This is a genomic window from Salmonella sp. 2020_1459, assembly GCF_043847915.1.
Lineage (GTDB): Bacteria > Pseudomonadota > Gammaproteobacteria > Enterobacterales > Enterobacteriaceae > Salmonella > Salmonella enterica.
Window position 1 is genome coordinate 114,890 of sequence record NZ_JBCMFA010000006.1, and the last position, 115,343, is coordinate 230,232.

The window sequence follows — 115,343 nt, forward strand, 5'->3', positions numbered from 1 at the left end:
TTAATTGAATTATGTTTTTCCTGATGACGTTTCGCTTATCAGGCCTACAATGTTGTTCGAACCGTAGGCCTGAAAGCGGCGCGTCATCGGGTAGGGGACAGGTTTAGATAACGTCTATCTCGGCGACGGAAGGGTAAATCCAGCTTGGGCGGAACGGCATACTGTCAATATCATTGATTGTTGATACGCCTGAAAGCACCAGAATGGTCTCCAGACCGGCCTGGAACCCCGCCAGAATGTCGGTGCGCAGGTTGTCGCCGACGATAACGGTCTCTTCCGAGTGCGCCTGCATTTTGTTTAACGCCGCGCGGATGATCCACGGGCTGGGTTTGCCGACATAAAACGGCTTCCTGCCGGAAATTTTTTCAATGCCTGCGCACAGCGCGCCGCAGGCCGGATAAAAGCCGCGACCGTGAGTATCCGGGTTGGTGGCGATAAAGCGCGCGCCATTGGCGACGAAAAATGCCGCTTTATGCATCATGTCCCAGTTGTAGGAGCGGGTCTCTCCAACGATGACAAAATCAGGGTTCACATCGGTAATAGTAAAACCCGCTTTATAGAGCTCGTGAATGAGCGCGCCTTCGCCCACGACATACGCTTTCTTACCTTCCTGACGGCGCAGAAAATCGGCTGTCGCCATTGCTGACGTATAAAACACGCTGTCCGGCACGTTAACGCCAGCGGTAGCAAAACGGTTCGCCAGATCCTGGCCGGTTTGCGACGGGTAATTGGTCAGCAGCACCAGCGGCAGACCTTTTTCCAGAATCCCCGTCAGAAATTCCGCCGCACCGGGTACGGCTACGTTGTCGTGCATCAGCACGCCGTCGATATCGCAGATTACATTCTTGATGGTCATGAACTACCCAGGGAATTTGTGAATAATCCGATACTATAAGAGCGCATCAACTTTCCAGCAAACGTTGCAGCAATGTTCCGTTGAGCATGGCGCGTTTAACTAAGGCAAATGCGCCGATAGCAGAACGGTGATCCAGCGTGGAGCGTACCACCGGCAAATTTTTGCGAAAGGCCTTTAACGCCTGCGTATTGATACAGCTTTCGATAGCGGGCAACAGGACTTTATCGGCTTCAATGATCTCGCCGGCAATGACGATTTTTTGCGGATTAAACAGGTTGATAGCAATGGCGATCGTTTTGCCCAAATGGCGACCAACATGCTCAATGACTTCCGAGGCCAGGCTGTCGCCCCGGTTTGCCGCCTTACAGATGGTTTTAATCGTGCAGTCGTCAAGCGGAACACGGCTTTGATACCCTTGTTTAAGCAAATTCAGCACCCGTTGTTCAATCGCCGCATTGGCGGCAATGGTTTCCAGACAGCCGAAATTACCGCAGTGGCAGCGCTCGCCCAGCGGCTCCACCTGAATATGCCCAATTTCACCGACGTTGCCGTTACGGCCAATGAAGATGCGTCCGTTGGAGATAATCCCGGCGCCTGTACCACGATGAACGCGCACCAGAATCGAGTCCTCGCAATCCTGACTGGCGCCGAAGTAGTGTTCCGCCAGCGCCAGGCTACGGATATCGTGTCCCACGAAACAGGTAACGTGAAACCGTTTTTCCAGCGCTTCGACCAGTCCCCAGTTTTCAACCTGAATGTGCGGCATGTAACGAATCACGCCGCTTTCCGGATCGACAAGCCCTGGCAGGATCACCGAGATAGCGATCAATTCACGAATTTTACGCTGACAGCTATCAATAAAGACGGCGATGGTGTTGAGCAGCGCATGTTCCAGCGTCTCCTGGGTGCGCTCCGGTAGCGGATAATGCTCCTCAGCGACCACTTTACTGCTCAGATCGTAGAGCGTTAAAGTGGTGTCATGACGGCCCAGGCGAACGCCAATGGCATGGAAGTTACGGGTTTCCGTGACGATAGAGATAGCGCGGCGGCCTCCGGTAGAGGCCTGCTGATCGACTTCTTTGATCAGCCCGCGTTCAATGAGTTGACGCGTAATTTTCGTTACGCTGGCGGGGGCAAGCTGGCTTTGCTCGGCAATTTGTATGCGCGAGATAGGACCATGCTGGTCAATCAGGCGGTAAACGGCCGCGCTGTTAAGCTGTTTTACGAGATCAACGTTACCTATCTGAGCTTGTCCGCCTGGTGTCATATTCTCACTTACTCAAGTCAACGACCTCGTCACCATTAACGATGGTCTTGATAATTTTAAAATCGTGGGTGAACGCGGTCAGGTTGGCGACTTTACCCGGCGCAATGCTACCGAGATGTTTATCAACGCCGATAGCGCGTGCCGGATAGAGCGTTGCCATGCGCAGCACTTCATCCAGCGCGATGCCGCAATGCGCGACCAGGTTGCGTACGCCTTCAATCATGGTTAAGGACGAACCGCTCAACGTACCGTTTTCATCCACACACAGTCCATTGCGGTAGTATATTGTTTTACCTGCGAAAATGAACTGCTCAATATTGGCCCCCGCCGGTGCGGTGGCGTCTGTCACCAGACAAAGTTTGTCGCCTTTCAGGCGTTTGGCATTGCGAATGTTGGCGTAGTCGACATGCAGACCATCGGCGATAACGCCGCAATAAATATCCGCTTCGTCCAGAACAGCGCCAGCAAGGCCCGGCTCACGCCCTGTAATGTACGGCATCGCATTAAACAGGTGAGTCGCAAAGGTAATCCCGGCGCGGAAGCCCGCTTTTGCCTCTTTTAACGTCGCGTTGGAGTGACCTGCGGAAACCACAATGCCCGCATTCGCCAGTTTAGCGATTACGTCGGCAGGCACCATTTCCGGCGCGAGTGTAACTTTGGTGATGACGTCGGCATTATCGCATAAGAAATCGACCAGCGCAGCGTCTGGTTTACGCACGAAATCAGGATTATGGGTGCCTTTTTTTACCAGATTAAGCCAGGGGCCTTCCAGGTGGAGACCCAGCGCCTGGTGCGGATGTTTTTCCAGGTATTCGCGCATGACGCGAATGCCCTGTTTCATCAATTCGTCGCTGGTAGTGATAAGCGTTGGCAGAAAGTTAGTACAGCCCGATTTTTCATTGGCTTTCTGCATAATTTCCAGCGTTTCAACGCTGACGGCTTCTGCGGTATCGTTAAACTGCACGCCGCCGCAGCCGTTTAGCTGCACATCAATAAAACCGGGGGAGAGAATGGCCCCATTCAATGAGCGTTGTTCTATTCCCGGCGGCAGTTCGGCCATCGGACAAACGCGGTCAATCAGGCCATTAGCGACAACAAGCGCATGGTCATCAAGAATTTCGTGACCGGTAAAGATCCGGCCCTGGGTTAAAGCATACATTCCGACCCCCGATATCAAAAATTTACCGCCCCACATTGACTGGCGGGGCGGAGACAACATTACAGACCTTTAATATTTTCTGCTTCTAATTCATTGAAATATTTCAATGTTTTAACTTTAAGTTCCATTGTGGACGGCTCATCGCATACCACAACCGCTTTCGGATGGAGTTGCAGGCAGCTAATGGTCCACATGTGGTTGACGTTGCCTTCAACCGCCGCCTGCAGCGCCTGGGCTTTCTGATGGCCCAGCACCAGAATCATCACTTCTTCCGCATCCAGCAGCGTGCCTACACCTACCGTCAGCGCGTATTTCGGCACCTGGTTTACGTCGCCGTCAAAGAAGCGGGAGTTCGCTACGCGAGTATCATGGGTTAACGTTTTGATACGGGTACGGGAAGCCAGGGAAGACGCCGGTTCGTTAAAGGCGATGTGACCGTCGTTGCCGACGCCGCCCATAAACAGATGGATTTTACCGTAAGAACGAATTTTTTCTTCATATTGACGGCATTCCGCATCGATATCCGGTGCGTTACCGTTGAGAAGATTGATGTTTTCTGCTGGAATATCAACGTGATCGAAAAAGTTACGATGCATAAAGCTGTGGTAGCTTTCCGGGTGCTCTTTCGGCAGGCCAACATATTCGTCCATATTAAAGGTGACCACATGCTTAAAGCTGACCTCGCCCGCTTTGTGCATCTCAACCAGCGCTTTGTACGCCGTTAGCGGCGTGCCGCCGGTAGGCAGTCCAAGGACAAACGGACGATCGGCGGTCGGTTTGAACGCATTAATACGGTTAACGATATGGCGAGCGGCCCATTTGCCAACCTGTTCTGCGGTACTCAGGGGGATCAGTCTCATTCTTCACCTCGATAATCAATGTCAAAATTTGGCGGATCGTATTAAGCGTAACCTGGATATCCAGGGTTCGTGTTCAATCCGTCCTGATTTTTTGAATCATAAAATAAGTTTTCCGTGTTAGCCAGTGGATGGTGGGGGTGATTACGATATTTAGTGATTATAATCACAAAAAACACCCGTTTAATTTGCGAGGCGAATTAATTTTCCACACACTCTGCAGAAGATGATCTCACCGTTCGATTACAGAACATCACGTTTTTAACGTTTGCAGCACAATAAAAAACGGCTTCAAAGAAGCCATATCGGCGTCTCGTAGGGGGAATAAGATGAATATTTTAGGTTTTTTCCAGCGGCTGGGTAGGGCGTTGCAGCTCCCTATCGCCGTGTTGCCGGTGGCAGCGTTGTTGCTGCGATTCGGCCAACCAGATTTGCTGAATATGCCGTTTATCGCGCAAGCGGGCGGGTCTATTTTCGATAACCTGGCGCTGGTTTTCGCTATCGGCGTGGCCTCCAGTTGGTCTAAAGATAGCGCGGGCGCGGCAGCACTGGCGGGAGCCGTGGGTTACTTCGTCATGACCAAAGCGATGGTGACGATTAACCCGGAAATCAACATGGGCGTGCTGGCGGGGATTATTACCGGTCTGGTCGGCGGCGCGGTTTATAATCGTTGGTCTGGTATCAAACTGCCTGATTTTCTCAGTTTCTTCGGTGGAAAACGTTTTGTGCCGATCGCAACGGGCTTTTTCTGTCTGGTGCTGGCCGCTATTTTCGGTTACGTCTGGCCGCCGGTACAGCATGGCATCCATGCGGGCGGTGAATGGATCGTTTCCGCAGGCGCGCTGGGTTCCGGTATCTTTGGCTTCATCAACCGTCTGCTGATCCCCACCGGTCTGCATCAGGTACTGAACACCATCGCCTGGTTCCAGATTGGCGAATTCACCAATGCCGCAGGCACTGTATTCCACGGCGACATCAACCGCTTCTATGCTGGCGACGGCACGGCGGGGATGTTTATGTCCGGCTTCTTCCCGATCATGATGTTTGGCCTGCCGGGCGCCGCTCTGGCGATGTATTTCGCCGCGCCGAAAGAACGTCGTCCGATGGTGGGCGGTATGCTGCTGTCTGTTGCGATCACCGCGTTTCTGACCGGCGTAACCGAGCCGCTGGAATTCCTGTTTATGTTCCTGGCGCCGCTGCTGTACCTCCTGCACGCCATTTTGACCGGTATCAGCCTGTTCGTCGCGACGTTGCTGGGTATCCATGCGGGCTTCTCTTTCTCGGCAGGCGCGATCGACTATGTTCTGATGTATAACCTGCCAGCGGCCAGCAATAACGTCTGGATGTTGCTGGTGATGGGCGTTGTATTCTTTATCATCTACTTCCTGCTGTTCAGCGCGGTTATTCGTATGTTTAACCTGAAAACGCCGGGCCGCGAAGATAAAGTTGATGAGATGGTAACGGAAGAAGCCAACAGCAACACCGAAGAAGGGTTAACGCAACTGGCGACCAGCTATATTGCTGCGGTTGGCGGTACGGACAACCTGAAAGCGATCGATGCGTGTATTACCCGTCTGCGCCTGACCGTGAACGACTCTGCTCGCGTCAACGATGCGGCCTGCAAACGCCTCGGCGCTTCCGGCGTGGTGAAACTGAACAAACAGACCATTCAGGTTATTGTCGGCGCGAAAGCGGAATCGATTGGCGATGAAATGAAGAAAGTGGTGGCGCGGGGGCCGGTCGCGGCAGCGTCTGCTGATGCGGCTCACGTTGCGACACCTGCTCCGGCGGCCAAACCCCAGGCGGTGCCGAATGCGGTGACTATCGCTGAACTGGTCTCTCCGATTACCGGTGAGGTAGTGGCGCTGGATCAGGTACCGGATGAAGCGTTTGCCAGCAAAGCGGTCGGCGACGGCGTGGCGGTGAAACCCACCGATAAAACCGTGGTTTCTCCGGCGGCGGGTACTATCGTGAAAATCTTCAACACTAACCACGCGTTCTGTCTGGAAACCGAAAAAGGCGCGGAGATCGTTGTCCATATGGGTATCGATACCGTCGCGCTGAACGGTCAGGGCTTTAAGCGTCTGGTAGAAGAGGGTGCGGAAGTCACGGCGGGTCAGCCGGTGCTGGAACTGGATCTGGACTTCCTGAATGCCAATGCGCGTTCCATGATAAGCCCGGTTGTTTGCAGCAACAGCGATGACTTCAGCGCTCTGGTCATCAAAGCGGATGGTCACGTGGTAGCGGGTAAAACGCCACTGTACGAGATCAAGAGCAAATAATCGCTTCCTGGCCGGATAAGGCGTAAGACGCCATCCGGCGATATCACAGGAAACATAAGCGGCAGAGGGAAACCTTCGCCGCTTTTTTTTACCGCAATTAGCCCCAATATTTTCTGCAAAGCCACTTTTTAAGTAACTAAAGGTTGTCAGTCTGTCCGGCTTATAAGATCATATGCCGTTATACGTTGTTTACGCTTTGAGGAATCCACGATGAGTGAGGCTGAAGCCCGCCCGACTAACTTTATTCGTCAGATTATTGATGAAGATCTGGCGAGTGGTAAACATACCACTGTCCATACCCGTTTTCCGCCGGAGCCGAATGGCTATCTGCACATCGGCCACGCGAAATCTATCTGCCTGAACTTTGGCATCGCGCAAGATTATCAGGGCCAGTGCAACCTGCGTTTCGATGACACCAACCCGGTAAAAGAAGATATCGAGTACGTTGATTCGATCAAAAACGACGTCGAGTGGTTAGGCTTTCACTGGTCTGGCGATATTCGCTACTCCTCCGATTACTTTGACCAACTGCACGCCTATGCGGTCGAGCTGATCAATAAAGGCCTAGCCTACGTTGATGAGCTGACGCCGGAGCAGATCCGTGAATACCGCGGTACGCTGACCGCGCCGGGTAAAAACAGCCCGTTCCGCGATCGCAGCGTGGAAGAGAACCTCGCGCTATTTGAAAAAATGCGTACCGGCGGTTTTGAAGAGGGTAAAGCCTGTCTGCGCGCTAAAATCGACATGGCGTCGCCGTTTATCGTGATGCGCGATCCGGTGCTGTATCGCATTAAATTCGCCGAGCATCATCAGACTGGCAACAAGTGGTGCATCTATCCGATGTACGACTTTACTCATTGCATCAGCGATGCGCTGGAAGGCATTACTCATTCTCTGTGTACGCTGGAGTTCCAGGATAACCGTCGTCTGTACGACTGGGTGCTGGACAACATCACCATTCCGGTTCACCCGCGCCAGTACGAATTCTCGCGGCTGAATCTGGAATACACCGTGATGTCCAAGCGTAAGCTGAACCTGCTGGTGACCGACAAACACGTCGAAGGCTGGGATGATCCGCGTATGCCGACTATTTCCGGTCTGCGCCGTCGCGGCTATACCGCGGCTTCTATTCGTGAGTTCTGCAAACGCATCGGCGTCACCAAGCAGGACAACACCATTGAGATGGCGTCGCTGGAATCCTGCATTCGCGAAGATCTGAACGAAAACGCGCCGCGCGCGATGGCGGTAATCGATCCGGTAAAACTGGTTATCGAAAACTACCCGCAGGGCGAGAGCGAAATGGTTACCATGCCTAACCATCCGAATAAACCGGAGATGGGCAGCCGTGAAGTGCCGTTTAGCGGTGAGATCTGGATCGATCGCGCAGATTTCCGCGAAGAAGCGAACAAGCAGTACAAGCGTCTGGTGATGGGCAAAGAAGTGCGTCTGCGTAATGCCTACGTCATTAAAGCGGAGCGCGTAGAGAAGGATGCCGAAGGGAATATCACCACCATCTTCTGTACCTATGATGCCGATACGCTGAGTAAAGATCCGGCTGACGGGCGTAAAGTGAAAGGCGTAATCCACTGGGTTAGCGCAGCACATGCGCTGCCGATTGAAATTCGTCTCTACGACCGTCTGTTCAGCGTGCCGAATCCGGGCGCCGCGGAGGACTTCCTGTCTGTTATCAACCCCGAATCATTAGTGATTAAGCAGGGGTATGGCGAGCCGTCGCTGAAAGCGGCGGTAGCAGGAAAAGCTTTCCAGTTTGAACGTGAAGGCTACTTCTGCCTCGACAGCCGCTATGCAACGGCCGATAAGCTGGTCTTTAACCGCACCGTGGGCCTGCGTGATACCTGGGCGAAAGCGGGCGAGTAAGCACTGCGCCAACAGGCGAATGCTGTAAAAATACCTTGTCAACGCCGCGTTCTGCGGCGTTTTTTCTCTGCATTTCTAAGTCGATTCTCTTTTTTGCGAGGCGAATTAATTATTCTCTGAAAATTATTGATCTGATAAATGATTATTAATCTAAATGTTATAAGCGTCAGGTCAACAGGAGACAATTATTTTCATGCCTATGGAAAACAAGTCAATTTTCTTTCTGGCGGTCTGCTTCCCCCACCAGCAGTCGAATGTAACAGAAAGCAATTAAATATGTGCGGTTGCTCATATTATTACATACTGGTTACAGAAAGAGATTGATAATTCGCATCGCGAAAAATAGTCTATTTAACGTAGTAAATGAGGTTTCTCAGCGCTACTTTTTATTTTTATTTTTTCGCTGTTCGCTTTTGTCGGCAGCAATTTATACGTCAAAGAGGATTAACTTATGCGTACGTTTAGTGGCAAACGTAGTACGCTGGCTCTGGCTATCGCCGGTATCACAGCAATGTCGGGGTGGATCGTTGTTCCGCAGGCGCAAGCCTCCGGCTTTTTCGACGACTCCACGTTAACGGGCGGCATCTATTATTGGCAGCGTGAACGCGATCGCAAAGATGTGACCGACGGCGACAAATATAAAACTAACCTTTCTCATGCGACCTGGAACGCTAACCTGGATTTTCAGTCTGGTTACGCTGCGGATATGTTCGGTCTGGATATCGCGGCGTTTACCGCGATTGAAATGGCAGAAAACGGCGACAGCGGTCATCCAAACGAAATTGCCTTCTCGAAAAAGAATAAAGGCTACGACGAAGACTATTCCGGCGATAAGAGCGGTATCAGTCTTTATAAAGCCGCAGCGAAATTTAAATATGGCCCGGTCTGGGCGCGCGCCGGTTATATTCAGCCTACCGGTCAGACGCTGTTAGCGCCGCACTGGAGTTTTATGCCGGGTACCTATCAGGGTGCGGAAGCTGGCGCCAGTTTTGACTATGGCGATGCGGGCGCGTTAAGTTTTTCCTACATGTGGACTAACGAATATAAAGCGCCGTGGCATACCGAAATGGATAAGTTTTATCAGGCGGATAAAAAAACCAATGTAGATTATCTCCACTCCATCGGCGCGAAGTACGACTTCAAAAATGATCTGGTGCTGGAAGCGGCGTTTGGTCAGTCCGAAGGCTATGTCGATCAATATTTCGCGAAGGCCAGCTATAAATTTGATTTAGGCGGCAATCCGTTCACCACCAGTTACCAGTTCTACGGCGCGCGCGACAAAGTAGACGATCGCAGCGTGAATGATATTTACGACGGTACGGCCTGGCTGCAGGCGTTGACCTTCGGCTACAAAGTCGCGGAAGTGGTTGACCTGCGTCTGGAAGGCACCTGGGTGAAAGCGGACGGTCAGCAGGGCTATTTTCTGCAACGTATGACGCCAACCTACGCCTCTTCAAACGGTCGTCTGGATATCTGGTGGGATAACCGCTCCGACTTTAACGCTAACGGTGAAAAGGCGGTTTTCTTCGGCGCGATGTATGACCTGAAAAACTGGAATCTGCCGGGCTGGGCTGTGGGCGCGTCTTACGTTTACGCCTGGGATGCCAAACCGGCAACCTGGCAAAGTAACCCGGATGCTTACTACGACAAAAACCGCACTATCGAAGAGTCCTCATACAGTCTGGATGCGGTTTATACCCTGCAGGAGGGGCGTGCCAAAGGCACCATGTTCAAGCTGCACTTCACCGAATATGACAACCACTCCAATATTCCAAGCTGGGGCGGTGGTTACGGCAACATCTTCCAGGATGAGCGTGACGTGAAATTTATTGTTATTGCGCCATTCACTATTTTCTGATGTCAGATGCGGCAGGCTGCCGGTCTGCCGCGCTGTTGAGGAACGACCTATGAAAAAAATTTTACTCATCGCCAGCATGACCGCCGGTTTGACGGCCTGCGCGTCATCACCCGCGCCGGAAGAAGATAGTCGGCTGAAAGAGGCGTACAGCGCCTGTATCAATACCGCACAGGGCTCGCCTGAGAAGATAGAGGCCTGCCAAAGCGTACTGAATGTCCTTAAAAAAGACCGCAAACATCAGCAATTTGCTAACGAAGAAAGCGTGCGGGTACTGGACTATCAGCAGTGCATTCAGGCGACGCGCACGGGTAACGATCAGGCGGTCAAGGCTGACTGCGATAAGGTCTGGCAGGAAATTCGCAGTCATAATAACGTGCAATAAAACCCTGCCTTGCCACCCACGGGCGAATGTTTTCCGCCCGTGGTTTTTTCAGGCTTTATTTTCTGCCGCGATATAGCCGCGACTCAGACGTACAAACAGCATCGCCGTCGCGGCAAGTCCACATAACGCTGCGCACATCAGCCACCAGCCGGGCGAGCTTTTATCGCCGGTTAACTTTACCAGCGCGGTAGAGATGGCCGGCGTCAGGCCGCCAAAAATCGCCGTCGCCAGGCTAAAGGCCAGCGAGAAACCAACGGTACGCACATAGACTGGCATCACTTCGGTTAACGCCGCGACCATTGCGCCGTTATACATGCCAAAAAAGAAAGAGAACCACAGCAGTACCAGCGTCATGCGGGTAAAGTCGGGCGCGGCGGTCAGCCACTGCATGACGGGCCAGGTGGTGATCAGCGCCAGCAACGTAATGCCCATTAACACGGCGCGACGGCCAATCCGGTCGGAAATCGCGCCGCCAATGGGTAACCAGATAAAATTGGACACCCCCACTAACATGGTGACGATCAAACTGTCCCGCGCGCTGAGATTAAGCACGGTTCTGCCATAGGTCGGCGTATAAACGGTGATAAAATAAAACGTTGTGGTGGTCATCGCCACCAGCAGCGTTCCGGCCGTAATAATGCGCCAGTTTTTGGCGATAGTTGCAAAAATTTCCCTGGTGTCGGGGCGATGCTTGCGTTGTAAAAACGCTTCTGTTTCTTGTAATGAACGACGTAAAACAAAAATCAGCGGAATGATCATACAGCCGATAAAGAACGGAATTCGCCAGCCCCACTCCGATATCGCGTCGTGTCCCAGCGTGATATTCAGGCTATAACCAATCAACGCGGCAACAACGATCGCGACCTGCTGACTGGCGGATTGCCAGCTGGTATAAAACCCTTTATTGCCTGGCGTTGCGATTTCGGACAGATAGACCGAGACGCCGCCTAACTCAACGCCCGCAGAAAATCCTTGTAATAACCGGCCCAACAGCACCAACGCAGGCGCTGCCAGGCCGATCGTTTGGTAGCCGGGGACGAGGGCGATGAGCAACGTACCGCAGCCCATAATCGCCAGTGTCACCATCAGCCCTTTACGGCGTCCGATTCTGTCAATATAGGCGCCAAGCACAATCGCGCCGACGGGGCGCATTAAAAAACCGGAGCCAAAGACGGCAAAGGTCAACATTAATGAGGCAAATTCGCTTTCCGCCGGAAAAAACGTTCTGGCGATATAGGTGGCGTAAAATCCGAACAAGAAAAAATCAAACTGTTCAAGAAAATTGCCGCTTGTCACGCGCAGTATTGCGCCGAACGTGCCGGCGCGCGATGTTGCAGGTGTGTGTTGTGCCATAGGGTTTGCTCTCCACTGTCTTTATTGTTTTATGGGTAAGATGTTGCGGGTCAGTTGCCTGTATCCCCCGCATGTTTTCCGCGTCGCTTCTCAACTGCCCATTTGAGTAAGGCCGCGCAGCGGAAAAATCCGTGGGCGAATTTTCCGTAGGGAAGGGTGAGAAAGAGCGCCATCACCACGCCTAAATGGAGCGCCAGCAGTATGCCCATTCCGCTGGTGTCTCTGCCTGCCAGCAGCGCCAGCCCGGTCAGACTGGTTAAGAACAGCAGCAGAATAAAGCCGCGATCCATGGGTTTCTGGCGCGCATCGCCATGTAACGGCGACCGCCGCAGATTGAGCCACAGTAGCCCGGCCGGGCCGATAAGCAGACCGATACCGCCCAGCGTGCCGAGCATGACCGGCAGGCTAAAAAACGGGTAGGGCGCTTCCCAACCGGCGACGTAGTGATAGCCCGTCGCCACGACCGTGGCGGCAAAACAGAGCATAAAACCGTAAAAGGTAAAGTGATGAAAGCGACGGCGCAGCAGCGTGAACGCATCGTCCGCTTCGTTACAGCCTTTGCCGTGACCGCCGTCGAGATATTTCAGCGTTAACGCATTGTGCGACGCTTCCGCAATCTCTGCCGAACGCGGTACGCCCGGCGAGATCTCACGCCAGAAGCGAATTACGCCCGCCATAAGCAAACCGATTGCCAGCACAAAAACTGAGCCAAACATCCATGCCAGCAGGCTATGCGGAAAAATTTGATAGAAGTCACCGGCCAGCGGCGGATGAATCAGCGACCCTTTCAGCGCCATCGCCAGTAATAAAAAGAGCGTCAGACCGACTATCAGCGCCAGCGCGACGGTGATCCCCGCCCGACGGTATAACGCGCCAAAAGCGGCGGGCTGGGCATACTGTTGATACGTCTCCAGGCGGGCTTGCGCCATCGCTTTCGGCACGTTAATGGCAAATTCATGGGGCGGCGCGTACTGGCACGCGTGCAGGCAGGCGCCGCAGTTATGACATAAATTCGCCAGATAATGAATATCGGCTTTACCGAACTCGAGCCGCTGGGTCATCGCCGGAAATACCGCGCAAAAACCTTCGCAGTAGCGACACGCGTTACACACTTGCATGACGCGTTCGACCTCGGCTTCCGGTTCGGTAAGCACGGTGGCCTCAATGATTAATTTTTCAAGCTGTTTCATGCTGCGCCTCCTTGTGCGCCGCGCGGGCGGCTTCTATTCCCGCAATGCGGCCAAAGGTTGTGCCGATAGACATGCCTACGCCTGCGGTATACCCCTTGCCCAGAACATTTCCTGCCATCATCTCGCCGGCAACAAACAGGTTACGGCTTGGATGACCGGCAAAATGCACCGCGGCACGTTCATTGACTTTCAGACCCAGGTAGGTAAACGTGATGCCGGGTCGCAGCGCATAACCGTAGTAGGGCGGCGCATCAAGCGGGCGCGCCCAGTGGGTTTTCGCCGGCGTCAGGTTTTTGGTGGCGCAGTCATCAAGCAAGGTATGATCAAAATGACCGGGTTGGCAGGCCTGGTTATACTGCGTGACGGTATGGGTAAATTTTTCCGCGTCCAGCCCCAACTGGCAGGCCAGTTCAGCCAGCGTATTGGCCTGCGCGCCAGGAAAAACCGGCGGCATAAAGTGGCCGATGGCTTTACTGTCAATAATCGAATAGCCAATTTGTCCTGGCTGTTGAGCCACCAGCCGCCCCCAAATGGCGTAACGTTTCGGCCAGAAATCTTCGCCTTCATCATAAAAACGTTCGGCGTCGCGATTCACGACAATACCCAGCGATACGCAATCCACGCGAGTACAAATACCGCCGTCGTACAGCGGCGCCCTGGCATCAATCGCTACGCAGTGCGACTGGGACGGATCGCCAATGATATCCGCGCCGGCATCCATCATAAATTTGAGTAATACGCCCTGGTTAAAACGCGTGCCGCGAATCAGAAAATTATCCGCGGGCCATTCGCCGCGGGCGTTTTCTCCCCAGGCCTCCCGCAGCCATTCACGGTTTGATTCGAAACCGCCAGCCGCTAATACGCAGGCTTTGGCGGTAATCCGTTCGCTACCCGCCAGCGCTGCCACGAATTCGCCGTCATGAAGTTCAAGCGCGTGAACCGGCGTGTTATAGCGAATCTGTACGCCCAGCCGTTCGGCGCTACGGTAATAGGCATTGACGAGCGCTTTCCCGCCGCCCATAAAAAACGCATTGGTGCGCGCAACGTGGAGCGCCCCAGATAGCGGCGGTTGAAAGTTAACGCCATGTTTGCGCATCCAGTCGCGGCATTGCGAAGAGGTGCGAATGACCAGCCGCGCCAGCGCCTCGTTGGTGTTGCCGTCGGTGACTCGCCACAGATCCTGCCAGAATTCCTCTTCAGGATAGCTTTCTACCAGCACATCCTGCGGCGCATCATGCATACAGCGCAGGTTTCGTGTGTGCTGAGAATTTCCGCCGCGCCATTCTCGCGGGGCAGCCTCCAGCAGCAGAACCGATGCGCCCGCTTCCCGTGCGGTCAGGGCGGCGCATAATGCGGCATTGCCTCCGCCTATCACCAGTACATCAACCATCTTATACTCCCGTACCATTTAACTATTTGTTAAATTTGTAATTGAAATGTATACGGATAAATAAGCGGCGCGCTATCAGGTAGCGCTAAACAGGGGTTTAGTAAGCGTAAAGGGTTGCGCCTGGCCATTCACCGGCGTCGACTAACTGACGCATAACTTTGGTAAGGACTACTCTGGCGGCAAGGCCGGCGGGCGTCAGTTCATCATCCGACAGGCTGACTAAAAAATTGGGGCGGCTGAGTACCGGATTATGGACGCCGATCACGCGTAGCGCGTCGTTATCCAGATGAGAAATCGCCGCGCCGGGCTGCAACGTGGCGCCAAGACCGTCGCGCACGGCGCGCATCAACAACGCCAGACCGTCAATTTCCGCGACGATCTCAACGTTAAGCGCATGTTCCTGGCAGACAGCGTCCAGCCTGCCGCGCAGCCCATGTCCCTGGCTTGGCATAATGAGCGGAATGCCTGCCAGTTGTTCAGGTGTGATCGGGTTATCAGGAAGCGCCGCCAGCAGGGCATGGGAGCCAATCAGAAAAAGCTGTTCTTCAAGGATCGGTCTGGCGCTCCAGCGCAGGATTTTATCTTTTTGAAAGACAACGGCTAAATCAATCTGGCGGGTATTGATCATTCTTTCCAGATTACCGGACAAGCTTTCCACCACATGCAGTCGGACATCGGCATAGTTTTCCTGCATGGCATGGATAAACGGTATACCCAGTATGGAGGCGGTACTGGGGGCCATTCCTACGCTCACATGACCGGAAAGGCGCGCTTCTCTGGCGGCGAGAATCGCGTCGTCGGCATGACGCAGGGCGAGTTGCGCCTGTGAATAAAAGGCCAGCCCGGCGTTGGTTGGCGTTACGCCGCGCGAGGTGCGCTGCAGCAGACGGATAGCAAGCTCGTTTTCCAGACGGGACATCTGTTGACTTAAGGCTGAAACGCCAATATCAAGATCCTGTGCGGCGCTGCCCATACTGCCGGTTTCAATAATACGCACGAAATAGCGTAACTGGCGAAGCTCCATTCCTGCTCTCCTGAGATGCGATAGCGTTTTTTACATTAAATCAACATCAAGCGGCAGGAAAGGGGAGGATATAAAAAAGCCAACCGGGCGGTTGGCTCTTCGAAAGATTTACACTTATTTAGTCGCGTCATCGTGCGCGTGCTCGTCTTCGCGGCAGTCGCCTTCAGCGCAGTGGCCGTAAAGATAGAGGCTGTGATTAGTTAAACGAATACCGTGTTTCGCCGCAATTTCACGCTGGCGCGCTTCAATAGAGTCATCACTAAATTCAATCACTTTTCCGCAATCAAGGCAGATAAGATGGTCGTGATGATGCTGTTGCGTCAGTTCAAAAACGGATTTACCGCCTTCAAAATTATGGCGGGTCACGATACCGGCATCGTCAAACTGGTTCAGCACACGGTATACGGTTGCCAGACCGATTTCTTCACCCATGTCGATCAGGCGTTTGTATAAATCTTCCGCACTGACGTGATGGTTATCTGGTTCCTGAAGAACTTCCAGAATTTTTAAACGAGGAAGCGTTACTTTCAGGCCAGCCTTCTTTAATGCGGTATTGTTGTCAGTCATGCGGAATCTGTCCTGTTGCTAAACGATTCACTTCATTAGAGAAGTGACAGAAATTGCACTCAAGATAATGCGTATCATTATAGGACTGCCATGCCGAAATGAAAACCGCAAGTCTCTCGCAGATGTTAATAAAACTGTGGTTTTGCCTGCAAATTCTGGCGCCACCTGATTACACCCGGACATTGTACAGGGATGGGTGCGAAAGTTACAAATTTGTAGCAATTATTTTGATTGGTCTTGTCTATTGATGCGGCGCAGATATAACGCTGCGCCGCATAAGATTAGGCGTTGAGGATGTCGTCGAGGTGCAATTCAGCCGAAACTTGCTTAACCCATTTTTCAACACGCTCGGCGGTCAGTTCAGGCTGACGGTCTTCGTCAATCGCCAGACCGACAAAATGATCGTCGTCAGCCAGACCTTTAGAGGCTTCAAAATGATAGCCTGCGGTTGGCCAGTGACCCACAATCGTGGCGCCGCGCGGCTCAATAATGTCGCGAATCGTGCCCAGCGCATCACAGAAGTATTCCGCGTAGTCTTCCTGATCGCCACAGCCAAACAGCGCCACCAGCTTACCGTTAAAGTCAATCTCTTCGAGAGTCGGGAAGAAGTCATCCCAGTCACATTGCGCTTCGCCATAGTACCAGGTTGGGATGCCCAGCAGCAGAATGTCATACCCTTCCAGGTCTTCTTTACTGCTTTTTGCAATGTCATGCACATCGGCAACGTCTTTACCAAGCTGTTTTTGAATCATTTTTGCGATATTTTCGGTATTACCGGTGTCGCTGCCGAAAAAGATGCCAGTGATTGCCATGAGTAAAATAACCTCTTGAAACTTATTGAAATGGTGGTGGCGAATTGCCCACGGATAAGGGCAATCATAGCAGAACAGGCAGATATGCGGAAACAGCAATCACGCGGGACTGCACGCTCTGCTACACGAAATATGAAACAAAACTTATTTTCAGACTAAACCCTGGCCGCGCAGCGCCATAAGCTGCTTCATTAATATTTCTTCAATGAGCTCGCTGCGGCTAATGTTGCGCGCTTCGGCCAGCTCATTCAGCGCGTCAACCGCTTGTGCGTTGAGTTTTAATTCGACACGCTTGAGGCCACGAACTTTGTCGCGTTTTAACTGGTTGCGCTTGTTGATGCGTAACTGTTCATCGCGCGAAAGCGGATTCGTTTTAGGTCGTCCCGGGCGACGCTCGTGCGCGAACAGATCTAATGTCGTACGGTCCGTTTGTTCTTTGGCCATGATTTTGGTGACTTCGGGGGAAACAATCAGCCAGGCTTATGCCCGGATGGATAGCGCGCCATCATACATCAGCGAGGAAGCGACGCCAACGCCCGCGCGCGTAATCGCGCACAGGCGATGAGTTTTTAATCAGTTAGCGTTTATCGTGCAGATAACGGCGGATGGCGCGCAGAACCGCCTCTGGTTTTTCGGCATGTACCCAGTGGCCCGCGCCGGCGATCACATGCGCGCGCGCCAAAGGGAATTGCGCCAGCAGCGCGTCGCGGTACGCTTCGGTCACGTACGGCGAGTTACCGCCTGGAATAAACAGCGCCGGATGTTCCCAGGGCGGAATGGTTTCCCAGCCGACGATATGCGGATACTGCTCCCATAATACCGGAACATTAAAACGCCATTCGCCTTCAGCCCAGGATTTTAACAGAAACTGGATCACGCCTTCTTCGTTGAGGTGCTGGCGCATAATCCCTGCCGCCTGTTGGCGGGATGTCGCGTCGGATTCGCTGACGGCGTTAATGGCCGCGAAAATGCGATCGTGGCGGCGAACGTGATAATCCACGGGGGCGATATCAATCGCGACCAGACGATCGATGCGATCGGGCGCCAGCGCCGTCAGCGCCATTACCGCTTTTCCGCCCATGGAATGACCAATAAACGTCGCTTTTTCAATCTGCTGCGCGTCAAGCGTATCCAGAAGATCCTGGGCCATTGCCGGATAATCCATGACCGGATCGCGCGGCGATAAACCATGATTGCGCATATCGACCTGAATAATGTCGTGATCGGTCACCAGATCGCGCGCCAGTACGCCGAGGTTGTCCAGGCTGCCAAACAGACCATGAACGAGAACGATGGGGGAATTATTGTGCAGGTTTTGTGCAGATTGCGCTCGGATGTTTAATTTCATGGCAAAGTTCTTTTTTTCGCTCTGTCGGGTTAGGGTATTATGTTGACCATTCTGCCACTGGGCTGCAACCTCTAAGGTTTACTCCGAGTTTTTTTGTCAGCCGGGCTTAACGCTATCCGCTGTTGGGATTTGTTCCTATAATCCCAATGACTTGTATTCAGCAAAGACATCGCACTGGATTAAGATGAAAACGATTGAAGTTGATGATGAACTCTATAGCTATATTGCCAGCCACACCAAGCATATCGGCGAGAGCGCATCCGACATTTTACGGCGTATGTTGAAGTTTTCCGCCACGACACAGCCAACGGCTTCAGCGGTGAAGGGGACGCCTGCGGCGCAACCCGTTGCCGAAGTGAAACCGGTCAACCCGGTAAAAGACAAAGTTCGCGCGATGCGTGAGCTGCTGTTGTCTGACGAATATGCCGAGCAGAAAAAAGCGGTCAACCGCTTTATGCTGATTCTGACTACACTCTATTCACTGGATCACCACGCGTTTGCGGAGGCGACGGAGTCGTTGCATGGCCGCACGCGCGTCTATTTTGCGGCGGATGAACAAACGCTGCTGAAAAATGGGAATCAAACTAAACCTAAGCACGTTCCCGGCACGCCGTACTGGGTGATCACCAACACCAACACCGGCCGTAAATGCAGCATGATCGAACACATCATGCAGTCAATGCAATTCCCGGCGGAATTGATTGAAAAGGTTTGCGGAACAATTTAATCCTTGCATTAGAAGGACCAGGCAATGGCAATCCACAACCGCGCAGGACAACCCGCGCAACAGAGTGATTTGATTAACGTCGCCCAACTGACGGCGCAGTATTATGTACTGAAACCGGAGGCAGGGAATGCAGAACATGCCGTGAAATTTGGCACTTCCGGCCATCGCGGTAGCGCAGGTCGTCACAGTTTCAACGAACCGCATATTCTGGCGATCGCCCAGGCGATTGCTGAAGAGCGGGCGAAGAATGGCATTACCGGCCCCTGCTATGTGGGGAAAGACACCCATGCGCTCTCGGAACCGGCCTTCATTTCCGTGCTGGAAGTGCTGGCGGCAAACGGCGTAGACGTTATCGTGCAGGAAAATAATGGCTTTACGCCAACGCCTGCCGTGTCAAATGCTATCCTGGTCCATAACAAAAAAGGCGGCCCGCTGGCTGATGGTATTGTCATTACGCCGTCGCACAACCCGCCGGAAGATGGCGGTATTAAATATAATCCGCCCAATGGCGGCCCGGCGGATACCAACGTCACTAAAGTGGTAGAAGATCGCGCCAATGCGCTGCTGGCGGGCGGCTTGCAAGGCGTTAAGCGCATCTCTCTGGATGCGGCAATGGCCTCGGGCCACGTTAAAGCGGTAGATCTGGTACAGCCATTTGTCGAAGGGCTGGCGGATATCGTTGATATGGCGGCGATTCAGAAAGCCGGTCTGACGCTGGGCGTTGATCCGCTGGGCGGCTCCGGTATTGAATACTGGAAACGTATCGCTGAGCATTACAAGCTTAACCTGACGTTAGTTAACGATCAGGTTGATCAAACCTTCCGCTTTATGCACCTTGATAAAGATGGCGCGATCCGTATGGATTGCTCCTCCGAATGCGCGATGGCGGGTTTGCTGGCGCTGCGTGACAAGTTTGACCTGGCCTTCGCCAACGACCCGGACTACGACCGTCATGGCATCGTGACGCCTGCAGGGCTGATGAACCCGAACCATTATCTGGCGGTCGCCATTAACTATCTGTTCCAGCATCGTCCTCTGTGGGGCAAAGACGTGGCTGTCGGTAAAACGCTGGTCTCTTCCGCGATGATTGACCGCGTGGTGAATGATTTGGGACGCAAGCTGGTGGAAGTGCCGGTAGGCTTCAAATGGTTTGTTGACGGTTTGTTCGACGGCAGCTTTGGTTTCGGCGGGGAAGAGAGCGCGGGCGCTTCGTTCCTGCGTTTCGACGGTACGCCGTGGTCTACCGATAAAGACGGTATCATCATGTGCCTGCTGGCGGCGGAAATCACCGCCGTTACCGGGAAAAACCCGCAAGAGCATTACAATGAACTGGCAGCGCGTTTTGGCGCGCCGAGCTATAACCGTCTGCAGGCGGCAGCGACCTCGGCCCAGAAAGCGGCATTGTCTAAACTGTCTCCGGAAATGGTCAGCGCCAGCACGCTGGCAGGCGACCCGATCACCGCGCGTCTTACCGCAGCGCCGGGTAATGGCGCATCGATTGGCGGCCTGAAGGTAATGACCGATAACGGCTGGTTCGCCGCGCGTCCATCCGGTACGGAAGACGCTTATAAGATCTATTGCGAAAGCTTCCTGGGGGAAGAACATCGCAAGCAGATTGAGAAAGAAGCCGTTGAAATCGTTAGCGAAGTATTGAAAAACGCCTGATGGGCGATATGGAAGAAAAAGGAGCCTTACGGCTCCTTTTTTGTATTAACGGCGCTGCGCTTATCAGGCCTGTAAATCGCCTCCAGGCCGGATAAGGCGCTTGTGATATCTGACTTATTCGCTCTGAGTCGCCAGATGTCGGCGGCAGGTGAGGGCGTCGCATTCGATACGCACCACGCAAACCGCTTTCATCATATCTTCCCGATAACTGAAGGTTTTTCCCGGATCGGTCTGACGCATAATGACGTCCAGGCCGTGGCGCATCTCCTCGCGCGTTTGCAATATCGATGCCAGTCCGGTGGCGAAAACGCTGGTGTAGGCGTAGCTATAATCACAGGGGTCATCGGCACGTAGTAATGCATGGTCGCCGTCCATTTCAATGCATACTGCCGGGTTCTTACGTAACAGACGCATCTTTTTCCCGGTGCGTGCGCCGTGAAAATAAAATATCCAGCGTCCGTTCTGATACTCGTAGCCAAAATTTACGGGGACAACATACGGACAGAGATTGTCATTAAACCCTATCCGACACACTTCGTGTTTACTGAGAATAGCCAGTATTTCTGCTATATCAGTGACTTCCCGTTCTGGATTACTCATTTCTATTATCTTATTCAAAGAGTGAAAATGCCCGGACTACCGTTACCGCAGCCCGGGCGCGCCATCAGCCGTGTTTATTTTTCAATTCAAAACGCGGTGAGACCAGGCCGTATAACGTCCAGCCGAGGAAGGTCACAATTGAGCCGTACAGCATGGCTTCTTCACCGGAGGAATATAGCGCGTAGAAGCTATACATGGCGCCAACGAAGGCCACGAAGTTAGCGACTTTCGCTTTTGATGACGGCACATTCGCCATTTTCTGAATGATAACCAGCGCGGCCATCGACAGAATATACGGAATAATGTTCGTCACCACCGCCAGGTTAACCAGGACGTTAAACTGACTATTCAGCGACGGGCTAATGGTCATCAGCGACAGGCCAGTCTGAATAATCACAATAATCAACATCCCCTGAACCGGCGCGTCGACTTTCGTTACACGAGAGAAGACTTTCGGGAAATAGCCTTCGTCAGCGGAGGATTTAAAGACCTGAGCGATAGTGAACTGCCAGCCCAGCAGCGAGCCGCAGCAGGACATTACCATCAGCGCCATGATCACTTTACCTACCGCAGGCGTGAACATCTGTGCAAACGCCAGACCAAACGGCGCCGTGGAGTTCGCCAGATCCATGTTCGGCACAATCCCGGCAATCACGTTAGTCGAAACGATATAGATGACCGCCGCGCCCAGCGTACCGCCCAGTACCGCAATGGGGACGTTCTTTTCTGGATTCTCGACCACGTCTGCGTTGGCGCAGGCGGATTCCAGTCCAAGAAATGCCCACAACGTCATGGCGATGGAAGAACCGACCGCGCTAAAGAACGGAACATGGTGCGGGTTCCATGACGCTACGTACATGCTGGGGCTAAACCAGAACCAGCCAATGATGCACAGGCCGACAACCGGAATGATGACGCCCCAAACGGTAACGCTACTGATCTGTCCGGTAATACGCGCGCCGCCAAAGTTTGCGATGGTACAAACCCACAATACGGCGATAGTCGCCAGACCGATCTGGAGCGGCGTCAGCGCGGCGCCGAACAGTTCGGTGCCATAGCCGACAGCGGAGATGGCGATAGCCACGTTGGCGATCAGCAGCGAGACGCCGTAGGTATAGTTCGCCATAAAGTTGCCGGATTTACCGAAGGCATATTCGGCGTAACCGCCCATGCCGCCGGATTTACGGCTAAACATACCGCATTTCGCAAACGCCCAGGCCAGCGCCATCGAGCCGACGGCGGTGACCAGCCAGGAGATAATGGATATCGTGCCGACTTCAGACAGTTTGGTCGGTAGCATGATGATCCCGGAGCCCATCATGTTGACCATAGTCAGAATTGTGAGCTGCACGACACCCATTTTATTGGATTTAGGTTTACTCATAATTTTTCCTCCTTCAGCAGGGAGCGCTGTGCGTCACGAGGTTTAATGACGTAGCACCAGACCTGCTTACGGCCGTCGTGTTCTTCGATATAAACGCCCTGCAGTTCAGGCGCAAAGCCCGGCAGCAGGTTGATCCCTTCTTCCAGGGCGCTGAAGTAACGCAGGACAGAACCGCCCCAGATTTCACCCGGAACTACACACAGCACTCCCGGCGGGTAAGGCAGAGCGCCTTCAGCCGCGATACGACCTTCCGCTTCCGGCAGGCGAACCAGTTCGACCTCGCCGCGCAGATAGGCATAGTTGGCCTCTTGCGGATTCATACTGACTTTCGGGAAATGCGATTTACGGAACATCTCTTTTTGCAGCTGTTTCACGTTGTGCCGCGCATAGAGATCGTGCATCTCCTGGCAAAGCTGACGCAGGGTATAGCCGGCATAACGCGCTTCATGCTGTTTGTAGATGGACGGTAATACTTCCGCTAACGGCGCATCAGCTTCCAGCAGTTTTTCGAAACGAGCCAGCAGGGCGACAAGCTGTTGTAACTTCGCCATGTCTTCTGCCGGCGTCAGCAGGAACAGAATGGAGTTGAGGTCGCATTTTTCCGGCACAACGCCGTTCTCGCGCAGGAAGTTGGCGAGGATCGTGGCAGGAACGCCAAAGTCTTCATATTCGCCGCTCGCTGCATTAATGCCCGGTGTGGTGAGCAGCAGTTTGCAAGGGTCGACAAAGTACTGATGTTCGGCATAGCCTTCAAACGCATGCCAGTGTTCTCCCGGAACGAAGTGGAAGAAGCGCAGATCGCTGGCGATCTCTGACGTCGGGTATGACTGCCACGGCTTACCATCAATCAGTTCCGGTACGAACGGACGGATGTGATGACAGTTTTCGAGGATCAATTTACGGGCATCGATGCCGTTAACCACGCAATCCATCCACATATTGCGACCGCTGACGCCTTCGTGCATTTTGGCGTTAACGTCCAGCGCGGCGAACAGCGGATAGAACGGGCTGGTGGAGGCGTGCATCATAAAGGCGTTGTTCATGCGCTTATGCGGAACGTAGCGCGATTGCCCTTTGATATGGCTATCTTTTTTATGGATCTGCGAGGTCTGGGAGAAACCGGCTTGTTGTTTGTGAACGGACTGCGTCACCAGAATACCCGGATCGTTTTCGTTCAGTTCCAGCAGCAGCGGCGAACAATCGGCCATCATCGGAATAAATTGTTCATAGCCGACCCAGGCGGAGTCAAACAGGATGTAGTCGCACAGATGACCAATTTTATCGACGACCTGACGGGCGTTATAAATGGTACCGTCGTAGGTGCCTAACTGGATGACGGCCAGACGGAATGGACGTGCTTCGCGGGCACGCTGCGGCGCGACTTCGCTAATCAGCTCGCGCAGGTAATCTTCTTCGAAGCAGTGAGCGTCGATCCCGCCGATAAAACCATACGGGTTACGCGCGGTTTCCAGATAAACTGGCGTTGCGCCCGCCTGCAATAATGCGCCGTGGTGGTTAGATTTGTGGTTGTTACGGTCAAACAGAACCAGATCGCCCGGCGTTAACAGCGCGTTGAGTACGACTTTGTTAGAGGAGGAGGTCCCGTTCAGCACAAAGTAGGTCTTATCGGCGTTAAAGACTTTCGCCGCATGTTGCTGCGCAATGCAAGGCGCGCCTTCGTGAATCAGCAGATCGCCCATCGCCACGTCCGCGTTGCATAGGTCGGAGCGGAAGAGCGTTTCGCCAAAGTATTCCACGAACTGATTACCGGCAGGATGACGGCGGAAGAATTCGCCGCCCTGATGCCCCGGGCAGTCAAATGCGCTGTTGCCCTGGTTGACATAATCCACCAGCGCGCGGAAAAACGGCGGACGTAACTGCGTTTCGTAGTGGCTTGCTGCGGTTTCCAACTGGCGACCATAGAAGGCAGTACGGGATTCATTATATTCGAATACACCAGAGATACGCGGCAAATACTCAGGCGGTACGCGCCCTTCGTCATGAGTCGCGACAAACACGGGAATACCGTAACCCGTTGCGTCGATTTCATCGAGTTTTCCGTGTTCAATGTCGTCGATGGATAACACGATGGCAGCCACGTCGATGAAACGACTCTCATCAACATTTACAATATTACGGTGTGTAGAAAAACAATCCGGGCAATGACGGCTAACGGCAATTTTTAATTCTGACATTTTTCATCTCTTTATTTCAGGTAATAGCAGGCCCTCAATTTCTCGCATGAGAAACTGATTCTTCCGGAAAAAATCAAAGCTATCCCGCTGATAAAAAAATCAGTAAATTAGCTTTATTTTAGATGTAATAAATCCCAACCCGTCCGGTTGCAGGGAATTCAGGATTTAAGGAGTTGAGTACTACGATATACAGGCAGAAACCGCGATAACTAAAATTGCGCTGAGTCGGAATTTCTTCTGTCAAACCACATGGTTAGCTGGCTGGGCGTAAAGGAATTACCGTGCTGTCGCTTTTAACAATTCGAGTTATTTAGGCAATAGACCTGAATGACATAAGGGTCGGAAAGACCTGTATGCTGAAGTACCCGTAGCAGAAAAACTACCGGGCATTAAAGAAATGAAAGTCGAAACTATTACGGTGGGCAAACATCATAATATGCGTTGTCCGCCTTATATGGGGCATAAAACGATTATTATTTTCCATTTTGAGGTCCTTTCATTGATTTATTGAAAGCATGGATATTTTATCCAGGAAGCGCCAGCAATCTGTGAACCAGATCAACAAAAAACGATCATTTGAAAAATAATTAGTCGGCGATTATGCATATCGTGCTGTGAAATAACGGATTGTTTCTTAAATGTTAATTATATGTTTTTTATATTCTCCATAAAATATAATATCGCCGCGAAAATAATTATTCGCGACGCCGAAAATAAATGACATAAAAATTAGAAGTTATTTAAAAATAATGAATAGCTATTCACGGCATAAAGCGATAGCCAATTCCGGTTTCGGTAATAAAATGGCGTGGGCGGGTGGGATCTTGTTCCAGTTTCTGGCGTAAATGTCCCATATAGATGCGCAAATAGTGGCTATGCTCCACGGCGTTAGGGCCCCAGACCTGGTTTAATAACTGCCGTTGGGTTAATACCTTGCCGGCATTATTGAGTAATACCGCCAGCAGGCGGAACTCAATCGGCGTCAGATGGATTTCTTCGTCGCCACGGTGGATCAACCGTGCGGCGAGATCGACCGTCACGCCGGAAAAGCGGACGATCGGATCGGCGCAAGGGCTGGCGGCGTGCCGTCGCAGCGCGACACGCAAACGCGCCTGCAACTCGCCAATGCCGAATGGCTTGCTCAGGTAATCATCAGCTCCGGCGTCAAGCGCGGCAATCTTATCGCTTTCTTCGCTGCGGGCGGAAAGGACAATCACCGGTATTACGCTCCACTGACGCAGGTCGCGAATAAAATCGATTCCGTCGCCGTCCGGCAGGCCGAGATCGAGAATAATCAGATCGGGCTTTCGCGTGGCGGCTTCCAGTAAACCACGTTGTAATGTTTCAGCTTCATACACGCGCAGGCCGTCGCCTTCCAGCGCGGCGCGCAGAAAGCGGCGGATGGCCTGTTCATCTTCAACAATCAGAACGTTTGTCACATATCCTCATGAAAATCGTCAAGTTCAGGTGGTTTTCCTTGCGGCAGCGTAACACGGAAACAGGCGCCGCCCTGCGGTCGATTATAGGCGGTAAGCGTGCCGCCGTGTACCTCTACGATAGCATGGCAAATCGCCAGCCCCAGCCCCACGCCGGGGACGGCGGACTCTTTGTTGCCGCGGGCGAACTTATCGAAAATCTTCTGTTCTTGCCCCGCAGGAATACCCGGCCCGTTATCCCAGACATCCAGTTGTAAACGATCGTCCTTAACCGCAGCATCAATGCCGATACTGGCCTGCGGCCCGGCGTACTTAACGGCGTTTTCCAGCAAGTTGATCAGGACGCGCTCAAATAAGGGGCCATCGACATGGATAAGCGTTAACTGTTGCGGCAGCGACAATGTAATCGGATGCAATAAACCCGGCTCTAACATCTGTAACGCGCTCCCGACGACCTCTTCCAGCGTCAGCCACTCTTTTTTAAGATTAAACCCGCCGGACTGAATACGCGCCATATCCAGCAAATTATTCACCAGCCGGGTGGTGTTGAGAATATGCTGGCGGATTTCACTGGCCTGACGCGCGTGGGGCGATCCTGCGCTGGCTAAATCCAGCGTCAAAATTTCCGCCTGGCCGAACAATACCGTCAGCGGCGTGCGTAAATCATGCGACAGCGCCGCCAGCAGAGCGTTGCGAATACTTTCTCGCTCGCTGGCGAGACGCGCCTGTTCTTCGCTGGCGGTCAGCGTCAGTCGTTCCAGCGCGTTGGCGACAAGCAGAGTAAATGTTTCCAGCAGGCGTTGCTGCTCCGGCACCATTAACTGACGCAAATTACCCGGTTCGACGATAGCCAGACCGTACGTTTTATCGGCGCTTTTCAGCGGCAGGATTTGATAAGGTACGCCAGGGAGGGTATCGGTGCCTGCGCCGGCAGGCTGGCCTTTATCAAAACTCCAGCGCGCAATTGCGTCGTCCCACGGCGTCATGCCTTGCTGGTGGGTGAGAGGCAGCAACTTACCGTTAGTATCAGGTAATAAAATTTGGCTCCGCGCCTGAAACGTCGAGGCGATAAACCGCTCGCTGGTCGCGGCGATATCATGTTCGCTACGCCCGACGGCCAGCGCTTTAGACATTTCATATAAATGACGGGTACGCTGTTCCCGATAACGGGCGACGCGCGCCTGATAGCGCACCCCGGCAGTAAGATTGCCAATCACCAGACCAACCGTCAGCATCACGGCAAAGGTCAGCAAATACTGCACGTCCGAAACGGCGAGCGTACCGCGTGGCGCGATAAAAAAGAGATCGAAACTCGCCACGTTAATCACCGTCGCCACCACCGACGGCCAGCGTCCGTAAAGCAGCGCAATCACCACTACGCCCAGCAAATAGAGCATCACCAGATTGGCGGCGTCAAAGGTGACAAGCCACTGCATAGCGATAAGCGTGGTGATGGCGCAAAGCGCCACGGCGACCAGACAGCCCTGAATCTGCCCACGCCATTTCTCTTTAAAAGGTCGGTTATCAGGCGTTTGCGCCAACGCGCGGGCTGGCGGCTCTTCCAGCGCGACGATTACCTGATCGAGATCCGGCGCGCGCCTGGCAAGACGGTCGGCGAAAGCGTCACGTCGCCACCAGCGTCGCGACGCCGGGCGGCCCATGACGATTTTCCCCAGATTGTGCTCGCGGGCATAGCGCACGACCGCTTTCTCTTCGGCGGGAGCGGACAGGGTGGCGGTTTCCGCGCCAAGCTCCTGCGCCAGGCGCAGCGCGCTTAAAATGGCCCGCCGTTGTTTTTCCGGTAAGCGGTGTAACGTTGGCGTTTCGACATAGACGGCGTGCCAGACGCTGCCGAGCCGGGAGGCCAGACGCGCCGCGGTACGCACCAGTTTTTCGCTGCCGGTGTTATGCCCGATACACAGTAAAATCGCATCGCGGGTATGCCATACTTTTTCTTCGCCCGGATGCGCGCGCCAGGCGCGCATCTGATCGTCCACGCGATCGGCTGTCCGGCGTAGTGCCAGTTCGCGGAGGGCGATCAGATTGCCCTTGCGGAAAAAATGTTCAATAGCGCGTTCCGCCTGACCGGCGATATACACTTTACCTTCGTTAAGCCGTTGGCGCAGATCGTCGGGCGGCAGATCGACCAGTACGACTTCATCAGCGGCATCAAAAAAGGGATCGGGGACGGTTTCGCGCACCTGAATCCCCGTGACGCCGCTCACCACATCGTTCAGACTTTCCAGATGTTGTACGTTCACGGTGGTGAAAACGTCGATTCCCGCTTCCAGCAGCTCTTCAATATCCTGCCAGCGCTTAGGATGGCGTGAGCCAGGCGCGTTACTGTGCGCCAGCTCATCCATTAAAATCAGCGCCGGACGCCGGGCGAGGGCGGCATCCAGGTCAAATTCGCGAATTTGCCGCCCCCGGTGCGAGTGACGTTTTGGCGGCAGAATGGTCAGCCCGTCAAGTAGCGCGGCGGTCTCTTCACGGCCGTGCGTCTCTACCACGCCGATCACCACATCCAGCCCCTGCGCTCGCAGCCGCTGCGCTTGCGCCAGCATCGCCCAGGTTTTTCCGACGCCTGCGCAGGCGCCGAAGAAAATTTTCAACTTCCCCCGGTGGGGCGGGGGCGTTTGTTCCAACAAGCGATCCGGATCAGGACGCAAGGGTTCGTCGTTCATTTCGCTCTGTGTCCCTGTAGCGCATCCAGCGCCAGATTAAGCTCAACAATATTCACCACCGGTTGCCCAAGAAAGCGCGCCAGCGGCCTGTGCGTATATTCTGCAACCAGTTGCGCGACCTGTTCAACGGGAAGCTGGCGAGCCGCCGCCACGCGGGGGATTTGCCATGCCGCGGCGCCGGGTGTCAGATTATTATCCAGCCCGCTTGCCGAGGCCGTCGCCAGCTCAACCGGAACCGCGGAACTCGCCTGGGGGTTAGCGGCGCGTAGCGCGGCGACGCGGGCCTGTATTTGCGCATCCAGTTCGGGATTGCTTGCGGCCAGGTTGCTTCCGCCCGACGCCAGTGGATTATAAGGCGTATCGGCGGTGGCGGAGGGCCGGCCATGAAAATAGCCCGCGGCGGTAAACGATTGTCCGATAAGCGCTGAGCCGCGTATCACATTGTCTTTATGAATCAGCGAGCCATTAGCCTGCCAGGGAAACCACCACTGCCCCAGCGCCGTGGTCAGAAGCGGATACACGCCGCCGGTCAATAACAGCAGAAATAACATTGTCGAAAAAGCAGGACGTAAACCGATCATCATACACCTCACGCCAGACCCAGCAGGGTCAGCAGCACATCAATCACTTTGATACCAATAAACGGCACCACCAGACCACCCAGACCATAGATCCATAAATTACGGCGCAGCATGGCCGATGCGGAAAGCGGCTTATAACTCACGCCTTTTAATGCCAGCGGGATCAGAAAAATAATAATCAGGGCGTTAAAGATCACCGCGCTCAGAATGGCGGAGTTCGGCGAATGCAGCCCCATCACGTTGAGCGCGTTTAGCTGCGGATAGGTAGCGGCAAACGCGGCGGGAATAATGGCGAAATATTTCGCTACATCATTCGCGATACTGAAGGTGGTGAGCGAGCCGCGCGTCATCAGCATCTGCTTACCGATATGCACCACTTCAATCAACTTGGTCGGGTTAGAGTCCAGATCCACCATATTACCGGCTTCTTTCGCCGCCTGGGTGCCGGAGTTCATCGCCACCGCGACGTCAGCCTGCGCCAGCGCCGGGGCATCGTTAGTGCCGTCGCCGGTCATGGCGACCAGCCGTCCTTCCGCCTGATATTGGCGGATCAGCGCCAGCTTGGCTTCCGGCGTGGCTTCGGCAAGAAAATCGTCCACACCGGCCTCGGCGGCAATCGCTGCCGCCGTCAGGCGGTTATCGCCAGTGATCATCACCGTTTTAATGCCCATCTTTCGTAGCTGGGCGAAACGTTCTTTAATGCCGCCTTTAACGATATCCTTGAGGGCGATAACACCCAGTACGCGCGCGCCTTCCACTACCACCAGCGGCGTCGCGCCCAGACGCGCCACGTTCTCGACGTTTTGCTCGACATCGGCGGGAAAATGGCCGCCATTGCTCTCGACATGACGCCGAATCGCGTCCACCGAGCCTTTACGGATCATCCGGTTATCGATATTAATCCCGCTCATGCGGCTTTGCGCGGTAAACGGAACAAAGGTGGCATGAAGCGACTGCACATCGCGTTCACGCAGGTTAAAGCGCTGTTTGGCGAGGATCACAATGCTGCGGCCTTCCGGCGTTTCGTCGGCCAGCGAAGCGAGCTGCGCGGCGTCAGCCAGCGTGCGTTCGTCCACCCCTCGGGCGGGAATAAAATCGGACGCCTGGCGATTGCCGAGCGTGATAGTGCCGGTTTTATCCAGCAGTAACACGTCGACATCGCCCGCGGCTTCTACGGCGCGGCCGCTGGTGGCGATGACGTTCGCGCCCAACATTCGGCTCATTCCGGCTACGCCAATGGCGGAGAGTAACCCGCCGATGGTAGTGGGGATCAGGCACACCAGCAACGCCACCAACACGGTGACGCTGACCGCGTTACCGCCCCAGGCAGAGAAGGGCCACAGAGTGGCGGTCGCCAGTAAAAAGACAATGGTCAGGGCAATGAGCAAAATCGTCAGGGCAATCTCGTTAGGTGTTTTCCGCCGCTGCGCGCCTTCCACCATCGCGATCATCCGGTCAAGAAAGGTTTCGCCAGGATTGACGCTACAGGCAATCACCAGCCAGTCGGAAAGAATTCGCGTGCCGCCGGTGACAGAGGCGAAATCGCCGCCGGACTCGCGGATCACGGGCGCGGATTCGCCGGTAATCGCACTTTCATCCACCGAGGCGCCGCCTTCGATGACCTCGCCATCGCAGGGAATAATATCGCCCGCTTTGACCAGGACAATGTCGCCTTTCCGCAGTTCAGCGGCGGGCACGTTATCGGCCTGCGCATCATGGCGCGGGGCGCGCAGGCGGCGAGCGAACGCGGTCTTTTTCACCCCTTTCAGACTGTTTGCCTGGGCTTTGCTGCGGCCTTCCGCCAGCGCTTCGGCAAAATTGGCGAACAGTACGGTGAACCATAACCACAGGCTGATCACCCCTGTAAACAAGGCGCTTCCCGCTATTTGTCCTGTTACCATAGCGAGCGTTAACAGAGTGGTTAGCACGCTGCCGGCCCAGACCACAAACATCACCGGGTTACGCCACTGGGCGCGTGGGCTTAATTTTTTTACGGCATCCGTTAGCGCCTGTACGAGTAAAACAGGTTCAAACAGCGCCAGTTGCTTGCGACTCATATCAATGTACTCCACATCGCTCAAGGTAAAGAGAAATGTTCCGCTACCGGGCCAAGCGCCAGGGCAGGAATAAACGTCAGCGCGCCGACCAGCAGTACCGTGCCGATGAGCAGTCCAATAAATAGCGCGCCGTGGGTCGCCAGCGTTCCCTGACTGGCCGGCTGTACTTTTTTACTGACCAGCGATCCGGCGATGGCCATGACAGGAATAATCACGCCGAAACGTCCGACGAACATGCAGAACGCCAGCAAACAGTTCCAGAAAGGCGAGTTAGCGCTCAGACCCGCAAAGGCGCTACCGTTATTGTTGGCGGCAGAGGAGACGGCATATAGCACTTCGCTAAAACCGTGCGGGCCAGGGTTCAGCATTGCGCTGCGTCCGGCATCCGTCATCATCGCCAGCGCCGAACCCAACAAGACCAGCATCGGCGTGACCAGAATCGCCAGCGCGGTCATTTTCATTTCGCGCACGTCGATTTTTTTCCCCAGATATTCCGGCGTGCGACCGATCATCAGCCCCGCGATAAACACCGCCAGCAGGACAAACAGCAACATGCCGTACAGGCCTGAACCGACGCCGCCAAAGACCACTTCGCCAATTTGCATCAGCCACATCGGCACCATACCGCCCAGAGCGGTAAACGAGTCGTGCATGGCATTTACCGCCCCGCAGGACGCCGCGGTCGTGACGACGGCAAACAGGCTGCTGGCCAGCACGCCAAAGCGTGTTTCTTTACCCTCCATGTTGACGCTACTGTCCGCGCCTGCCGCCAACAGATGTGGATTTCCCTGAACTTCCGTCCACATCACTACCGCTACGCAGACCACAAAAATGAATGACATTGCCCACAGTAGCGCGCGTCCCTGACGGCGATCGCCCGCCGCTTCGCCAAAGGCGAAACAGAGCGCGGCTGGAATCAAAAATATCGCCAGCATCTGCGCCAGATTAGTGAGCGCGGTGGGGTTTTCGAACGGATGCGAAGAGTTGGCGTTAAAGAAACCGCCGCCGTTGGTGCCAAGCATTTTGATCGCCTCCTGCGAAGCAACCGGCCCCATCGGCAAGAGTTGTTTAGCGCCTTCAAGGGTGGTGATGGGCTGATAAGCCGACAGGTTTTGCGGTACGCCTTGTTGGATAAAAAACAGCGCGATAATTAACGCGACAGGAAATAATATCCATAGCGTAATGCGTACCAGATCCTGCCAGGCATTACCCAGCGTGTGCACATTCTGGCGCGTAAAGGCGCGGATAAGCGCAAAAACCACCGCAATCCCGGTCGCCGCCGACAGGAAATTTTGCACCGTCAGCCCGGCCATCTGGCTAAAGTAGCTCAGCGTGCTTTCGCCGCTGTAGGCTTGCCAGTTGGTATTGGTGACAAAGCTGACGGCGGTATTCAGCGCCAGATCCCAGGACAGCCCCGGTAGCCGCTGCGGATTTAAGGGCAGCCACTCCTGCCAGAACAGCAGGCAAAACAGGATGCCCAGTCCCAGCAGATTGAGCGTCAGTAGCGCCAGTAAATACTGACGCCAGTTCATTTCGTGGTCGGTAATGCCAAGAGTCCGCCAGAGGATACGCTCAATGCCAGCCACGCCCGGCAACGGAACGGCGGCGATGAGCCTTGCCAGGCCCGAACCCAATGGTTTCGCCAGTACCAATAAAATCAGTAAAAAACTGGCGATCAGTAAAAATCCTTGCGCGGCCATCAGAACGCCTCCGCATTAATCAGGGCATAGACCAGATAACCTAAAAGTAAGAAAACCAGCACGATGCCGGTTATCACGCCTGCACTCACAGAGCACCTCCAGTGGCATTGTTTTACTCCTGAGAAAGGTAATTTTTTGGCTGCAAAGATTTCGCAAAAATTGGCGGGCGGAGTGTAAAAAAAGTATAAAAATGGCAAAGACCATTATTTAACTAATGGTTAGTATTAATTTAACCTTTTTGTAACTAATTTACGCTTTGAATGTAAATCTGCTGGAAAAGCGTGAAAATAAGTGGTCGGATGAGTAGTAAAATTACACCGAAAGCGGTACTATTTTAATCAGGTAACGAGGTTCAATTTTTCGGTGCTATTCACCGATTCAATCTATACCGGGGCGGGTAGCGTCGGTATAAAGGGGGGAAACGTATGGAACACTATAAAGACTATCCGGCGCATGTCATTTTTGCCCGTCGTGCTTTCGCGGTGACCGCAGGCGTGCTGGCGTTGCCGGTGATGCTCTTCTGGAAAGACCGCGCGCGTTTTTATAGTTATCTGCACCGTGTCTGGTCGAAAACCAGTGATAAACCGGTATGGATGGCGCAGGCTGAAAAAGCCACCTGCGACTTTTATTAATCGCGACCAGCCTGAAAAAACCGTCAGCCGCCACGCTGGCGGTTTTTTTATGCGCCAGGGTCTACACTGTTTAACGCTATTCGCCGTGACGTTTTATCTTTCAGGAGTTGTATGCCCACCCATTTAGTCTGGTTCAGGCGCGATCTGCGTTTACAGGATAACCTTGCGCTGGCCGCCGCCTGCCGCGATGCATCCGCGCGGGTGCGGGCGCTTTATATTTCCACCCCCGCGCAGTGGCAGGCCCATGATATGGCGCCGCGGCAGGCGGCATTCATCAGCGCGCAGCTCAATGCGCTACAGACGGCCCTTGCAGAGAAAGGGATTCCGCTGCTGTTTCATGAAGTGGCGGATTTTAACGCCAGTATTGAGACGGTTAAAAACGTTTGCCGGCAGCATGACGTCAGCCATCTGTTTTATAACTATCAGTATGAGTTTAACGAGCGTCAGCGTGATGCGGCGGTGGAAAAAACGCTGCCATCTGTCATCTGCGAAGGCTTTGACGATAGCGTGATTCTTGCGCCCGGCGCGGTGATGACCGGCAATCATGAAATGTATAAAGTTTTTACGCCGTTTAAAAACGCCTGGTTGAAACGGCTAAAAGAGGATATTCCGCCGTGCGTTCCGGCCCCGAAGATCCGGGTGAGCGGCGCGCTTTCTACACCCTTAACGCCAGTCTCGCTTAACTACCCGCAACAGGCGTTTGACGCCGCGCTTTTCCCGGTGGAAGAAAACGCGGTCATCGCGCAGCTACGTCAGTTTTGCGCGCAGGGCGCAGACGGGTATGAGTCACGGCGGGATTTCCCTGCGGTCGACGGCACCAGTCGGCTTTCCGCCAGCCTGGCGACGGGCGGCCTGTCGCCGCGACAGTGCCTGCACCGATTACTGGCGGAGCAGCCGCAGGCGCTGGACGGCGGGCCGGGAAGCGTCTGGTTGAATGAGCTCATCTGGCGGGAATTTTACCGTCATTTAATGACCTGGTATCCGGCATTATGCAAACACCAGCCGTTTATCCGCTGGACAAAACGCGTCGCGTGGCAGGAAAACCCGCACTATTTTCAGGCATGGCAGAAAGGCGAAACCGGTTATCCCATTGTCGATGCGGCGATGCGCCAGCTTAATGCGACGGGCTGGATGCATAACCGTTTACGCATGATTACCGCCAGCTTTCTGGTAAAAGATCTGTTGATTGACTGGCGGTTGGGGGAGCGCTATTTCATGTCGCAGCTTATTGACGGCGATCTTGCCGCCAATAATGGCGGCTGGCAGTGGGCCGCCTCAACCGGTACTGACGCCGCGCCTTATTTTCGTATTTTTAATCCCACGACTCAGGGAGAGAGGTTCGATCGCGACGGCGAATTTATCCGCCAGTGGCTACCGGCATTACGCGATATCCCTGGAAAAGCGATTCACGAGCCGTGGCGGTGGGCGGAAAAAGCGGGAGTCGTGCTTGATTATCCTCGGCCTATTGTGGAGCACAAACAGGCGAGAATCGCAACGCTTTCCGCCTATGAGGCGGCGAGAAAAGGGGCGTGATACAGGCCCGGTAGCGCAAACTACCGGGCATTCTGCTATCAGGATTCGACGGCCAGCGCGCGGCTTTTGAATTTGAAGGACTGATACAGCCAAATCAGCAGGACAACCCCTACGCAAGCTAACGCGCCCCAGGTGATCTGTTCAAAAACATCCACATAGGCGTTGATGGCGTAATTAACCGCGCCGCTGGCGTCGAAGGCGCTTTGCGAGGTCTGGTCAGCGATGACGCCTGCCAGATAGTTAGCTATCGCGCCGGACAGCAGCATATAAATTCCGGTTAATACGCCGGTGACGCCGGGGATATCAATGCGCGTAATTTGCGACATGGCGACCGGGTCGATAAACAGCTCGGCAAAGCCCATCACCGCCAGTCCCAGCACCATTAGCGGCATTGAAGAGTGTCCGTAAGCGGCGGACCAGCGTGCGCTCAGGGTCAGAATACAGAATCCGGTGCTCATCAGACCGAGACCCAGCGCGAATTTGCCCCAGATACGCACGGTGCGATTACCGCTTACGCTCTCTTTAACCAGCCAGGCCAGGACGACCCCACACAGCATCACGGCAAAGGCGTTCACCGACTGGAACATGGCGGTAGGAACGGAATAGCCCAGAATATCGCGGTTCACAAAGCGGTCGATATACAGGCTGATAGAACTGCCGCCCTGCTGGGCAAACGCCCAGAACAGCATACTGAACAGGGTCAGGGTGACAATCAGCCCCAGTTCTTTGCGCTGTTTGGCCGTTTGCGCCTGACGATAAATTTTTGCCAGCACGACCAGGCCGATCGCGGTCGCCACAATTAAGGCATAGACTGACCATTCTTTCCAGAACAGAACGGTAATCAGCAACGGCGCCGCTACCAGCAAAATTAACAGCCAGCCCCAGTTCGGCAGCAGGTAGTTTCTGGCGCACAACACGGCTTTATTAACGCCGGTGGTGTGGGTGAAATGACGATTTCCACACAGGAAGATCACTAACCCCGCAAGCATACCAATGGCAGCGAGCGCAAAGCCCATCGCCCAACTGTACTCCTCTTGCACATAGCCGCAGGCGATAGGCGCCACGATCGAACCAATATTACCCGCTGCGTAAAGCAGCGAGAACCCGCCGTCGCGGCGCGGATCTTCCGGCTGGTACAGTTCGCCCAGCAGGCAGCTAATATTCGATTTAAACAGGCCGTAGCCGCAGACAATGATCGCCAGCGACAGATAAAGGAATGTCGGCGCGATCTCACTGGCGCCCAGCACTAAATGACCTATAGCCATTAAAAATGCGCCCAGCATGACTGCCATTCGGTTGCCAAGCACCTTATCCGCCAGATAGCCGCCAAGAATCGGCGTTACGTAGACCAGCGAACAATAAGCGCTGAATAACTCATAGGCGTGGTTATCGTCGTATTTTAGCTGATTGGTGAGATAAAGAATCAGTAGGGCGCGCATACCATAAAAGCTGAAGTACTCCCAAATTTGCAGGGCGACAACGTAGTAAATAGCGCGGGGTTGAGATGCTTGTTTATTCATCGTATTTCCGGGATAGAGACGCTGCGGCAAGAACGCGGCATTCTCAGATAATGCCTTTCTTTGTGGGCTTATTAAGCCTGCCGTATCGCCGTGTTTCCTTAAAGTTACCAACATGATACAGAACTGATTTTTTCTGCAATATGCGTTCTGATTGCATAAATATACATGAAACCGATCGTGTTTTGCTAAGTAATTTGCGCCAAACCCGGGGGTGATTGTTTCTTGATGTGTCAAACAAATGTTTATCGACGAACGGCTAACGGGAGGCTATGTTAACGGAGGCTGAACCCGTAACGGGAAAGTAGAACGTGGGTTAAAGGGAGCGATGATGAAAAACACCGAGCTGGAACAACTGATTAACGACAAGCTGAACAGTGCGGCAATAAGCGATTATGCGCCGAATGGTTTACAGGTCGAAGGAAAAGAGACGGTACAGAAAATCGTTACCGGCGTGACCGCAAGTCAGGCGCTGCTCGATGAGGCGGTGCGTTTGCAGGCCGATGCGGTCATTGTTCATCATGGTTACTTCTGGAAAGGCGAGTCTCCGGTTATTCGCGGGATGAGACGCCGTCGCTTAAAAACGTTACTGGCAAATGATATTAACCTTTACGGTTGGCATCTGCCGCTGGATGCGCATCCTGAGCTGGGCAACAATGCGCAGTTGGCGGCGCTATTGGGCATTACCGTGAAAGGAGAAATTGAGCCGCTGGTGCCGTGGGGAGAGCTCTCAATGCCGGTGCCGGGGCTGGAACTGGCCTCATGGATTGAAGCGCGTCTGGGGCGTAAACCGCTATGGTGCGGCGATACCGGGCCAGAGAATGTGCAGCGTGTCGCCTGGTGTACCGGCGGCGGGCAAAGTTTTATTGATAGCGCCGCCCGCTTCGGCGTGGATGCTTTTATTACCGGCGAGGTGTCTGAACAGACCATTCATTCCGCGCGCGAACAGGGGCTGCATTTTTATGCCGCCGGGCACCATGCCACTGAACGCGGCGGTATTCGCGCCCTGAGCGAATGGTTGAACGAAAACACGGCGTTGGATGTGACGTTTATTGATATCCCTAACCCGGCATAACTGAGAGGTAATAAAGTGCAGCGAGCGCGTTGTTATCTGTTAGGCGAAACGGCGGTCGTCCTGGAACTTGAACCGCCGATTACGCTGGCGAGCCAGAAACGCATCTGGCGTCTGACGCAGCGTCTGGTCGATATGCCGAACGTGGTGGAAGCCATTCCCGGGATGAACAATATCACCGTGATCTTGCGGGAACCGCAAACCCTGGCGCTGGATGCGATTGAGCGTCTGCAGCGCTGGTGGGAAGAGAGCGAGGCGCTGGAGCCGGACTCGCGTTCGGTTGAGATCCCGGTGATCTATGGCGGCGCAGGCGGGCCGGATCTGGCGGCGGTGGCACGGCACAGCGGTTTGAGTGAAAAGCAGGTCGTGGAGCTACATGCCTCCGTTGAATATGTCGTCTGGTTTTTAGGCTTTCAGCCTGGCTTTCCCTATCTTGGGAATTTACCAGAACCGCTCCATATGCCCAGACGCGCGGAGCCGCGCCTGCAGGTTCCGGCCGGTTCTGTCGGCATCGGCGGCGCGCAGACGGGTATTTATCCATTATCCACGCCGGGCGGCTGGCAGCTGATCGGCCTCACGCCGTTGAAGTTATTCGATCCGATGCGGGAGCCTCCGGTTCTGCTACGCCCTGGCGATAGCGTACGCTTTGTGCCGCAAAAGGAGGGAATATGCTGAATATTATTCGCGCGGGGATTTACACCTCCGTGCAGGATAGCGGGCGTCACGGCTTTCGTCAGTCGGGGCTGAGTCACTGCGGTGCGCTGGATAAACCCGCCTTTCAGACCGCTAATCTCCTGGTCGGGAACGATGCGAATGCCCCGGCGCTGGAAATCACTCTCGGTCAACTGGTTGTCGAATTTGAAAATGAGACCTGGTTCGCTCTTACCGGCGCAGGCTGCGAAGCGCAGTTGGATGATCAACCGGTCTGGACAGGCTGGCGATTGCCGGTAAAAGCGGGTCAACGTCTTACGCTGCATCGACCGCTTCACGGGATGCGTAGCTATCTGGCGGTGGCGGGCGGTATTGCTGTGCCGGAGGTGATGGGATCGTGTAGTACCGATCTGAAGTCCGGTATCGGTGGGCTGGAAGGACGGCTGCTAAAAGATGGCGATCGGTTGGCGACGGGTAAACCATCGCGACAGTTTAGCGGGCCGCAGGGCGTGAAGCAGTTACTGTGGGGGAATCGCATCCGTGCGCTGCCGGGGCCGGAATACCGTGAATTCGATCGCGCCTCGCAAGAAGCGTTCTGGCGTTCGCCATGGCAGCTCAGTCCGCAAAGTAATCGCATGGGCTATCGTTTGCAGGGACAATCGTTAACGCGGACAACGGATCGCGAACTGCTGTCGCACGGTTTGCTGCCCGGTGTCGTGCAGGTGCCTTACAACGGCCAACCTATTGTGCTAATGAATGATGCCCAGACAACTGGCGGCTATCCGCGCATTGCCTGCATCATCGAGGCAGATATGTACCATCTGGCGCAGATCCCGCTAGGACAACCGATCCATTTTGTGCAATGTTCGCTGGAAGAGGCGCTCAACGCGCGCCATGAGCGTCAGCGCTATCTGGAACAGCTTACCTGGCGGCTTCAGCATGAACATTGATTTAAATGCGGATGTGGGCGAAGGTTGCGCCAGCGACAGCGAATTATTAACGCTGGTCTCCTCCGCCAATATCGCCTGTGGTTTTCACGCCGGTGATGCGCAAACCATGCTGACCTGCGTGCGCGAGGCGCTGAAAAACGGCGTGGCGATCGGCGCGCATCCCAGCTTTCCGGATCGGGATAATTTTGGGCGGACGGCGATGGTTTTGCCGCCGGAAACGGTATACGCCCAGACGCTGTACCAAATCGGCGCGCTGGGGGCGATTGTCCAGGCGCAAGGCGGCGTGATGCGCCATGTCAAACCGCACGGTATGCTCTATAACCAGGCGGCGAAAGATCCCCATCTGGCACAGGCGATTGCGAAAGCGGTACACGACTATGATCCGTCACTGATACTGGTTGGACTGGCGGGAAGCGAGCTGATCCGGGCCGGTGAACGCTATCGTCTGGTGACGCGGCAGGAGGTGTTTGCCGATCGCGGCTATCAGGCCGACGGTAGCCTGGTGCCGCGCATGCAACCTGGCGCGCTGATTCACGACGAAGAGCAGGCACTGGCGCAAACGCTGGATATGGTACAAGCCGGGAGAGTGAAAAGCGTTACTGGTGTGTGGACGACTGTTACGGCGCAAACGGTGTGCATTCATGGCGACGGCGAGTATGCGCTTGCATTCGCTCGCAGGTTACGCGCCGCGTTCAATGCGCGTAATATACACGTTATTGCCTGAGAGCCCGACGATTGAAGCTATTATATTACGGCTGCTAAAAATTATCGTGTTCTGTTCTCTTAATGTCAGGAAGAGGGATTTATTCAATACTATATAAATCCCCTTATAATATATTATTTTAAAAATAACCAAGTGATGCTGTAATAGCCAGTATGATGAGCTTATTGCTGTTAGCAGCAGAGTTTTTGAAAATCATTATGATATTGTTAGCTATCGCCATCTAATCAAACCTCCGGGGCGGGTAAACTACCTGACTCTTTATTACCCCTTTCTGATTGATTTACCTCACGATAGCCTCATTTTTAGCATTTATATTCCTCATCATGACGACTTATCAGGAGATTGAAGCCAGATTGATTCGCTGTTTCACTATCACGTCATGGATAGCGTGCCAGATTGCCAGCTATATGGATTTTAAGCTGTTTACGCATAGCAACTTTTTTAGCGAAAATTAAACTCATCTGATCAGTGATTTTTTAGTATATTACTCATTTTGTTATGATGGATTTGTTTTGTGAAAAGAAAATATCTTACGCAAGAAGAGATTGAAAAACTGCTGTCAGCGACCGACAGAATGCCCTTCCCGGAAAGAAACCGCTGCTTAATCCTGATGGCGTTTATTCACGGCTTCCGGGCCAGTGAGCTGCTGGGGCTGCGCTTGTCGGATATTGATCTTGCAGGAAGACAGCTTTATATCCGGCGCCTCAAAAATGGCTTTTCAACGTGTCACCCCCTCCTTCCCGATGAGTATAACGTACTGAAAAGCTGGCTCAGGGCCAGGAAGTATCTTGAGAAAGGGGCTGACGGAGACTGGCTGTTCCTGTCGCTACGACGGCATCCGCTCAGCAGGCAACAATTTTTTTACATACTTCGTGAGGCAGGGCGGTTGGCCGAATTAACGATAGCGCCACATCCTCATATGCTGCGACATGCCTGCGGCTACGCCCTTGCTGATAAAGGGATTGATACACGACTCATACAGGACTATCTGGGGCACAGGAATATCCAGCACACCGTAAGATACACCGCAAGTAACGCCGGGCGTTTTCATGGAATATGGCGAAAAAAACGTCGAGTATAACCGTACGTTCTGATTCAAAAAGTTAAGTCCGCTTCGCGCTTTCATCATCCTCTCAGATTTACCCCTTCCACACAAGAGTCATGCAATCGTAATCTCTTGCTTATTAAGGAGTTATCCATATAACAATAAAAAAACTAAGGGAAAATTCACCTGGTCCAACCAGCACTATGCTGTATCCATTTTTGTCCTGCCTGCACAAAATGTTAATTTTAAGTATTAAAAAAACGTATTAAATAATATTTAATGCTGATTAATTATCATATAAAAGGATTAAATCCTTTATTTTACTTTTTGAATCATATTGTTAAATCACAGAGAAATCTGTTCAGGGAAAGCTGATTTACATAATCAACATATAAATCAATAGATTACTGTGTTTTCTATTTGTCATTTTGTACTCCGCACAGGGCAGAATTACCCTGCGGCAGGAGCATTTACTACCAGGGGGACTGACGGCCTGTGCAGCCGAAAAGCAGAACCGGACAGGGTGTCAGAGTGCTGTGTTTAGATAGGGCCAGACGTCATTTTTCATACAGACATGGAATGGCTCCCGGTCCACGAAAGGGTGCGGACATGTTGTTTCCACAACACGAAGCTGCCGTTGCTGGCGCAGTGCCGGGTCGGCAATGGCCAGAGGAGAACAATCTGATGACGCAAGAATATGCGGAAATATCCACCGGAAGGGGGGGCACCAGTAAGTGCCGGTACAGTATGGGGGCGAAAATATTTTTGCTCCTGCTGGCGGTCTCCACCGTCGCAGCGTTGTTCAGCCTGTATCAGGTTCTGACGTACTGATATGCAGACGTTAACCAGAGTACTGCCGCCTCTCCGGCTGATTATGTTTTGTCAGTCAGGCGAAAATCCTGCGCAGTTTCCGGATACCGGTGGCCTTTGCGTGGAGGACTGCGTTCGTCTCAGGACACCAGAAGGGCTGCTGGATCGGTTGCGTCGGTGGCCCGGCGCGATGGTGATATCCGCCGGACGGCCATCAACCCAGCTTCTGCTGTGGCAACAGGTTTTTCAGCGTTATCCGCGGACAGTGGTTTTTTGCAGCAGTAACGCGTTTTTACCGGTTGACGTCAGCGTGGAAGGTTACTTCCGCCATCTGAGGCTGATTAAACGCGCCATGTCGGTAAGGGTTCTGGCCAGAATGGCTGAGCTTGCCATATGGTCATCACTACAGACATCGCCTTACGAGGAGGAGATGAAAAGCGCGTTGAGCGTGCCGGAGCTGGTGATGGAGATAAACAGCCGCACGCTGGTCAGGTTACTGTCAGAGCGTCTGCCAAAACAGGGACGGCGGGTGCTGGGATTACTGTTGTCAGGCTGTAGCCCGGAAATGACGGCCCGTATGCTGGGAACCGGCGTGAGGCAGGTCTGGCTCGCGGAGCAGACGCTGAAACAACGCTGGGATATCCCGACAGGAGTACCGCTATCTGATGCGGTAAGAATAAGGATACCGGACGTCGGCCCGGACATCAGTCAACAGAGTGGGTTGGTAAAAACTGGGGCCGGTAACGCACCGGATTTATGCTGACAGCATATTTACATCATGCCGCGCGGTATTCAGACCCATAATGTTGCGTTCTGAATGAGTTATCTTCACAAAATAAATATGGCAATCATCGTTGTCCGGAAATACCGCATAACGTGTGACATTAATGAATCTGTAATCAGTGCGAGGGTTTACGCGCTGTGGCGGTAGCGTGGAATTATCTGGATGCGTTGAGTAAATTTCACTTTACCCTTCTGATATAAATGAAAATGGTTCTGGATAAACTATCTAATATTATCTGTGTCTGCGAACAGAGTGACAAAAATAATGCAACGTAAAAAGATACTAATTGTAGGTGCGGGCCTTTCAGGCGCAGTAATAGCACGCCAGTTAGCCGAGCAGGGACATGTAGTCAATATTATTGATCAACGTTCGCATATCGGTGGTAACGCTTATGATGCCCGAGATGAGCACACGGGTATTATGGTGCACGTTTATGGTCCTCATATTTTTCATACTGATAATGAAACTGTATGGAATTATGTAAATAAATACGCTGAGATGATGCCTTATATCAATAAAGTTAAGGCCACAGTAAATGGTCAGGTATTTTCTTTACCTATCAATCTTCATACCATCAATCAATTTTTTGGTGTCGCCTGCTCACCTGATGACGCCAGGAAATTACTGCTTCAAAAATGTGATAGCACCATTCTGGAACCACAAAATTTTGAGCAACAGGCCTTGCGTTTCATTGGCGAAGAGTTATATGAAGCCTTTTTTAAAGGTTATACCATTAAACAATGGGGGCTTCATCCTTCCGCGTTACCCGCTTCTGTATTGAAACGTATCCCTGTTCGCTTTAATTATGATGATAACTATTTCAATCATAAGTTTCAGGGAATACCAAAATTTGGTTATACACAAATGGTCAAGTCCATTGTCGAACACGAAAATATCGCTGTTGAACTATGTCGCTCCTTCACTCAGGAAATGCGGACAGATTATGATCATGTTTTTTTCAGTGGCGCGCTGGATGCCTTTTACTCCTGTCAATATGGCCGACTGGAATATCGTACATTAGACTTTAAAAAAATAATTTGCCAGAGTGATTATCAAGGATGCGCAGTAATGAATTATTGTTCAATAGATACTCCTTATACTCGGATTACTGAGCACAAATATTTTTCTCCGTGGGAGAGACATAAAGCTTCAATATGTTATCAAGAATATAGTCGGGAATGTGAAGCTGGTGATATACCCTACTATCCTGTTCGCAGGGCAGATAAAATGGATTTACTGAATAAATATCTGTCGCGGGCTAAAAAAGAAAAAAATATTACTTTCATTGGTCGTCTTGGCACTTATCGTTATCTCGATATGGACATCACGATAGCTGAAGCATTACAGACGGCGGACGTATACTTAACGTCGCTATATGAACAAAAAGAAATGCCAGCTTTTACAGTTACCGTTTGATGAAGTGTACAGCGCTAATCGTAACTTTTAACCGTCTTGAAAAATTAAAAAAAAGTGTGCGAGAGACTGTTAAGGCGGGTTTTTCCTCTATTGTTATCGTTAATAATGGCTCAAGCGACGGTACAAGGGAATGGCTTTCTTCATTAAGTGAACCTGGCATCACGATACTTAATCTTAAAGATAATCTTGGTGGTGCTGGCGGATTTAAAGTAGGTAGTCAATATATATGCTCATATAGTAATGCCGATTGGGTATTTTTCTATGATGATGATGCTTACCCGGAAATTAATATTTTAAAACATTTCTCGTTATTAGATACCTCAAGATACCGTATATTTGCGTCGCGAGTTCAGGACACCTATGGACGGTCTTGTCGGATGAATTTGCCTTTCATCAGGGTTCCATCTACGGTGTTTGAGACTATTTATTATGTGATACGCCCAGAGCGGTTTTCTCCAGTAAGAACTCAGGTTACTGATGTTCAAACTGTGTCATTCGTTGGTATGATTATTGATCGAAAGGTATTGAATAACCATCTTAACGATATCCATGATGAACTTTTCCTTTATTATGATGATTTTTTCTTTGGTTATAAGCTAGTATTGTCCGGGCAGAAAATTCGTTACTCCCCAGAAATTAAATTTATTCATGATATCTCTATTCATGGAAGGTGTATCTGCCCCGAATGGAAAGTATATTATCTTTGTAGAAATTTGTTGCTGCTGAGAAAACTTTTACCCGTTCCCAGGATATTCAGTGTTCTTTCTATAGTATTACGCCTCTCTAAATATCTCGCCATATTACCATGGCAGCGTAAGAAATTTCGTTATCTATATTTTATCTGGCAGGGAATACTTCATGGACTTAAAGGTATTAGTGGGAAATATCATTAGCAGGACGAAGAGATGAAAAGGTTATGTTATTTTGTAAATTCAGACTGGTACTTTGATTTACATTGGACAGAACGTGCGATAGCGGCAAGGGATGCGGGTTATGAAATTCATATCATAAGTCATTTTATTGGTGAAGAGATTATAAAAAAATTCAAAACGCTTGGTTTTATTTGTCACAATGTGTCTCTTGTTGCTCAGTCATTTAATATGTTTGTTTTTTTTAGAGCATTCCTTAACGCTCGGAAAATTATTAAAGAGATTAATCCTGACTTATTGCATTGTATTACGCTCAAACCTTGCCTGATTGGTGGGGTTAGCGCCAGGAGAAGTAATAGTCCAGTTGTTATCAGCTTTGTCGGACTTGGTCGAATCTTTTTATATAATACCGTGCCAATGAGAATATTGCGTGCGTTAACCGTTTTGGTTTACAAATATATTGCCGGTAATAAGCGTAGCGTTTTTATTTTTGAACATGATAAAGATCGACGAAAAATATCGCGTTTAGTAGGTATTGATTATCATAAAACTATCGTTATCGAAGGTGCTGGAATTAACCCGGATATTTATAAATTCTCTATAGAGAAAAAACATGAGATACCGATAGTCCTTTTTGCAAGCCGAATGTTATGGAGTAAAGGTCTTGGCGATCTCATTGAAGCAAAAAAGATCCTCAGACAAAAAAATATTCATTTTGTTTTAAATGTTGCAGGTATATTGGCCGAGGACGATAAAGATGCTATCCCTTTGGAGCTCATTCATCACTGGCATAATGAAGGACTAATTAACTGGCTGGGACGCTCTTCGAATGTATATGAGCTTATTCAGAAATCGAATATCGTTGCATTACCATCTATTTATCCGGAAGGAGTACCACGGCTTTTATTAGAGGCATCATCTGTAGGACGTGCATGTATTGCTTATGATACCGGCGGATGTGATAGCTTAATTATTCATAACTATAATGGGTTGATCGTGAAAAGTAATTCAGCTCAGGAGTTAGCGGTAGAATTAGAGTATTTGTTAAAAAATCCACAGATTCGCTTAGAGATGGGGGCGAATGGAAGAAAACGTGTAAAGGAATTGTTTTCCAGCATATTAGTCATTAATAAGACATTGCAAATTTATAAAGACACTATTGGTTGCTAACACCATAAAGTGCTTATGAAGTAGGTCAGTGTTTAGATAAATAGTATGTAAATATTATAGAAAATAAATAAGTTATATTTTCATATCGTTAAAGAATAAGTTCTTCAGGTAAAGGTGACACGGAAACAATGAATGATTTGAAAGAAGCTCTGGCCAGGCACCAACTTTGGATTTCGCTAGGTTGGAATGATGTCCTGGGACGATACCGGCGATCGGTGTTAGGGCCTTTTTGGATAACGATTTCGATGGGGGTCACCATATCAGCGATGGGACCTCTTTACGGTTCGCTGTTCAGTTCTGGTTCCGAAAATTTTATCATGCATCTTACTTTAGGTATGATCTTTTGGGCCTTTCTATCAGCAACTATTAATGAGTCATGCGGAATATTTAATGAGTCCGCATCAATTATTAAACAATCTGACCTTCCGCTATATTTATATATATTACGTGTTTTCTATCGGCAGTTTATGATTATGTTGCATAATTTTATCATTATACCTTTCGTGATTTTTTTTACCAATACATCGGTAAATCTTGATATTCTCCTTTTTATACCTGCAATTGTAATAACATCCATCTCATTAATTTCTACAGGTATGATTCTCGCCATTTTTTGCACAAGATATCGTGATATGGGACCGGTTGTTCAAAGTGTGGTAACGTTGTGTTTTTTTATAACTCCCATCATTTGGACATCGGAACAATTACCAAAGGGAAGAAAGGAATTTGTTGATTATAATATTTTTTATTACTTTATGGAGATGCTCAGGAAACCATTAATGGGAACTGTACCAGATGTAACTATATGGTTTTACACAATAATAACCTCTATTATTATGTTGATGGTCTCAACCTTAGTGTTGACTAAATATCGCTCAAGAATCGTATACTGGTTATAATTAATGAAAATCTCTTGCAAAAACGTTGGCGTAATACTCCCTATATTTAACTCCAGCCACCGTTCATTTAAAAAAACTTTTCTACAGGCTGCTTCAGGTGGACGAATTGGCTCATCGAATACCGGGATTATTGAAGTAGAGGCATTAAAAAAAATTGATTTTACGCTTACCGAAGGTAACCGTCTTGCGCTTATCGGACACAATGGTTCGGGCAAAACCACTCTTCTGAGAGTACTTGCAGGGGCCTATAAACCAACTTCAGGGAAGTATGAATGTATCGGTCGAGTCACCAGCCTCATTGATCCCATGATGGGAATGGATGGTGAGCTTACAGGCCTGGAAAATATAAAACTGAGGGGACTATTTCTCGGTCTGTCAAAAAATGAAATAAAAAATATTACAGAAGATGTCATCGAGTTCAGCGAGTTAGGTGATTTTATTAAAATCCCCGTTAGAACGTATTCTAGTGGTATGGTTCTGAGGCTTGGTTTTTCTATTTCTACTGCAATTAATCCTGAAATTTTACTGATGGATGAATGGATGAGCGTGGGTGATAGTGATTTTAAAAGAAAAGCAGAGATGAGATTAAATAGCTTTATCTCTAAAGCGGGCATTATGGTAATGGCCACTCACGATGATGAACTGGCTAAATCTGTATGTAATAAGTTCATCAGGCTTGAGCACGGTGAGATAGTTAGCAAAGGCGGATTTTAATATTCTTATTGCAGTATTTATATCACTACGCGGTGAGTAATTTACTATTTTATAATAGCGTTACCCCAGATAATATAAATTTATAGGTTCGTTATGTATTTTTTACTTCAAAAAGTAATTTTACCAAACATTGATCTATGCACGGAAGAGCAGCTTTATTTCAGAACTCAGGGCGGGAAGTATAACTATACCTCACGTAACTTACTTGTTCCGCGTCATAAGGTTGCATATTTTGATACTTTTTTTAATGCATTCTCAATTAAGAAATGGAAAAAATATACAACCTTAACATCACTTTTTTTGCGGGTTAATATAATTGGTCGCGGAACTATAACTGTAAGGCATAAAGAGAATGGTGTCATTAGAGTATTAAAGCAAATTGATTTTAAATCGTCATGTGATATTAGTGATGAGATTGAAATTGATATATCAAAAATAAATTTTGGATATATCTATGTGGAGTGGCAATCAGACGAAGACTCTGTTTTAAATGGATTTGAATTTCTGACTAAAGATCATGTTAGTAAATCATCTATGGCTTTAGTTATAACAACTTATAATAGAAAAGAAGCTGTTACTAAAACAATCAATAGAATTAATAAAACACTCTTAACCCAGAGCGAATTTAAAGATCGTTTTAAATTGATTGTCGTTAATAATGGCGAGGCGATTAATCACCCGTCAGGAAACGGCATTATGGTTATCAATAATGAAAACCTCGGTGGGTCAGGCGGGTTTATGAGAGGTTTGATAGAGGCAGGGAAAATCAACGATATCAAACATGTCATATTTATGGATGACGACGGCTCATGTGAAATTGAATCGATTTGTCGAACTCATGCTTTTTTACTGATGGCTAAAGACAAAAATACAGTTGTTACTGGCTGTATGCTTTTTGAAGATAACCCGGCAATCATACATGAATCTGGTGCCATATGGCATAGAGATTTTTTACATTACCCGGATAAACATTATCTGGATGCTCGGGAAATAGATTCTTTAGATACTTTTGATAATGAAAGAAAAATAGGCTACGGTGGATGGTGGTTTTTTGCCTTTAATATTAACGCTATTGAATATTACTCATTTCCTTTCTTTGTTCGTGGTGATGACCTGCTATTTGGATATATGCATAAAAAACATAATATTGTCACACTTAATGGTGTGGCTTCGTGGCAAATGGATTTTGAAAGAAAAATATCGGTTCTAAATAGCTATTTGAACTTCAGGACTGTTGCTGTACCTGCATTAATTAGTAAAAGAAAGTTTGCTGCACTACTGTTAAGTGTTTTCTTTGTGCGGGAAGTCTTTCTTGCGAGTTTTTCATGCCGCTATGAACTTGCCAGAGCAATGATTATGTCATATAACGATTGTCTTTCTGGACGGGAGTTTTGGGAAGATAATGTAGATCTTCTGGAGATAAGAAAAAGAATTAATGCAATAACTCATAATGAAAAATTCAATGTAGAAGGTATTGATATTGTTAATGGTTGTGTTGATTACCCATGTTCTGGTAAAGAAAAAGCCATCTACAAATTTTTTAGATGCATAACCCTTAATGGACACTTAATTCCAGCTTTCTTTTTAATTAAAAAACCAATCGTGGTTGATTATCGTCATTATCACCCTACTAAGTTTTCATTCCGGAGAATTACTATCTATCATTTAAATATAGAAAATGGCAAATTATTAAAACTTACCCACTCAAAAATGGAGTTTTTTAAAGTTATTATTAATGGTTTGTTTACGGCAGTCAAAAATTTTTATCGGTTTAAATCTGCAAAAAAAGAGATGAAAAATAGTTTGCCCTATCTTACCTTAAAGCTCTTTTGGTATAAAAAATTCAATAAAAGATCTGAAGATAAATATTAAACATGATGTAAGTGGTGTTGATGAGAATTATACCGATTTTTTAATTATATGACTATGATAATCTTAGGTATGGTTCTGTTGCTACACCTTATCTGGTGTCAGTCTAATAAAATATTATAATCCTTACCCAATGTCAGCATTTATTCATAGGGTGTTAATTTTTATATATACCGTAAAACGCGAAATCAGAATATGGAAAAGAGTCTTTTAGTTATTGTCCGACATAAACCTGGGCGTACTCGTCTATTAATGCGGGCCTTGCAATCCATTAATGACCAGACGTTCAAAAAAATAAATATCATCATTTTCTGCATGGAGGAAGAATTGAAATGTCACAATGTGGATGATTTTTATCTGAAAGAACTGTCAAATATATATAGTGTTATCTACGACGAAAGCTGTATCTTTAATGCTATTAAGATGTCTGAATCTAATTATTTATGCTTTATGGATGATGACGATTCCTGGGCCCCTGAATATGTGTCAAGGCTACTCAGTGTTTTGGCGAATATACAGTCAACGTATTCATCTGTAAATGCAATAGCATGCCATACAAATAAAGTTGCTGAGATTGCGGAAAATAATAGAATAATTATAAATTCAACGCAACCATGGAACCACTATTTAAATGCTGGCCCTGTTAGTTTTGATGTTATTTATTACAGGAATTCTATTCCACTTTCCTCGTGTTTATTCGATAAAAATTCTGTTATCGATATGATTGAAAGTCATAAATTATCCTCTCCTGCATTTTTCTGGCCTTTTTTTATTCATTACCTTGCAGAAAATGATGTTTGGATCTTACCTGAAGCACTGGCATTTTATCATTTCAGAGAAAATGATGACTTTGAATTTGGCAATTATACCGTAATTAACAATGAGTTATTTGATATAGAATGCAAAATTGCAGAAAATAAAATGATGAGAAGTATTGATGACTCATCATTGCTCAATGTGTTACTTTCAAATATTGCTAACAATAGTCTTTTTCATAAAATCTCTTATATTGAAAATAAGATTAAATAAAATATGGATATGAACTTTAAAAAATACAAGACCGTAAGCTTTGATATCTTTGATACATTGGTTAGCCGGAGGGTTTACCGTCCCAGAGATTTGTTTTCATTGATGCAATCAACTTTAGCAACTGAGAACTTTTTTATATCAGCGTGCGAGATTGATATTATTGATAATTTTCCAGAGATAAGAGTTCAGGCGGAAGTAAGTGCCAGAGAGAATAGGGTCAGGCGTTTTGGCGGCGAGCCGGAAGTACTCATATCTGAAATATACGATGAAATTTTAAAAAAGCATCCGCAGCTTTCACCAGCGACAGTAGAAAAGATAATCGATCTGGAAATACAAATGGAGAAGATTGTTTTATATAAAAATTCGCGTGGAAGCTGTTTGTTTGAAAAGGCTATTAGTGATGGTTGCAAAGTTATTTTAATTAGTGATATGTACCTTCCATCAGCAATATTAAAGGAGTTGTTAACATCATGTGGCTATGATATCAGTAACATTCCAGTTTATTCATCTGGTGAAGAGCGGCACTCTAAAAATAGTGGCAAGTTGTTTTCAATAGTCAAGAAAAATGAAAATGTAGATATTGCATCGTGGATGCATGTTGGCGACAATGTTCATGCAGATATTCTGAACGCTAAAAAACTCGGCATAAATACTCTCCATGCTGATTGGTCAGAGTATAATCATGGGATATCTAATCATTGGAAAGCTAAAGATATTATTGGTGAATCTATTTGTAAGACTTTATTACTTAAACAAGTTTCTGCTTTCCATCAAAATGATCCTTTAAACGAGATAGGATTTAAAGTATTTGGTCCGTTATTATTAGGTTATGTATCCTGGTTAGCGAATCAGTTAAAGATTCATAAAATTGATAAAGCGCTTTTTTTAGCACGCGATGCTCACTTAATCTATAAAATTTATAATGAATACTTTTCAGAAGAACATGTAAAATGTGAATATTTATATATATCCCGCGCATCAGCTTATATGGTGGGGATGACTGATTGGCCGATGCACAGGATTTGGCATCTTTTTGGTGGTAAGAATAAGAAAAGTATTAAAAAGATACTTGCTATCGCGGGGTTAGATGCGAGTGAGCATATTTCAGATATACATCATGTTGGTTTTCCTGACGAGGAGTATATTCCTGTTTCAGGAGAGGAACATAAGGTTCACTGGCTTATAAATAAATTATTTCCATATATTTTATTAAAAAATACTCAGCACAGGGAAGTTTACGCTGATTACTTTAAAACGGCCTGTGAAGGTTATAAAAATATAGCACTTATCGATGTAGGATGGATGGGTAATATTCAATCAGTATTTGCTCGTTCTTTAGGTGCGCAATGGGCAGAAAAACAAATACATGGGTTTTATTTGGCAACTTTTGCTGGCGCCAATGATAACCGATCTATTTATAATAAGATGTTTGGTTGGCTAACCAACTATGGCCATCCCAACGATAAGTGTGATCTTTTCTTATCAGGAGGGGTGGAAATAATGGAGTTCGCTATGGCTGACAATACTGGGTCAACAATTGGCTATAAAAAAACGGATAATGGAATAATTCCTGTACGTGAAGATAGCAGTGGTTCTGAAATTGAGTATTTAAAAAAAGCAGCAAGATTGCAATCAGGGATTATTTCTTTTTTTGAGTACGTCAAACCGCTCATACAAAAAGGAAATTATGCAGCACTTAGTAGTGTTGTATTGTCAGAACCTTTTTTTGAATTGATAGCCAGACCCTCAAGCGCTCAACTGGACGCCTTATCTTCCCTCACACATTCAGAGTCCGCGGGATCTAACGCAGAAAGAATCGTGCTAGCCAAGAAACTACCTTTAAAGGATAAACTTTTTCCCGGAGAAAATTATATCAAAGAGTTGAATGCCAGTTATTGGAAAGAAGGCTTTAAAAGGATCAACAGAAAAAAATTTTGGGCAAAATATAGCTAAGCGTCATTTAATTCCGGTAGGCAGACAATCATTATTGGGCGCTCGCCCGACAAGGGCTGAGTCGATTATGCCCTGGCGCGATCATGTTAACCCTGACGGGGAAGTGGTCTCGTGCTGCGATAATGTTATTATCACTGGATACCACCGCCTGTTTGTCCATCCGCTGTGGATGTTCATTATGGTGTTCGATGTGCATTCCAGATAGTCAGAGGCGGTGTAGTCCATTAATCAACTGTTAACAAAGGATATTATCATGCCTGAAGGCCCGGAAATTCGTCGTGCGGCGGATAATCTGGAGGCGGCAATCAAAGGCAAACCCTTAACCGATGTCTGGTTTGCCTTTGCACAGTTAAAACCGTATGAATCGCAGCTTACCGGTCAACTTGTTACCCGGATAGAGACGCGGGGAAAAGCGTTATTGACCCACTTTTCAAATGGCCTGACGCTCTACAGCCACAACCAACTCTATGGCGTATGGCGGGTGATCGGCACCGGTGAAATACCGCAGACCACGCGTATATTGCGCGTCAGGCTACAAACGGCGGATAAAACTATTCTGCTTTATAGCGCGTCTGATATCGAAATGCTGACAGCAGAGCAGCTCACGACGCACCCCTTTTTACAGCGAGTCGGTCCGGATGTGCTGGACGCGCGTCTCACTCCGGAAGAGGTTAAAGCTCGATTGCTGTCGCCGCGTTTTCGCAACCGACAATTTTCCGGACTGTTGCTGGATCAGGCCTTTCTGGCGGGATTGGGGAATTATCTGCGCGTTGAAATCCTCTGGCAGGTAGGGTTAACCGGACAGCATAAAGCGAAAGATCTCAACGAGGCGCAACTGAATGCGCTTTCTCACGCGCTGTTGGATATTCCGCGCCTGTCCTACACGACTCGCGGTCAGGCGGATGAAAACAAGCATCATGGCGCACTGTTTCGCTTTAAGGTTTTCCACCGTGACGGCGAAGCGTGCGAGCGGTGTGGCGGCATTATTGAAAAGACAACACTGTCCTCACGCCCGTTTTACTGGTGCCCGCATTGCCAGAAATAGCCGGAACCGCCATCGGCGAGCGGCTATTGCCTGATGGCGCGACGCTTATCAGTCCTACAAAGGTTGTCTGGGCGCATAGGTTGATATAAAACGGGCCACTGCTGGCCCAGTTAACAGAATGCTGAACAGCCGTAGGGTTTGCATTGCCATGATGAGCGCCATATCGGCACTGCTTCCTGCCGCGATCGCGGCAACCGTATCCAGACCACCGGGACTGGTGGCAAGATAAGCCGTCATAAAATCAATCTGCATGTAGTAAGCCATTCCCCACGCCATCGCGGCGCAAATCGCCATCAGCGCGAAAATTGACAATAAGATTTGCGGCAATGGCCGCAGCGCCATAAAAAACACCTGTCTGTCAAAACCCAGCCCAATACGCCAGCCTATCGCCATATACGCCACGGCCAGCAGCCATTCGGGTAATTCAATCTCAATGATGCCTTGCGAATGGAGAAGCGCGCCTGCCAACATGGGGAGCAGCATCGTGCCGGAAGGGATACGCATCAGGCGACCGGCAATGCCCGCCACGATCGCTAATAGCAGCGTCGTCAATAAATTACCGCTAAGCGGTGGAAACCAGATCACCTGTTGGCTGACCGCTGCCGCGCTGTCGCCGAGTATCAGGCGTGTCACCAGCACCGCCGCGCCAGCCACAAACAGTACCCGTAGATACTGCATAAACGCCACCAGGCGGATATCCGCCCCGTAATCTTGCGCCATCGCTACCATTGCCGCCGCGCCGCCCGGCGAAGACCCCCATGCGCCGGTGTTGCCGGGCAGCGAGCTGTAGCGTACCAGCAGCCAGCCGACTATCGCGCTGGAAAGCAGCGTCACCAGCAACACTAAAAGCACGACCGGCCAGTAGAGGGCGAGGGTGGTCAATATCGAACCGGTTAGATTTTGGGCGATCATACAGCCGAGAATCGCCTGCGCGGCGAGAAAAATACCGCGCGGAAGTTGTAGCGTACTACCTCGCAAACTCAACACGATACCCGCAATCATTGGACCGAGCAGCATCGCCGCCGGAAGGTGCAGCCAGAGAAAAATAAGGGAAATGAGCAGCGATAACAGGAACAACAAAAACCACTGCAGAATCGGCATTCCATGCTCCCTGAATGATATTTAGCGAAACCTTAATTAATCATAGAGAGTAACGGGGTAAGAATAAAATAATGAGGATAAGAAAAAAGGGAAAATGTACCGGATGGCGAGGGTTGCCTCGCCATCCGGTTGTCAATTAACGCTTCAGCGCCGATTTAAAATCGCGTTTATCGTAGCCGGTATACAGCTGACGAGGACGGGCGATTTTCATGCCGTCAGTGTGCATTTCATTCCAGTGTGCAATCCAGCCAACGGTACGCGCCATGGCGAAGATCACGGTGAACATCGAAGATGGAATGCCCATCGCTTTCAGAATGATGCCGGAGTAGAAGTCTACGTTCGGGTACAGTTTCTTCTCGATGAAGTACGGGTCGTTGAGCGCAATGTGCTCAAGCTCCATCGCCACTTCCAGCAGATCGTCTTTGGTGCCCAGCTCTTTCAGCACTTCGTGGCAGGTTTCACGCATCACGGTGGCGCGCGGATCGTAGTTTTTGTAAACACGGTGACCGAAGCCCATCAGGCGGAAAGAATCATTCTTGTCTTTCGCACGGCGAACAAATTCCGGAATGTGTTTAACAGAGCTGATTTCTTCCAGCATTTTCAGCGCGGCTTCGTTGGCGCCGCCGTGCGCGGGTCCCCACAGGGAGGCGATCCCGGCGGCAATGCAGGCGAATGGGTTGGCGCCGCTTGAACCTGCGGTACGTACCGTTGACGTTGAGGCGTTCTGCTCATGGTCAGCGTGCAGGATCAGAATACGGTCCATCGCGCGCTCTAGTACCGGATTCACTTCATAGGTTTCACACGGCGTGGAGAACATCATGTTCAGGAAGTTACCGGCGTAGGAAAGGTCGTTGCGCGGATAAACAAACGGCTGACCGATTGAATATTTGTAACACATCGCCGCCATGGTCGGCATTTTGGACAGCAGGCGGAACGCCGCGATTTCACGGTGGCGCGGATTGTTCACATCCAGCGAGTCGTGGTAGAACGCTGCCAGCGCGCCAGTGATCCCGCACATTACCGCCATCGGATGTGAGTCGCGACGGAAAGCATGGAACAGGCGAGTGATTTGCTCATGGATCATCGTATGGCGGGTGACTGTCGTTCTGAACTCGTCATACTCTTCCTGCGTCGGTTTTTCGCCGTACAGCAGGATGTAACAGACTTCCAGATAGTTGGAATCGGTAGCAAGCTGGTCAATCGGGAAACCGCGATGCAACAAAATGCCTTCGTCGCCGTCGATGAAGGTGATTTTAGATTCGCAGGATGCGGTAGAGGTGAAACCAGGGTCAAAAGTAAAAACTCCTTTTGAACCGAGACTACGAATATCAATAACATCTTGACCGAGTGTGCCTTTTAGCACATCCAGTTCAATAGCAGTGTCACCAGTAAGGGTGATTTTTGCCTTTGTATCAGCCATTTACGGTCTCCTTAGCGCCTTATTGCTTAAGACTGCCGGAACTCAGACTTGCCTTCTCCACGTCATCTTCCTTGTCGTTAGTGCAGGGAAGATTCTGTGTATGCATCAATCAACCGTTACCAGTTTGTTATTTGGCTCGCCGCTCTGTGAAAGAGGGGATGACCTGGGTACAGAGCAATGGGCGCTTGCAGGTAACGGCTTGATTAATTTCGAATTAGCAGCAAATCAGGAACGTAGCAATCCGAGTAATGTAACCTGTCTATCACTAATAACTGTCCTGAAAGAATGGGTCAATATCATTGTACTGTTGCATAACTTATTAACAGGTGAAAGAGTGACCCCATAACTTTTACGCATTATATGCTTTTTCTGGTGTCGTTTGTAACAATTTTGTTTAATGTTTGTCAAATCAGATGATTGAAAATTAAAAAAATGTTGTTATCGTGACCTGTGTCACTGTTCAGGATAAAACCCGACAAACTATATGTAGGTTAATTGTAATGATTTTGTGAACGTCCTATACTGCCGCCAGGTCTCCGGAATACCCTGCAATCCCGAGCCACCCAGCGTTGTAACGTGTCGTTTTAGCTACTGGAAGCAGTGTTTTACATGACGCGCAGTTATAGAAAGGACGCTGTCTGACCCGCACGCAGACCGGAGGAAGGAAATCCCGTCGTCTTTCTGGCTACAGGTAGATTCACCTCTGTAACCGAAGTCTTAAGGGAATAATAAGAACAGCATGTGGGCGTTATTCATGATAAGAAATGTGAAAAAACAAAGACCTGTCAATCTGGATCTACAAACGATTCGGTTCCCCATCACAGCGATAGCGTCCATTCTCCATCGCGTATCCGGTGTGATTACTTTCATCGCCGTCGGCATACTACTGTGGCTACTGGGCACCAGCCTCTCTTCTCCGGAAGGATTCCAGCAGGCCGCCGATATCATGGACGGCTTCATCGTTAAATTTATCATGTGGGGCATCCTTACCGCGCTGGCGTATCACGTCATCGTGGGAATTCGTCACATGTTAATGGATTTTGGCTATCTGGAAGAAACATTCGAAGCGGGTCAACGCTCTGCCAAAATCTCTTTTGTTATCACTGTCGTGCTTTCACTTCTCGCAGGAGTCCTCGTATGGTAAGCAACGCCTCCGCATTAGGACGCAATGGCGTACATGACTTCATCCTGGTCCGTGCTACCGCTATCGTTCTGACGTTATACATCATCTACATGGTGGGTTTTTTCGCCACGAGCGGCGAACTGACCTTTGAAGCCTGGACCGGTTTCTTCTCATCGGCCTTCACCAAAGTCTTCACCCTGCTGGCGCTTTTTTCCATCTTGATTCATGCCTGGATCGGCATGTGGCAGGTGTTAACCGACTACGTTAAACCACTGGCAGTGCGTCTGATACTGCAACTCGTTATTGTTGTTGCGCTGGTGGTTTACGTCATCTATGGATTTGTTGTGGTGTGGGGTGTGTAATGAAACTGCCAGTCAGAGAATTTGATGCTGTTGTGATTGGTGCCGGTGGTGCAGGTATGCGCGCGGCGCTGCAAATTTCCCAGAGCGGCCAAACCTGTGCGCTGCTCTCGAAAGTCTTCCCGACCCGTTCCCATACCGTTTCCGCGCAGGGCGGTATCACCGTGGCGCTCGGCAATACCCATGAAGATAACTGGGAATGGCACATGTACGACACCGTAAAAGGGTCGGACTACATTGGTGACCAGGATGCCATCGAATATATGTGTAAGACCGGACCGGAAGCGATTCTGGAACTGGAGCACATGGGGTTACCGTTCTCCCGTCTTGATGATGGACGTATCTATCAGCGCCCGTTCGGCGGCCAGTCGAAAAACTTTGGCGGCGAGCAGGCGGCACGTACCGCGGCGGCGGCTGACCGTACCGGTCACGCCTTGCTACATACGCTGTATCAACAGAATTTGAAAAACCACACCACGATTTTCTCCGAATGGTATGCGCTGGATCTGGTGAAAAACCAGGATGGCGCGGTGGTGGGGTGTACCGCACTGTGCATCGAAACCGGTGAAGTGGTGTACTTCAAAGCCCGCGCGACGGTGCTGGCGACCGGCGGCGCAGGCCGTATCTACCAGTCCACCACCAACGCTCACATCAACACCGGTGACGGTGTCGGTATGGCGCTGCGTGCCGGTGTCCCGGTGCAGGATATGGAAATGTGGCAGTTCCACCCGACCGGCATCGCCGGGGCGGGCGTGCTGGTGACAGAAGGCTGCCGCGGCGAAGGCGGTTACCTGCTGAACAAACACGGCGAGCGCTTTATGGAGCGTTATGCGCCGAACGCCAAAGACCTGGCGGGTCGTGACGTGGTGGCGCGTTCCATCATGATCGAAATCCGTGAAGGCCGCGGCTGCGACGGCCCGTGGGGGCCGCACGCTAAACTGAAACTGGATCACCTGGGTAAAGAGGTGCTGGAATCTCGCCTGCCGGGTATCCTGGAGCTGTCCCGCACTTTCGCCCACGTCGATCCGGTGAAAGAGCCAATTCCGGTTATCCCGACCTGCCACTACATGATGGGCGGTATTCCGACTAAAGTGACCGGTCAGGCGCTGACCGTGAACGAGCAGGGCGAAGACGTGGTGATTCCGGGGCTGTTTGCGGTAGGCGAAATCGCCTGTGTATCGGTTCACGGCGCCAACCGTCTGGGCGGTAACTCACTGCTGGATCTGGTGGTCTTTGGCCGCGCGGCGGGGCTGCATTTACAGGAATCCATCGCCGAGCAGGGCGTGCTGCGCGACGCCAGCGAGTCTGACGTTGAAGGTTCTCTGGAGCGCCTGAATCGCTGGAACAATAACCGCAATGGCGAAGATCCGGTGGCTATCCGCAAAGCGTTGCAGGAGTGTATGCAGCATAACTTCTCCGTATTCCGTGAAGGCGACGCGATGGCGAAAGGGCTTGAGCAGTTGAAAGTGATCCGCGAGCGTCTGAAAAACGCCCGTCTGGATGACACGTCCAGCGAGTTTAATACCCAGCGTGTTGAGTGTCTGGAGCTGGATAACCTGATGGAAACCGCCTACGCCACTGCCGTATCAGCCAACTTCCGAACGGAAAGCCGCGGCGCGCATAGCCGCTTCGATTTCCCGGAGCGTGATGATGCCAACTGGTTGTGTCATACCCTGTATCAGCCGCAAACGGAATCCATGACGCGCCGAAGCGTCAATATGGAACCGAAACTGCGTCCGGCGTTCCCGCCGAAGATTCGTACTTATTAATTGCGGAGACAGGATGATGAAACTCGAATTTTCGATTTATCGTTATAACCCGGATGTCGATAACGCTCCGCGTATGCAGGATTACACCCTGGAAGGCGAAGAAGGGCGCGACATGATGCTGCTGGATGCGTTAATCCAGCTTAAAGAAAAAGATCCCAGCCTTTCTTTCCGCCGTTCCTGCCGCGAAGGTGTGTGCGGTTCTGATGGTTTGAATATGAACGGTAAGAATGGTCTGGCCTGTATTACCCCTATTTCGGCGCTGACTCAGCCGGGTAAGAAGATTGTGATTCGCCCGCTGCCCGGTTTGCCGGTGATCCGCGATTTGGTGGTAGACATGGGGCAATTCTACGCACAATATGAGAAGATTAAGCCTTACTTATTGAATAATGGGCAAAATCCACCGGCTCGTGAGCATCTGCAGATGCCGGAGCAGCGTGAAAAACTCGATGGGCTGTATGAATGTATTCTTTGCGCCTGTTGCTCAACATCCTGCCCGTCATTCTGGTGGAACCCGGATAAGTTTATCGGTCCGGCGGGGCTGCTCGCGGCGTATCGATTCCTGATCGATAGTCGTGATACCGAGACTGACAGTCGTCTGGAAGGGATGAGTGATGCATTCAGCGTATTCCGCTGTCACAGCATTATGAACTGCGTCAGTGTATGTCCTAAGGGACTGAACCCGACGCGCGCTATCGGCCATATTAAGTCGATGCTGTTGCAGCGTAGCGCATAAGTAGTTGTAGTAGTTGCCGGATGGCGACGTACCGTCTTATCAGGCCTACAGGCGCAATCCCGTAGGCCTGATAAGCGCAGCGCCATCAGGCAATAGAAGTGCAGGAAACCTCTAAAAACTGCCATATGATTAGTAATAATCGAGATGTTCAGAGCGAGACAAGGCGCGGTCTGAACGAATCTTCGGGAGCATAGTTAACTATGTGACCGGAGTGAGCGAAGGCCGCAAAGCAGTCGTAGCCTGAACAGCGAAGATTATTAGACAGTTTTTAAAGGTTCCTTAGCGGACGCAGATGACACGACAGTCCGCAACAAGTGAACCCCGGCACGCATACAGCGTATGCGTGGTTAGTATCCACGGCGAAATACTCGTCATAGTTCACGTTGCATGTGCGTTGGCTGCACTTGCTCACCCCGGTCACTTACTGGATGTAAGCTCCCAGGGATTCGCAAGCTTGCCGCCTTCCTGAAACGTGACCTATTTAGAGTATTAAATAAGCAGAAAAGATGCTTAAGGGATCACGATGCAGAACAGCGCTTTGAAAGCCTGGTTGGACTCTTCTTACCTCTCTGGTTCGAATCAGAGCTGGATAGAACAGCTCTATGAAGACTTCTTAACCGATCCTGACTCGGTAGACGCTAACTGGCGTTTGACGTTCCAGCAGTTACCTGGTACCGGAGTCAAACCGGATCAACTCCATTCAAAAACACGTGAATATTTCCGGCGGCAGGCGTTGGCTGGCTCACGTCACTCTTCTACGATTTCCGACCCTGACACCAATGTGAAGCAGGTTAAAGTCCTGCAGCTTATCAACGCTTATCGTTTCCGTGGCCATCAGCATGCAAACCTCGATCCGCTGGGACTGTGGAAGCAAGAACGCGTGGCGGATCTGGACCCTTCTTTCCATGATTTGACCGAGGCCGATTTCCAGGAAACCTTCAATGTCGGCTCCTTTGCCAGCGGCAAAGAGACGATGAAGCTGGGCGAGCTGCTCGACGCGCTCAAACAGACCTACTGCGGCCCGATTGGCGCTGAGTATATGCACATCACCAGCACCGAAGAGAAACGCTGGATCCAACAGCGCATCGAATCCGGTCGTGCGGCTTTTAGCGCTGACGAGAAAAAACGCTTCCTGAACGAACTGACCGCCGCTGAAGGGCTGGAACGTTATCTGGGCGCCAAATTCCCGGGTGCGAAACGTTTCTCGCTTGAGGGGGGAGATGCGCTGATACCCATGCTGAAAGAGATGGTTCGCCATGCGGGTAACAGCGGCACTCGCGAAGTGGTGCTGGGGATGGCGCACCGCGGTCGCCTGAACGTGCTGATCAACGTACTGGGTAAAAAACCGCAGGATCTGTTCGACGAGTTTGCCGGTAAACATAAAGAACATCTGGGTACCGGCGACGTGAAGTATCACATGGGCTTCTCGTCAGATATCGAAACCGAAGGCGGTCTGGTTCACCTGGCGCTGGCGTTTAACCCATCGCATCTGGAAATTGTGAGCCCGGTGGTGATGGGCTCCGTGCGCGCCCGTCTGGACAGACTGGACGAACCGAGCAGCAACAAAGTGTTGCCGATCACTATTCACGGCGACGCCGCGGTGACCGGCCAGGGCGTGGTTCAGGAAACCCTGAACATGTCGAAAGCGCGCGGTTACGAAGTGGGCGGTACGGTACGTATCGTTATCAACAACCAGGTGGGCTTCACCACCTCTAACCCACTGGATGCGCGTTCAACGCCTTACTGCACCGATATCGGTAAAATGGTCCAGGCGCCGATTTTCCACGTCAATGCGGACGATCCGGAAGCCGTCGCTTTTGTGACCCGTCTGGCGCTGGACTTCCGTAATACCTTTAAACGCGATGTGTTCATCGATCTGGTATGCTACCGCCGTCACGGCCACAACGAAGCCGACGAGCCAAGCGCAACCCAGCCGCTGATGTACCAGAAAATCAAAAAGCATCCGACGCCGCGTAAAATCTACGCCGACAAACTGGAAGCTGATAAGGTCGCAACGCTGGAAGATGCTACTGAAATGGTCAACCTCTATCGCGATGCGCTGGATGCTGGCGAGTGCGTAGTGAAAGAGTGGCGTCCGATGAACATGCACTCCTTCACCTGGTCGCCATATCTCAACCACGAATGGGACGAAAGCTACCCGAACAAAGTTGAGATGAAGCGTCTGCAGGAGCTGGCAAAACGTATCAGCACCGTGCCGGAAGCCATTGAAATGCAGTCTCGCGTGGCGAAAATTTATGGCGACCGTCAGGCAATGGCGGCAGGCGAGAAATTGTTTGACTGGGGCGGCGCGGAAAATCTGGCTTACGCCACGCTGGTCGATGAAGGCATTCCGGTGCGCCTGTCCGGGGAAGACTCCGGTCGCGGCACCTTCTTCCATCGTCATGCGGTGATCCACAACCAGACGAACGGCTCAACGTATACGCCGTTGCAGCATATTCACAGCGGTCAGGGACAGTTTAAAGTCTGGGACTCCGTGCTGTCTGAAGAAGCGGTACTGGCTTTTGAATACGGTTATGCCACGGCGGAACCACGTACCCTGACTATCTGGGAAGCGCAGTTTGGCGATTTTGCCAACGGCGCGCAGGTAGTGATTGACCAGTTCATCTCCTCCGGCGAGCAGAAATGGGGCCGGATGTGCGGTCTGGTGATGCTGTTGCCGCACGGCTATGAAGGGCAGGGGCCGGAGCACTCTTCCGCGCGTCTGGAACGTTATCTGCAACTTTGCGCCGAGCAGAATATGCAGGTTTGCGTGCCGTCCACCCCGGCGCAGGTCTACCATATGCTGCGCCGTCAGGCGCTGCGCGGGATGCGTCGTCCGCTGGTGGTGATGTCGCCGAAATCGCTGCTGCGTCACCCGCTGGCGGTTTCCACGCTTGATGAACTGGCGAACGGTTCCTTCCAGCCGGCCATTGGCGAAATTGACGAGCTGGACCCTAAAGCCGTAAAACGCGTGGTAATGTGTTCTGGTAAGGTTTATTACGACCTGCTGGAACAACGTCGCAAAAACGACCAGAAAGATGTCGCTATCGTGCGCATCGAACAGCTCTATCCGTTCCCGCATAAAGCGGTGCAGGAAGCGCTGCAACCATACGCTCACGTCCATGATTTTGTCTGGTGCCAGGAAGAGCCGCTCAACCAGGGCGCATGGTACTGCAGCCAGCATCATTTCCGTGAAGTGATTCCGTTTGGGGCCGCTCTGCGTTATGCAGGTCGCCCGGCCTCCGCCTCTCCGGCGGTAGGGTATATGTCCGTTCACCAGAAACAGCAACAAGATCTGGTTAATGACGCGCTGAACGTCGATTAAATAAAGGATAAATAATGAGTAGCGTAGATATTCTTGTTCCCGACCTGCCTGAGTCCGTAGCGGACGCGACCGTCGCCACCTGGCATAAAAAACCGGGCGATGCGGTTGTTCGTGACGAAGTGCTGGTAGAAATCGAAACTGACAAAGTGGTACTGGAAGTACCGGCATCAGCGGACGGCATTCTGGATGCGGTTCTGGAAGAGGAGGGGACGACTGTCACCTCTCGCCAGATCCTGGGTCGCCTGCGTGAAGGAAACAGCGCGGGTAAAGAGACCAGCGCGAAATCTGAAGAGAAAGCGTCTACGCCGGCACAGCGCCAGCAGGCGTCGCTGGAAGAACAAAACAACGATGCGCTCAGCCCGGCGATCCGTCGCCTGCTGGCTGAACACAATCTGGAAGCCAGCGCCATTAAAGGCACTGGTGTGGGTGGGCGTCTGACCCGTGAAGATGTGGAAAAACATCTGGCGAAAGGCGAGTCTAAAGCACCCGCTGTTGAACCTGCAGCACAACCCGCTCTGGGCGCGCGCGGCGAAAAACGCGTGCCAATGACCCGCCTGCGCAAGCGCGTGGCCGAGCGTCTACTGGAAGCGAAAAATTCCACCGCCATGCTGACGACCTTCAATGAAGTCAACATGAAGCCGATTATGGATTTGCGTAAGCAGTATGGCGAAGTGTTTGAAAAACGTCATGGTATCCGCCTGGGCTTTATGTCCTTCTACGTGAAAGCGGTAGTGGAAGCGCTGAAGCGTTATCCGGAAGTGAACGCCTCTATCGACGGCGATGACGTGGTGTATCACAACTACTTTGATGTGAGCATGGCGGTGTCTACGCCGCGCGGCCTGGTCACGCCGGTCCTGCGTGACGTGGATACGCTGGGCATGGCTGACATCGAGAAAAAAATTAAAGAACTGGCTGTCAAAGGCCGCGACGGCAAGCTGACCGTAGAAGACCTGACCGGTGGTAACTTTACCATTACCAACGGCGGCGTATTCGGTTCGCTGATGTCTACCCCGATCATCAACCCGCCGCAGAGCGCGATTCTGGGAATGCATGCTATTAAAGACAGGCCGATGGCGGTGGATGGCAAGGTGGAAATCCTGCCGATGATGTACCTGGCGCTCTCTTACGATCATCGCCTGATCGATGGTCGCGAATCCGTGGGCTTCCTGGTCACCATCAAAGAGTTGCTGGAAGATCCGACCCGTCTGCTGTTGGACGTGTAGTCAGCAAGAGCATCACCTGCTACCTGTAGGCCGGATAAGGCGTTCACGCCGCCATCCGGCGATGGTGTAATGCCTGATGGCGCGCAGCTTTCAGGCCTACAGGTCTAAAGATAACGATTACCTGAAGGATGGACAGAACACATGAACTTACATGAATATCAGGCAAAACAACTTTTTGCCCGCTATGGCTTACCGGCGCCGGTGGGTTATGCCTGTACTACTCCGCGTGAAGCCGAAGAAGCCGCGTCTAAAATCGGTGCCGGCCCGTGGGTAGTGAAATGTCAGGTTCACGCTGGCGGCCGCGGCAAAGCGGGCGGTGTGAAGGTAGTAAAAAGCAAAGAAGAGATTCGCGCCTTCGCGGAAAACTGGCTGGGCAAACGTCTGGTGACCTATCAAACAGACGCTAATGGCCAACCGGTAAACCAGATTCTGGTTGAAGCGGCGACCGACATCGGCAAAGAACTGTACCTCGGCGCGGTAGTTGACCGTAGTTCTCGTCGCGTGGTCTTTATGGCGTCTACCGAAGGTGGCGTAGAGATCGAAAAAGTCGCGGAGGAAACCCCGCATCTGATCCATAAAGTCGCGCTCGATCCGCTGACCGGCCCGATGCCGTATCAGGGACGGGAACTGGCGTTCAAATTGGGTCTGGAAGGTAAACTGGTGCAGCAGTTCACCAAAATCTTTATGGGCCTGGCAACCATTTTCCTTGAGCGCGACCTGGCGCTGATCGAAATCAACCCGCTGGTGATCACTAAGCAGGGCGATCTGATTTGCCTCGACGGCAAGCTGGGCGCTGACGGCAACGCGCTGTTCCGCCAGCCGGATCTGCGTGAAATGCGTGACCAGTCTCAGGAAGACCCGCGTGAAGCGCAGGCGGCGCAGTGGGAACTGAACTACGTCGCGCTGGACGGCAACATCGGTTGCATGGTGAACGGCGCGGGCCTGGCGATGGGTACCATGGACATCGTTAAGCTGCATGGCGGCGAACCGGCTAACTTCCTTGACGTAGGCGGCGGCGCAACCAAAGAGCGCGTCACCGAAGCGTTTAAAATTATCCTCTCGGATGACAACGTGAAAGCGGTTCTGGTTAACATCTTCGGCGGTATCGTCCGTTGTGACCTGATTGCCGACGGTATCATCGGCGCGGTGGAAGAAGTGGGCGTTAACGTTCCGGTGGTGGTGCGTCTGGAAGGCAACAACGCCGAACTCGGCGCGAAGAAACTGGCTGACAGTGGCCTGAATATTATTGCAGCGAAAAGTCTGACGGATGCAGCTCAGCAGGTTGTTGCCGCAGTGGAGGGGAAATAATGTCCGTTTTAATTAATAAAGATACCAAGGTTATCTGCCAGGGCTTCACCGGTAGCCAGGGGACTTTCCACTCCGAACAGGCGATTGCTTACGGTACGCAGATGGTGGGCGGCGTGACGCCAGGTAAAGGCGGCACCACGCATTTGGGTCTGCCGGTGTTCAACACCGTGCGCGAAGCGGTAGAAGCCACCGGTGCGACTGCATCCGTTATCTACGTCCCGGCGCCGTTCTGCAAAGACTCCATTCTGGAAGCGATCGACGCAGGTATCAAACTGATTATCACCATCACCGAAGGTATTCCGACGCTGGATATGCTGACCGTGAAAGTGAAGCTGGACGAAGCTGGCGTACGCATGATCGGCCCGAACTGCCCGGGTGTGATCACCCCGGGCGAATGCAAAATCGGCATCATGCCGGGTCACATTCATAAGCCGGGTAAAGTGGGTATCGTTTCCCGTTCCGGCACGCTGACCTATGAAGCGGTTAAGCAGACCACCGACTACGGTTTCGGCCAGTCCACCTGCGTGGGTATCGGCGGCGACCCGATTCCGGGCTCTAACTTCATCGACATCCTGAAACTGTTCCAGGAAGATCCGCAGACTGAAGCGATCGTGATGATCGGTGAGATCGGCGGTAGCGCGGAAGAAGAAGCGGCGGCTTACATTAAAGATCACGTGACCAAGCCGGTGGTTGGCTACATCGCGGGTGTTACCGCGCCGAAAGGCAAGCGTATGGGCCACGCTGGCGCCATCATTGCCGGTGGTAAAGGCACTGCGGATGAAAAATTTGCCGCGCTGGAAGCCGCAGGCGTGAAAACCGTTCGCAGCCTGGCCGATATCGGCGAAGCGCTGAAAGCAATTATAAAATAAAACTCGCTGTTCCTGCGGGAACAGATAAATGTCCGTTTTCGACATGGTTGGCCACCTTTACGGTGGCCTTTTTTATGGCTTTATTGTTTGTGGCAAAGTACGGGTGAAGCATCCGGGATATAAAATTATTGGCTTTGTAAATATTGAACTATAGGAAAATAATGCCTCATTAAAAAAACATGGTGGAGTCTAAAAATAATTGATAATAACCGTCTGGCAGCGGCAGTAAATTTACTCAGTTTGCCGGTTAACTCTTTTGCAGCAAATACAGATGCTGTCTTAGTGAAATACCTGCCGACCTCACTGGAGACGGATTATGCGCTTTCCGCCATGAAAAAAACGCATTGCAGCATTACACTATGTTGACGCTAACCTCTATAGTAAATTGACGCTTGACTCTGTGGCCGCGCATGTTTGCCTGAGCGCGAGCTACATGTCTCCTCAGATGTATCGCGCTTACACAGACTGCTTGTTTAATGGCAGAATAAAACAGCTATTTTAATCATAAGAGTACCGACATTATTTCCATGAAGTATTAAAGATATCGTTTAATAAATCATATGAACTTTTGCTGGTTAAAAGAGGTTAACTTTAAAAATTATTAATAACTTATTGACACTATTCGTTCGTGATTAATCATGTTTAAAGGGTATTTATGGCTGCGAATAAACAGAATTATTACTATGAGTGACGTAGAAATTGAGGGTAAATCTGTGAAGGTGATAACAGAATCTTCACTATAATAATTATGGAGAGGCAAATACGGTGTTATTGAAATAAAGAAAAATTAGCGAATAAAATGTTTGTTTCTGGCTATCTGGAAAGCTTATTAGCGATAATTAAGGCGATAACCTGGCAAGATGATCCTGGCCGTTAGTCGTCGGGAAAGGGAAGTTGGGGCAGAGTAATCCCGGTGGGATGATGGCGCGTGTGCAATGAGATAGTTTCTTTGCGGTGTTAATTATAAGTAAAATAAAAATAGACTAAATGTATAAAATAATAAGTGTTGATAACCTACAGAAAAAATCTGTGAGCTATTTAGCAATAATTGAACATCAATGTGGAATGTTTTTTACTGGATGCGGGGCAGTAAAAAACGCACAAAATGTTTAGCCTTACCGAATAAGCCTCTTTTTACAGGGAGTTTGAAATTACTCTTTGCAAAAACAAAAAGTTAACAAAAAATTCACCATGCATTCAATGAATAAACATTATTAACATTAACTTCAAAAATTGATTTTAATCAATATTTAAATGTTGGAAAAGAGCATCAAAACTGGTTAAATTGTCCGTGATCAAATTCCCTGAAAAGCGATAGATTAGCCATAAATTGATCGCTGTCGAAAAAAGCAAATCTGACCCACTAAAAACCTGTTTATTGTAAGGGTTTTACGGCGTAATATATTTGCGGGATCAATTTGGGTTTTTTATTAACATGTTTGTAACTTTTCATCATTACTGTTTCCTTCCCGAGGGGATAGTACGATGGAAGGCCGCAAATAAATTTGTATTGGGGCATGCGTGTGACCCTTTCTAACGGGGTTCACTCTCGGAGTCTTCATGCGATGAGCAAGGAGTCATGATGTTAGATATAGTCGAACTGTCGCGCTTACAGTTTGCCTTGACCGCGATGTACCACTTCCTGTTTGTGCCGCTAACGCTCGGTATGGCGTTCCTGCTGGCCATTATGGAAACGGTATACGTCCTTTCCGGCAAACAGATTTATAAAGATATGACCAAGTTCTGGGGCAAGTTGTTTGGTATCAACTTTGCTCTGGGTGTGGCTACCGGTTTGACCATGGAGTTCCAGTTCGGGACAAACTGGTCGTACTACTCCCACTATGTTGGGGACATCTTCGGTGCGCCGCTGGCCATCGAAGGTTTGATGGCCTTCTTCCTCGAATCCACCTTTGTAGGTCTGTTCTTCTTCGGCTGGGATCGTCTGAGTAAAGTTCAGCATATGTGCGTCACCTGGCTGGTGGCTCTGGGGTCCAACCTCTCCGCGTTGTGGATTCTGGTAGCGAACGGCTGGATGCAAAACCCAATCGCTGCGGATTTCAATTTCGAAACCATGCGTATGGAAATGGTGAGCTTCTCTGAACTGGTGCTGAACCCGGTAGCACAGGTGAAATTTGTTCACACTGTGGCGTCCGGTTATGTCACCGGCGCGATGTTCATCCTCGGTATCAGCGCTTACTACATGCTGAAAGGTCGTGACTTCGCCTTTGCTAAACGCTCCTTTGCTATTGCTGCCAGCTTCGGTATGGCTGCCGTACTGTCCGTTATCGTACTCGGTGACGAATCCGGTTACGAAATGGGCGACGTGCAGAAAACCAAGCTCGCTGCGATTGAAGCAGAATGGGAAACGCAACCTGCTCCGGCCTCCTTTACCCTGTTCGGCATTCCTGACCAGGACAAACAGGAAAACCATCTGGCGATTCAGATCCCTTATGCGCTCGGCATTATCGCTACGCGTTCCGTGGACACGCCGGTTATTGGTCTGAAAGATCTCATGGTTCAGCATGAAGAGCGTATCCGTAACGGGATGAAAGCCTATGAACTGCTGGAGCAGCTGCGCGCCGGTTCTACCGACCAGGCCGTTCGCGACCAGTTTAACAGCATGAAGAAAGATCTCGGTTACGGCCTGCTGCTGAAACGCTATACGCCTAATGTGACTGACGCGACCGAAGCGCAGATCCAGCAAGCGACGAAAGATTCCATTCCTCGCGTTGCGCCGCTGTACTTCGCTTTCCGTATCATGGTGGCGTGCGGCTTCCTGCTGCTGGCGATCATCGCACTTTCCTTCTGGAGCGTGATTCGTAACCGCATCGGTGAGAAAAAATGGCTGTTGCGCGCGGCGCTGTACGGCATTCCACTGCCGTGGATTGCGGTTGAAGCAGGTTGGTTCGTCGCCGAGTATGGTCGTCAGCCGTGGGCGATCGGCGAAGTGTTGCCGACAGCTGTGGCGAACTCATCGCTGACCGTGGGCGATCTGCTGTTCTCCATGTTCCTGATTTGCGGCCTGTATACCCTGTTCCTGGTGGCAGAATTGTTCCTGATGTTCAAATTTGCACGCCTTGGCCCAAGCAGCCTGAAAACCGGTCGCTATCACTTTGAGCAGTCCACCGTGACTTCTCAGCCGGCACGCTAAGACAGGAGTCGTCAAATGATCGATTATGAAGTACTACGTTTTATCTGGTGGCTGCTGGTTGGCATTTTGCTAATTGGTTTCGCCGTCACCGATGGGTTCGACATGGGGGTGGGGATGCTCACCCGTTTCCTCGGTCGTAACGACACCGAACGTCGAATTATGATTAACTCTATCGCCCCACACTGGGACGGTAACCAGGTGTGGTTGATCACCGCGGGCGGTGCGTTGTTTGCTGCCTGGCCGATGGTTTACGCCGCGGCGTTCTCCGGTTTCTATGTAGCGATGATCCTGGTGCTGGCGTCTTTGTTCTTCCGTCCGGTCGGTTTTGATTACCGTTCCAAGATTGAAGACCCGCGCTGGCGCAACATGTGGGACTGGGGCGTGTTCATCGGTAGCTTTGTGCCGCCGCTGGTGATTGGCGTGGCCTTTGGCAACCTGTTGCAGGGCGTACCGTTCCACGTGGATGAGTATCTGCGTCTGTACTACACCGGTAACTTCTTCCAGTTGCTGAACCCGTTTGGTCTGCTGGCGGGTATCGTAAGCGTAGGGATGATCATCACGCAGGGGGCGACTTACCTGCAAATGCGCACCGTTGGCGAACTGCACCTGCGCGCGCGCGCCACCTCGCAGATTGCGGCGCTGGTGACATTAGTGTGCTTTGCGCTGGCGGGCGTTTGGGTAATGTATGGTATTGATGGTTATGTCGTGACATCCGCGATTGACCATCATGCCGCCTCTAACCCGCTGACTAAAGAAGTGGCGCGTGAAGCTGGCGCCTGGCTGGTGAACTTTAATAATGCTCCGATCCTGTGGTTGGTTCCGGCTCTGGGCGTGGTTCTGCCGCTGCTGACTATCCTGACTTCCCGTATGGAGAAAGGCGCGTGGGCATTCCTGTTCTCTTCGCTGACCCTGGCCTGCATTATTCTGACGGCGGGTATCGCTATGTTCCCATTTGTGATGCCGTCCAGCACGATGATGAATGCCAGCCTGACCATGTGGGATGCGACATCCAGCCAGATGACGCTGAACCTGATGACCTGGGTTGCGGCGGTGTTCGTACCGATCATTCTGATCTACACCAGCTGGTGTTACTGGAAAATGTTCGGTCGTATCACTAAAGAACATATTGAAAGCAACACCCACTCTCTGTACTAAGTAAGGAGCTTAAAATGTGGTATTTCGCATGGATTCTGGGAACGCTTCTTGCCTGTGCATTCGGGATCATTACCGCCCTGGCGCTTGAGCACGTTGAAGCGGGTAAAACCGGTCAAGAAGAAAGCTAATGACCCATATTATCGCAAAACTGTATGCGGTAATGGACAAGCGCCCGTTAAGGGCGCTTTCCTTCGTGATGGCGATAGTGCTGGCAGGATGTATGTTCTGGGACCCGTCACGGTTTGCCGCCAGGACCAGCACGCTTGAAATCTGGCACGGATTATTGCTGATGTGGGCGGTTTGCGCAGGCATAATCCACGGCGTGGGTTTTCGCCCTGAATCCGTACACTGGCAAGGGATTTTTTGTCCGCTCCTTGCGGATATCGTCCTTATCGTCGGCCTGATTTTCTTCTTCTTGTGAATAAGAAACCTCCTTAAAAATATAGGGGCTTGCATAAGCCCATATATTTTTACTCTCCCTTAACTTCCCCCCATTCCCAAGCCTCATTCCCACGCGTATAGTAGCAACGTTTACAAGCTCTACTTTTGTTGCATTACCGGGATGTAAAGTGAATACAAGGCGATATACAACGGCATTCTTGAGGCATTACGGCGGCAAGCGGATGACGCCAACAAAGAGGCTGCAGGGATGAATAAGTATATGTTTCGATGGCCAATTCGAGTTTATTACGAAGACACGGACGCCGGCGGTGTGGTTTATCACGCCAGCTATGTCGCTTTTTATGAAAGAGCGCGCACGGAGATGCTGCGTCACCATCACTTCAGCCAACAGGTGCTGCTGGCGGAGCGGGTCGCCTTTGTAGTGCGCAAGATGACGCTGGAATACTATGCGCCTGCGCGGCTCGACGATATGCTTGAAGTTCAAACAGAAATTACGTCAATGCGTGGCACCGCTTTGGTTTTCACGCAACGCATTGTCAACGCAGAGAACACGCTGCTAAATGAAGCAGAGGTTCTGATTGTTTGCGTTGATCCACTCAAAATGAAGCCTCGTGCGCTTCCTAAGTCTATTGTCGCGGAGTTTAAGCAGTGACTGACATGAATATCCTTGATTTGTTCCTGAAGGCAAGCCTTCTGGTTAAACTTATCATGTTGATTTTGATTGGTTTTTCAATAGCATCCTGGGCCATCATTATCCAGCGAACGCGTATTCTGAACGCCGCTGCGCGTGAGGCGGAAGCGTTTGAAGATAAATTCTGGTCCGGAATCGAACTATCGCGTCTGTACCAGGAAAGCCAGGGGAGGCGCGATAGTCTGTCGGGCTCGGAACAAATCTTTTATAGCGGGTTCAAAGAGTTTGTCCGGCTCCATCGCGCCAACAGCCATGCGCCGGAGGCAGTGGTAGAGGGGGCGTCGCGTGCGATGCGCATCTCCATGAACCGAGAGCTGGAAACGCTGGAAACGCATATCCCGTTTCTTGGCACGGTAGGCTCAATCAGTCCTTATATCGGTCTGTTTGGCACCGTATGGGGGATTATGCATGCGTTTATCGCCCTGGGCGCGGTGAAACAGGCGACTCTGCAAATGGTTGCGCCGGGTATTGCCGAAGCATTGATTGCCACGGCGATTGGTCTGTTTGCCGCCATCCCTGCGGTTATGGCTTACAACCGACTGAATCAGCGCGTGAACAAGCTGGAACTGAATTACGACAACTTTATGGAAGAGTTCACCGCGATTCTGCACCGCCAGGCGTTTACCGTAAGCGAAAGCAACAAGGGGTAAGCCATGGCCAGAACGCGTGGACGAGGTCGTCGCGAACTTAAGTCCGAAATCAATATTGTACCGCTGCTCGACGTACTGTTGGTGCTGCTGCTGATCTTTATGGCAACCGCGCCGATCATTACCCAGAGCGTGGAAGTCGACTTGCCCGAGGCGAATCAGTCGCAGGCGGTCAGTAGTAACGACGATCCACCGGTCATTATTGAGGTTTCCGGAGTAGGGCAATACAGCGTAGTGGTTGATAAAGATCGAATGGATCAACTGCCGTCTGAACAGGTGATCGCAGAAGTAAAGCGTCATCTGCAGGCTAATCCGAAAACAGTCTTTTTAATCGGCGGCGCGAAAGAGGTGCCGTACGATGAAATAATTAAAGCGCTGAACTTGTTACACAGCGCGGGCGTAAAATCGGTTGGCTTAATGACGCAGCCAATCTGAAGTCTGCGTCCCGTTGGCTTGAAAGACGGCGAGTAACAGGCGAACAGTTTTTTGGGAACCGAGAGTGTCAAAGGCAACCGAACAAAACGACAAGCTCAAACGGGCGATAATTATTTCAGCCGTGCTGCATATCATCTTATTTGCAGTGCTGATCTGGAGTTCGTTTGATGAGCATATAGAGGCTTCTGCCGGCGGCGGCGGCGGTTCCGCTATCGATGCGGTGATGGTCGATCCTGGCGCCGTTGTGCAGCAGTACAACCGTCAGCAGGATCAACAGGCCAGCGCCAGACGCGCGGAAGAAGAGCGTAAAAAGCTGCAACAGCAGCAAGCAGAGGAGCTGCAGCAGAAGCAGGCTGCCGAACAGGAGCGGTTGAAACAACTTGAGAAAGAACGTTTAGCGGCTCAGGAGCAGCAAAAGCAGGCTGAAGAAGCGGCAAAACTGGCGCAACAGCAGCAGCAACAGGCCGAAGAAGCGGCGAAAGCGGCGGCGGACGCGAAGAAGAAAGCGGAGGCCGAGGCGGCGAAAGCGGCGGCGGACGCGAAGAAGAAAGCGGAAGCCGAGGCGGTAAAAGCGGCAGCGGACGCGAAGAAGAAAGCGGAAGCCGAAGCGGCGAAAGCGGCGGCGGACGCGAAGAAGAAAGCAGAGGCCGAAGCGGCGAAAGCGGCAGCGGAGGCGAAGAAGAAAGCGGAAGCCGAAGCGGCGAAAGCGGCGGCGGAGGCGAAGAAGAAAGCGGATGCTGAGGCGGTGAAAGCGGCGGCGGAGGCGAAGAAGAAAGCGGATGCCGCGGCGGCGAAAGCAGCGGCGGACGCTAAGAAGAAAGCGGCTGCCGAAAAAGCGGCCGCCGCAGAAGGCGTCGACGATCTGCTTGGCGATCTCAGCTCGGGTAAGAATGCGCCGAAAACCGGCGGCGGCGCGAAAGGGAATGGTCAGCCATCGAAAGATAGCGGTACATCGGGCGCTAACGGTGGGGCGACAGGCGCTGATATCAGCGCCTACGCGAAACAGATTCAGGTCGCCATTCAGAGCCGTCTGTATGATGCGAGCCTGTATCAGGGCAAACAATGTGTCTTGCATATTAGCCTGGCGCCGGATGGCTCATTAAAAAGCATTACGTCTGAGGGCGGCGATCCGGCGCTTTGTCAGGCGGCGTTAATGGCGGCAAAAACCGCGAAAATTCCTAAACCGCCAAGCCAGGCTGTTTATGAGAAAATAAAGGATGCCAAACTAGACTTTAAACTGTAGATACTTTTCTTTATGGAAGTTGGAGCAGTTGAGTTGTTACTGGTCCTGGTGGTTTTGTGTATTTGAGTTTGTTAACATTCTGCTAAATTATCGTGGGTCGCAGGCCCAGGTATGGGAGATATGATGAAGCAGGCATTACGAGTAGCATTTGGTTTTCTGATGCTGTGGGCGGCGGTGCTGCACGCAGAAGTCCGTATCGAGATCACCCAGGGGGTGGACTCGGCGCGACCGATTGGCGTTGTGCCTTTTAAATGGGCCGGGCCGGGCGCTGCGCCTGAAGATATCGGCGGCATCGTGGCGGCAGATTTACGCAATAGCGGTAAATTTAATCCGTTAGACCGGTCCCGACTGCCGCAGCAGCCAGCCACCGCTCAGGAAGTTCAGCCTACCGCATGGTCTGCGCTGGGTATTGATGCCGTCGTCGTTGGGCAGGTAACGCCGAATCCGGACGGTTCCTACAATGTTGCTTATCAGCTGGTTGACACTGGCGGCGCGCCGGGGACTGTACTGGCGCAAAACTCTTATAAAGTGAACAAGCAGTGGCTGCGTTATGCAGGCCACACCGCCAGTGACGAAGTCTTTGAAAAACTGACGGGCATTAAGGGCGCGTTCCGTACTCGTATCGCCTATGTGGTACAGACTAACGGCGGTCAGTTCCCGTATGAACTGCGTGTGTCGGATTACGATGGCTACAATCAGTTCGTAGTGCACCGTTCTCCGCAGCCGTTGATGTCTCCGGCGTGGTCTCCGGACGGCTCAAAACTGGCTTACGTGACATTTGAAAGCGGTCGCTCCGCGCTGGTTATCCAGACGCTGGCAAACGGCGCAGTGCGTCAGGTTGCGTCCTTCCCGCGTCACAACGGCGCGCCGGCCTTCTCGCCGGATGGGACGAAACTGGCGTTCGCGTTATCGAAAACCGGAAGTCTGAACCTGTACGTTATGGATCTTGCTTCCGGCCAGATTCGTCAGATAACGGACGGGCGTAGCAACAATACGGAGCCGACCTGGTTCCCGGACAGCCAGACTCTGGCCTTTACTTCTGACCAGGCTGGACGTCCGCAAGTGTATAAAATGAACATTAACGGCGGTGCGGCGCAGCGTATTACCTGGGAAGGTTCGCAAAACCAGGATGCGGATGTCAGCAGCGACGGTAAATTTATGGTAATGGTAAGCTCAAATAACGGGCAGCAGCACATTGCCAAACAAGATCTGGTGACGGGTGGCGTACAGGTTCTGTCGTCAACGTTCCTGGATGAAACGCCAAGTCTGGCACCTAACGGCACGATGGTAATCTACAGCTCTTCTCAGGGGATGGGATCTGTGCTGAATTTGGTTTCTACAGATGGGCGTTTCAAAGCGCGTCTTCCGGCAACTGATGGTCAGGTGAAATCGCCTGCCTGGTCGCCGTATCTGTGATAATAATTAATTGATTACTAAAGGAATTAAAGAAATGCAACTGAACAAAGTGCTGAAGGGCCTGATGATTGCCCTGCCTGTTATGGCAATCGCGGCATGTTCTTCCAACAAGAACGCCAGCAATGACGGTAGCGAAGGCGGCATGCTGAACGGCGCCGGCACTGGTATGGACGCTAACGGCAACGGCAACATGTCATCTGAAGAGCAAGCGCGTCTGCAGATGCAGCAGCTGCAGCAGAACAACATCGTTTACTTCGATCTCGACAAGTACGATATCCGTTCTGACTTCGCGGCAATGCTGGATGCGCACGCTAACTTCCTGCGTAGCAACCCGTCTTACAAAGTCACCGTAGAAGGTCACGCGGACGAACGTGGTACGCCTGAGTACAACATCTCCCTGGGCGAACGTCGTGCTAACGCCGTTAAAATGTACCTGCAGGGTAAAGGCGTTTCCGCTGACCAGATCTCCATCGTTTCTTACGGTAAAGAAAAACCTGCCGTACTGGGCCACGACGAAGCGGCTTACGCTAAGAACCGTCGCGCTGTACTGGTTTACTAAGAGAATTGCATGAGCAGTAACTTCAGACATCACCTGTTGAGTCTGTCGTTACTGGTTGGCATAGCGGCCCCCTGGGCCGCTTTTGCTCAGGCGCCAATCAGTAGTGTCGGCTCAGGCTCGGTCGAAGACCGCGTCACTCAACTTGAGCGTATCTCTAACGCTCACAGCCAGCTTTTAACCCAACTTCAGCAGCAGCTCTCCGATAATCAGTCCGATATCGATTCTTTGCGCGGCCAAATCCAGGAAAATCAGTATCAACTGAATCAGGTGATGGAGCGCCAGAAGCAAATTATGCTGCAGCTGGGGAGCTTAAATAATGGCGGCGCAGCGCAGCCAGCGGCTGGTGACCAGAGCGGGGCGGCAACCGCTGCGACCTCCGCTCCGGATGCCGGTACGGCAACCTCAGGGGCGCCGGTACAAAGTGGCGATGCGAATACCGATTACAATGCGGCAATTGCGCTGGTGCAGGATAAGTCTCGCCAGGATGATGCGATTGTGGCGTTTCAGAACTTCATCAAGAAATACCCTGATTCTACTTATCAGCCGAACGCCAATTATTGGCTGGGCCAGTTGAATTACAACAAGGGTAAAAAAGATGATGCCGCCTATTATTTCGCCTTGGTAGTAAAAAACTATCCTAAGTCGCCGAAGGCTGCGGACGCGATGTACAAAGTTGGCGTTATCATGCAGGACAAAGGTGATACGGCAAAAGCGAAAGCGGTTTATCAGCAGGTGATTAACAAATATCCTGGCACTGATGGCGCGAAACAGGCGCAGAAGCGTCTTAACGCGATGTAATGCGTACCATGCGACCAGAAAACGCCTTTTTTCTGGTCGCGTCGTGCGATTCCTAAGCAGTTGAGCCCCCAGCGTCGAAATTTTTGTTGCGCTCAAATCTGAAATCAGTAATATATGCCGCCGTTGCCACGGGATATTAAACAACTCGAAAGCAACGCAAAAGTGGGTCGTTAGCTCAGTTGGTAGAGCAGTTGACTTTTAATCAATTGGTCGCAGGTTCGAATCCTGCACGACCCACCAATCGTTCGGTGGAAACGAGAATAAAACGTGAAGGATAACGTTGCGTCAGCAACGGCCCGTAGGGCGAGGCGAAGCCGAGTCATCCTGCACGACCCACCACTAACTTCGGTTAGTCAGTAATATCCAGCGTAGTATCGGGTGATTAGCTCAGCTGGGAGAGCACCTCCCTTACAAGGAGGGGGTCGGCGGTTCGATCCCGTCATCACCCACCACTTGGGTCGTTAGCTCAGTTGGTAGAGCAGTTGACTTTTAATCAATTGGTCGCAGGTTCGAATCCTGCACGACCCACCAATTTAACATCAAACTCAGATGTTGAACGTGAAGGATAACGTTGCGTCAGCAACGGCCCGTAGGGCAAGGCGAAGCCGAGTCATCCTGCACGACCCACCATCTTTAGATGGTCCGAGTAAAATCTTTCAGGCAGCACCCGTATGGGTCGTTAGCTCAGTTGGTAGAGCAGTTGACTTTTAATCAATTGGTCGCAGGTTCGAATCCTGCACGACCCACCAATATACAAGGTGGTAACTGGTAGAGAACGTGAAGGATAATGTTGCTTTAGCAACGGCCCGAAGGGCGAGGCGAAGCCGAGTCATCCTGCACGACCCACCATCCTGAATGATTGAAGCAGTAACCCTTATCCAAGGGGTCGTTAGCTCAGTTGGTAGAGCAGTTGACTTTTAATCAATTGGTCGCAGGTTCGAATCCTGCACGACCCACCAATTTAACATCAAACTCAGATGTTGAACGTGAAGGATAACGTTGCGTCAGCAACGGCCCGTAGGGCGAGGCGAAGCCGAGTCATCCTGCACGACCCACCAATGTAAAAAAGCGCCCTAAAGGCGCTTTTTTGCTATCTGCGATTTATAAGATTCGAACCTGCCGCAGGTCCGGGTCTCACGCAGTGAGACAACGGAGCCGTTTACGGCGACGGCCCGAAGGGCGAGCGAAGCGAGTCATCCTGCACGACCCACCAATGTAAAAGAGGGCGCTGGCGGCGCCTTTTTGCTATCTGCAATATGGAAGATTCGAACCTGTCGCAGGTTCGGGTCTTGCCTGATGCGCTGCGCTTATCAGGCCTACAGACGGCACCGCTCACGTAGGCCAGATAAGACGTTACGCCGCCATCAGATACGGGGCTACTTAATTATTGTGACTTTCCTTATTGAATCAGCTATCTTGTTTAGCATATAAAACAAATTAACCGATTGTGGCGTTTATTACGCTTTCATTCGGTTGTTTCGTTAAGTCAGTAAAACGAGAAGCCACGATGAGCGTAATGTTTGACCCACAAGCCGCAATCTACCCGTTCCCGCCGAAACCAACGCCGTTGAACGACGACGAAAAGCAATTTTATCGTGAGAAAATCAAGCGGTTGCTCAAAGAGCGCAATGCCGTCATGGTGGCGCACTACTACACCGATCCGGAAATTCAACAGTTAGCAGAAGAAACCGGCGGCTGTATTTCCGACTCACTGGAAATGGCCCGTTTCGGCGCGAAGCACGCCGCATCCACGCTGCTGGTAGCGGGCGTACGGTTTATGGGGGAAACCGCCAAAATCCTCAGCCCGGAAAAGACCATTCTTATGCCTACCCTGGCGGCGGAATGTTCGCTGGATTTAGGCTGCCCAATAGACGAATTTAGCGCTTTTTGTGATGCGCACCCTGACAGAACCGTAGTGGTCTATGCTAACACCTCGGCTGCTGTTAAAGCGCGTGCGGACTGGGTTGTGACCTCCAGTATCGCCGTAGAACTGATTGAGCATCTGGATAGTTTGGGGGAAAAAATTATCTGGGCGCCGGACAGACACCTGGGGAATTACGTGCAAAAACAGACCGGGGCCGATGTACTGTGCTGGCAAGGAGCGTGTATCGTGCATGACGAGTTTAAAACTCAGGCGTTGACCCGTTTAAAAAAAATCTATCCCGATGCCGCTCTTCTGGTTCACCCTGAATCGCCGCAGTCCATTGTCGAGATGGCCGATGCGGTGGGCTCCACCAGTCAGCTTATTAAGGCGGCAAAAACGCTGCCGCACAGACAGCTTATCGTGGCGACCGATCGCGGCATCTTCTACAAAATGCAGCAGGCGGTGCCTGAAAAAGAGCTGCTTGAAGCGCCCACGGCTGGCGAGGGGGCGACCTGCCGTAGCTGCGCGCACTGTCCGTGGATGGCGATGAATGGCCTGAAAGCCATTGCTGAAGGGCTGGAGCAGGGAGGCGCGGCGCATGAAATACAGGTTGATGCGGCGCTACGCGAGGGCGCATTACTGCCGCTCAACCGGATGCTGGATTTTGCGGCTACACTTCGGGCGTAAAGACGGAAATCTTTGGGGGAGAGAATGGATTTTTTTAGTACGCACAACATACTGATTCATATTCCGATTGGCGCTGGCGGGTACGATCTCTCGTGGATCGAAGCGGTAGGAACCATCGCCGGCCTGCTCTGTATTTGGCTTGCCAGTCTGGAGAAGATCAGCAACTACTTTTTTGGACTGGTTAACGTCACCCTGTTTGCGATTATTTTCTTTCAGATCCAGCTTTATGCCAGCCTGTTGCTGCAACTCTTTTTCTTTGCCGCCAATATTTATGGCTGGTATGCGTGGTCGCGGCAAACAAAGGATAATCAAGCCGAGCTTAAAATCCGCTGGCTGCCGTTGCCAAAAGCAATGGCATGGCTGGCGATATGTGTGATAGCTATCGGTTTGATGACGCGATATATCGATCCCGTATTCGCCGTCCTGACGCGCGTGGCCGTCGCCATTATGCAGATGCTGGGGTTACAGGTGACAATGCCTGTACTGCAACCGGACGCTTTCCCGTTCTGGGACTCTTGCATGATGGTGCTGTCTATCGCGGCGATGATTCTGATGACACGCAAATATGTCGAAAACTGGCTCCTGTGGGTGGTAATCAACGTGATCAGTGTGGTGATTTTTGCTTTGCAGGGCGTCTATGCGATGTCGCTGGAATATCTGATCCTGACATTTATCGCCGTGAACGGTAGCCGCCTGTGGATAAACAGCGCGCGGGAGCGAGGATCGCGCGCGCTTTCCCGTTAATGGTGATGAACATGCCCGGATGGCGTCTGATTCAGATGACAGTCCGGGCCGTGACACACTTGATACTCCATCTGAATCGTAGCGTGCGCAATATGGTATTCGTGCATCAGGAAATCCTGGATACGTTCCAGCAGCGCATCATGGTCGTGTGGCGGAATGACCTGAGCGTGCAACGTCATGACCGGTTTTTCGCCGACCATCCAGACATGCACATGGTGTACGTTGCGGACTTCGGGGATTTCCCGACTTAAATGGCGCTGTAAGGCATTAATATCCAGTGAAACCGGCGCGCCTTCCAGCAATTCGTTGACGCTATCTTTTAACAAACGCCAGGCGCTGCGTAGCACCAGTACCGAAACCAGAATAGAGAGAATCGGGTCCGCTGGCGTCCAGCCTGTCCAGATAATGATCAACGCGGCGACTATTGCGCCGACGGAACCCAGCAAATCGCCCATCACATGTAGCGCGGCAGCGCGCACGTTCAGGTTTTTTTCATCGCTTCCCCGATGGAGAATCCAGAACGCAAACAGGTTCGCCAGCAGACCCGCAACCGCAATCACCATCATCAGATTGCCCGCCACCGGACGTGGCGTGTAAAAGCGCTCTATCGCTTCCCAGACAATGAGAAGGGTAATGACCACCAACGCAATGGCATTCACAAAGGCCGCCAGTGTGGTGAGTCTTAGCCAGCCAAAAGTGTGGCGAACAGTCGGGGGACGACGGGAAAATTGAACCGCCAGCAGCGCAAAGAGAAGGGCCGCCGCGTCGGTGAGCATATGTCCCGCATCCGCCAACAACGCCAGAGAGCCGGAGAGTATCCCGCCCACCACCTCAAGGAGCATAAATCCGGCAGTGACGATAAAGGCGAAAAGCAGGCGACGAGCATTATTATCTTTCGGCAGGTGTGAATCGGCATGAGAGTGTGAGTGCGCCATAACGTCATTCCTTTGTTATTCTCATCAATACTGTAGACATCATACTGATTTTTCGCTGACAAAATAAAAAGGAGAGCGAAAGCTCTCCCGTTATCAGACTTTTTTTTGCATTACTGTGTGGTACCGTCGGTTTTGGTATTCACGTCATTATTGACGCCATTACCGGTTTCCACTTTTTTATTAATATCCGGGCAGCGACCGTCTTTACACATGGTATTTTTATGCTCTTCATCCTTGGTCATTCCGTCATGATTCATGGTTGAACCGTCTGGATGCTGCATCGTGCTGTTAGTATTGCCGTTGGTATTGATGTCGTTGTTATTCACATCATTCGGCGCTACATTCTGGCGGGCGTCCGGGGCAACCTGACCGGCATTTGCCGCCGAGTTCGCCTGGCCATTACTGGATTGCGCGTTAGATTCAGCAGCTAACGCTGCGCCGCTGGCAAGGCCGAGGGTAGCGGTCAGTAAAAGCGTAGTCAGTTTTGTCATTTTCATAAGATGCTCCTGTTATGGTGGATATGTCGGATAACCTCTTCCAACAGTGCACGTGTCAGTCAAATCCTCAAATAAGGGATAAAAAGCGTTCGCCGCCGCGGGTTAACGCAGCAGAGAATCTTGCAATAATTCATAAACAGAGTGGTTACAGTTAAAAAGTGTAGGTTAGATCCCATTTTTCGCTACATTTGTGCGTTTTTTTCCTGAATTCCAGGATTATTCCGTTCAAAGTGTAAAAGCCCGTTTACACTATTTAATTGAAGAGATAGATTGGAGGGATTGCATTCATTGGGATAAGTACGGCAACACTGGAATAAACATGAATTATCAGAACGACGATTTACGCATTAAAGAAATCAACGAGTTATTACCTCCGGTCGCGCTGCTGGAAAAGTTTCCCGCCACGGAAAATGCAGCAAATACCGTTGCTCACGCGCGCAAAGCCATCCATAAAATTCTCAAAGGCAATGACGATCGTCTGCTGGTGGTGATCGGTCCTTGTTCAATTCATGATCCGGCAGCGGCGAAAGAGTATGCCGCCCGTTTGCTGGCGCTACGCGATGAGCTTCAAGGCGAGCTTGAAATTGTCATGCGCGTCTATTTTGAGAAACCGCGTACCACCGTCGGCTGGAAAGGGCTGATTAACGATCCGCACATGGATAACAGCTTCCAGATTAACGACGGTCTGCGTATTGCGCGCAAACTGCTGCTGGATATTAACGACAGCGGCCTGCCTGCCGCCGGCGAATTCCTCGATATGATCACGCCGCAATATCTGGCCGATCTGATGAGCTGGGGCGCCATTGGCGCGCGGACTACTGAATCCCAGGTTCATCGCGAATTGGCGTCTGGCCTCTCTTGTCCGGTCGGTTTTAAAAATGGTACTGATGGCACGATTAAAGTCGCCATTGACGCCATCAACGCCGCCGGCGCGCCGCATTGCTTCCTCTCCGTCACTAAATGGGGTCATTCGGCGATTGTGAATACCAGCGGCAACGGCGACTGCCATATCATTCTGCGCGGCGGTAAAGCGCCAAACTATAGCGCGCAGCATGTTGCTGAGGTGAAAGAAGGCCTCACCAAAGCGGGACTGACGCCGCAGGTCATGATCGATTTCAGCCATGCCAACTCCTGTAAGCAATTTCAAAAGCAGATGGAGGTTTGCGCCGATGTCTGCCAGCAGATAGCGGGCGGTGAAAAAGCGATTATTGGCGTGATGGTAGAGAGTCATCTGGTAGAAGGAAACCAGAGTCTGGAAAGCGGTCAGCCGCTGACCTACGGTAAAAGCATTACTGACGCCTGTATTGGCTGGGAAGATACCGATGCGCTGCTTCGTCAGTTGTCGGCAGCGGTAAAAGCCCGTCGCGGCTAAGTTTATTTTCTATCCTGTGGTGAAGCGCAGGATAGAAAACATATCGGTCCGGTAACAGTCTACCAGACCGATATTACCAATATTAATGTATTATTATTTGGCGTACTTAGGTACTTCCTGCTTCTGGAGAGTATTTCCTTCCGAATCAATTCCTACAATGACTCTATAGCGGTCAAAATATAACTTCTTAATGGATTCTGTTCCTAATTCTTCGTAGGCAACAATTTCTACTGATTTAACATGTTTTGTATTAATTGCAGACGCTCCTCCAATCCCGAGTAGCGAAACCCCACCGTATTTTTTACAAAGCTCAGCGACATAATCAGCACGATCGCCTTTGCCAAGAAACGCAGTTGCCCCTTGTTGAAACATCATTTCTACAAATGGGTCCATACGCGCGGCCGTTGTAGGACCGTTGGAGCCAATAGGTAAACCAGGTCTGGCAGGGCAGGGGCCAGCATAGTAAATTGTTTGGTTTTGAAAATCGACTGGTGATTTTTCTCCGTTACTAAGCGCTACTTCGATTTTTTTATGCGCGGCGTCACGGCAGGTGTAAGCAAATCCAGTGAGAAATAATATATCGCCGACCTTAAGAGTTTTCGCTTTCTCTTTAGTCAATGGTAATGTTAATTCCATCATAGCTTCTCCAGGTATTAAATGATTTCACTAGCGTGGCGGCTTGCATTACATTGGAAATTGATTGCGACTGGCAGTGCAGTGATATGGCAAGGATAGTAATCGACATGCACGCCTAACGCCGTAATACGCCCGCCCATACCTAAAGGGCCGATCCCTGTATTATTCACGGCCTCTAATAATTCAGCTTCGAGCTGGGCATAAAGTGGTTTAGCATTGAACTCACCAAGAGGGCGTAATAATGCTTTCTTCGCCATCCACGAACAGTGATCCATTGTACCGCCAACGCCGATACCAATAATATAAGGAGGGCATGGATTGCCTCCTACACGACGGACAGTTTCCAGAACAAAATCTTTTATACCATCAATACCATCGCCGGGAAGCAATGTTTTAAAAGTTCCCATATTTTCGCTACCGCCGCCCTTTGGCATAACGGTAATTGTCACTCGGTCACCATCAACAATTTCAGTATGTAAAATTGCAGGAGTATTATCATTAGTATTAATACGTTCTAATGGATCTGCAACCATGGATTTTCTTAAGTATCCATTTTCATAGCCCTGGCGAGCACCCTGGTTCACCTGATCTTTAAGCGGCTTACCTTCCCAGCATACATGTTGTCCAATTTCCATTATAACGATACAAGTGCCGGTATCATGGCAGCATGCAAGTTGTTCTTTTTTTGCATACTCTCCATTATCAATTAATATCTTAATGGTTTCCTTGCCGATCTTTGACTCTTCTTTATCATATGCTTTACGAAAAGAACACATGAGATTATCATCCAGTTCATAACAAGCTTTTTTTACAAGTTTTTCGATAATCGGAATGATAATTTCTGTATTTAATATACGACTCATACTCCCTCCAGTGCTATGTTGCATTGTTTTATCCATTGATCACATTTTCATGATATTCGTATTCATTGTAGGAAGGAAATATGTTATTTTTATTAAATGATAAATTTTATTTATAGTAGTGGAAAATAGATGGAAATTAGACAATTAGAATATTTTGTAAGCGCTTCTTTGTTAGGTAACTTAACCAGAGTTGCTGAGCGGCATTTTGTTTCTCAACCTAATATCACCATTGCTATTAAGAAGTTAGAGACTGAATTAGGGGTGACATTATTTGATAGAAAGAAAAATAAACTTGTCCTTACTGAGGAGGGCATGTTTTTCTTACAAAAAATTGAACCTATCCTTATTGCGTTAAAAAATAGCGTAGCGGAAATGAAAGATTATCGTAATGAAAATGGTGGCATAGTAACTTTGGGGATCCCACCGATGATAAGTTTGTTTCTTTTTTCACCGCTCTTCAAGCATTTCCGAGAGATTTATCCAGAGATGGAACTCTCTCTTGTTGAAGAGGGGACTTTTGGTTTACATGATAAACTTTCTGCTGGAGAGCTGGATCTTGCTATTGTTATTATTAATGACTGTCCAAAAGAATTAGTTACGGTACCATTAATGACTCAGCAGCACGTGGTATGTATGTCAGATAAACATCCTCTGGCAAAAAAGGATAGTATCGATTGGGAAGATCTACAATATGAGCCATTGATACTAATGAAAAAAGATTCCTGGCATAGAAAAACGATTATTGAAGAATGTACAAAGCGAGGAATTCATACACATATTTTTCTATCATCAAACAGGATTCAAACCAACATAGATCTGGTTGCTAAAAATGAAGGAATTTCTTTCATTTTGGACGCTGTCGATCTTAAAGCCGAAAAAGTAATAACCAAGGCCATGACTGAGCCGACTTATGTTACGATTGGTTTGGCCTGGAAGAAAGATAAATATTTATCATATGCAACCAGAGCGTTAATTAAATTCATTGAGGATTATATTAAAGAACATTTTACAATTAAATAATTATATTTGTTCTTCAACAAAAATTTCCCATAGCTCTTCGGCATCTGGAGGCATTCTCTTGGCTGGTCTATAAAGTCTTATTTCTATGGGTACCCATAAATTGCTTTCTTTTTCCGCTGCAGTAACAATAGTTTTAGCCTCTATATCTTGCCTGGCAAGGCTTTGAGGTATCCAGGCAACACCGTCGCCAGATCTGACCATTGCCAATAGTGTTGCTGCCAGATCGGCCACAAAGGCAACATTTATATTATGGGTAATTCTGTTAATAGACGCTGTATTTGCTATTATTCTTCCCAGACCTGATTGTGATGAAAAAGAAAGGTAAGGGAATTGAATCTTATTATTTATATTCCACAACGGTTTTAACGTTTCTGAGTCTGGTTTACTGAATGGAATTAATGTATCAAACCCAAGACGAATGCTCATAAAGTTATTTTTATTTAAATTTAGATGCATATGTGGGTGATGGTGACACAGCAAAAATTGTGAATCTCCCTGCCGCATCATTTTTTCGCACGCATTCAATGAGTCAGATAAAAGACGAAATGAACCAAATTTTGCAATTTTATCACTTTGCTTTAACAAGTGCGGTACAAAAGAGAAAGACAAAGCATGCGTTGCTGAAAAAACAAGACTAGGTTGTTTATTACCTGCAGCCTCAAGGGTATCACTTTTCAATGTGTACAAGGAGTGGATCAGTTCGGGAAGCTGGTCTGTAAATACTTCTCCGGCCTTGGTAAGGGTGACTCCCCGTTTACTTCTTTCAAAAAGGGGCGTACCCACCCATTCTTCGAGAGATTGTATCCGACGACTAAATGCGGGTTGAGTCACATATCTTGAGGCAGACGCTTTTGAGAAATTCAACGTTTCTTTTAGAGCCAGACAGTCTTCGAGCCATGTTAGTTCGAGGTGATGCCGATATTGCATAAGCTGCAACCTTATTAGCATTGGATGAGTTTCATTTATATAAGTAGCATTATACACAGACAGATTTTAAGAGGAAATTATTTGATTAAACAGAAACAAAAGCAGTAAGAATATGTTATGCCTTTGTCGGGTAAGTGTTGTTATTTATGTGAGTGTATTCTTTCTCAATAGAAATTAATTAGATGTAATTTTAGTATAACATGTGATTTATGCTTGTTGCAGTTGTATTCATGACTGTAATGAGTTGTTTTTGTACCCTAATAATATAAGGACGTATACATGTCACCAGCGATTATTACTTTGTTGGTTTTAGTGGTTGCAATAATTATCTTTGTTAGCGATCGTCTTCCTATGGGATTAGTTGCATTTATGGTCCCAATGGCACTTTATTTTACCGGTGTTATCGATGCTAAGGATATTTTTGCTTCAATCGTAAATGCGAATGTTATTCTTATCGTCGCCATGTGTGTACTCGGTGCGGCATTTTTTAAAACAGGTTTGGCATGGCAATCAAGTAAAATTTTACTAAAATATGCTAAAACAGAAAGAAGCCTTAGTGTATTGATTTTTCTTATCGGTGGAGTTATGTCTGCCTTTGTTTCTAATAGCGGAACAGTTGCTGTGCTAATTCCTATTGTGTTAGGTATTGCCGCCAGTAGTCAGATTAAGCCTATTAAACTTCTTATGCCTCTGGTTTTTGGGGCAACAATCGGTGCTGATATTTCTATTATCGGTTCGCCAGGAAATCTGATTGCTAAAAATACTATTGAAACTTTTAGTAAGGGAAGTCTGTCGGTGCCATTTTTCGAATACGCTAAAATTGGTATTCCTTTGCTGATTGCATGCTCTATATTTCTCTATTTCTTCGGTTCAAAACTCATCGCAGATCGTGATGGAAATACACAATCTGATTCTCAAATGGATTATAGCCAAATTCCGGCCTGGCATAGAAATTTAACTTTAGCCGTTTTTATTCTGTCTATCGCTGGGATGGTGGCAACTGATTATATTAAGCTTCTGCCTCCAATGCATATTATTGCGTGTTGTGCGGCTATTGTTCTTGTATTTGCTGGAGTTTTGACACAAAAGGAAACTTTTAATTCTTTTGAAACGCTAACTGTTTTCATGCTTGCGTTTATGATGCCTTTAGGTGCCGCGCTTAATTCTACTGGTGCTGGGGAAATGATTGCCAATGCCGTTATTTCAGTAACCGGAGATTCTGGCGTTATGATTATTATGGCGTCATTGTGGATACTTACATGGGCTTTGACTCAAGTAATGAGTAACACTGCAGCATGTACGTTGTTATGCCCGGTAGGATGGACTATCGCACAGTCTATTGGCGCAGACCCTCGTGCAGTTGTTATTGCTGTTTTTATTGCGAGTAGTGTTGCTGTTTGTACTCCAATGGCTATTCCAGCAAACTCAATGATTATTGGCCCGGGGAATGTTAAATTTAAAGATTTCTTAAAACCCGGATTGGCGATTAGTTTGGTTTGTTTTATCGTTAGTATGATTTTACTACCGGTATTTTATCCTTTCTATTAATGCCTGATATTACTTTTCTATTTTAGATTATTAAATTTGAGACTTTATTATGAATAGTTCGGTGCTATTAGGTGAAGGCTTCACTCTGATGTTCCTCGGCATGGGGTTCGTGCTGGCGTTTCTGTTCCTGCTGATTTTCGCCATCCGCGGCATGTCCGCCGCCGTCAACCGTTTCTTCCCTGAACCGGCTCCGGTGCCAAAACTGGCACCTGCCGCCGCGCCCGCGGACGACTTTGCCCGCCTCAAGCCGGTGATTGCCGCCGCTATCCACCACCATCGCCGCCTTAACCCTTAATTTACGGAGGAATCCATGACCATTGCCATTACCGACGTCGTCCTGCGCGACGCCCACCAGTCCCTTTTCGCCACCCGCCTGCGCCTTGACGACATGCTGCCGATTGCCGCTCAGCTCGACGACGTGGGCTACGGCTCCCTCGAATGCTGGGGCGGTGCGACCTTTGACGCCTGCATCCGTTTCCTCGGCGAAGACCCGTGGGTCCGCCTGCGCGAGCTCAAAAAGGCCATGCCGAAGACCCCCCTGCAGATGCTGCTGCGCGGCCAGAACCTGCTCGGCTACCGCCACTACGCCGATGACGTGGTGGAACGCTTCGTTGAGCGGGCGGTGAAAAACGGTATGGACGTGTTCCGCGTCTTCGATGCCATGAACGACCCGCGCAATATGAAAGCCGCATTACAGGCGGTGCGCAGCCACGGCGCGCACGCCCAGGGGACCCTGAGTTACACCACCAGCCCGGCGCACACCCTGCAGACCTGGCTGGATTTAACGGAGCAACTGCTGGAAACCGGCGTTGACTCGATTGCCATCAAGGATATGTCCGGCATTCTCACACCGATGGCGGCGTATGAGCTGGTCAGCGAAATCAAAAAACGTTTTGAGGTGCGCCTGCACCTGCACTGTCACGCCACCACCGGGATGGCGGAGATGGCCCTGCTGAAGGCTATCGAGGCGGGCGTCGACGGCGTGGACACGGCGATTTCCTCCATGAGCGCCACCTACGGCCACCCGGCCACCGAAGCGCTGGTGGCGACGTTGGCAGGTACTGAGCACGACACCGGGCTGGATATCCTGAAGCTGGAAAATATCGCCGCGTACTTCCGCGAGGTGCGCAAGAAATATCACGCCTTTGAAGGCCAGCTGAAGGGCTACGACAGCCGCATCCTGGTGGCCCAGGTGCCGGGCGGGATGCTCACCAACCTGGAAGGCCAACTGAAGCAGCAGAACGCGGCGGACAAACTCGACCAGGTGCTGGCGGAAATCCCCCGCGTGCGCGAGGACCTCGGCTTTATTCCGCTGGTCACTCCGACTTCACAGATTGTCGGCACCCAGGCGGTGCTCAACGTCCTGACCGGCGAGCGCTACAAAACCATCGCCAAAGAAACCGCCGGCATTCTGAAGGGCGAATACGGCCACACCCCGGTGCCGGTCAACGCGGCACTGCAGGCCCGCGTGCTGGAAGGGGCTGCCCCGGTGACCTGCCGCCCGGCGGACCTGCTGAAGCCGGAGCTGGCTGAACTGGAAGCGGACGTGAAGCGCCAGGCGCAGGAGAAGGGCATTCAGCTTGCGGAAAACGCCATCGACGACGTGCTCACCGTGGCGCTGTTCCCGCAAATCGGCCTCAAATTCCTTGAGAACCGTAACAACCCGGCGGCGTTTGAGCCGGTGCCGCAGGTGGAAGCCGCGCAGCCGGTGGCAAAAGCAGAGAAGCCTGCCGCCTCCGGTATCTACACCGTGGAAGTGGAAGGCAAAGCCTTTGTGGTGAAGGTCAGCGACGGCGGCGATATCAGCCAGCTGACCGCAGCCGTTCCTGCTGCCTCTTCTGCTCCGGCGACGGCTCCGGCAGGCGCAGGCACCCCGGTCACCGCCCCGCTGGCGGGCAACATCTGGAAGGTGATTGCCGCTGAGGGCCAGACGGTGGCGGAAGGCGATGTGCTGCTGATTCTGGAAGCCATGAAGATGGAAACCGAAATCCGCGCCGCGCAGGCCGGGACGGTACGCGGTATCGCGGTGAAGTCCGGGGACGCGGTCTCCGTCGGCGACACCCTGATGACGCTGGCGTAACGGAGAACTGAAATGGAAAGTCTGAACGCCCTGCTTCAGGGCATGGGGCTGATGCACCTTGGCGCAGGCCAGGCCATCATGCTGCTGGTGAGCCTGCTGCTGCTGTGGCTGGCGATTGCGAAGAAGTTCGAGCCGTTACTGCTGCTGCCAATTGGCTTCGGCGGGCTGCTCTCCAACATCCCGGAAGCGGGTATGGCGCTGACCGCGCTGGAAAGCCTGCTGGCGCATCACGACGCCGGGCAGCTGGCGGTGATTGCCGCGAAGCTTAACTGCGCGCCGGACGTGCACGCCATTAAAGAGGCATTAGCGCTGGCGCTGCCGTCGGTGCAGGGCCAGATGGAGAACCTGGCGGTGGACATGGGCTACACGCCGGGGGTGCTGGCGCTGTTCTACAAAGTGGCGATTGGCTCCGGTGTCGCGCCGCTGGTCATCTTTATGGGCGTGGGCGCGATGACCGACTTCGGCCCGTTGCTGGCCAACCCGCGCACCCTGCTGCTCGGCGCGGCGGCGCAGTTCGGCATCTTCGCCACGGTGCTGGGGGCGCTGACGCTGAACTACTTCGGTCTGATTTCCTTCACCCTGCCGCAGGCGGCGGCGATAGGCATCATCGGCGGCGCGGACGGCCCGACGGCGATTTACCTGTCGGGCAAGCTGGCGCCGGAGCTGCTGGGGGCCATCGCGGTGGCGGCGTACTCGTATATGGCGCTGGTGCCGTTAATCCAGCCGCCGATTATGAAGGCGCTGACCACGGAGACGGAGCGGAAAATCCGCATGGTGCAGCTGCGCACCGTCAGCAAGCGGGAAAAAATCCTCTTCCCGGTGGTGTTGCTCATGCTGGTGGCCCTGCTGTTGCCGGACGCCGCGCCGCTGCTGGGGATGTTCTGCTTTGGCAATCTGATGCGTGAAAGCGGCGTGGTGGAGCGTCTGAGCGACACGGTACAGAACGGGCTGATTAATATCGTCACCATTTTCCTCGGGCTGTCGGTGGGCGCGAAGCTGGTGGCGGACAAGTTCCTGCAGCCGCAGACGCTGGGCATTCTGCTGCTGGGGGTGGTTGCCTTTGGTATCGGGACGGCGGCCGGGGTACTGATGGCGAAGCTGCTGAACCTGTGCAGTAAGAACAAAATCAACCCGCTTATCGGTTCGGCGGGGGTGTCGGCGGTACCGATGGCGGCCAGGGTGTCGAACAAAGTGGGGCTGGAATCAGACCCGCAGAACTTCCTGCTGATGCACGCGATGGGCCCGAACGTGGCGGGGGTTATCGGTTCGGCCATTGCGGCGGGCGTGATGCTCAAGTACGTGCTGGCGATGTAAATCTGTTCCTTTCCCGGAGGCGGCGCGTTGCGCCTGTCCGGGCTACCGGATTGCATGGATCTGTAGCCCGGACAGACGTGCAGCATCGCCTCCGGGAATGTCCCATAAGGAGACTTTGATGAATGAAACCATAGCATTTCGTCCGGAAGGCCGGGCATCGACAAAAGATGTGGTTGTCAATTACACGCTGGCGTCACTGGACGAGCTTGAACAACTGCACCCGGCGCTGAATCTGCTGGCGCACCCGTCAATCGTCCGTGGCAGCCATGATTTCTTTGTCCGTTGTTATGACGCGGGCGTACAGCATGCGCAGGCCGGGGCGGCTGAAACGGTAGCGGTTTTGCCTGATTCGCTGCCACAAGAACGGCAAAGGAGCGGGCTGCTGTGTGCCGCAGCAGGTCGTCTGGATGCCCTGCGCCAGCCGCTGACGCACAATCGTTTATGTGACCTGGCCAGTCAGTTCTGTGCTGGCATGGCAGATGTTGACAGCGAAACCCGCAGCGGTTTTTATACCGTGCGCAGCATATCGCTGCCGGTTTACCGGCGGCTGTTGCGGGATCAACATTCTCACGGTGTCTGCCTGCAGCAGGCTCTGCTGCACCTGCTGGCCTGGAAGAGCGATTCTCCCTGGGCGCGGCAGCAGGCGCAGCGGCTGCTCTGGCAGGGCGGCGTGCTGGGCGATAAAGGTGAGTTTGCGCTTATGACACTGGATGATGAACTGCGGGAGCGCCAGATTGAGTGGCCCGGGCTGTGGTCGCTGCTGGCCGTCACCGGGTTTCTGGCGAAATTCCCTGCCGGGCCGATATTTGCTGACTGAAAAATGAGGACTGCTGACAATTATCTGTTGTGTTGGCATTTCTGCGAGAGGCAGCTAGCGCTTTGCCTGATTTACGAAATGAGAATATCAACAGATTACGTACTTTTTGTAGGTCCGTGGTTGGAACATTGCCACCTGGTTACACGTTGTCAGCAGCCTCAAGCGTGGATGGTTCCACGCTTTTTTTGTCTATGGAAAACCCCCAGCCAGGCCCTGTCTCTTGATCAGGAGGTCTGATCAAGAGACAGGGCTATGCCGGAGGATATTTATTGGAAACCGATGAGATAGCCCACCGTGTCATCAATCGAAATATAAATAAATATATAACGAAATAATTCGGCGCTATAATTCTCCTCTGATTAATAACGTAGCCCGAACTATGACCTGTCAGGACAAATCACTTTTAGCCCCCGCTCTCGCTTCCACGCCCGTCATTCCGCGCTATCGCCAGATCATACGCAAACGGGCCGTGCTCATGTTAGTTATTGCGTTGGCGATGATGGCTTCACTGATGGTGGATGTAACCTGTGGGTCTTCTGGTTTACCGCTCAGTGCGCTGTGGCAGGCGCTTTTCCAGCCGGGAAAGGTGAATGCGGGCATACACGTTATTGTCTGGGATATCCGCTTACCCTATGCCCTGATGGCCCTACTGGTGGGCATGGCGTTAGGGTTAGCGGGCGCCGAAATGCAAACCATTTTAAATAATCCGCTGGCGACGTCGTTTACCCTCGGCGTATCGTCCGCAGCGGCTTTTGGCGCTGCGCTGGCGATTGTGTTGGGGATCGGTATTCCCGGTATTCCTGCCGCCTGGTTTATCCCGGCCAATGCGTTCATCTTTGCGCTTTTATCCGCGTTACTCCTGGACGGTATTACCCGTTGGACAGGCGTCGCCGCATCCGGAGTGGTGTTGTTCGGTATTGCGCTGGTATTCACCTTTAACGCGTTGGTCGCCATTATGCAGTTTGTGGCTGATGAAGATACGCTGCAGGGGCTGGTATTCTGGACGATGGGGAGCCTGGTCCGCGCGTCGTGGGAAAAATTGGGCGTACTGGCCGTGGTGTTTATTGCTGTGCTTTTTTGCGCGTTACGAAGCGCCTGGCAACTCACGGCATTACGTCTGGGCGAAGAGAGGGCGATGAGCTTTGGGATTCATGTCCGCCGTTTACGCCTGCTGTCATTGTTGCGTATCAGCTTGTTATCAGCGCTGGCGGTAGCTTTCGTCGGGCCGATTGGTTTTATTGGTCTCGTTGCGCCGCACATTGCGCGAATACTGTTGGGGGAAGATCACCGTTTCTACCTTCCGGGCAGCGTGCTGATAGGCGGGCTGGTGTTATCGCTGGCCTCTATTGCGGCGAAAAATAGTATTCCGGGCGTCATGGTGCCGGTGGGGATTGTCACCTCGCTGGTCGGGGTTCCGTTCTTTTTAAGCATTGTATTGCGACATCGGGGGAGTCTCTGATGCGCGGGTTAATGCTCCGCTCATTTAGCGCCGGCTATTCCACTCAGCCGGTTATTGCAGATCTCAACGTTCCCTTACTGCCGCGCGGGAAAATTACCATTTTGCTGGGGCCGAACGGCTGTGGTAAATCGACGTTACTACGTTCGCTGGCCGGGCTGAATAACGCCGACGGCGAGGCGCTGCTTGATGGCGAAGATCTCATGTCGTTATCGTTTGCCGAGCGGGCGCAGAAAGTTGTATTTTTGCCGCAGTCATTACCGCAGGGCGTACATCTGCATGTACTGGAGTCGATTATCGTGGTACTGCGGGCATCAGGCGGCAGAGACAATGCGCAGGGCAGAGCGCAGATACTGGCTATCCTTGAGCAATTGGGCATAACGCATCTGGCGTTGCAGTATCTCGACCAGCTTTCCGGCGGTCAGCGGCAGTTAGTGGGTCTGGCGCAATCGCTGATTCGTCGCCCTGAACTTCTGTTGCTGGATGAGCCGCTCAGCGCGCTGGATTTAAACTATCAGTTTCACGTAATGGATCTCGTGCGTCGGGATACCCAGGCGCAAAATAGGGTGACGATAGTCGTGGCGCATGACATTAATATTGCACTGCGTCATGGTGACCATGTCCTGATGCTAAAAGACGGCAGGCTGGTCGCCAGCGGCGCGCCGGAGACGGTGATTACTGCGGAGCGTCTGGCTGAAGTGTACCGGGTACGAGGACGCGTGGAGCGCTGTTCGCAGGGGAAATTGCAGGTGGTGCTGGACGGCGTGATCGCTGTTTAAGACATATTGCCTGATGGCGCTGCGCTTATCCGGCCTACCCATTGCTCGTAGGCCGGATAAGGCAGTTATATCGCCATCCGGCAAAGGTGATTACTTCGCTTTACCCTGATTCGCCACGGCAGCCGCTTTCGCAGCGATCTCGTCAGCGTTGCCCAGATAGTAATGTTTGATCGGCTTGAAGTTTTCGTCGAACTCATACACCAGCGGCACGCCGGTCGGGATGTTTAACTCAAGAATCTCATCTTCACTCATGTTATCCAGGTATTTCACCAGCGCACGCAATGAGTTACCGTGAGCGGCGATGATCACGCGCTCACCGCTCTTCATACGCGGCAGGATGGTGTCGTTCCAGTAAGGAATAACGCGGTCGATGGTCAGCGCCAGACTTTCGGTCAACGGCAGCTCTTTCTCGCTCAGTTTGGCATAACGTGGATCGTGACCCGGATAACGCTCATCATCTTTGGTCAGTTCCGGCGGCGTCACGGCAAAACCGCGGCGCCACTGCTTAACCTGCTCGTCACCATATTTTTCGGCCGTTTCCGCTTTATTCAGCCCCTGCAACGCGCCATAGTGACGTTCATTGAGTTTCCAGGATTTTTCCACCGGCAGCCACGCCTGATCCAGTTCATCCAGTACGTTCCACAGCGTATGGATAGCGCGTTTCAGTACGGAAGTGTAGGCAAAATCAAAGCTGAAACCTTCTTCTTTTAGCAGTTTACCCGCTGCTTTTGCTTCGCTTACGCCTTTTTCAGACAGGTCAACATCATACCAGCCGGTGAAACGGTTCTCTTTGTTCCATTGACTTTCACCGTGACGTACCAGAACCAGCTTAGTTACAGCCATACTCTCACTCCTATAAATCATATGTAATGATAATAATTCTCATTATATTGCCGCGAGGTGTTGGCGGCAATGCTTACGCATAACCATAGCGAAAATAGTGGCGCAGTGTAAGGTTCTTGTGAACTCAGAGTTGCGATTTTGTCTTTAAGTGGTGGAGGTTTGAGCAGGGCAATGGCGCGTAGGCCCGATAAGCTTGCGTCATCGGGCATGTAGCGGCATATCGTTAGAACGGAATAAACTGATACTCGGTCAGGCTGGCGTACTCCTCGCCAGGGCGAAGGATACAGTCAGGCTGCGGCCATTCAGGATGATTCGGACTGTCCGGCAGCAGTTCGCTTTCCAGCGCCAGCCCTTGCCAGTCGGCATAAGGTTCCGGCCCGCGGGAAGGTGTACCCGCCAGATAATTGCCGGAATAAAACTGCAACGCCGGGGCGGTGGTGTAAACCATCATTTGTAGCTTTCCATCCTGTGACCACAGACGGGCCGCCGGCTTTTTGCCATCACCCTGCGTCTGTAGCAGGAAAGCATGATCGTAGCCTTTAACCTTGCGCTGATCGTCATCGGCGAGAAACTCGCTGGCAATGACTTTTGGCATCCGGAAGTCAAACGAGGTATTGGCTACCGATTTTAGCCCCTGGCGTGGAATACCGGATTCATCTACCGGCAGATACTCATCCGCCAGAATTTGCAGCTTATGCTGGCGCACGTCGGTCCGATCGCCGTCCAGATTAAAATAGACGTGGTTGGTCAAATTCACCGGACAGGGCTTATCGACCGTTGCCCGGTAAGTGATGGAGATTCTATTGTCATCGGTCAGACGATATTGCGCCGTGGCGCACAGATGGCCAGGAAAGCCCTGGTCGCCGTCATCAGAGGTGAGCGCGAATAATACCTGGCGATCGTTCTGGTTCACAATTTGCCAGCGGCGCTTGTCAAAGCCTTCCGGTCCGCCGTGTAGCTGGTTCTCGCCCTGGCTTGGGCTTAACTGTACGGTTTCGCCGGCAAACGTATAGCGGCTATTGGCGATACGGTTCGCGTAACGGCCAATAGAGGCGCCGAGGAACGACGTCTGTTCAGGGTAGTGTTCCGGGCTGGCGCAGCCCAGCAATGCTTCCCGAACGCTGCCGTCAGACAGCGGAATACGGGCGGAAAGAAGAGTGGCTCCCCAGTCCATCAGCGTTACCACCATCCCTGCGCTGTTGCGCAGGGTTAGCAGGCGGTACGGTTGACCATCGGGGGCCAGTGCGGGCGTTTCATTTAGCACTGTCCTGCTCCTTGTGACGGTTTGCATACATAAAAGGTTTCTTTGATTCCGGTTTTCGCTTCGTACTGTTGCGCAACGGCCTGCTGCACAGCGGGAACCAGATCTTCCGGGATCAGTGCGACAACACACCCGCCGAAGCCGCCGCCGGTCATGCGCACGCCGCCTTGATCGCCGATGGTCGCTTTGACGATGTCTACCAGCGTGTCTATCTGCGGGACGGTAATTTCGAAATCATCGCGCATTGAGGCATGGGACTCCGCCATCAGTTGGCCCATACGTTGCAAATCACCTTTCTCCAGCGCGCTTGCCGCTTCAACGGTGCGCGCATTTTCGCTCAATACATGGCGAACGCGTTTTGCGACTACCGGGTCCAGTTCGCTGGCGACGGCATTGAACGCCTCAAGGCTGACATCGCGCAGGGCCGGCTGCTGGAAGAAACGGGCGCCGGTTTCGCACTGTTCACGACGGGTATTATACTCGCTGCCTACCAGCGTGCGCTTAAAGTTACTGTTGATGATCACCACGGCGACACCTTTCGGCATGGAAACCGCTTTGGCGCCGAGCGTACGGCAATCAATCAGCAACGCATGATCTTTTTTGCCGAGCGCAGAGATGAGCTGATCCATAATGCCGCAGTTACAGCCGACAAACTGGTTCTCGGCCTCTTGTCCGTTGAGCGCAATTTGCGCGCCGTCCAGCGGCAGGTGATAAAGCTGCTGGAAGACTGTGCCCACCGCCACTTCCAGCGAGGCGGAGGAGCTTAACCCGGCGCCCTGCGGCACATTGCCGCTGATGACCATATCCACGCCGCCAAACGCGTTGTTACGCTGTTGCAGGTGTTTCACTACGCCGCGCACATAGTTTGACCACTGCTGGCTATCGTGGGTCACGATCGGCGCATCCAGTGAAAATTCGTCCACCTGATTGTCGTAATCGGCGGCAATCACCCGTACGGTACGATCGTCGCGCGGCGCACAGCTAATTACGGTCTGGTAATCAATAGCGCAGGGCAGAACAAAACCATCATTGTAATCAGTGTGCTCGCCGATCAGATTGACGCGGCCTGGCGCCTGAATCGTGTGGGTGGCAGGGTAGCCGAAAATTTCAGCAAACAGCGCGCGCGTTTTCTCTTTCAGATTCATTTTTATACTCCGGATTCGCGAAAATGGATGTCGCTGACCGCGCGCAGGCGTTCAGCCGCTTGTTCTGCGGTTAAATCACGCTGGGTTTCCGCCAGCATTTCATAGCCGACCATAAATTTACGGACGGTCGCAGAGCGCAGCAGCGGCGGATAAAAGTGCGCGTGCAACTGCCAGTGTGCGTTTTCTTCACCGTTAAACGGCGCGCCGTGCCAGCCCATTGAGTAGGGGAAGGAACACTGAAACAGGTTGTCATAACGACTGGTCAGCTTTTTCAACGCCAGCGCCAGAGAGTCGCGCTGCTCGTCGCTTAAATCGGTAATGCGCAGGACATGCGTTTTGGGTAACAGTAGCGTTTCGAACGGCCACGCCGCCCAGTAAGGCACCACCGCCAGCCAGTGTTCGGTTTCGACCACGGTGCGGCTGCCGTCCGCCAGTTCTCGCTGGACATAATCCACCAGCATTGGCGAGCGCTGCTCGGCGAAGTAGGCTTTTTGTAAACGATCTTCGCGTTCGGCCTCATTCGGCAGGAAGCTGTTGGCCCAGACCTGGCCATGCGGATGCGGGTTCGAACAGCCCATCGCCGCGCCTTTATTTTCAAAGACCTGCACCCACGGATAGGTTTTGCCTAACTCGGCGGTCTGCGTTTGCCAGGTTCTGACGATTTCCGTCAGCGCGGGCAGGCTCAACTCCGGCAGCGTTTTACTGTGATCGGGAGAAAAACAGATCACGCGGCTGGTGCCGCGCGCGCTCTGACAGCGCATCAGCGGATCGTGGCTGTCCGGCGCATTCGGCGTGTCGGCCATCAGCGCCGCGAAATCGTTAGTAAAGACGTAAGTCCCTTTGTAATCGGGATTTTTATCGCCAGTGACACGCGTATTGCCCGCACACAAGAAGCAGTCCGGGTCGTGGGCCGGCAGCATTTGCTGAGACGGCGTTTCCTGCGCCCCCTGCCAGGGGCGCTTTGCGCGATGCGGCGAAACCAGAACCCACTGGCCGGTAAGCGGGTTATAACGGCGATGCGGATGATCGATGGGATTAAATGGGGTCATAACAACGTCCTTAATCTGGGTATCCCTGCGGATGGCGTGACTGCCAGTGCCAGGTGTCCTGCGCCATTTCGTCAAGCGTGCGGGTGACGCGCCAGTTCAGCTCGCGATCGGCTTTGCTGGCATCCGCCCAATACGCCGGGAGATCGCCGTCGCGACGCGGCGCGAAGTGGTAATTAATGGGTTTACCGCAGGCTTTACTAAAGGCGTTGACCACATCCAGGACGCTACTGCCGACACCCGCGCCGAGGTTATAAATATGTACGCCGGATTTGTCCGCCAGTTTTTCCATTGCCACGACGTGCCCGTCGGCTAAGTCCATAACGTGAATGTAATCGCGTACGCCGGTGCCATCCTCGGTCGGGTAATCATTGCCGAAAACGGCGAGCGATTCGCGACGACCCACGGCGACCTGGGCGATATAGGGCATCAGGTTATTCGGAATACCTTGCGGATCTTCTCCCATGTCGCCCGACGGGTGCGCGCCGACCGGATTGAAATAACGCAGCAGCGCAATACTCCACTCCGGCTGGGCTTTTTGCAGATCGGTGAGGATCTGTTCTACCATCAATTTACTTTTGCCGTAGGGGCTTTGCGGCGTGCCGGTAGGAAAACTTTCGACGTAAGGAATTTTGGGCTGATCGCCATAAACGGTGGCGGAGGAGCTAAAAATAAGGTTTTTAACGTTGGCCGCACGCATGGCGCTGACCAACCGCAGCGTACCGTTGACGTTGTTGTCATAGTACTCCAGCGGCCTGGCGACCGATTCGCCGACGGCTTTCAGGCCGGCAAAGTGAATCACGGTATCAATCGCGTGATCGTGCAGAATTTCGGTTATAAGCGCTTCGTTGCGAATATCGCCTTCGACAAAGGTCGGGTGCTTACCGCCCAGACGTTCAATAACGGGCAGCACGCTGCGCTTGCTGTTGCAGAGGTTATCGAGGATGACGACGTCATGACCATTTTGCAGCAATTGTACGCAGGTATGACTTCCAATGTAACCGTTACCACCTGTAACCAATACTCTCATAATTCGCTCCGTTAAGCCTATGGTATGGAATAACCATAGCATAACAAAGATGCGAAAAGTGTGACATGTAATAAATTAGTGGAATCGTTTACACACTGGTGATTTTACGCATTTATATCAATTAAATGATTACAAATCATCTGGCTTGAGAATGCTTCTGCTTTTTATCCGAAAAAAAGGCGCGTTACGCGCCTGGGAATGAAACGGACGGGGCAGGAGCTGTCAGTCTTTTTTACGCGAGAGTAGCTTCCTGGCGAGCGCCCCGACGGCAACGACGCCGATGGCGGTCACTTTCCAGAACTTAAGCAACGCGATACCGAGCATAGCAAGCAGACCTACTTTCTTGGCCGCGATACCGCCAATCAGCGCGGCGAGCCCATACTCCGCTATTTTGTCCGTTGATTCGTTGAAGTCAGCGTAGCGTTGTCCAGCGTTGAACTTGACGGAACTGAGAATTCTTTTCGCCAGAGGGATTTCATGGTCAACAGAACCTCTGTCGGTCACCAGATTTAAAGAAAAATAGCCTTCACGTCCCAGCAGATAGGTGTTGTAGTTCACGCCTTGTTCATTCAGTGGTTCGTTGGTGCCGATATCCTGGACGGCGGCGGACCAGATCAGACGATGATTGGTTGCATCGTAGGTAGGCTTCTCGATCCAGCCAATAATTTCTATCGGCTCAATGCCTTTTGCAATACGATCTTTATTCGCTTCTTTTGTGCCTTTGCGCAGGTTATCCATTAATTCATCGGCATCCCAGTTTTTTGCATCATCATCTTTTACATAACCAGAATCATCATATTCGATAGAAATAAATCCATTCATTTCCTTTTTAAATACGAGGCCGTAAAAATATTCATCGTCAACATAGTTACCAATTTCACGCATAAATACCGCCGCTTCTTTTGCGGGTATCCAGGTAAATCCTTCCGGCAGATTAAGCGTGGCTTTATCACCTAAACTAATCTTTGTCGGACCCGCAACGGCGGCGCGACTCATGCCTTCAACAGCGACCTCAACGGCGGTTTTACGCGCTTCCTGCGCAGCGGTCGGCTTTTGCTCAGCATAACTGCCGGGGCAAAATAACATGGCTGCCAGTAAAAATAGTATTATTTGTGGAAAACGAAAAGCCATAATGAATCCCTTATATTCACATACGACATCATTGTCGAAAATTTCAGGATTATTATGACAATGAGGCGGTCAGCGATTCAAGAGATAGTAAGCTTATCGACAGTTATTATTATTCTTAATAAAAGGAGAGTGGTTCCAGAATGGCGCGCGGCGCCATTCTGATAATACATTTAATTATTGCATCGTCCGGAAACGTACTTATAACGTTCGCCATCTGGTACAAATTCCAGCCGGTGGGTAATACAGGCAGGCGCATCCTCTGCATGATGGGAAACGAACAGCAGTTGGGTCTCTCCCTGGCGAATTAATACATCTACAAAACGGCGTACCAGTTGGCGGTTCAGCGGGTCCAACCCTTGCAGCGGCTCATCCAGAATCAACACTGTCGGATGTTTAACCAGCGCGCGCACGATCAGCGCCAGCCGCTGCTGTCCCCAGGAGAGACTGTGGAAGGGGGCATCCGCCGTACGCTTATCGATTCCCAGAATATCCAGCCACTGTTGCGCCAGTTTTCGTTGCCTGTCTGAAACGGCCTGGTAAATGCCGATAGAATCGAAATAGCCGGAGAGAATGACATTGCGTACCGTGGTACTGACGCGGTAATCCAGATGTAAACTGCTGCTGACGTAGCCGATATGTTTTTTGATATCCCAGATTGTTTCGCCGCTTCCTCGCCGCCGCCCGAACAGCGTAAGATCGTTGCTGTAGCCTTGCGGATGATCGCCAGTAATAAGGCTAAGCAACGTAGACTTACCCGCTCCGTTAGGACCGACGATCTGCCAGTGTTCGCCCGGATTGACTCGCCAGCTTAGGTGGTGGAGGATAGGGCGATCGTTATACGAGACTACGCCATCGTTAAGTACGATCCGTGGTTCGCCATCGGGTAACGCATGGCGGGCGGAAGGTTCGTCCGGTTCGGGTAATTGTACGTCGGTCAGACGCTCGCTGTGCGCGAGTTGAGCGACCAACGCCCGTTGCAGTAACTCTGTCGTCGTTCCGGTCTCCGCCAGCGTACAGTCGGCAAGCACGCCGGCAAACTGCACGAAGTCCGGGATTTCATCAAAACGGTTGAGTACCAGCGCCAGGGTAATGCCCGCCTGGTTCAACGCCGTCAGGCGTTGCGCCAGTTGTTGACGGGCGGTCACGTCAAGCCCGTCGAACGGTTCATCAAGGATCAATAACTCCGGCTCAGACATCAGCGCCTGACACAGCAGCGCTTTTCGCGTCTCGCCGGTAGAAAGGTATTTAAAACGCCTGTTGAGTAAAGCGGAAATGCCGAACTGCTGCGCCAGCATCGCACAGCGGGCAGGATGGTGAACATCATCCTGAATAATTTCCGCGGTAGTGCGTCCGGTATCGTCTTCGCCAGGACTGAGCATATCGGTGTTATTACGTTGCCATTCATCGCTGACCAGCTTTTGCAATTGTTCAAAGGACAGACGAGTAATGCGGGTAAACTGACACTGGCGCTCGCCTGTTAATAATGGCAGTTCACCCGCCAGCGCGCGGGCGAGCGCCGACTTCCCGCTCCCGTTAGCCCCAACGAATGCCCAGCTATCGCCCGCATTGAGCGTCAGCGAATCCAGATGAAGTGTTTTTGTATCGCTCAGACGAAACGTGCCTTGCGAAATTTGCAACGATGACATTTTGCATCCCATTTTTTGCAGCGATGAATGACAGGGATACGTCTTTCGGCAACGGATGTCAATGTGCTTAGCACAACGTTGCAATAATCACTCTGTCCGCATTAAACCAGGCAATCACGTCATCGTCTTCCTTTAACGTGGCGGCATCTGAAGTCGGTATCGTGGCGCACAGCGTCTGGCCGTCCGGCAGCGCCATCAACACTTCACACTGTTCCGCGCCGCGCTCGATATGGCTGATCGTTCCCGACAACTGATTGTCAGCGGCGCGCGCAACGGCTGCATCCCGGGTAATGCCAACCCACGGCGCTTTTAGCAGGATCAGCACTTCTTTACCTTCCTCCAGGCCGAGACGCTCGCCGCTTTGCGCCGTCAGCGCGACTTTGAGCCGCGTTTTGCCGTCGGCCAGCAGCACGTCGACATGCTGTTGCACCTGATCGCGATCGCGGGCGGTAATGGTGCCGAACCACTGATTTCGGGCGCTGGTTTGCAGTGAAAAGCGGGAGATAGCGGCCAGCAGACTGTCAAGCGGCAGGGCGTCATCGTCGCTTAACACATCGAACGCTTTTTGCTGAATTTGGCCCAGCAAATCGTAAAGCTGGATCAGACGCTGACCATAGCGGGTTAATACCGCGCCGCCGCCGCCTTTGCCGCCCGTTGCGCGTTCAACCAGCATATGTTCGCTAAGCTGGTTCATGTCGTTTATCGCATCCCAGGCGCTCTTATAGCTGATTCCCGCGTCTTTCGCGCCCTGACTAATCGAGCCGGAAAGCGCAATGTGTTTCAGCAGAGAGATACGTCGGGGATCGGCAAAAAGCTTTTGCTGAAGTTTCAGGGTAAGAAGGATTTCGGCCTGCATAACCAGCTCCTGGTAAAAGGACTATTGTGACTGAAAAGCGCGTCAGCGCAAAGCCGACCGCACAAAAGGGGAGTGCTTTTCTGTGTGATGCGGTTAAAATACAAAAAGGACTATATCTGGAGTTGCCCATGTTAGAGTTATTAAAAAGTCTGGTATTCGCCGTCATCATGGTACCGGTAGTGATGGCCATCATCCTCGGTCTGATTTACGGTCTGGGTGAGGTGTTCAACATTTTTTCCGGTATCGGTCAGAAAGACCAGTCCAGACAGAACCGCTGATTTCCCCAAACGCCCGCTCAGTCGGGCGTTTTTGTTACTCAAGATCCTGCTTTTCCTGCCGATATTTTCTGTGTTTAATCGTTAATGGGTATGAATAACCGCTGGGAAACCCCTGAGATTATCGTTATATTGTCGTTTACATAACGAAACGCACAAGGAGTTACAGATGGCGCATTCCTGGTTACGCCTGGTCGCAGGGGCGACATTATCTTTCGTCATCGCTGGTCATGCGCTGGCGGATGAAGGCAAGATCACCGTATTTGCCGCCGCGTCGCTAACGAACGCGATGCAAGACATTGCGGCAGAATATAAAAAAGAGAAAAATGTGGATGTGGTCTCCTCATTCGCCTCCTCTTCAACGCTGGCGCGCCAGATAGAAGCGGGCGCGCCGGCGGATCTGTTCATCTCTGCTGACCAGAAATGGATGGATTACGCAGCCGATAAAAAAGCGGTGGATACCACGACGCGCGAAACATTGCTTGGCAATAGCCTGGTGGTGGTAGCGCCGAAAGCCAGCGAGCAGAAACCGTTTACCATCGACAACAAAACGGACTGGATTCGTCTGCTGAACGGCGGACGTCTGGCGGTGGGCGATCCGCAACACGTACCGGCGGGAATTTATGCCAAAGAAGCGCTGCAAAAGTTGGGCGCATGGCAAACGCTTGAACCGAAACTGGCGCCGGGCGAGGATGTGCGCGGCGCGTTGGCGCTGGTCGAACGTAACGAAGCGCCTTTGGGCATTGTATACGGTTCTGATGCGGTCGCCAGCAAGGGGGTCAACGTGGTGGCTACGTTCCCGGAAGATTCACATAAAAAAGTGGAATACCCCATCGCTATCGTGGAGGGGCATAAAAATGCGACCGTCAGCGCGTTCTATGATTACCTGAAAGGACCGCAGGCCTCGGCAATCTTTAAACGTTATGGATTTACGACGAAGTAATGATACTGACCGATCCAGAATGGCAGGCTGTCCTTCTTAGCCTTAAAGTGTCTTCCCTGGCCGTGCTGTTTAGCCTGCCGTTTGGGATCTTTTTTGCCTGGTTACTGGTGCGATGCCGGTTTCCGGGCAAAGCCTTACTTGATAGCGTCCTGCATCTGCCGCTGGTGCTGCCGCCGGTGGTGGTCGGCTATCTGCTGCTGGTGTCGATGGGGCGACGCGGATTTATTGGCCAGTGGCTGTATGACTGGTTCGGTCTCACGTTTGCCTTTAGCTGGCGCGGCGCCGTGCTGGCGGCGGCGGTGATGTCTTTCCCGCTGATGGTGCGGGCCATTCGGCTGGCGCTGGAGGGGGTGGATATCAAGCTTGAACAGGCCGCCAGAACGCTGGGCGCCGGGCGCTGGCGCGTTTTTCTGACTATCACCTTACCGCTTACCCTGCCGGGCATTATTGTCGGTACGGTGCTGGCGTTTGCCCGTTCGCTTGGCGAATTTGGCGCGACCATTACCTTTGTTTCCAATATTCCGGGCGAAACCCGCACCATACCTTCCGCCATGTATACCTTGATCCAGACGCCTGGCGGGGAGAGCGCGGCGGCGAGGCTGTGCGTGATTTCGATTGTATTAGCGCTGATTTCGCTGTTGATTTCTGAATGGCTGGCGCGGATTAGCCGTGAACGGACGGGGCGCTAACCATGCTGGAGCTTAATTTTTCCCAGACGCTGGGAACGCACTGTTTAACCCTCAACGAAACGCTGCCAGCCAGTGGGATCACGGCTATCTTTGGCGTCTCCGGCGCGGGAAAAACCTCGCTGATTAATGCCATCAGTGGTTTGACTCGCCCGCAAAAAGGACGCATCGCGCTGAATGGCCGGGTGTTGCATGACGCGGAAAACGGTATCTGTTTAACGCCGGAAAAGCGCCGCATCGGTTATGTTTTCCAGGATGCGCGCCTGTTCCCCCATTACAAAGTACGCGGCAATTTGCGCTACGGCATGGCGAAAAGCATGACCGGTCAGTTTGATAAGCTGGTGTCGCTGCTGGGAATTGAAGCGTTGCTTGATCGCCTGCCGGGGAGCCTGTCCGGCGGAGAAAAACAGCGCGTAGCGATAGGCCGGGCATTGCTCACCGCCCCGGAGTTGCTGCTGTTGGACGAACCGTTGGCCTCGCTGGATATCCCGCGTAAACGCGAATTACTGCCGTACCTGCAACGGCTGGCGCGAGAAATCAATATTCCCATGCTGTATGTCAGCCATTCTCTCGATGAAATTCTCCACCTGGCGGATAAAGTCATGGTGCTGGAGGATGGACAGGTTAAAGCGTTTGGCCCGCTGGAGGAGGTCTGGGGAAGCAGCGTTATGCACCCGTGGCTGCCGAAAGAGCAACAGAGCAGTATTCTGAAAGTTAGCGTGCTGGAGCATCACCCGCATTATGCCATGACTGCCCTGGCGCTTGGCGACCAGCACCTGTGGGTAAATAAACTCAATCAGCCGCTGCAATCCACACTGCGTATTCGTATACAGGCGTCGGATGTCTCGCTGGTACTACAGCCGCCGCAGCAGACCAGTATCCGCAACGTATTGCGGGCAAAAGTGGCGAATTGTTATGACGATAACGGGCAGGTGGAAGTCCAGCTTGAGATAGGCGGCAGAACGCTGTGGGCGCGAATAAGCCCGTGGGCCAGGGATGAGCTGAATATCAAGCCTGGCCTGTGGCTTTACGCGCAGGTGAAAAGCGTTTCTATCACCGCCTGACTATAGCAGGTGGGTGTAAATAAATTTGGCGATGCTATCGGTAGTGTTATCGCCGATCACGACGTCAGCGCGCGCTTTCACCGCCTCATCGGCGTTGCCCATCGCAACGCCGGTGCCTGCCGCCTCCAGCATACTGATGTCGTTGTAGTTATCGCCGAAAGCGATCACATTTTTCATTGACCCTCCCTGCGCTTCTATCCACTGGGTAAGGCGCTTGCCTTTACTGTTGCCTTTGCGCGCGATATCCACCTGATCGTGCCATGACCATTCGCACTCCAGGCCAAGCGCCTGTTCAATATGCTGACCGAACCGCTGTAGCCTGGGAATATCTTCATCGGTAAGCGCAAACTTCCACACGGCATTCACGTCGCGCGCCGCCTGCGCTAACGAAGAGACCTGTGTAAAGGTCGGACGTTGCTCCGGCGGCAAGGTCTGCGCCCACCGGGAGGTACGCACGACGTGACCGGTTGGGTGTTCGTAAAGCATAGCGTCATCAACATACATCAGGCCGTGAATCTGATGCTCATCCAGTAAATCAATCAACTGCAACGCCTTATCCACGGGCATAGGATCGGCATCCAGGACAGTTTTAGCTTGATAATCATACAAATAGGTGCCGTTGCAGCAAATAGCAGGTGTTTCCAGCGCCAGCGCCTGATAAAAAGGATGAATAGCAACGTGATGGCGACCAGTGACAATGATAAGTTGAAAGCCCGCCTCTTTGGCGCGTGATAGCGCGTCAAGCGAGGAGGGGAGTAAGGTTTTATGCGGGGTTAATAATGTTCCGTCTAAATCGAGGGCAATCACGCGTGCAGTCATAATTTTTTCCAGATTAAGAGTAATAATTCCGTCTGTCGGCATGGTACACCGGGACGGTAAGCAGACAAAATTCTGCGTCTGAATTCAGCATTCGCCGTCAAAAGCGACTACGTTAAGCTGTGTCCTGTTATTGCAGCTACATGCCATATGCAAAGGAGTATTCATGAAACAAACAGTCTATACCGCCAGCCCTGAGAGTCAGCAAATTCACGTCTGGAGCCTGAACCACGAAGGGACGCTGACGCTGGTGCAGGTCGTGGATGTGCCCGGTCAGGTTCAGCCGATGGTGGTCAGTCCGGATAAACGCTACCTCTATGTCGGCGTGCGCCCGGAGTTTCGTGTCCTGGCGTATCGTATTGCGCCGGATGATGGCGCGCTGACGTTTGCCGCCGAATCCGCCCTGCCGGGTAGCCCGACCCATATTTCTACCGATCATCATGGTCGTTTTGTCTTTGTCGGATCGTATAACGCCGGTAATGTCAGCGTGACGCGCTTACAGGATGGCCTGCCGGTTGAGTTGGTGGATGTGGTGGAAGGGCTGGACGGCTGCCACTCGGCAAATATTACGCCTGATAACCGTACCCTGTGGGTGCCTGCGCTAAAACAGGATCGCATTTGTCTGTTTACGCTAAGCGATGACGGCCATCTGGTGGCCCAGGAGCCGGCGGAAGTAAATACGGTTGAAGGGGCAGGCCCGCGTCATATGGTCTTCCACCCGAATCGACAATATGCGTATTGCGTCAATGAACTGAACAGTTCGGTGGATGTCTGGCAGCTTAAAAATCCGCATGGCGAGATAGAGTGCGTGCAAACGCTGGATATGATGCCCGCCGATTTTTCCGATACCCGCTGGGCGGCGGATATTCATATTACGCCGGATGGACGGCATCTGTATGCCTGTGACCGCACCGCCAGTCTGATTACCGTCTTTAGTGTCTCCGAAGATGGCAGCGTACTGAGCGTTGAAGGCTTCCAGCCGACGGAAGCCCAACCGCGCGGTTTTAATATCGACAATAGCGGAAAATACCTGATTGCTGCGGGTCAAAAATCACATCATATCGCGGTCTATGAAATTACGGGCACTCAGGGGTTGCTGACGGAAAAAGGCCGTTATGCCGTCGGCCAGGGGCCAATGTGGGTTGTGGTGAACGCGTACTAAAGCGCTGTGTGCCGGAGGGCGGCGGGCTGGAGCTCACCAGGGCAGGATGCCTGATTAATTTCGATAAACATCGCTTGCAGTAAAACCACGGGCCGCCACATCTGCTGCGGCGGCCCGTTTATAAGCCTGAACCGGAACGGCGATTACTGCTTAGGTTCCGCCACCACTTTACTGCCTACACCGCGGTTGTTGTATTCCCACATGCGGTTGTAGTTAGTGTCGTTCAGATTACGCTGCACCTCGTCTTTGTCATCCACGGTCCCCGTATTTCCGGCAAACGGACGTTTCGAGATGACCGCGTCGGCCCACGGTTTGGCAACGTTGAAGCCCTCGTTAATCACGCTGTCGCGGATCACGACCTGACCGTTGGTGTTGGCGTCGACATCCAGCGAGCGGCCAAGCTGCGCAACGCCATCGCCGGAGGCGTTAAAGCGGCTGTTGATCGCCAAAAAGCCATAGTAAATATTGGACAGCGTCGCCGGGGCGAAGACGTAGGCTTCCTGCTGTGTGCGGGAGTTGACGACCTGGAAGTTGGTGTTATCGAACACCACGGCGCCGCGTCCGGACACCATATCCACATCGCCTTCAATATAGCTGTTCGTCACCAGCGTACGCGGCTGGCGATCGGTTTGCAGACGGTTCTGCACGCCGCTGTTGGTCACAAAGAAGGTGTTCTGGCGGCCAAGGATATTGACCTTGTTAATCTGGACTTTGTCGCCATCGGTACGCAGCGCCACCGCCGGATGGTTTCCGGCATCGACGCTGTCGCCCAGCGTGTTCTCGATGGTCAGATTTTGTAGCTGCAGACCGTTATTCTGCGACCAGAACGCGGCAGAACACATCACACCGATCGTCGCGGCGTGTTTGCTTTGGCAGTTATCGAACATATACCAGGCGGGTTTACCAGGCATATATTTCCCGCCGGGATTCACCGCGCGGCGCCAGTCAGCGACGCTCATTTCACCATCAATCGCCATCCCAATTTTCACATCGATCGGTTTTTCACCGGTCCCGTACAGGGTCAGACTTCCCGGCGCGGCGGGAACATACACGGTCCCCTGATAGTCGCCCGGCATAATAGCAATGTACTGGCGTTTGTTCGTGCGTTTAACCATTGCCGCATCGACCGCGGCCTGAATCGAGGTGTGCGTAACGCCTGGCGTACCTGCCGGCCCCACCACAAAGTCAGGCTGTGCGGGCAGGGTAATCGGCGACGGCGACCACGGGGCGGTATTCGGCGTCAGGGAGGCAAAATAGCGCGCCGCAACGAAGTTTTTCGCTTCATTTGCCGACAGAATTGGGCGCGAGGCGGTGCCAGGCGCGGTTTGATCGGAAGGGATCTGATCGGGTGGCGTAGAGCTACAGGCGCTCAGCGTCACGCCAAAAGCCAGTGCCAGCGCCAGACGGGAAACCGATAATGTATTCACAGGTTGCTCCGGGCTTGAAAAAGTTAAATGACATCCATTGAAGCCTGCTTTTTTATACTAAGTTGAACGAAACGGGAAGGCGAAAAGGTAAAAAGTTCCTTTTCAGGCTGGAAACACCTGTAGCATCAGATAGTTTTATCACAATTAAGCAACAACTTTCGCGCTTTGAGTTGACAATCCGGAGCAGAAAGAAAATAAATGTCTATACAACTCATGACAGGCAAGAGAGCGACAGGAATGCGGCAACTTTTACCGGGCGATACTGTCTGGCGAAACATCAGGCTGGCGACAATGGACCCGCAGCAGCAAGCCCCGTATGGGCTGGTGGATAACCAGGCGCTGATTGTACGCGAAGGGCATATTTGCGATATCGTGCCAGAGACGCAGCTTCCTGTCAGTGGGGACAATATCCATGATATGCAGGGACGACTGGTAACCCCGGGACTTATCGATTGCCACACGCATCTGGTGTTTGCCGGTAACCGCGCCGCAGAGTGGGAGCAGCGGCTTAACGGCGCGTCATACCAGCATATTAGCGCTCAGGGCGGCGGCATTAACGCGACGGTATCAGCAACCCGCGCCTGTGCGGAGGAGACGCTCTACCTGCTGGCGCGCGAACGCATGATGCGCCTTGCCAGCGAAGGCGTTACGCTGCTGGAGATTAAATCCGGCTATGGTCTGGAGCTGGCGACAGAAGAAAAGCTGTTGCGCGTCGCTGCAAAACTTGCTGCCGAAAACGCTATCGACATTAGCCCCACGCTATTGGCCGCTCATGCTACGCCAGCGGAGTATCGTGACGACCCGGACGGCTACATCACTCTGGTCTGCGAGACGATGATTCCGCAGCTCTGGCAAAAAGGGTTATTTGATGCGGTAGACCTCTTTTGCGAGAGCGTCGGCTTTAATGTGGCCCAGAGTGAGCGCGTGTTGCAGACGGCGAAGGCGTTAGGTATTCCCGTTAAAGGCCATGTTGAGCAGCTTTCGCTGTTGGGCGGCGCGCAGCTGGTGAGTCGTTATCAGGGTTTATCGGCGGATCATATCGAATATCTTGATGAAGCGGGCGTCGCGGCGATGCGTGACGGCGGTACTGTCGGCGTATTATTGCCCGGCGCGTTTTATTTTCTGCGCGAGACGCAGCGCCCGCCGGTAGAACTGCTGCGCCGCTATCAGGTGCCTGTCGCCGTCGCCAGCGATTTCAATCCCGGCACCAGCCCGTTTTGCAGTTTGCATCTGGCGATGAATATGGCCTGCGTACAGTTTGGTCTGACGCCGGAAGAGGCATGGGCGGGCGTTACGCGCCATGCCGCACGCGCGCTGGGAAGACAGGCGACGCATGGGCAGCTCAGGGCCGGCTACCGGGCGGATTTTGTGGTGTGGGATGCTGAACAGCCGGTAGAGATTGTGTATGAGCCGGGGCGTAACCCTTTATATCAGCGGGTATACAGAGGACAAATCTCATGACGCAATGGTATCCGGCTTCTCCGGCGCTCTGGCAGGGGCGCGATGACAGTCTAGAAGCGCCGGATGCGCAGCGTCTGTTTCAGACCGTCACGCGCAGCGAGACTTTTGCCCCCGAAAACTGGCAGCAAAAGATCGCGTTAATGGGATTTGCCTGCGACGAGGGGGTAAAACGCAATGCAGGGCGTCCCGGCGCGGCAGGCGGCCCGGACGCGTTGCGTAAAGCGCTGGCGAATATGGCCAGCCACCAGGGACATGAACGGCTAGTGGATTTAGGCAATTGGGTTGCGCCGACGCCCGATCTGGAAGGCGCGCAGCAGGCCTTGCGCGATGCGGTAAGCCGCTGCCTGCGGGCCGGGATGCGCACGCTGGTGCTGGGCGGCGGGCATGAAACCGCATTTGGACACGGCGCGGGGGTGCTGGACGCGTTTGCGCAGGAAAGCGTAGGGATCATTAATCTTGATGCGCATCTGGATCTCCGTCAGACCGACCAGGCAACATCCGGGACGCCGTTTCGTCAACTGGCGCAGCTATGCGCCGCGCAGAGCCGCGCGTTTCATTATGCCTGTTTCGGCGTGAGCCGTGCGGCGAATACGCAGGCGTTGTGGCGGGAAGCGCAGTGGCGGAATGTTACCGTGGTGGAGGATCTTGACTGCCATGACGCGCTGGCGCAGATGACGCAGTTTATCGACAAGGTGGATAAAATTTATCTGACTATCGATCTCGACGTATTGCCTGTCTGGGAAATGCCGGCCGTCTCCGCGCCCGCAGCGCTGGGCGTGCCGCTGATACAGGTTCTGCGTTTAATTGAGCCGGTTTGCCGCAGCGGAAAATTACAGGCGGCGGATCTGGTTGAATTTAATCCACGCTTTGATGAAGATGGCGCAGCGGCGCGCGTGGCGGCGCGGCTTGGCTGGCAAATCGCGCACTGGTGGCGTTAATCTGTCATCCGGAAAACATTATCCGCATAAGGAAGGCTTCACGCATGTATTCATCCCGCTCCCGTTCTGCGCCTGCGCCTTTTTACGAAACGGTGAAACAGGACATCTGTAAAAAAATAGCCGGCGGCGTCTGGCAGCCGCACGATCGCATTCCGTCGGAAGCTGAACTGGTCGCCCAGTATGGCTTTAGCCGAATGACCATCAACCGGGCGCTGCGTGAGCTGACGGATGAAGGGTGGCTGGTGCGTTTACAGGGCGTGGGGACGTTTGTCGCCGAACCAAAAGGCCAGTCCGCGCTGTTTGAAGTCCGCAGTATCGCCGAGGAGATTGCCGCCCGCCGTCATCAGCATCGTTGTGAGGTGCTTACACTGGAGCGTGTGCGGGCAAACGCCATCCAGGCCAGCGCTCTCAACGTCAATGAGAGCGATGTCATTTTCCATTCCATCATGGTGCATTATGAAAACGATCTGCCGGTACAAATTGAAGATCGCTGCGTGAATGCGGATATTGCCGTGGATTACCTGACGCAGGATTACCGTCAGACCACGCCGCACGCTTATTTGTCGCGGATCGCGCCGCTAACGGAAGGGGAACATATTGTGGAGGCGGTGCGCGCCACGGCGCAAGAGTGTGCGTGGTTAACTATCAAAGAGCATGAGCCTTGTCTGCTCATTCGTCGTACGACTTGGTCCGCGTCGCGGATTGTTTCTCACGCCCGTTTACTTTTCCCCGGGTCGCGCTACCGGCTACAGGGACGATTTATCTCCTGAGCGGGCCGCTGCCGGAAAACGTGATTGCTGACACAATATAACAAAATTGTATCATTTTTGTTAATTCTATTCTTGTGCTTACTTGTATAGACAAGTATATGTCTGATTCTTATCTGTGGGTCTGCGGCGGTGCCTGATAGTGGCGTTTTAGCGTTATTTGGCGATGGCAGACCGATAATAATGAGGAGTCATTGCTATGCCTGAAAGCAAGTATCGTCAGCAAACTATCCGCGCGCCCCGAGGCACGGTATTAACGGCGAAAAGCTGGCTGACAGAAGCCCCGCTGCGGATGTTAATGAATAATCTCGATCCTGACGTGGCGGAAAATCCGCATGAGCTGGTGGTCTACGGCGGGATTGGTCGCGCCGCGCGCAACTGGAAATGCTATGACGCTATTGTTGATGCGCTCACCCGGCTGGAGGCGGACGAAACGTTGCTTATTCAGTCTGGCAAACCGGTCGGCGTATTTAAAACGCACGACAACGCGCCGCGGGTATTAATCGCCAACTCCAACCTGGTTCCCCACTGGGCGACATGGGAACACTTTAACGAACTGGATGCGAAAGGGCTGGCGATGTACGGTCAAATGACGGCCGGAAGCTGGATCTATATCGGCAGCCAGGGAATCGTGCAGGGAACATACGAAACCTTTGTCGAGGCGGGGCGTCAGCACTATAACGGCACGCTGGCGGGACGCTGGGTGCTGACTGCCGGGCTGGGCGGCATGGGCGGCGCGCAACCGCTAGCCGCGACGCTGGCCGGAGCGTGTTCGCTGACGATTGAATGCCAGCAAAGCCGTATCGATTTTCGTCTGCGTACTCGTTACGTGGATGAGCAGGCCGCCACGCTGGATGACGCGCTGGCCCGCATTACGCGCTACACCCGCGAGGGGAAAGCCGTGTCCGTCGCCCTGTGCGCGAACGCGGCGGATATCCTGCCGGAACTGGTTAATCGCGGCGTGCGCCCGGACCTGGTGACCGATCAGACCAGCGCCCACGATCCGCTACATGGCTATTTACCCTCCGGCTGGCGCTGGGAGGAGTATCAGAAAAACGCGCAATCCGATCCCCACGGGACGATGCAGGCAGCGAAACGTTCCATGGCGGCGCATGTTCGGGCGATGCTGGCGTTCAGTAAAATGGGCGTGCCGACCTTTGACTATGGCAACAATATTCGTCAGATGGCGAAAGAGATGGGGGTGGAAAACGCCTTTGATTTTCCGGGATTTGTGCCAGCCTATATTCGTCCGCTGTTCTGTCGTGGCATCGGGCCGTTTCGCTGGGTGGCGCTGTCCGGCGATCCGCAGGATATCTATAAAACCGATGCCAAAGTCAAAGAGATAGTGGCTGAGGATAAACATCTGCATCACTGGCTGGATATGGCGCGCGAGCGCATTCATTTTCAGGGGTTACCGGCGCGTATCTGCTGGGTAGGCCTGGAGTGGCGGCAAAAACTGGGGCTGGCGTTCAACGAAATGGTGCGTTGCGGCGAGGTATCCGCGCCCATTGTGATTGGCCGCGATCACCTGGATTCCGGTTCCGTCGCCAGCCCTAACCGTGAAACCGAAGCGATGCGCGACGGCTCTGACGCGGTTTCCGACTGGCCGCTGTTAAATGCGTTGCTGAATACCGCCAGCGGGGCGA

At 51.8% G+C, this 115,343-nt stretch carries 106 protein-coding genes, 5 tRNA genes, 1 other RNA gene and 1 pseudogene (1 of these 113 cut by a window edge); 72 read left to right on the forward strand and 41 right to left on the reverse strand.

Translation table 11 applies throughout. The features are described 5' to 3' along the window. Nucleotides 1-103 precede the first annotated feature (103 nt). From nagD to nagB, 4 genes are read right to left on the reverse strand one after another with little or no spacing between them, the layout of a single operon-like run. Nucleotides 104-856 (reverse strand): ribonucleotide monophosphatase NagD, encoded by a 753-nt coding sequence (nagD, locus tag ACH0VJ_RS16130; protein ID WP_000153143.1) that lies wholly within the window; start codon nt 854-856, stop codon nt 104-106. A gap of 46 nt (nt 857-902) precedes the next feature. Further along, complete coding sequence (gene nagC, locus ACH0VJ_RS16135; RefSeq protein WP_000187578.1) at nt 903-2,123, reverse strand: DNA-binding transcriptional regulator NagC; 1,221 nt, start codon at nt 2,121-2,123, stop codon at nt 903-905. Between the two features lie 4 nt (nt 2,124-2,127). Then, nucleotides 2,128-3,282, reverse strand: a complete 1,155-nt coding sequence (nagA, locus tag ACH0VJ_RS16140) for an N-acetylglucosamine-6-phosphate deacetylase (protein WP_000271186.1) — start codon at nt 3,280-3,282, stop codon at nt 2,128-2,130. Nucleotides 3,283-3,341: 59 nt separating this feature from the next. Beyond that, nucleotides 3,342-4,142 (reverse strand): glucosamine-6-phosphate deaminase, encoded by an 801-nt coding sequence (nagB, locus tag ACH0VJ_RS16145; RefSeq protein WP_001237059.1) that lies wholly within the window; start codon nt 4,140-4,142, stop codon nt 3,342-3,344. A gap of 326 nt (nt 4,143-4,468) precedes the next feature. On the opposite strand from nagB, the gene nagE reads away from it, so the two are divergent. The 4 genes from nagE (at nt 4,469) to chiQ (ending at nt 10,539) form a co-directional block, all read left to right on the forward strand. Further along, complete coding sequence (gene nagE / locus ACH0VJ_RS16150; protein ID WP_001023068.1) at nt 4,469-6,421, forward strand: PTS N-acetyl glucosamine transporter subunit IIABC; 1,953 nt, start codon at nt 4,469-4,471, stop codon at nt 6,419-6,421. A gap of 210 nt (nt 6,422-6,631) precedes the next feature. Then, complete coding sequence (gene glnS / locus ACH0VJ_RS16155; protein ID WP_001287181.1) at nt 6,632-8,299, forward strand: glutamine--tRNA ligase; 1,668 nt, start codon at nt 6,632-6,634, stop codon at nt 8,297-8,299. A gap of 451 nt (nt 8,300-8,750) precedes the next feature. Further along, nucleotides 8,751-10,157: a chitoporin gene (chiP, locus tag ACH0VJ_RS16160; protein WP_001258803.1), complete on the forward strand. Its 1,407-nt coding sequence runs from the start codon at nt 8,751-8,753 to the stop codon at nt 10,155-10,157. A gap of 49 nt (nt 10,158-10,206) precedes the next feature. After that, nucleotides 10,207-10,539: a ChiQ/YbfN family lipoprotein gene (chiQ, locus tag ACH0VJ_RS16165; RefSeq protein WP_000722258.1), complete on the forward strand. Its 333-nt coding sequence runs from the start codon at nt 10,207-10,209 to the stop codon at nt 10,537-10,539. Nucleotides 10,540-10,587: 48 nt separating this feature from the next. On the opposite strand, the gene tcuC is transcribed toward chiQ, so the two are convergent. The 9 genes and pseudogenes from tcuC to ybfF all read right to left on the reverse strand — a co-directional run bounded on the left by tcuC (nt 10,588) and on the right by ybfF (nt 18,223). Continuing rightward, nucleotides 10,588-11,892, reverse strand: a complete 1,305-nt coding sequence (gene tcuC, locus ACH0VJ_RS16170; protein ID WP_000057014.1) for a tricarballylate/proton symporter TcuC — start codon at nt 11,890-11,892, stop codon at nt 10,588-10,590. A 50-nt stretch (nt 11,893-11,942) separates the two neighbouring features. After that, nucleotides 11,943-13,082, reverse strand: a complete 1,140-nt coding sequence (gene tcuB, locus ACH0VJ_RS16175) for a tricarballylate utilization protein TcuB (RefSeq protein WP_000811134.1) — start codon at nt 13,080-13,082, stop codon at nt 11,943-11,945. After that, the gene (tcuA, locus tag ACH0VJ_RS16180) at nt 13,069-14,472 is read right to left on the reverse strand and encodes an FAD-dependent tricarballylate dehydrogenase TcuA (RefSeq protein WP_000228705.1); all 1,404 of its coding nucleotides are present in this window, start codon (nt 14,470-14,472) and stop codon (nt 13,069-13,071) included. The genes tcuB and tcuA overlap by 14 nt, the downstream gene beginning before the upstream one ends. Nucleotides 14,473-14,569: 97 nt before the next feature. Next, a complete protein-coding gene (gene tcuR / locus ACH0VJ_RS16185) occupies nt 14,570-15,496 on the reverse strand; it encodes a tricarballylate utilization LysR family transcriptional regulator TcuR (protein ID WP_000423371.1) in 927 nt (308 codons plus the stop codon). A 114-nt stretch (nt 15,497-15,610) separates the two neighbouring features. Next, nucleotides 15,611-16,063, reverse strand: a complete 453-nt coding sequence (gene fur / locus ACH0VJ_RS16190; RefSeq protein ID WP_000131699.1) for a ferric iron uptake transcriptional regulator — start codon at nt 16,061-16,063, stop codon at nt 15,611-15,613. Then, nucleotides 16,056-16,141, reverse strand: a pseudogene (locus tag ACH0VJ_RS16195) (ryhB-regulated fur leader peptide). The gene fur and the pseudogene ACH0VJ_RS16195 overlap by 8 nt, the downstream one beginning before the upstream one ends. 203 nt (nt 16,142-16,344) lie before the next feature. After that, entirely contained in the window at nt 16,345-16,875 is a 531-nt protein-coding gene (fldA, locus tag ACH0VJ_RS16200; protein WP_001018621.1) for a flavodoxin FldA, read from the reverse strand. 150 nt (nt 16,876-17,025) lie between these two features. Continuing rightward, nucleotides 17,026-17,319 (reverse strand): LexA regulated protein, encoded by a 294-nt coding sequence (ybfE, locus tag ACH0VJ_RS16205; RefSeq protein ID WP_001040939.1) that lies wholly within the window; start codon nt 17,317-17,319, stop codon nt 17,026-17,028. Between the two features lie 133 nt (nt 17,320-17,452). Beyond that, on the reverse strand, nt 17,453-18,223 hold the full coding sequence (ybfF, locus tag ACH0VJ_RS16210; protein WP_000773245.1) for an esterase: 771 nt from the start codon (nt 18,221-18,223) through the stop codon (nt 17,453-17,455). A 184-nt stretch (nt 18,224-18,407) separates the two neighbouring features. Here ybfF and seqA point away from each other — a divergent pair, with 184 nt between their 5' ends. Together seqA and pgm are read left to right on the forward strand one after the other, a co-directional pair. Next, nucleotides 18,408-18,950 (forward strand): replication initiation negative regulator SeqA, encoded by a 543-nt coding sequence (gene seqA, locus ACH0VJ_RS16215; protein ID WP_000848398.1) that lies wholly within the window; start codon nt 18,408-18,410, stop codon nt 18,948-18,950. Between the two features lie 24 nt (nt 18,951-18,974). Next, on the forward strand, nt 18,975-20,615 hold the full coding sequence (gene pgm, locus ACH0VJ_RS16220; protein WP_000974385.1) for a phosphoglucomutase (alpha-D-glucose-1,6-bisphosphate-dependent): 1,641 nt from the start codon (nt 18,975-18,977) through the stop codon (nt 20,613-20,615). Nucleotides 20,616-20,729: 114 nt separating this feature from the next. Here pgm and ACH0VJ_RS16225 read toward each other — a convergent pair whose 3' ends face one another. From ACH0VJ_RS16225 to kdpF, 10 genes are all read right to left on the reverse strand, one after another. Continuing rightward, nucleotides 20,730-21,215, reverse strand: a complete 486-nt coding sequence (locus ACH0VJ_RS16225; RefSeq protein ID WP_000070053.1) for a pyridoxamine 5'-phosphate oxidase family protein — start codon at nt 21,213-21,215, stop codon at nt 20,730-20,732. Between the two features lie 64 nt (nt 21,216-21,279). Beyond that, a complete protein-coding gene (gene potE, locus ACH0VJ_RS16230; RefSeq protein ID WP_000042658.1) occupies nt 21,280-22,599 on the reverse strand; it encodes a putrescine-ornithine antiporter in 1,320 nt (439 codons plus the stop codon). Next, nucleotides 22,596-24,794, reverse strand: a complete 2,199-nt coding sequence (gene speF, locus ACH0VJ_RS16235) for an ornithine decarboxylase SpeF (protein WP_001292402.1) — start codon at nt 24,792-24,794, stop codon at nt 22,596-22,598. The genes potE and speF overlap by 4 nt, the downstream gene beginning before the upstream one ends. Before the next feature lie 379 nt (nt 24,795-25,173). Next, complete coding sequence (speFL, locus tag ACH0VJ_RS16240) at nt 25,174-25,278, reverse strand: leader peptide SpeFL (protein ID WP_015632840.1); 105 nt, start codon at nt 25,276-25,278, stop codon at nt 25,174-25,176. A gap of 277 nt (nt 25,279-25,555) precedes the next feature. After that, nucleotides 25,556-26,233 carry a two-component system response regulator KdpE gene (gene kdpE / locus ACH0VJ_RS16245; RefSeq protein WP_000186061.1) on the reverse strand — a complete coding sequence of 226 codons (678 nt, stop codon included), beginning with the start codon at nt 26,231-26,233 and terminating at the stop codon, nt 25,556-25,558. Beyond that, nucleotides 26,230-28,914, reverse strand: coding sequence for a two-component system sensor histidine kinase KdpD (gene kdpD / locus ACH0VJ_RS16250; protein WP_000997466.1), 2,685 nt, complete (start codon nt 28,912-28,914; stop codon nt 26,230-26,232). Before kdpD ends, kdpE begins: the two co-directional genes overlap by 4 nt. Next, entirely contained in the window at nt 28,911-29,495 is a 585-nt protein-coding gene (gene kdpC / locus ACH0VJ_RS16255) for a potassium-transporting ATPase subunit KdpC (protein WP_000579804.1), read from the reverse strand. Before kdpC ends, kdpD begins: the two co-directional genes overlap by 4 nt. Nucleotides 29,496-29,503: 8 nt before the next feature. Then, nucleotides 29,504-31,552, reverse strand: coding sequence for a potassium-transporting ATPase subunit KdpB (kdpB, locus tag ACH0VJ_RS16260; RefSeq protein ID WP_000088034.1), 2,049 nt, complete (start codon nt 31,550-31,552; stop codon nt 29,504-29,506). Nucleotides 31,553-31,572: 20 nt separating this feature from the next. Further along, a complete protein-coding gene (gene kdpA / locus ACH0VJ_RS16265) occupies nt 31,573-33,252 on the reverse strand; it encodes a potassium-transporting ATPase subunit KdpA (RefSeq protein WP_000730070.1) in 1,680 nt (559 codons plus the stop codon). After that, a complete protein-coding gene (gene kdpF / locus ACH0VJ_RS16270) occupies nt 33,252-33,341 on the reverse strand; it encodes a K(+)-transporting ATPase subunit F (RefSeq protein ID WP_001670793.1) in 90 nt (29 codons plus the stop codon). The genes kdpA and kdpF overlap by 1 nt, the downstream gene beginning before the upstream one ends. 336 nt (nt 33,342-33,677) lie before the next feature. Here kdpF and ACH0VJ_RS16275 point away from each other — a divergent pair, with 336 nt between their 5' ends. Together ACH0VJ_RS16275 and phrB are read left to right on the forward strand one after the other, a co-directional pair. Continuing rightward, nucleotides 33,678-33,884 carry a YbfA family protein gene (locus ACH0VJ_RS16275; protein WP_000401435.1) on the forward strand — a complete coding sequence of 69 codons (207 nt, stop codon included), beginning with the start codon at nt 33,678-33,680 and terminating at the stop codon, nt 33,882-33,884. 111 nt (nt 33,885-33,995) lie between these two features. Next, complete coding sequence (gene phrB / locus ACH0VJ_RS16280) at nt 33,996-35,417, forward strand: deoxyribodipyrimidine photo-lyase (RefSeq protein ID WP_001142035.1); 1,422 nt, start codon at nt 33,996-33,998, stop codon at nt 35,415-35,417. A 38-nt stretch (nt 35,418-35,455) separates the two neighbouring features. On the opposite strand, the gene ACH0VJ_RS16285 is transcribed toward phrB, so the two are convergent. Then, nucleotides 35,456-36,937 (reverse strand): MFS transporter, encoded by a 1,482-nt coding sequence (locus ACH0VJ_RS16285; protein ID WP_001041125.1) that lies wholly within the window; start codon nt 36,935-36,937, stop codon nt 35,456-35,458. 328 nt (nt 36,938-37,265) lie between these two features. Here ACH0VJ_RS16285 and ybgI point away from each other — a divergent pair, with 328 nt between their 5' ends. From ybgI to nei, 18 genes are all read left to right on the forward strand, one after another. After that, the gene (ybgI, locus tag ACH0VJ_RS16290) at nt 37,266-38,009 is read left to right on the forward strand and encodes a radiation resistance protein YbgI (RefSeq protein ID WP_000798855.1); all 744 of its coding nucleotides are present in this window, start codon (nt 37,266-37,268) and stop codon (nt 38,007-38,009) included. A gap of 15 nt (nt 38,010-38,024) precedes the next feature. Beyond that, complete coding sequence (pxpB, locus tag ACH0VJ_RS16295; protein ID WP_001188371.1) at nt 38,025-38,681, forward strand: 5-oxoprolinase subunit PxpB; 657 nt, start codon at nt 38,025-38,027, stop codon at nt 38,679-38,681. Next, nucleotides 38,675-39,607 carry a 5-oxoprolinase subunit PxpC gene (pxpC, locus tag ACH0VJ_RS16300; protein ID WP_000932043.1) on the forward strand — a complete coding sequence of 311 codons (933 nt, stop codon included), beginning with the start codon at nt 38,675-38,677 and terminating at the stop codon, nt 39,605-39,607. The genes pxpB and pxpC overlap by 7 nt, the downstream gene beginning before the upstream one ends. Beyond that, complete coding sequence (gene pxpA, locus ACH0VJ_RS16305) at nt 39,597-40,331, forward strand: 5-oxoprolinase subunit PxpA (protein ID WP_001017923.1); 735 nt, start codon at nt 39,597-39,599, stop codon at nt 40,329-40,331. Before pxpC ends, pxpA begins: the two co-directional genes overlap by 11 nt. A gap of 323 nt (nt 40,332-40,654) precedes the next feature. Next, a complete protein-coding gene (locus ACH0VJ_RS16310; RefSeq protein ID WP_001521652.1) occupies nt 40,655-40,786 on the forward strand; it encodes a hypothetical protein in 132 nt (43 codons plus the stop codon). A gap of 59 nt (nt 40,787-40,845) precedes the next feature. Then, the gene (locus ACH0VJ_RS16315; RefSeq protein ID WP_000824704.1) at nt 40,846-41,412 is read left to right on the forward strand and encodes a tyrosine-type DNA invertase; all 567 of its coding nucleotides are present in this window, start codon (nt 40,846-40,848) and stop codon (nt 41,410-41,412) included. A 459-nt stretch (nt 41,413-41,871) separates the two neighbouring features. After that, a complete protein-coding gene (locus ACH0VJ_RS16320; protein ID WP_001182680.1) occupies nt 41,872-42,207 on the forward strand; it encodes a hypothetical protein in 336 nt (111 codons plus the stop codon). A gap of 1 nt (nt 42,208) precedes the next feature. Beyond that, nucleotides 42,209-42,949, forward strand: a complete 741-nt coding sequence (locus tag ACH0VJ_RS16325) for a hypothetical protein (RefSeq protein WP_001194237.1) — start codon at nt 42,209-42,211, stop codon at nt 42,947-42,949. Nucleotides 42,950-43,234: 285 nt separating this feature from the next. Then, on the forward strand, nt 43,235-44,386 hold the full coding sequence (gene glf / locus ACH0VJ_RS16330; protein WP_001537041.1) for a UDP-galactopyranose mutase: 1,152 nt from the start codon (nt 43,235-43,237) through the stop codon (nt 44,384-44,386). After that, nucleotides 44,383-45,279, forward strand: a complete 897-nt coding sequence (locus tag ACH0VJ_RS16335; RefSeq protein WP_000973919.1) for a glycosyltransferase — start codon at nt 44,383-44,385, stop codon at nt 45,277-45,279. The genes glf and ACH0VJ_RS16335 overlap by 4 nt, the downstream gene beginning before the upstream one ends. A 12-nt stretch (nt 45,280-45,291) precedes the next feature. Then, entirely contained in the window at nt 45,292-46,425 is a 1,134-nt protein-coding gene (locus ACH0VJ_RS16340) for a glycosyltransferase family 4 protein (RefSeq protein WP_000824905.1), read from the forward strand. Between the two features lie 128 nt (nt 46,426-46,553). After that, on the forward strand, nt 46,554-47,324 hold the full coding sequence (locus ACH0VJ_RS16345; protein ID WP_000998823.1) for an ABC transporter permease: 771 nt from the start codon (nt 46,554-46,556) through the stop codon (nt 47,322-47,324). A gap of 3 nt (nt 47,325-47,327) precedes the next feature. Beyond that, a complete protein-coding gene (locus ACH0VJ_RS16350; RefSeq protein ID WP_000702849.1) occupies nt 47,328-48,038 on the forward strand; it encodes an ABC transporter ATP-binding protein in 711 nt (236 codons plus the stop codon). A gap of 93 nt (nt 48,039-48,131) precedes the next feature. Next, the gene (locus ACH0VJ_RS16355) at nt 48,132-49,910 is read left to right on the forward strand and encodes a glycosyltransferase (protein ID WP_079833542.1); all 1,779 of its coding nucleotides are present in this window, start codon (nt 48,132-48,134) and stop codon (nt 49,908-49,910) included. A gap of 192 nt (nt 49,911-50,102) precedes the next feature. Next, complete coding sequence (locus tag ACH0VJ_RS16360; protein ID WP_001667936.1) at nt 50,103-50,936, forward strand: glycosyltransferase family A protein; 834 nt, start codon at nt 50,103-50,105, stop codon at nt 50,934-50,936. A 57-nt stretch (nt 50,937-50,993) separates the two neighbouring features. After that, the gene (locus ACH0VJ_RS16365; RefSeq protein ID WP_077905372.1) at nt 50,994-52,889 is read left to right on the forward strand and encodes a glycosyl transferase; all 1,896 of its coding nucleotides are present in this window, start codon (nt 50,994-50,996) and stop codon (nt 52,887-52,889) included. A gap of 67 nt (nt 52,890-52,956) precedes the next feature. After that, nucleotides 52,957-53,094, forward strand: coding sequence for a hypothetical protein (locus tag ACH0VJ_RS16370; protein WP_001519950.1), 138 nt, complete (start codon nt 52,957-52,959; stop codon nt 53,092-53,094). 48 nt (nt 53,095-53,142) lie between these two features. Beyond that, nucleotides 53,143-53,934 (forward strand): endonuclease VIII, encoded by a 792-nt coding sequence (gene nei, locus ACH0VJ_RS16375; protein ID WP_001113978.1) that lies wholly within the window; start codon nt 53,143-53,145, stop codon nt 53,932-53,934. 54 nt (nt 53,935-53,988) lie between these two features. Here the strand turns inward: nei and ACH0VJ_RS16380 are convergent, their stop codons facing one another. Together ACH0VJ_RS16380 and ACH0VJ_RS16385 are read right to left on the reverse strand one after the other, a co-directional pair. After that, the gene (locus ACH0VJ_RS16380) at nt 53,989-55,035 is read right to left on the reverse strand and encodes an AbrB family transcriptional regulator (RefSeq protein WP_001122038.1); all 1,047 of its coding nucleotides are present in this window, start codon (nt 55,033-55,035) and stop codon (nt 53,989-53,991) included. Nucleotides 55,036-55,171: 136 nt separating this feature from the next. Continuing rightward, nucleotides 55,172-56,455 carry a citrate synthase gene (locus ACH0VJ_RS16385; protein ID WP_000785811.1) on the reverse strand — a complete coding sequence of 428 codons (1,284 nt, stop codon included), beginning with the start codon at nt 56,453-56,455 and terminating at the stop codon, nt 55,172-55,174. Between the two features lie 100 nt (nt 56,456-56,555). Here ACH0VJ_RS16385 and ACH0VJ_RS16390 point away from each other — a divergent pair, with 100 nt between their 5' ends. The 28 genes from ACH0VJ_RS16390 to pnuC all read left to right on the forward strand — a co-directional run bounded on the left by ACH0VJ_RS16390 (nt 56,556) and on the right by pnuC (nt 80,956). After that, nucleotides 56,556-56,801 carry a hypothetical protein gene (locus ACH0VJ_RS16390; protein WP_001539488.1) on the forward strand — a complete coding sequence of 82 codons (246 nt, stop codon included), beginning with the start codon at nt 56,556-56,558 and terminating at the stop codon, nt 56,799-56,801. Between the two features lie 393 nt (nt 56,802-57,194). Beyond that, the gene (sdhC, locus tag ACH0VJ_RS16395; protein WP_000263340.1) at nt 57,195-57,599 is read left to right on the forward strand and encodes a succinate dehydrogenase cytochrome b556 subunit; all 405 of its coding nucleotides are present in this window, start codon (nt 57,195-57,197) and stop codon (nt 57,597-57,599) included. Beyond that, nucleotides 57,593-57,940: a succinate dehydrogenase membrane anchor subunit gene (sdhD, locus tag ACH0VJ_RS16400; RefSeq protein WP_000254356.1), complete on the forward strand. Its 348-nt coding sequence runs from the start codon at nt 57,593-57,595 to the stop codon at nt 57,938-57,940. Before sdhC ends, sdhD begins: the two co-directional genes overlap by 7 nt. Further along, nucleotides 57,940-59,706, forward strand: a complete 1,767-nt coding sequence (sdhA, locus tag ACH0VJ_RS16405) for a succinate dehydrogenase flavoprotein subunit (RefSeq protein ID WP_000775561.1) — start codon at nt 57,940-57,942, stop codon at nt 59,704-59,706. Before sdhD ends, sdhA begins: the two co-directional genes overlap by 1 nt. Before the next feature lie 16 nt (nt 59,707-59,722). Then, nucleotides 59,723-60,439: a succinate dehydrogenase iron-sulfur subunit SdhB gene (gene sdhB, locus ACH0VJ_RS16410; protein WP_001537859.1), complete on the forward strand. Its 717-nt coding sequence runs from the start codon at nt 59,723-59,725 to the stop codon at nt 60,437-60,439. Nucleotides 60,440-60,962: 523 nt separating this feature from the next. Further along, nucleotides 60,963-63,764 carry a 2-oxoglutarate dehydrogenase E1 component gene (gene sucA / locus ACH0VJ_RS16415; RefSeq protein WP_001181504.1) on the forward strand — a complete coding sequence of 934 codons (2,802 nt, stop codon included), beginning with the start codon at nt 60,963-60,965 and terminating at the stop codon, nt 63,762-63,764. 14 nt (nt 63,765-63,778) lie between these two features. Then, entirely contained in the window at nt 63,779-64,987 is a 1,209-nt protein-coding gene (odhB, locus tag ACH0VJ_RS16420; RefSeq protein ID WP_000099858.1) for a 2-oxoglutarate dehydrogenase complex dihydrolipoyllysine-residue succinyltransferase, read from the forward strand. 141 nt (nt 64,988-65,128) lie between these two features. Further along, on the forward strand, nt 65,129-66,295 hold the full coding sequence (sucC, locus tag ACH0VJ_RS16425; RefSeq protein WP_001048590.1) for an ADP-forming succinate--CoA ligase subunit beta: 1,167 nt from the start codon (nt 65,129-65,131) through the stop codon (nt 66,293-66,295). Beyond that, nucleotides 66,295-67,164 (forward strand): succinate--CoA ligase subunit alpha, encoded by an 870-nt coding sequence (gene sucD / locus ACH0VJ_RS16430; RefSeq protein ID WP_000114631.1) that lies wholly within the window; start codon nt 66,295-66,297, stop codon nt 67,162-67,164. The genes sucC and sucD overlap by 1 nt, the downstream gene beginning before the upstream one ends. A 1,582-nt stretch (nt 67,165-68,746) precedes the next feature. Beyond that, complete coding sequence (cydA, locus tag ACH0VJ_RS16435; RefSeq protein ID WP_000884369.1) at nt 68,747-70,315, forward strand: cytochrome ubiquinol oxidase subunit I; 1,569 nt, start codon at nt 68,747-68,749, stop codon at nt 70,313-70,315. A 15-nt stretch (nt 70,316-70,330) separates the two neighbouring features. Continuing rightward, nucleotides 70,331-71,470, forward strand: coding sequence for a cytochrome d ubiquinol oxidase subunit II (gene cydB, locus ACH0VJ_RS16440; RefSeq protein ID WP_000568258.1), 1,140 nt, complete (start codon nt 70,331-70,333; stop codon nt 71,468-71,470). Between the two features lie 14 nt (nt 71,471-71,484). Then, on the forward strand, nt 71,485-71,598 hold the full coding sequence (gene cydX / locus ACH0VJ_RS16445; protein WP_000270278.1) for a cytochrome bd-I oxidase subunit CydX: 114 nt from the start codon (nt 71,485-71,487) through the stop codon (nt 71,596-71,598). Beyond that, the gene (gene ybgE / locus ACH0VJ_RS16450) at nt 71,598-71,891 is read left to right on the forward strand and encodes a cyd operon protein YbgE (RefSeq protein WP_000148790.1); all 294 of its coding nucleotides are present in this window, start codon (nt 71,598-71,600) and stop codon (nt 71,889-71,891) included. Before cydX ends, ybgE begins: the two co-directional genes overlap by 1 nt. A gap of 228 nt (nt 71,892-72,119) precedes the next feature. Then, the gene (gene ybgC / locus ACH0VJ_RS16455) at nt 72,120-72,524 is read left to right on the forward strand and encodes a tol-pal system-associated acyl-CoA thioesterase (RefSeq protein WP_001046240.1); all 405 of its coding nucleotides are present in this window, start codon (nt 72,120-72,122) and stop codon (nt 72,522-72,524) included. Continuing rightward, on the forward strand, nt 72,521-73,213 hold the full coding sequence (gene tolQ / locus ACH0VJ_RS16460; protein WP_000131318.1) for a Tol-Pal system protein TolQ: 693 nt from the start codon (nt 72,521-72,523) through the stop codon (nt 73,211-73,213). The genes ybgC and tolQ overlap by 4 nt, the downstream gene beginning before the upstream one ends. Before the next feature lie 3 nt (nt 73,214-73,216). Then, a complete protein-coding gene (gene tolR, locus ACH0VJ_RS16465; protein ID WP_000124676.1) occupies nt 73,217-73,645 on the forward strand; it encodes a colicin uptake protein TolR in 429 nt (142 codons plus the stop codon). 64 nt (nt 73,646-73,709) lie between these two features. Further along, nucleotides 73,710-74,888, forward strand: coding sequence for a cell envelope integrity protein TolA (gene tolA / locus ACH0VJ_RS16470; RefSeq protein WP_000030591.1), 1,179 nt, complete (start codon nt 73,710-73,712; stop codon nt 74,886-74,888). Between the two features lie 123 nt (nt 74,889-75,011). After that, nucleotides 75,012-76,304 (forward strand): Tol-Pal system beta propeller repeat protein TolB, encoded by a 1,293-nt coding sequence (tolB, locus tag ACH0VJ_RS16475; RefSeq protein WP_001562341.1) that lies wholly within the window; start codon nt 75,012-75,014, stop codon nt 76,302-76,304. A gap of 34 nt (nt 76,305-76,338) precedes the next feature. Continuing rightward, nucleotides 76,339-76,863, forward strand: coding sequence for a peptidoglycan-associated lipoprotein Pal (gene pal, locus ACH0VJ_RS16480; protein ID WP_001176621.1), 525 nt, complete (start codon nt 76,339-76,341; stop codon nt 76,861-76,863). Nucleotides 76,864-76,872: 9 nt separating this feature from the next. Next, nucleotides 76,873-77,661 (forward strand): cell division protein CpoB, encoded by a 789-nt coding sequence (gene cpoB, locus ACH0VJ_RS16485; protein ID WP_079833567.1) that lies wholly within the window; start codon nt 76,873-76,875, stop codon nt 77,659-77,661. A 164-nt stretch (nt 77,662-77,825) separates the two neighbouring features. Further along, nucleotides 77,826-77,901, forward strand: a tRNA-Lys gene (locus ACH0VJ_RS16490). A 136-nt stretch (nt 77,902-78,037) separates the two neighbouring features. Further along, a tRNA-Val gene (locus ACH0VJ_RS16495) sits at nt 78,038-78,113 on the forward strand. Between the two features lie 3 nt (nt 78,114-78,116). Continuing rightward, nucleotides 78,117-78,192, forward strand: a tRNA-Lys gene (locus tag ACH0VJ_RS16500). A 142-nt stretch (nt 78,193-78,334) separates the two neighbouring features. Beyond that, a tRNA-Lys gene (locus tag ACH0VJ_RS16505) sits at nt 78,335-78,410 on the forward strand. Between the two features lie 134 nt (nt 78,411-78,544). Then, a tRNA-Lys gene (locus ACH0VJ_RS16510) sits at nt 78,545-78,620 on the forward strand. A gap of 128 nt (nt 78,621-78,748) precedes the next feature. Beyond that, nucleotides 78,749-78,874: non-coding RNA, RtT sRNA (locus tag ACH0VJ_RS16515), on the forward strand. A gap of 294 nt (nt 78,875-79,168) precedes the next feature. Further along, nucleotides 79,169-80,212, forward strand: a complete 1,044-nt coding sequence (gene nadA / locus ACH0VJ_RS16520; RefSeq protein ID WP_000115343.1) for a quinolinate synthase NadA — start codon at nt 79,169-79,171, stop codon at nt 80,210-80,212. 24 nt (nt 80,213-80,236) lie between these two features. Continuing rightward, nucleotides 80,237-80,956 (forward strand): nicotinamide riboside transporter PnuC, encoded by a 720-nt coding sequence (gene pnuC / locus ACH0VJ_RS16525; protein WP_000345367.1) that lies wholly within the window; start codon nt 80,237-80,239, stop codon nt 80,954-80,956. Here pnuC and zitB read toward each other — a convergent pair. Together zitB and ACH0VJ_RS16535 are read right to left on the reverse strand one after the other, a co-directional pair. Beyond that, nucleotides 80,953-81,891 (reverse strand): CDF family zinc transporter ZitB, encoded by a 939-nt coding sequence (gene zitB / locus ACH0VJ_RS16530; RefSeq protein ID WP_000951250.1) that lies wholly within the window; start codon nt 81,889-81,891, stop codon nt 80,953-80,955. The genes pnuC and zitB overlap by 4 nt on opposite strands. A 110-nt stretch (nt 81,892-82,001) precedes the next feature. Beyond that, entirely contained in the window at nt 82,002-82,388 is a 387-nt protein-coding gene (locus ACH0VJ_RS16535; RefSeq protein ID WP_000784380.1) for a YbgS-like family protein, read from the reverse strand. Between the two features lie 319 nt (nt 82,389-82,707). On the opposite strand from ACH0VJ_RS16535, the gene aroG reads away from it, so the two are divergent. Beyond that, entirely contained in the window at nt 82,708-83,760 is a 1,053-nt protein-coding gene (gene aroG / locus ACH0VJ_RS16540) for a 3-deoxy-7-phosphoheptulonate synthase AroG (protein ID WP_001109234.1), read from the forward strand. 93 nt (nt 83,761-83,853) lie between these two features. Here the strand turns inward: aroG and ACH0VJ_RS16545 are convergent, their stop codons facing one another. Then, a complete protein-coding gene (locus tag ACH0VJ_RS16545) occupies nt 83,854-84,399 on the reverse strand; it encodes a FumA C-terminus/TtdB family hydratase beta subunit (protein ID WP_000970374.1) in 546 nt (181 codons plus the stop codon). A 14-nt stretch (nt 84,400-84,413) separates the two neighbouring features. Next, nucleotides 84,414-85,259 carry a fumarate hydratase gene (locus ACH0VJ_RS16550; RefSeq protein ID WP_079833568.1) on the reverse strand — a complete coding sequence of 282 codons (846 nt, stop codon included), beginning with the start codon at nt 85,257-85,259 and terminating at the stop codon, nt 84,414-84,416. A 129-nt stretch (nt 85,260-85,388) separates the two neighbouring features. Between ACH0VJ_RS16550 and ACH0VJ_RS16555 the strand changes: the two genes are divergently transcribed. Then, complete coding sequence (locus tag ACH0VJ_RS16555) at nt 85,389-86,279, forward strand: LysR family transcriptional regulator (RefSeq protein ID WP_000405924.1); 891 nt, start codon at nt 85,389-85,391, stop codon at nt 86,277-86,279. Here ACH0VJ_RS16555 and ACH0VJ_RS16560 read toward each other — a convergent pair whose 3' ends face one another. Next, nucleotides 86,280-87,263 (reverse strand): LysR family transcriptional regulator, encoded by a 984-nt coding sequence (locus tag ACH0VJ_RS16560; protein WP_000282119.1) that lies wholly within the window; start codon nt 87,261-87,263, stop codon nt 86,280-86,282. It lies immediately after the preceding gene. A 222-nt stretch (nt 87,264-87,485) separates the two neighbouring features. Between ACH0VJ_RS16560 and ACH0VJ_RS16565 the strand changes: the two genes are divergently transcribed. From ACH0VJ_RS16565 to ACH0VJ_RS16595, 7 genes are all read left to right on the forward strand, one after another. After that, nucleotides 87,486-88,754 (forward strand): SLC13 family permease, encoded by a 1,269-nt coding sequence (locus tag ACH0VJ_RS16565; protein WP_000074133.1) that lies wholly within the window; start codon nt 87,486-87,488, stop codon nt 88,752-88,754. Nucleotides 88,755-88,803: 49 nt separating this feature from the next. Further along, on the forward strand, nt 88,804-89,049 hold the full coding sequence (locus tag ACH0VJ_RS16570) for an oxaloacetate decarboxylase subunit gamma (protein ID WP_001089086.1): 246 nt from the start codon (nt 88,804-88,806) through the stop codon (nt 89,047-89,049). 15 nt (nt 89,050-89,064) lie between these two features. Then, nucleotides 89,065-90,834 (forward strand): sodium-extruding oxaloacetate decarboxylase subunit alpha, encoded by a 1,770-nt coding sequence (oadA, locus tag ACH0VJ_RS16575; RefSeq protein ID WP_000150497.1) that lies wholly within the window; start codon nt 89,065-89,067, stop codon nt 90,832-90,834. A gap of 12 nt (nt 90,835-90,846) precedes the next feature. Beyond that, nucleotides 90,847-92,148, forward strand: a complete 1,302-nt coding sequence (locus ACH0VJ_RS16580; protein WP_023196495.1) for an oxalacetate decarboxylase subunit beta — start codon at nt 90,847-90,849, stop codon at nt 92,146-92,148. 118 nt (nt 92,149-92,266) lie between these two features. Continuing rightward, a complete protein-coding gene (locus ACH0VJ_RS16585; RefSeq protein WP_001005993.1) occupies nt 92,267-92,965 on the forward strand; it encodes a triphosphoribosyl-dephospho-CoA synthase in 699 nt (232 codons plus the stop codon). A gap of 379 nt (nt 92,966-93,344) precedes the next feature. Beyond that, nucleotides 93,345-94,424 (forward strand): iron ABC transporter permease, encoded by a 1,080-nt coding sequence (locus ACH0VJ_RS16590; protein WP_000128333.1) that lies wholly within the window; start codon nt 93,345-93,347, stop codon nt 94,422-94,424. Then, the gene (locus ACH0VJ_RS16595; RefSeq protein ID WP_001214710.1) at nt 94,424-95,200 is read left to right on the forward strand and encodes an ABC transporter ATP-binding protein; all 777 of its coding nucleotides are present in this window, start codon (nt 94,424-94,426) and stop codon (nt 95,198-95,200) included. Before ACH0VJ_RS16590 ends, ACH0VJ_RS16595 begins: the two co-directional genes overlap by 1 nt. A gap of 90 nt (nt 95,201-95,290) precedes the next feature. On the opposite strand, the gene gpmA is transcribed toward ACH0VJ_RS16595, so the two are convergent. The 8 genes from gpmA to modE form a co-directional block, all read right to left on the reverse strand. Next, on the reverse strand, nt 95,291-96,043 hold the full coding sequence (gene gpmA / locus ACH0VJ_RS16600; protein WP_000301554.1) for a 2,3-diphosphoglycerate-dependent phosphoglycerate mutase: 753 nt from the start codon (nt 96,041-96,043) through the stop codon (nt 95,291-95,293). Nucleotides 96,044-96,266: 223 nt separating this feature from the next. Next, on the reverse strand, nt 96,267-97,307 hold the full coding sequence (gene galM, locus ACH0VJ_RS16605) for a galactose-1-epimerase (protein ID WP_000931428.1): 1,041 nt from the start codon (nt 97,305-97,307) through the stop codon (nt 96,267-96,269). Beyond that, complete coding sequence (gene galK, locus ACH0VJ_RS16610; RefSeq protein WP_001049364.1) at nt 97,301-98,449, reverse strand: galactokinase; 1,149 nt, start codon at nt 98,447-98,449, stop codon at nt 97,301-97,303. The genes galM and galK overlap by 7 nt, the downstream gene beginning before the upstream one ends. A 2-nt stretch (nt 98,450-98,451) precedes the next feature. Beyond that, a complete protein-coding gene (gene galT, locus ACH0VJ_RS16615) occupies nt 98,452-99,498 on the reverse strand; it encodes a galactose-1-phosphate uridylyltransferase (protein ID WP_000187478.1) in 1,047 nt (348 codons plus the stop codon). A 10-nt stretch (nt 99,499-99,508) separates the two neighbouring features. Continuing rightward, nucleotides 99,509-100,525, reverse strand: a complete 1,017-nt coding sequence (galE, locus tag ACH0VJ_RS16620) for a UDP-glucose 4-epimerase GalE (RefSeq protein ID WP_001265426.1) — start codon at nt 100,523-100,525, stop codon at nt 99,509-99,511. Between the two features lie 222 nt (nt 100,526-100,747). Next, nucleotides 100,748-101,656 carry a DUF2167 domain-containing protein gene (locus tag ACH0VJ_RS16625; protein WP_000885521.1) on the reverse strand — a complete coding sequence of 303 codons (909 nt, stop codon included), beginning with the start codon at nt 101,654-101,656 and terminating at the stop codon, nt 100,748-100,750. Nucleotides 101,657-101,826: 170 nt separating this feature from the next. Next, nucleotides 101,827-103,302, reverse strand: coding sequence for a molybdate ABC transporter ATP-binding protein ModF (gene modF / locus ACH0VJ_RS16630; RefSeq protein ID WP_000096920.1), 1,476 nt, complete (start codon nt 103,300-103,302; stop codon nt 101,827-101,829). Between the two features lie 67 nt (nt 103,303-103,369). Next, a complete protein-coding gene (gene modE / locus ACH0VJ_RS16635; RefSeq protein WP_001147417.1) occupies nt 103,370-104,158 on the reverse strand; it encodes a molybdenum-dependent transcriptional regulator in 789 nt (262 codons plus the stop codon). A gap of 128 nt (nt 104,159-104,286) precedes the next feature. Between modE and ACH0VJ_RS16640 the strand changes: the two genes are divergently transcribed. The 4 genes from ACH0VJ_RS16640 to modC all read left to right on the forward strand — a co-directional run bounded on the left by ACH0VJ_RS16640 (nt 104,287) and on the right by modC (nt 107,126). Further along, nucleotides 104,287-104,436, forward strand: coding sequence for an AcrZ family multidrug efflux pump-associated protein (locus ACH0VJ_RS16640; protein WP_000891513.1), 150 nt, complete (start codon nt 104,287-104,289; stop codon nt 104,434-104,436). Between the two features lie 166 nt (nt 104,437-104,602). Next, on the forward strand, nt 104,603-105,376 hold the full coding sequence (gene modA, locus ACH0VJ_RS16645) for a molybdate ABC transporter substrate-binding protein (protein WP_000951416.1): 774 nt from the start codon (nt 104,603-104,605) through the stop codon (nt 105,374-105,376). After that, a complete protein-coding gene (gene modB / locus ACH0VJ_RS16650) occupies nt 105,376-106,065 on the forward strand; it encodes a molybdate ABC transporter permease subunit (RefSeq protein WP_000604026.1) in 690 nt (229 codons plus the stop codon). The genes modA and modB overlap by 1 nt, the downstream gene beginning before the upstream one ends. 2 nt (nt 106,066-106,067) lie before the next feature. Next, nucleotides 106,068-107,126 (forward strand): molybdenum ABC transporter ATP-binding protein ModC, encoded by a 1,059-nt coding sequence (modC, locus tag ACH0VJ_RS16655; RefSeq protein ID WP_000891710.1) that lies wholly within the window; start codon nt 106,068-106,070, stop codon nt 107,124-107,126. Here modC and ACH0VJ_RS16660 read toward each other — a convergent pair whose 3' ends face one another. After that, nucleotides 107,127-107,945: a pyridoxal phosphatase gene (locus tag ACH0VJ_RS16660; protein WP_023196373.1), complete on the reverse strand. Its 819-nt coding sequence runs from the start codon at nt 107,943-107,945 to the stop codon at nt 107,127-107,129. A gap of 163 nt (nt 107,946-108,108) precedes the next feature. Here ACH0VJ_RS16660 and pgl point away from each other — a divergent pair, with 163 nt between their 5' ends. Further along, nucleotides 108,109-109,104 carry a 6-phosphogluconolactonase gene (pgl, locus tag ACH0VJ_RS16665; protein ID WP_000815468.1) on the forward strand — a complete coding sequence of 332 codons (996 nt, stop codon included), beginning with the start codon at nt 108,109-108,111 and terminating at the stop codon, nt 109,102-109,104. A 143-nt stretch (nt 109,105-109,247) separates the two neighbouring features. Here pgl and ACH0VJ_RS16670 read toward each other — a convergent pair whose 3' ends face one another. Then, the gene (locus tag ACH0VJ_RS16670; protein WP_001094776.1) at nt 109,248-110,531 is read right to left on the reverse strand and encodes a putative acyl-CoA thioester hydrolase; all 1,284 of its coding nucleotides are present in this window, start codon (nt 110,529-110,531) and stop codon (nt 109,248-109,250) included. A 237-nt stretch (nt 110,532-110,768) separates the two neighbouring features. Between ACH0VJ_RS16670 and hutI the strand changes: the two genes are divergently transcribed. From hutI to hutU, 4 genes are all read left to right on the forward strand, one after another. Continuing rightward, nucleotides 110,769-111,992: an imidazolonepropionase gene (gene hutI / locus ACH0VJ_RS16675; RefSeq protein ID WP_001249474.1), complete on the forward strand. Its 1,224-nt coding sequence runs from the start codon at nt 110,769-110,771 to the stop codon at nt 111,990-111,992. After that, entirely contained in the window at nt 111,989-112,930 is a 942-nt protein-coding gene (gene hutG, locus ACH0VJ_RS16680; protein ID WP_000195699.1) for a formimidoylglutamase, read from the forward strand. Before hutI ends, hutG begins: the two co-directional genes overlap by 4 nt. A 44-nt stretch (nt 112,931-112,974) precedes the next feature. After that, complete coding sequence (locus ACH0VJ_RS16685; protein ID WP_000287413.1) at nt 112,975-113,700, forward strand: histidine utilization repressor; 726 nt, start codon at nt 112,975-112,977, stop codon at nt 113,698-113,700. Nucleotides 113,701-113,896: 196 nt separating this feature from the next. Beyond that, nucleotides 113,897-115,343 carry the 5' portion of a urocanate hydratase gene (gene hutU / locus ACH0VJ_RS16690; RefSeq protein WP_001115223.1) on the forward strand. 239 nt of this gene lie beyond the right edge of the window, so the window shows 1,447 of its 1,686 coding nt (coding positions 1-1,447); it begins with the start codon at nt 113,897-113,899; the stop codon falls past the right edge of the window.

Bases quoted from the DNA above. Each gene is read 5' to 3' on its own strand.
- nagD (WP_000153143.1), bottom strand. From the start codon at position 856: ATGACCATCAAGAATGTAATCTGCGATATCGACGGCGTGCTGATGCAC.
- nagC (WP_000187578.1), bottom strand. From the start codon at position 2,123: ATGACACCAGGCGGACAAGCTCAGATAGGTAACGTTGATCTCGTAAAA.
- nagA (WP_000271186.1), bottom strand. From the start codon at position 3,282: ATGTATGCTTTAACCCAGGGCCGGATCTTTACCGGTCACGAAATTCTT.
- nagB (WP_001237059.1), bottom strand. From the start codon at position 4,142: ATGAGACTGATCCCCCTGAGTACCGCAGAACAGGTTGGCAAATGGGCC.
- nagE (WP_001023068.1), top strand. From the start codon at position 4,469: ATGAATATTTTAGGTTTTTTCCAGCGGCTGGGTAGGGCGTTGCAGCTC.
- glnS (WP_001287181.1), top strand. From the start codon at position 6,632: ATGAGTGAGGCTGAAGCCCGCCCGACTAACTTTATTCGTCAGATTATT.
- chiP (WP_001258803.1), top strand. From the start codon at position 8,751: ATGCGTACGTTTAGTGGCAAACGTAGTACGCTGGCTCTGGCTATCGCC.
- chiQ (WP_000722258.1), top strand. From the start codon at position 10,207: ATGAAAAAAATTTTACTCATCGCCAGCATGACCGCCGGTTTGACGGCC.
- tcuC (WP_000057014.1), bottom strand. From the start codon at position 11,892: ATGGCACAACACACACCTGCAACATCGCGCGCCGGCACGTTCGGCGCA.
- tcuB (WP_000811134.1), bottom strand. From the start codon at position 13,082: ATGAAACAGCTTGAAAAATTAATCATTGAGGCCACCGTGCTTACCGAA.
- tcuA (WP_000228705.1), bottom strand. From the start codon at position 14,472: ATGGTTGATGTACTGGTGATAGGCGGAGGCAATGCCGCATTATGCGCC.
- tcuR (WP_000423371.1), bottom strand. From the start codon at position 15,496: ATGGAGCTTCGCCAGTTACGCTATTTCGTGCGTATTATTGAAACCGGC.
- fur (WP_000131699.1), bottom strand. From the start codon at position 16,063: ATGACTGACAACAATACCGCATTAAAGAAGGCTGGCCTGAAAGTAACG.
- fldA (WP_001018621.1), bottom strand. From the start codon at position 16,875: ATGGCAATCACTGGCATCTTTTTCGGCAGCGACACCGGTAATACCGAA.
- ybfE (WP_001040939.1), bottom strand. From the start codon at position 17,319: ATGGCCAAAGAACAAACGGACCGTACGACATTAGATCTGTTCGCGCAC.
- ybfF (WP_000773245.1), bottom strand. From the start codon at position 18,223: ATGAAATTAAACATCCGAGCGCAATCTGCACAAAACCTGCACAATAAT.
- seqA (WP_000848398.1), top strand. From the start codon at position 18,408: ATGAAAACGATTGAAGTTGATGATGAACTCTATAGCTATATTGCCAGC.
- pgm (WP_000974385.1), top strand. From the start codon at position 18,975: ATGGCAATCCACAACCGCGCAGGACAACCCGCGCAACAGAGTGATTTG.
- ACH0VJ_RS16225 (WP_000070053.1), bottom strand. From the start codon at position 21,215: ATGAGTAATCCAGAACGGGAAGTCACTGATATAGCAGAAATACTGGCT.
- potE (WP_000042658.1), bottom strand. From the start codon at position 22,599: ATGAGTAAACCTAAATCCAATAAAATGGGTGTCGTGCAGCTCACAATT.
- speF (WP_001292402.1), bottom strand. From the start codon at position 24,794: ATGTCAGAATTAAAAATTGCCGTTAGCCGTCATTGCCCGGATTGTTTT.
- speFL (WP_015632840.1), bottom strand. From the start codon at position 25,278: ATGGAAAATAATAATCGTTTTATGCCCCATATAAGGCGGACAACGCAT.
- kdpD (WP_000997466.1), bottom strand. From the start codon at position 28,914: ATGAACGACGAACCCTTGCGTCCTGATCCGGATCGCTTGTTGGAACAA.
- kdpC (WP_000579804.1), bottom strand. From the start codon at position 29,495: ATGATCGGTTTACGTCCTGCTTTTTCGACAATGTTATTTCTGCTGTTA.
- kdpB (WP_000088034.1), bottom strand. From the start codon at position 31,552: ATGAGTCGCAAGCAACTGGCGCTGTTTGAACCTGTTTTACTCGTACAG.
- kdpA (WP_000730070.1), bottom strand. From the start codon at position 33,252: ATGGCCGCGCAAGGATTTTTACTGATCGCCAGTTTTTTACTGATTTTA.
- ACH0VJ_RS16275 (WP_000401435.1), top strand. From the start codon at position 33,678: ATGGAACACTATAAAGACTATCCGGCGCATGTCATTTTTGCCCGTCGT.
- phrB (WP_001142035.1), top strand. From the start codon at position 33,996: ATGCCCACCCATTTAGTCTGGTTCAGGCGCGATCTGCGTTTACAGGAT.
- ACH0VJ_RS16285 (WP_001041125.1), bottom strand. From the start codon at position 36,937: ATGAATAAACAAGCATCTCAACCCCGCGCTATTTACTACGTTGTCGCC.
- ybgI (WP_000798855.1), top strand. From the start codon at position 37,266: ATGAAAAACACCGAGCTGGAACAACTGATTAACGACAAGCTGAACAGT.
- pxpC (WP_000932043.1), top strand. From the start codon at position 38,675: ATGCTGAATATTATTCGCGCGGGGATTTACACCTCCGTGCAGGATAGC.
- pxpA (WP_001017923.1), top strand. From the start codon at position 39,597: ATGAACATTGATTTAAATGCGGATGTGGGCGAAGGTTGCGCCAGCGAC.
- ACH0VJ_RS16310 (WP_001521652.1), top strand. From the start codon at position 40,655: ATGACGACTTATCAGGAGATTGAAGCCAGATTGATTCGCTGTTTCACT.
- ACH0VJ_RS16325 (WP_001194237.1), top strand. From the start codon at position 42,209: ATGCAGACGTTAACCAGAGTACTGCCGCCTCTCCGGCTGATTATGTTT.
- glf (WP_001537041.1), top strand. From the start codon at position 43,235: ATGCAACGTAAAAAGATACTAATTGTAGGTGCGGGCCTTTCAGGCGCA.
- ACH0VJ_RS16340 (WP_000824905.1), top strand. From the start codon at position 45,292: ATGAAAAGGTTATGTTATTTTGTAAATTCAGACTGGTACTTTGATTTA.
- ACH0VJ_RS16345 (WP_000998823.1), top strand. From the start codon at position 46,554: ATGAATGATTTGAAAGAAGCTCTGGCCAGGCACCAACTTTGGATTTCG.
- ACH0VJ_RS16350 (WP_000702849.1), top strand. From the start codon at position 47,328: ATGAAAATCTCTTGCAAAAACGTTGGCGTAATACTCCCTATATTTAAC.
- ACH0VJ_RS16355 (WP_079833542.1), top strand. From the start codon at position 48,132: ATGTATTTTTTACTTCAAAAAGTAATTTTACCAAACATTGATCTATGC.
- ACH0VJ_RS16360 (WP_001667936.1), top strand. From the start codon at position 50,103: ATGGAAAAGAGTCTTTTAGTTATTGTCCGACATAAACCTGGGCGTACT.
- ACH0VJ_RS16370 (WP_001519950.1), top strand. From the start codon at position 52,957: ATGCCCTGGCGCGATCATGTTAACCCTGACGGGGAAGTGGTCTCGTGC.
- nei (WP_001113978.1), top strand. From the start codon at position 53,143: ATGCCTGAAGGCCCGGAAATTCGTCGTGCGGCGGATAATCTGGAGGCG.
- ACH0VJ_RS16380 (WP_001122038.1), bottom strand. From the start codon at position 55,035: ATGCCGATTCTGCAGTGGTTTTTGTTGTTCCTGTTATCGCTGCTCATT.
- ACH0VJ_RS16385 (WP_000785811.1), bottom strand. From the start codon at position 56,455: ATGGCTGATACAAAGGCAAAAATCACCCTTACTGGTGACACTGCTATT.
- ACH0VJ_RS16390 (WP_001539488.1), top strand. From the start codon at position 56,556: ATGCATCAATCAACCGTTACCAGTTTGTTATTTGGCTCGCCGCTCTGT.
- sdhC (WP_000263340.1), top strand. From the start codon at position 57,195: ATGTGGGCGTTATTCATGATAAGAAATGTGAAAAAACAAAGACCTGTC.
- sdhD (WP_000254356.1), top strand. From the start codon at position 57,593: ATGGTAAGCAACGCCTCCGCATTAGGACGCAATGGCGTACATGACTTC.
- sdhA (WP_000775561.1), top strand. From the start codon at position 57,940: ATGAAACTGCCAGTCAGAGAATTTGATGCTGTTGTGATTGGTGCCGGT.
- sdhB (WP_001537859.1), top strand. From the start codon at position 59,723: ATGAAACTCGAATTTTCGATTTATCGTTATAACCCGGATGTCGATAAC.
- sucA (WP_001181504.1), top strand. From the start codon at position 60,963: ATGCAGAACAGCGCTTTGAAAGCCTGGTTGGACTCTTCTTACCTCTCT.
- odhB (WP_000099858.1), top strand. From the start codon at position 63,779: ATGAGTAGCGTAGATATTCTTGTTCCCGACCTGCCTGAGTCCGTAGCG.
- sucC (WP_001048590.1), top strand. From the start codon at position 65,129: ATGAACTTACATGAATATCAGGCAAAACAACTTTTTGCCCGCTATGGC.
- sucD (WP_000114631.1), top strand. From the start codon at position 66,295: ATGTCCGTTTTAATTAATAAAGATACCAAGGTTATCTGCCAGGGCTTC.
- cydA (WP_000884369.1), top strand. From the start codon at position 68,747: ATGTTAGATATAGTCGAACTGTCGCGCTTACAGTTTGCCTTGACCGCG.
- cydB (WP_000568258.1), top strand. From the start codon at position 70,331: ATGATCGATTATGAAGTACTACGTTTTATCTGGTGGCTGCTGGTTGGC.
- cydX (WP_000270278.1), top strand. From the start codon at position 71,485: ATGTGGTATTTCGCATGGATTCTGGGAACGCTTCTTGCCTGTGCATTC.
- ybgE (WP_000148790.1), top strand. From the start codon at position 71,598: ATGACCCATATTATCGCAAAACTGTATGCGGTAATGGACAAGCGCCCG.
- ybgC (WP_001046240.1), top strand. From the start codon at position 72,120: ATGAATAAGTATATGTTTCGATGGCCAATTCGAGTTTATTACGAAGAC.
- tolR (WP_000124676.1), top strand. From the start codon at position 73,217: ATGGCCAGAACGCGTGGACGAGGTCGTCGCGAACTTAAGTCCGAAATC.
- tolB (WP_001562341.1), top strand. From the start codon at position 75,012: ATGAAGCAGGCATTACGAGTAGCATTTGGTTTTCTGATGCTGTGGGCG.
- pal (WP_001176621.1), top strand. From the start codon at position 76,339: ATGCAACTGAACAAAGTGCTGAAGGGCCTGATGATTGCCCTGCCTGTT.
- cpoB (WP_079833567.1), top strand. From the start codon at position 76,873: ATGAGCAGTAACTTCAGACATCACCTGTTGAGTCTGTCGTTACTGGTT.
- nadA (WP_000115343.1), top strand. From the start codon at position 79,169: ATGAGCGTAATGTTTGACCCACAAGCCGCAATCTACCCGTTCCCGCCG.
- pnuC (WP_000345367.1), top strand. From the start codon at position 80,237: ATGGATTTTTTTAGTACGCACAACATACTGATTCATATTCCGATTGGC.
- zitB (WP_000951250.1), bottom strand. From the start codon at position 81,891: ATGGCGCACTCACACTCTCATGCCGATTCACACCTGCCGAAAGATAAT.
- ACH0VJ_RS16535 (WP_000784380.1), bottom strand. From the start codon at position 82,388: ATGAAAATGACAAAACTGACTACGCTTTTACTGACCGCTACCCTCGGC.
- aroG (WP_001109234.1), top strand. From the start codon at position 82,708: ATGAATTATCAGAACGACGATTTACGCATTAAAGAAATCAACGAGTTA.
- ACH0VJ_RS16545 (WP_000970374.1), bottom strand. From the start codon at position 84,399: ATGATGGAATTAACATTACCATTGACTAAAGAGAAAGCGAAAACTCTT.
- ACH0VJ_RS16550 (WP_079833568.1), bottom strand. From the start codon at position 85,259: ATGAGTCGTATATTAAATACAGAAATTATCATTCCGATTATCGAAAAA.
- ACH0VJ_RS16555 (WP_000405924.1), top strand. From the start codon at position 85,389: ATGGAAATTAGACAATTAGAATATTTTGTAAGCGCTTCTTTGTTAGGT.
- ACH0VJ_RS16565 (WP_000074133.1), top strand. From the start codon at position 87,486: ATGTCACCAGCGATTATTACTTTGTTGGTTTTAGTGGTTGCAATAATT.
- ACH0VJ_RS16570 (WP_001089086.1), top strand. From the start codon at position 88,804: ATGAATAGTTCGGTGCTATTAGGTGAAGGCTTCACTCTGATGTTCCTC.
- oadA (WP_000150497.1), top strand. From the start codon at position 89,065: ATGACCATTGCCATTACCGACGTCGTCCTGCGCGACGCCCACCAGTCC.
- ACH0VJ_RS16580 (WP_023196495.1), top strand. From the start codon at position 90,847: ATGGAAAGTCTGAACGCCCTGCTTCAGGGCATGGGGCTGATGCACCTT.
- ACH0VJ_RS16585 (WP_001005993.1), top strand. From the start codon at position 92,267: ATGAATGAAACCATAGCATTTCGTCCGGAAGGCCGGGCATCGACAAAA.
- ACH0VJ_RS16590 (WP_000128333.1), top strand. From the start codon at position 93,345: ATGACCTGTCAGGACAAATCACTTTTAGCCCCCGCTCTCGCTTCCACG.
- ACH0VJ_RS16595 (WP_001214710.1), top strand. From the start codon at position 94,424: ATGCGCGGGTTAATGCTCCGCTCATTTAGCGCCGGCTATTCCACTCAG.
- gpmA (WP_000301554.1), bottom strand. From the start codon at position 96,043: ATGGCTGTAACTAAGCTGGTTCTGGTACGTCACGGTGAAAGTCAATGG.
- galK (WP_001049364.1), bottom strand. From the start codon at position 98,449: ATGAATCTGAAAGAGAAAACGCGCGCGCTGTTTGCTGAAATTTTCGGC.
- galT (WP_000187478.1), bottom strand. From the start codon at position 99,498: ATGACCCCATTTAATCCCATCGATCATCCGCATCGCCGTTATAACCCG.
- galE (WP_001265426.1), bottom strand. From the start codon at position 100,525: ATGAGAGTATTGGTTACAGGTGGTAACGGTTACATTGGAAGTCATACC.
- ACH0VJ_RS16625 (WP_000885521.1), bottom strand. From the start codon at position 101,656: ATGGCTTTTCGTTTTCCACAAATAATACTATTTTTACTGGCAGCCATG.
- modF (WP_000096920.1), bottom strand. From the start codon at position 103,302: ATGTCATCGTTGCAAATTTCGCAAGGCACGTTTCGTCTGAGCGATACA.
- modE (WP_001147417.1), bottom strand. From the start codon at position 104,158: ATGCAGGCCGAAATCCTTCTTACCCTGAAACTTCAGCAAAAGCTTTTT.
- ACH0VJ_RS16640 (WP_000891513.1), top strand. From the start codon at position 104,287: ATGTTAGAGTTATTAAAAAGTCTGGTATTCGCCGTCATCATGGTACCG.
- modA (WP_000951416.1), top strand. From the start codon at position 104,603: ATGGCGCATTCCTGGTTACGCCTGGTCGCAGGGGCGACATTATCTTTC.
- modB (WP_000604026.1), top strand. From the start codon at position 105,376: ATGATACTGACCGATCCAGAATGGCAGGCTGTCCTTCTTAGCCTTAAA.
- modC (WP_000891710.1), top strand. From the start codon at position 106,068: ATGCTGGAGCTTAATTTTTCCCAGACGCTGGGAACGCACTGTTTAACC.
- ACH0VJ_RS16660 (WP_023196373.1), bottom strand. From the start codon at position 107,945: ATGACTGCACGCGTGATTGCCCTCGATTTAGACGGAACATTATTAACC.
- pgl (WP_000815468.1), top strand. From the start codon at position 108,109: ATGAAACAAACAGTCTATACCGCCAGCCCTGAGAGTCAGCAAATTCAC.
- hutI (WP_001249474.1), top strand. From the start codon at position 110,769: ATGCGGCAACTTTTACCGGGCGATACTGTCTGGCGAAACATCAGGCTG.
- hutG (WP_000195699.1), top strand. From the start codon at position 111,989: ATGACGCAATGGTATCCGGCTTCTCCGGCGCTCTGGCAGGGGCGCGAT.
- ACH0VJ_RS16685 (WP_000287413.1), top strand. From the start codon at position 112,975: ATGTATTCATCCCGCTCCCGTTCTGCGCCTGCGCCTTTTTACGAAACG.